Source organism: Campylobacter sp. CNRCH_2015_0338h (assembly GCF_025772785.1).
Classification (GTDB): domain Bacteria; phylum Campylobacterota; class Campylobacteria; order Campylobacterales; family Campylobacteraceae; genus Campylobacter_D.
Window position 1 is genome coordinate 171,117 of record NZ_JAKMST010000001.1, and the last position, 88,934, is coordinate 260,050.

General features: G+C 29.8%; 85 protein-coding genes, 1 tRNA gene and 3 pseudogenes (1 of these 89 only partly in view). 57 read left to right on the forward strand and 32 right to left on the reverse strand.

The genetic code is table 11. From position 1 onward, the window contains the following. The 3 genes and pseudogenes from L8X30_RS07905 to L8X30_RS00905 all read left to right on the forward strand — a co-directional run. Window positions 1-217, forward strand: a pseudogene (locus L8X30_RS07905) (restriction endonuclease subunit S) (it extends 942 nt beyond the left edge of the window). A gap of 120 nt (window positions 218-337) precedes the next feature. Beyond that, entirely contained in the window at window positions 338-1,408 is a 1,071-nt protein-coding gene (locus L8X30_RS00900) for a Fic family protein (protein ID WP_263678532.1), read from the forward strand. After that, window positions 1,409-2,901, forward strand: a pseudogene (locus tag L8X30_RS00905) (N-6 DNA methylase). It begins immediately after the preceding gene. Here the strand turns inward: L8X30_RS00905 and L8X30_RS00910 are convergent. Genes L8X30_RS00910 through L8X30_RS00925 form a run of 4 tightly spaced genes read right to left on the reverse strand, consistent with a single transcriptional unit; the run spans window position 2,898 to window position 6,306 of the window. Then, window positions 2,898-4,079, reverse strand: a complete 1,182-nt coding sequence (locus tag L8X30_RS00910; RefSeq protein WP_263678533.1) for a molybdopterin molybdotransferase MoeA — start codon at window positions 4,077-4,079, stop codon at window positions 2,898-2,900. The pseudogene L8X30_RS00905 and the gene L8X30_RS00910 sit on opposite strands and share 4 nt — an antisense overlap. 1 nt (window position 4,080) lies before the next feature. Further along, a complete protein-coding gene (locus L8X30_RS00915; RefSeq protein ID WP_263678535.1) occupies window positions 4,081-4,527 on the reverse strand; it encodes a molybdopterin synthase catalytic subunit in 447 nt (148 codons plus the stop codon). A gap of 3 nt (window positions 4,528-4,530) precedes the next feature. Further along, window positions 4,531-4,752: a molybdopterin synthase, small subunit gene (locus L8X30_RS00920; protein WP_039617593.1), complete on the reverse strand. Its 222-nt coding sequence runs from the start codon at window positions 4,750-4,752 to the stop codon at window positions 4,531-4,533. A 9-nt stretch (window positions 4,753-4,761) separates the two neighbouring features. Next, the gene (locus tag L8X30_RS00925) at window positions 4,762-6,306 is read right to left on the reverse strand and encodes a multicopper oxidase family protein (protein ID WP_263678537.1); all 1,545 of its coding nucleotides are present in this window, start codon (window positions 6,304-6,306) and stop codon (window positions 4,762-4,764) included. A gap of 132 nt (window positions 6,307-6,438) precedes the next feature. Here L8X30_RS00925 and nspC point away from each other — a divergent pair, with 132 nt between their 5' ends. From nspC to putP, 11 genes are all read left to right on the forward strand, one after another. Then, window positions 6,439-7,602 (forward strand): carboxynorspermidine decarboxylase, encoded by a 1,164-nt coding sequence (gene nspC, locus L8X30_RS00930; RefSeq protein WP_263678538.1) that lies wholly within the window; start codon window positions 6,439-6,441, stop codon window positions 7,600-7,602. 136 nt (window positions 7,603-7,738) lie between these two features. Continuing rightward, entirely contained in the window at window positions 7,739-8,668 is a 930-nt protein-coding gene (locus tag L8X30_RS00935; protein WP_263663798.1) for a formate dehydrogenase subunit gamma, read from the forward strand. 63 nt (window positions 8,669-8,731) lie between these two features. Continuing rightward, on the forward strand, window positions 8,732-9,412 hold the full coding sequence (locus L8X30_RS00940) for a molecular chaperone (RefSeq protein ID WP_263678540.1): 681 nt from the start codon (window positions 8,732-8,734) through the stop codon (window positions 9,410-9,412). 176 nt (window positions 9,413-9,588) lie between these two features. Continuing rightward, window positions 9,589-9,792 carry a twin-arginine translocation signal domain-containing protein gene (locus L8X30_RS00945; RefSeq protein ID WP_012661099.1) on the forward strand — a complete coding sequence of 68 codons (204 nt, stop codon included), beginning with the start codon at window positions 9,589-9,591 and terminating at the stop codon, window positions 9,790-9,792. Between the two features lie 16 nt (window positions 9,793-9,808). Continuing rightward, the gene (locus L8X30_RS00950; protein WP_263678542.1) at window positions 9,809-12,631 is read left to right on the forward strand and encodes a formate dehydrogenase subunit alpha; all 2,823 of its coding nucleotides are present in this window, start codon (window positions 9,809-9,811) and stop codon (window positions 12,629-12,631) included. Between the two features lie 10 nt (window positions 12,632-12,641). Then, window positions 12,642-13,211 carry a formate dehydrogenase FDH3 subunit beta gene (fdh3B, locus tag L8X30_RS00955; RefSeq protein WP_039662920.1) on the forward strand — a complete coding sequence of 190 codons (570 nt, stop codon included), beginning with the start codon at window positions 12,642-12,644 and terminating at the stop codon, window positions 13,209-13,211. A gap of 55 nt (window positions 13,212-13,266) precedes the next feature. Next, window positions 13,267-13,995 (forward strand): winged helix-turn-helix domain-containing protein, encoded by a 729-nt coding sequence (locus tag L8X30_RS00960; RefSeq protein ID WP_263678544.1) that lies wholly within the window; start codon window positions 13,267-13,269, stop codon window positions 13,993-13,995. Window positions 13,996-14,043: 48 nt separating this feature from the next. After that, entirely contained in the window at window positions 14,044-14,622 is a 579-nt protein-coding gene (gene yedF / locus L8X30_RS00965; RefSeq protein WP_263678546.1) for a sulfurtransferase-like selenium metabolism protein YedF, read from the forward strand. Next, window positions 14,619-15,650, forward strand: coding sequence for a selenide, water dikinase SelD (gene selD, locus L8X30_RS00970; protein WP_263678547.1), 1,032 nt, complete (start codon window positions 14,619-14,621; stop codon window positions 15,648-15,650). Before yedF (L8X30_RS00965) ends, selD begins: the two co-directional genes overlap by 4 nt. A 140-nt stretch (window positions 15,651-15,790) precedes the next feature. Beyond that, complete coding sequence (locus L8X30_RS00975; RefSeq protein WP_263678548.1) at window positions 15,791-19,288, forward strand: bifunctional proline dehydrogenase/L-glutamate gamma-semialdehyde dehydrogenase; 3,498 nt, start codon at window positions 15,791-15,793, stop codon at window positions 19,286-19,288. A 17-nt stretch (window positions 19,289-19,305) separates the two neighbouring features. Then, the gene (putP, locus tag L8X30_RS00980; protein ID WP_263678549.1) at window positions 19,306-20,787 is read left to right on the forward strand and encodes a sodium/proline symporter PutP; all 1,482 of its coding nucleotides are present in this window, start codon (window positions 19,306-19,308) and stop codon (window positions 20,785-20,787) included. A 17-nt stretch (window positions 20,788-20,804) separates the two neighbouring features. Here putP and yedF (L8X30_RS00985) read toward each other — a convergent pair whose 3' ends face one another. Beyond that, window positions 20,805-21,032: a sulfurtransferase-like selenium metabolism protein YedF gene (gene yedF, locus L8X30_RS00985; RefSeq protein WP_263678550.1), complete on the reverse strand. Its 228-nt coding sequence runs from the start codon at window positions 21,030-21,032 to the stop codon at window positions 20,805-20,807. After that, complete coding sequence (yedE, locus tag L8X30_RS00990) at window positions 21,029-22,243, reverse strand: selenium metabolism membrane protein YedE/FdhT (protein WP_263678551.1); 1,215 nt, start codon at window positions 22,241-22,243, stop codon at window positions 21,029-21,031. Before yedE ends, yedF (L8X30_RS00985) begins: the two co-directional genes overlap by 4 nt. 158 nt (window positions 22,244-22,401) lie before the next feature. On the opposite strand from yedE, the gene L8X30_RS00995 reads away from it, so the two are divergent. The 28 genes from L8X30_RS00995 (at window position 22,402) to L8X30_RS01130 (ending at window position 49,329) form a co-directional block, all read left to right on the forward strand. Then, window positions 22,402-22,499, forward strand: a tRNA-Sec gene (locus L8X30_RS00995). 24 nt (window positions 22,500-22,523) lie between these two features. After that, window positions 22,524-23,774, forward strand: a complete 1,251-nt coding sequence (locus tag L8X30_RS01000; RefSeq protein WP_263678552.1) for an adenylosuccinate synthase — start codon at window positions 22,524-22,526, stop codon at window positions 23,772-23,774. Next, window positions 23,771-24,190 carry a flagellar FliJ family protein gene (locus tag L8X30_RS01005; RefSeq protein ID WP_263678553.1) on the forward strand — a complete coding sequence of 140 codons (420 nt, stop codon included), beginning with the start codon at window positions 23,771-23,773 and terminating at the stop codon, window positions 24,188-24,190. The genes L8X30_RS01000 and L8X30_RS01005 overlap by 4 nt, the downstream gene beginning before the upstream one ends. Next, a complete protein-coding gene (locus tag L8X30_RS01010; protein ID WP_412174992.1) occupies window positions 24,190-24,705 on the forward strand; it encodes a MotE family protein in 516 nt (171 codons plus the stop codon). The genes L8X30_RS01005 and L8X30_RS01010 overlap by 1 nt, the downstream gene beginning before the upstream one ends. A 61-nt stretch (window positions 24,706-24,766) precedes the next feature. Next, window positions 24,767-25,318, forward strand: a complete 552-nt coding sequence (locus tag L8X30_RS01015; protein WP_039617626.1) for a DUF507 family protein — start codon at window positions 24,767-24,769, stop codon at window positions 25,316-25,318. Continuing rightward, entirely contained in the window at window positions 25,315-26,433 is a 1,119-nt protein-coding gene (carA, locus tag L8X30_RS01020) for a glutamine-hydrolyzing carbamoyl-phosphate synthase small subunit (protein ID WP_263678555.1), read from the forward strand. The genes L8X30_RS01015 and carA overlap by 4 nt, the downstream gene beginning before the upstream one ends. After that, on the forward strand, window positions 26,430-27,092 hold the full coding sequence (locus L8X30_RS01025) for a sulfite exporter TauE/SafE family protein (RefSeq protein WP_263663809.1): 663 nt from the start codon (window positions 26,430-26,432) through the stop codon (window positions 27,090-27,092). The genes carA and L8X30_RS01025 overlap by 4 nt, the downstream gene beginning before the upstream one ends. 123 nt (window positions 27,093-27,215) lie before the next feature. Next, complete coding sequence (ccoN, locus tag L8X30_RS01030) at window positions 27,216-28,682, forward strand: cytochrome-c oxidase, cbb3-type subunit I (protein ID WP_263663810.1); 1,467 nt, start codon at window positions 27,216-27,218, stop codon at window positions 28,680-28,682. A gap of 11 nt (window positions 28,683-28,693) precedes the next feature. After that, on the forward strand, window positions 28,694-29,359 hold the full coding sequence (ccoO, locus tag L8X30_RS01035; RefSeq protein ID WP_149062087.1) for a cytochrome-c oxidase, cbb3-type subunit II: 666 nt from the start codon (window positions 28,694-28,696) through the stop codon (window positions 29,357-29,359). 8 nt (window positions 29,360-29,367) lie between these two features. Next, window positions 29,368-29,571: a cytochrome c oxidase, cbb3-type, CcoQ subunit gene (locus L8X30_RS01040; protein WP_039617636.1), complete on the forward strand. Its 204-nt coding sequence runs from the start codon at window positions 29,368-29,370 to the stop codon at window positions 29,569-29,571. Next, the gene (gene ccoP / locus L8X30_RS01045) at window positions 29,571-30,449 is read left to right on the forward strand and encodes a cytochrome-c oxidase, cbb3-type subunit III (protein ID WP_263678556.1); all 879 of its coding nucleotides are present in this window, start codon (window positions 29,571-29,573) and stop codon (window positions 30,447-30,449) included. Before L8X30_RS01040 ends, ccoP begins: the two co-directional genes overlap by 1 nt. Next, entirely contained in the window at window positions 30,449-30,661 is a 213-nt protein-coding gene (locus L8X30_RS01050) for a DUF4006 family protein (RefSeq protein WP_039617641.1), read from the forward strand. The genes ccoP and L8X30_RS01050 overlap by 1 nt, the downstream gene beginning before the upstream one ends. 2 nt (window positions 30,662-30,663) lie before the next feature. Continuing rightward, window positions 30,664-30,765, forward strand: coding sequence for a hypothetical protein (locus L8X30_RS01055; protein ID WP_149062088.1), 102 nt, complete (start codon window positions 30,664-30,666; stop codon window positions 30,763-30,765). After that, window positions 30,762-31,337 carry a hypothetical protein gene (locus L8X30_RS01060; RefSeq protein WP_149062089.1) on the forward strand — a complete coding sequence of 192 codons (576 nt, stop codon included), beginning with the start codon at window positions 30,762-30,764 and terminating at the stop codon, window positions 31,335-31,337. The genes L8X30_RS01055 and L8X30_RS01060 overlap by 4 nt, the downstream gene beginning before the upstream one ends. Then, window positions 31,338-31,850, forward strand: a complete 513-nt coding sequence (locus L8X30_RS01065; protein WP_263678557.1) for a FixH family protein — start codon at window positions 31,338-31,340, stop codon at window positions 31,848-31,850. Beyond that, on the forward strand, window positions 31,850-34,240 hold the full coding sequence (locus tag L8X30_RS01070; protein ID WP_263678558.1) for a PD-(D/E)XK nuclease family protein: 2,391 nt from the start codon (window positions 31,850-31,852) through the stop codon (window positions 34,238-34,240). Before L8X30_RS01065 ends, L8X30_RS01070 begins: the two co-directional genes overlap by 1 nt. Next, entirely contained in the window at window positions 34,237-36,984 is a 2,748-nt protein-coding gene (locus L8X30_RS01075; protein ID WP_263678559.1) for a RecB-like helicase, read from the forward strand. The genes L8X30_RS01070 and L8X30_RS01075 overlap by 4 nt, the downstream gene beginning before the upstream one ends. 61 nt (window positions 36,985-37,045) lie before the next feature. Beyond that, window positions 37,046-38,137 (forward strand): DUF4268 domain-containing protein, encoded by a 1,092-nt coding sequence (locus L8X30_RS01080; RefSeq protein WP_263678560.1) that lies wholly within the window; start codon window positions 37,046-37,048, stop codon window positions 38,135-38,137. Between the two features lie 153 nt (window positions 38,138-38,290). Next, a complete protein-coding gene (rplM, locus tag L8X30_RS01085) occupies window positions 38,291-38,716 on the forward strand; it encodes a 50S ribosomal protein L13 (protein ID WP_039617653.1) in 426 nt (141 codons plus the stop codon). Window positions 38,717-38,718: 2 nt separating this feature from the next. After that, window positions 38,719-39,108, forward strand: coding sequence for a 30S ribosomal protein S9 (rpsI, locus tag L8X30_RS01090; RefSeq protein WP_263678561.1), 390 nt, complete (start codon window positions 38,719-38,721; stop codon window positions 39,106-39,108). A 250-nt stretch (window positions 39,109-39,358) separates the two neighbouring features. Then, a complete protein-coding gene (locus L8X30_RS01095) occupies window positions 39,359-40,345 on the forward strand; it encodes an OmpA family protein (RefSeq protein ID WP_263678562.1) in 987 nt (328 codons plus the stop codon). Window positions 40,346-40,348: 3 nt separating this feature from the next. Further along, window positions 40,349-40,993 (forward strand): HAD family hydrolase, encoded by a 645-nt coding sequence (locus tag L8X30_RS01100; RefSeq protein WP_263663817.1) that lies wholly within the window; start codon window positions 40,349-40,351, stop codon window positions 40,991-40,993. 117 nt (window positions 40,994-41,110) lie between these two features. Continuing rightward, window positions 41,111-44,665, forward strand: a complete 3,555-nt coding sequence (gene nifJ, locus L8X30_RS01105; protein WP_263678563.1) for a pyruvate:ferredoxin (flavodoxin) oxidoreductase — start codon at window positions 41,111-41,113, stop codon at window positions 44,663-44,665. Between the two features lie 3 nt (window positions 44,666-44,668). Continuing rightward, the gene (locus tag L8X30_RS01110; protein ID WP_263678564.1) at window positions 44,669-44,992 is read left to right on the forward strand and encodes a hypothetical protein; all 324 of its coding nucleotides are present in this window, start codon (window positions 44,669-44,671) and stop codon (window positions 44,990-44,992) included. Next, window positions 44,964-46,355, forward strand: coding sequence for a pilus (MSHA type) biogenesis protein MshL (gene mshL / locus L8X30_RS01115; protein ID WP_263678565.1), 1,392 nt, complete (start codon window positions 44,964-44,966; stop codon window positions 46,353-46,355). Before L8X30_RS01110 ends, mshL begins: the two co-directional genes overlap by 29 nt. After that, window positions 46,336-46,665 (forward strand): hypothetical protein, encoded by a 330-nt coding sequence (locus tag L8X30_RS01120; RefSeq protein WP_263678566.1) that lies wholly within the window; start codon window positions 46,336-46,338, stop codon window positions 46,663-46,665. Before mshL ends, L8X30_RS01120 begins: the two co-directional genes overlap by 20 nt. Then, window positions 46,658-48,172 carry a GspE/PulE family protein gene (locus tag L8X30_RS01125; RefSeq protein ID WP_263678567.1) on the forward strand — a complete coding sequence of 505 codons (1,515 nt, stop codon included), beginning with the start codon at window positions 46,658-46,660 and terminating at the stop codon, window positions 48,170-48,172. Before L8X30_RS01120 ends, L8X30_RS01125 begins: the two co-directional genes overlap by 8 nt. Next, entirely contained in the window at window positions 48,169-49,329 is a 1,161-nt protein-coding gene (locus L8X30_RS01130) for a type II secretion system F family protein (RefSeq protein WP_263678568.1), read from the forward strand. Before L8X30_RS01125 ends, L8X30_RS01130 begins: the two co-directional genes overlap by 4 nt. Here the strand turns inward: L8X30_RS01130 and L8X30_RS01135 are convergent. The 11 genes from L8X30_RS01135 to L8X30_RS01185 are packed head-to-tail and all read right to left on the reverse strand — an operon-like array spanning window position 49,326 to window position 57,246. Next, window positions 49,326-50,078: a TSUP family transporter gene (locus L8X30_RS01135; protein WP_263678569.1), complete on the reverse strand. Its 753-nt coding sequence runs from the start codon at window positions 50,076-50,078 to the stop codon at window positions 49,326-49,328. The two genes, L8X30_RS01130 and L8X30_RS01135, sit on opposite strands and share 4 nt — an antisense overlap. Beyond that, a complete protein-coding gene (locus L8X30_RS01140) occupies window positions 50,063-50,812 on the reverse strand; it encodes a TIGR02757 family protein (RefSeq protein WP_263678570.1) in 750 nt (249 codons plus the stop codon). Before L8X30_RS01140 ends, L8X30_RS01135 begins: the two co-directional genes overlap by 16 nt. Then, window positions 50,812-52,641: a flagellar hook-associated protein FlgK gene (flgK, locus tag L8X30_RS01145; protein ID WP_263678571.1), complete on the reverse strand. Its 1,830-nt coding sequence runs from the start codon at window positions 52,639-52,641 to the stop codon at window positions 50,812-50,814. The genes L8X30_RS01140 and flgK overlap by 1 nt, the downstream gene beginning before the upstream one ends. Window positions 52,642-52,651: 10 nt before the next feature. Continuing rightward, window positions 52,652-53,086 carry a flagellar protein FlgN gene (locus L8X30_RS01150; RefSeq protein WP_263678572.1) on the reverse strand — a complete coding sequence of 145 codons (435 nt, stop codon included), beginning with the start codon at window positions 53,084-53,086 and terminating at the stop codon, window positions 52,652-52,654. Window positions 53,087-53,128: 42 nt separating this feature from the next. Then, complete coding sequence (locus L8X30_RS01155) at window positions 53,129-53,335, reverse strand: hypothetical protein (RefSeq protein ID WP_012661139.1); 207 nt, start codon at window positions 53,333-53,335, stop codon at window positions 53,129-53,131. Window positions 53,336-53,395: 60 nt separating this feature from the next. Further along, a complete protein-coding gene (locus L8X30_RS01160; protein WP_263678573.1) occupies window positions 53,396-53,761 on the reverse strand; it encodes a rod-binding protein in 366 nt (121 codons plus the stop codon). After that, window positions 53,761-54,807 carry a flagellar basal body P-ring protein FlgI gene (locus L8X30_RS01165; RefSeq protein WP_039617681.1) on the reverse strand — a complete coding sequence of 349 codons (1,047 nt, stop codon included), beginning with the start codon at window positions 54,805-54,807 and terminating at the stop codon, window positions 53,761-53,763. Before L8X30_RS01165 ends, L8X30_RS01160 begins: the two co-directional genes overlap by 1 nt. Window positions 54,808-54,864: 57 nt before the next feature. Next, on the reverse strand, window positions 54,865-55,521 hold the full coding sequence (locus L8X30_RS01170) for an RsmD family RNA methyltransferase (RefSeq protein WP_263678574.1): 657 nt from the start codon (window positions 55,519-55,521) through the stop codon (window positions 54,865-54,867). Next, the gene (locus L8X30_RS01175; RefSeq protein ID WP_263663828.1) at window positions 55,514-55,909 is read right to left on the reverse strand and encodes a hypothetical protein; all 396 of its coding nucleotides are present in this window, start codon (window positions 55,907-55,909) and stop codon (window positions 55,514-55,516) included. The genes L8X30_RS01170 and L8X30_RS01175 overlap by 8 nt, the downstream gene beginning before the upstream one ends. After that, complete coding sequence (locus L8X30_RS01180; protein ID WP_263678575.1) at window positions 55,893-56,597, reverse strand: hypothetical protein; 705 nt, start codon at window positions 56,595-56,597, stop codon at window positions 55,893-55,895. Before L8X30_RS01180 ends, L8X30_RS01175 begins: the two co-directional genes overlap by 17 nt. Before the next feature lie 10 nt (window positions 56,598-56,607). After that, the gene (locus L8X30_RS01185) at window positions 56,608-57,246 is read right to left on the reverse strand and encodes a DUF5644 domain-containing protein (RefSeq protein ID WP_257396275.1); all 639 of its coding nucleotides are present in this window, start codon (window positions 57,244-57,246) and stop codon (window positions 56,608-56,610) included. Between the two features lie 97 nt (window positions 57,247-57,343). Between L8X30_RS01185 and L8X30_RS01190 the strand changes: the two genes are divergently transcribed. The 5 genes from L8X30_RS01190 (at window position 57,344) to fldA (ending at window position 60,860) form a co-directional block, all read left to right on the forward strand. After that, window positions 57,344-58,165 carry a thiamine-phosphate kinase gene (locus tag L8X30_RS01190; protein ID WP_263678576.1) on the forward strand — a complete coding sequence of 274 codons (822 nt, stop codon included), beginning with the start codon at window positions 57,344-57,346 and terminating at the stop codon, window positions 58,163-58,165. Beyond that, window positions 58,134-59,267, forward strand: coding sequence for a tRNA pseudouridine(13) synthase TruD (gene truD, locus L8X30_RS01195; RefSeq protein WP_263678600.1), 1,134 nt, complete (start codon window positions 58,134-58,136; stop codon window positions 59,265-59,267). The genes L8X30_RS01190 and truD overlap by 32 nt, the downstream gene beginning before the upstream one ends. Window positions 59,268-59,354: 87 nt before the next feature. After that, entirely contained in the window at window positions 59,355-59,672 is a 318-nt protein-coding gene (locus L8X30_RS01200; RefSeq protein ID WP_012661148.1) for a DUF2325 domain-containing protein, read from the forward strand. Window positions 59,673-59,675: 3 nt separating this feature from the next. Beyond that, the gene (locus L8X30_RS01205; RefSeq protein WP_263678577.1) at window positions 59,676-60,368 is read left to right on the forward strand and encodes a hypothetical protein; all 693 of its coding nucleotides are present in this window, start codon (window positions 59,676-59,678) and stop codon (window positions 60,366-60,368) included. Beyond that, the gene (gene fldA / locus L8X30_RS01210) at window positions 60,369-60,860 is read left to right on the forward strand and encodes a flavodoxin FldA (protein WP_240388293.1); all 492 of its coding nucleotides are present in this window, start codon (window positions 60,369-60,371) and stop codon (window positions 60,858-60,860) included. A gap of 30 nt (window positions 60,861-60,890) precedes the next feature. Here the strand turns inward: fldA and L8X30_RS07920 are convergent, their stop codons facing one another. The 10 genes and pseudogenes from L8X30_RS07920 to gap all read right to left on the reverse strand — a co-directional run bounded on the left by L8X30_RS07920 (window position 60,891) and on the right by gap (window position 70,024). After that, window positions 60,891-62,006 (reverse strand): methyl-accepting chemotaxis protein, encoded by a 1,116-nt coding sequence (locus L8X30_RS07920; protein WP_412175017.1) that lies wholly within the window; start codon window positions 62,004-62,006, stop codon window positions 60,891-60,893. Window positions 62,007-62,237: 231 nt separating this feature from the next. Beyond that, window positions 62,238-62,888: pseudogene (locus tag L8X30_RS07925) on the reverse strand (cache domain-containing protein); the annotation flags it as partial. Window positions 62,889-63,023: 135 nt separating this feature from the next. Further along, window positions 63,024-63,431 carry a pyridoxamine 5'-phosphate oxidase family protein gene (locus L8X30_RS01220; RefSeq protein ID WP_263678579.1) on the reverse strand — a complete coding sequence of 136 codons (408 nt, stop codon included), beginning with the start codon at window positions 63,429-63,431 and terminating at the stop codon, window positions 63,024-63,026. Next, complete coding sequence (locus L8X30_RS01225; protein ID WP_263678580.1) at window positions 63,424-64,134, reverse strand: EI24 domain-containing protein; 711 nt, start codon at window positions 64,132-64,134, stop codon at window positions 63,424-63,426. Before L8X30_RS01225 ends, L8X30_RS01220 begins: the two co-directional genes overlap by 8 nt. Beyond that, entirely contained in the window at window positions 64,131-64,823 is a 693-nt protein-coding gene (locus L8X30_RS01230) for a dUTP diphosphatase (protein ID WP_263678581.1), read from the reverse strand. The genes L8X30_RS01225 and L8X30_RS01230 overlap by 4 nt, the downstream gene beginning before the upstream one ends. 13 nt (window positions 64,824-64,836) lie before the next feature. Beyond that, on the reverse strand, window positions 64,837-65,382 hold the full coding sequence (locus tag L8X30_RS01235; protein WP_263678582.1) for an ATP-binding protein: 546 nt from the start codon (window positions 65,380-65,382) through the stop codon (window positions 64,837-64,839). A 127-nt stretch (window positions 65,383-65,509) separates the two neighbouring features. Further along, on the reverse strand, window positions 65,510-67,144 hold the full coding sequence (locus L8X30_RS01240; RefSeq protein WP_263678583.1) for a hydrogenase small subunit: 1,635 nt from the start codon (window positions 67,142-67,144) through the stop codon (window positions 65,510-65,512). Between the two features lie 3 nt (window positions 67,145-67,147). After that, window positions 67,148-67,828: a triose-phosphate isomerase gene (locus L8X30_RS01245; RefSeq protein ID WP_263678584.1), complete on the reverse strand. Its 681-nt coding sequence runs from the start codon at window positions 67,826-67,828 to the stop codon at window positions 67,148-67,150. Continuing rightward, window positions 67,825-69,027, reverse strand: a complete 1,203-nt coding sequence (locus L8X30_RS01250; RefSeq protein ID WP_263678585.1) for a phosphoglycerate kinase — start codon at window positions 69,025-69,027, stop codon at window positions 67,825-67,827. The genes L8X30_RS01245 and L8X30_RS01250 overlap by 4 nt, the downstream gene beginning before the upstream one ends. A 1-nt stretch (window position 69,028) precedes the next feature. After that, complete coding sequence (gap, locus tag L8X30_RS01255; RefSeq protein WP_263678586.1) at window positions 69,029-70,024, reverse strand: type I glyceraldehyde-3-phosphate dehydrogenase; 996 nt, start codon at window positions 70,022-70,024, stop codon at window positions 69,029-69,031. A 59-nt stretch (window positions 70,025-70,083) separates the two neighbouring features. On the opposite strand from gap, the gene nadD reads away from it, so the two are divergent. The 3 genes from nadD to L8X30_RS01270 are packed head-to-tail and all read left to right on the forward strand — an operon-like array spanning window position 70,084 to window position 73,357. Continuing rightward, window positions 70,084-70,629 carry a nicotinate (nicotinamide) nucleotide adenylyltransferase gene (gene nadD, locus L8X30_RS01260; RefSeq protein ID WP_263678587.1) on the forward strand — a complete coding sequence of 182 codons (546 nt, stop codon included), beginning with the start codon at window positions 70,084-70,086 and terminating at the stop codon, window positions 70,627-70,629. A gap of 13 nt (window positions 70,630-70,642) precedes the next feature. Further along, window positions 70,643-70,972: a ribosome silencing factor gene (rsfS, locus tag L8X30_RS01265; protein ID WP_257912880.1), complete on the forward strand. Its 330-nt coding sequence runs from the start codon at window positions 70,643-70,645 to the stop codon at window positions 70,970-70,972. A 9-nt stretch (window positions 70,973-70,981) separates the two neighbouring features. Continuing rightward, window positions 70,982-73,357 (forward strand): tetratricopeptide repeat protein, encoded by a 2,376-nt coding sequence (locus tag L8X30_RS01270; protein WP_263678588.1) that lies wholly within the window; start codon window positions 70,982-70,984, stop codon window positions 73,355-73,357. 83 nt (window positions 73,358-73,440) lie between these two features. Here L8X30_RS01270 and L8X30_RS01275 read toward each other — a convergent pair whose 3' ends face one another. The 5 genes from L8X30_RS01275 to L8X30_RS01295 all read right to left on the reverse strand — a co-directional run bounded on the left by L8X30_RS01275 (window position 73,441) and on the right by L8X30_RS01295 (window position 81,054). After that, window positions 73,441-74,763 carry a hypothetical protein gene (locus L8X30_RS01275; RefSeq protein ID WP_263678589.1) on the reverse strand — a complete coding sequence of 441 codons (1,323 nt, stop codon included), beginning with the start codon at window positions 74,761-74,763 and terminating at the stop codon, window positions 73,441-73,443. 196 nt (window positions 74,764-74,959) lie between these two features. Further along, window positions 74,960-75,334, reverse strand: coding sequence for an HIT family protein (locus L8X30_RS01280; RefSeq protein WP_263674815.1), 375 nt, complete (start codon window positions 75,332-75,334; stop codon window positions 74,960-74,962). 43 nt (window positions 75,335-75,377) lie between these two features. Further along, a complete protein-coding gene (gene fumC / locus L8X30_RS01285) occupies window positions 75,378-76,769 on the reverse strand; it encodes a class II fumarate hydratase (RefSeq protein ID WP_263678590.1) in 1,392 nt (463 codons plus the stop codon). Between the two features lie 127 nt (window positions 76,770-76,896). Then, entirely contained in the window at window positions 76,897-78,696 is a 1,800-nt protein-coding gene (gene glmS, locus L8X30_RS01290) for a glutamine--fructose-6-phosphate transaminase (isomerizing) (protein ID WP_263678591.1), read from the reverse strand. A gap of 3 nt (window positions 78,697-78,699) precedes the next feature. Continuing rightward, complete coding sequence (locus L8X30_RS01295) at window positions 78,700-81,054, reverse strand: nucleotidyltransferase (RefSeq protein ID WP_263678601.1); 2,355 nt, start codon at window positions 81,052-81,054, stop codon at window positions 78,700-78,702. 115 nt (window positions 81,055-81,169) lie between these two features. On the opposite strand from L8X30_RS01295, the gene mqnE reads away from it, so the two are divergent. From mqnE to L8X30_RS01330, 7 genes are all read left to right on the forward strand, one after another. Then, window positions 81,170-82,234 carry an aminofutalosine synthase MqnE gene (gene mqnE / locus L8X30_RS01300; protein ID WP_263678592.1) on the forward strand — a complete coding sequence of 355 codons (1,065 nt, stop codon included), beginning with the start codon at window positions 81,170-81,172 and terminating at the stop codon, window positions 82,232-82,234. 8 nt (window positions 82,235-82,242) lie between these two features. Continuing rightward, a complete protein-coding gene (locus tag L8X30_RS01305) occupies window positions 82,243-83,559 on the forward strand; it encodes an NCS2 family permease (protein ID WP_263678593.1) in 1,317 nt (438 codons plus the stop codon). 9 nt (window positions 83,560-83,568) lie between these two features. After that, window positions 83,569-84,009, forward strand: coding sequence for a phosphoribosyltransferase (locus L8X30_RS01310; protein ID WP_263663846.1), 441 nt, complete (start codon window positions 83,569-83,571; stop codon window positions 84,007-84,009). Window positions 84,010-84,072: 63 nt separating this feature from the next. Continuing rightward, the gene (locus L8X30_RS01315; RefSeq protein ID WP_263678594.1) at window positions 84,073-86,472 is read left to right on the forward strand and encodes a molybdopterin guanine dinucleotide-containing S/N-oxide reductase; all 2,400 of its coding nucleotides are present in this window, start codon (window positions 84,073-84,075) and stop codon (window positions 86,470-86,472) included. 2 nt (window positions 86,473-86,474) lie between these two features. Continuing rightward, on the forward strand, window positions 86,475-87,008 hold the full coding sequence (locus tag L8X30_RS01320) for a hypothetical protein (protein WP_263678595.1): 534 nt from the start codon (window positions 86,475-86,477) through the stop codon (window positions 87,006-87,008). 6 nt (window positions 87,009-87,014) lie between these two features. Beyond that, window positions 87,015-88,172, forward strand: coding sequence for a hypothetical protein (locus tag L8X30_RS01325; RefSeq protein ID WP_263678596.1), 1,158 nt, complete (start codon window positions 87,015-87,017; stop codon window positions 88,170-88,172). After that, on the forward strand, window positions 88,169-88,909 hold the full coding sequence (locus L8X30_RS01330) for a Tfp pilus assembly protein FimT/FimU (RefSeq protein ID WP_263678597.1): 741 nt from the start codon (window positions 88,169-88,171) through the stop codon (window positions 88,907-88,909). The genes L8X30_RS01325 and L8X30_RS01330 overlap by 4 nt, the downstream gene beginning before the upstream one ends. Window positions 88,910-88,934: the final 25 nt, after the last annotated feature.

The following is an 88,934-nucleotide window of genomic DNA, read 5'->3' on the forward strand; positions in this document are numbered from 1 at the left end:
TGCTTCTCAAACTACCTTACCAATTATAAATAAAACAGAATTTTCTAAATTACAAATCCCCATGCCCTCACTCAAAGAGCAAGAGCAAATCGCTTTGTATTTAGATGAGCTTTCTTCTCATGTAAAAAATTTAAAGCAAAACTATCAAATGCAGATAAAAAATCTACAAGAGCTTAAAAAGTCCTTGCTAGATAAAGCTTTTCAGGGAAGATTATAAATGTTAAAATTTTTATCAAATTTTAACATAAGGACTAGATATGTTAAAAATTTTTGATTTTTTTAACATATTTTTTTATAATGTTAAAAATTTTAAAAAATTTTAACATATGGAAAAATTATGAAAGAATTCATACCACCAAAACTTCCTTTAGATATAGAATTAAATGCAAATATTTATGGTCTCATCATTAGGGCTTCGAGAAAATTAGCGGAGTTAAATGGACTTAGCAAAAGCATGCCTAATCCAAATATATTAATCAATGCTTTGATCTTGCAAGAAGCTAAAGATTCTAGCGAGATAGAAAATATTATTACCACTCACGATGAACTTTTTTTATCTCAAATCGATGAAAGTAAACTTACAAGAGCGGCAAAAGAAGTGAAAGACTATGAAAATGCTTTAAAAAAAGGATATGAGCTTTTAAAAAAAGAGCAATTATTAAGAAATGCACATATTTTAGAAATTCAAAAAAGACTAGAAAGAAATAATGCAGGTTTTAGAAAACAAAGCGGAACTACACTGATAAATCCTACTACAGGAGAAATCAAACACACTCCCCCGCAAAATCCTAGTGATATACAAGAACTTATGGGAAATTTGGAGCGATACATCAACGATGATACTTTAGATGAACTTGATTTTTTGGTAAAAATGGCAATCATTCATTATCAATTTGAAAGCATACATCCATTTTACGATGGTAATGGTAGAACAGGCAGGATTATCAATATACTTTATTTGGTTTATAAAGGCTTGCTTGATTTGCCTATCTTGTATTTAAGTGCTTATATAGTAAATAACAAAGAGGAGTATTATAATCTTTTACAAAAAGTACGCGATGAAGGTGCAATTTTAGAATGGATAGAATACATACTCAAAGGTGTAGAGCAAACTGCTATAAAAACGATAAAAACCATTACTATAATAGAAAAAATGATGTCTAATGTAGGTGAAATTTTGCAAAATAAAACGAATTTTTACAGCAAAGACTTTGTGGAGCTTTTGTTTTCTCATCCTTATACAAAGATAGACTTTTTGATAAATAAATTAGATATTTCTAGGCAAAGTGCCTCAAAATACCTTAAAATTTGTGAAAATTTAGGGGTGCTAGAGTGTATTAAAATGGGTAGAAATAATTATTATATTAATATAGAACTTTTAAGACTTTTTAGAAAGGGAATTTTTTAAATGCAAGGTAAAATCGATAAAATCACAGATATTTTAAGACGCGATGATGGCATAAGCGGTGCTATGCATTATAGTGAGCAGATTAGTTGGGTGCTTTTTTTGAAATTTTTAGATGATTATGAAGAAGAGTTAAAGCTAGAAGCTGAGTTAGATGAAAAGCCTTATAAGGCTATTTTGCAAGAAAAATTTAGTTGGAGGGCTTGGGCAGCACCTAAAACAAGTGAAGGAAAGCTTGATGTAAAAAACGCTTTAAGTGGAAGTGATTTGCTAAGCTTTGTGAATGATGAGCTTTTTCCATACCTAAAAAGTTTTAAAGATAATGAAAATTTCAAAAGCATAGAGTATAAGATAGGTGGAATTTTTGAATTTATAGACAACCGCATAGCTAATGGCCATACTTTAAGAGAGGTTATAAATTTAGTTGATGAGCTAAGTTTTAGCAAAGAAAGTGATGTATTTGCTTTGGGTGAGGTTTATGAGAAGCTTTTAAAAGACATGGGAAGCGATGGGGGAAATAGCGGGGAGTTTTATACCCCAAGACCTTTGGTTAGAGTTATGGTGGAGGTGCTAGACCCTAAAGCAAAAGAGAGAATTTACGATCCTGCATGTGGGAGTTGTGGATTTTTAGTAGAGAGTTTTTTGCATATTCTTTATGAAGATAGGGCAAAAAAGAAAAAAGCAAATTTGAGTGTGGAAGAACTTGAATTTTTACAAAATGATGCCTTGTTCGGTAAAGAAAAACTCCGCTTAGTTATGCAATGGGTGTGATGAATATGATCTTACATGAGGTTAAGTCCCCAAATATCATCAAAACTAATACTCTAAATAAAAAAATCACAGACATAACTGAAAATGAAAAATACGAAGTGATTTTGGCAAATCCTCCTTTTGGTGGTAAAGAAAAAGATCAAATTCAAAATAACTTTCCTGTAAAATCAAACGCTACCGAGCTTTTGTTCTTGCAGCATATTTTAAAGTCTTTGAAAAACAATGGAAGATGTGCCATAGTAGTGCCTGAAGGGGTGCTTTTTCAAAATTCAAATGCCTTTGTGAGTGTAAAAAAAGACTTGCTAGAAAATTTTAATCTTGAATGTGTTTTAAGCTTGCCAAGTGGGATATTTTTACCTTATAGTGCGGTTAAAACTAATGTGCTTTTTTTCTCTAAAGGGCAAAGAAGCATTTGTGGTGAAAACGATGAAAGTGTATATTACTATGAGCTTGTACCACCTTTTAAATTGACTAAAAACAAACCTTTAGAATACACGCATTTACAAGAATTTTTAAAATGTTATAAAGAAAGAAAAATCACGGCTAATTCTTATTTGGTAAGTAAAAAAGAACTTGAAGAAAGAAATTATGATTTAAGTGCTAAAAACCCAAACGTAAAAGAAGAAAAAACTTTGCGTGAAGTAGAGGAAATTTTAAGCGAGTTAGAGCAAAATCAAAAACAAGCAAAAATGCTTTTTGAAAAAATTCAAAAAGCACTTGTTTAAGGCATTAAAACAATATCCACTAAATCATTTTCTTTTATATCACCATGTGCTATCATAAGTGCAGCTTTGTTATTTAGGTTGTTGATGATGGCACTTGAGCCTTGTTTTTTACCTTTTAAATTGGCATAAATTTTTCCATCTTTAAATTCTACATTGCAAGCTACAAATTCTAAATGTGGACTTTTTTTCTTATAGTCAGTATTTGCAAATGCCTTAAATACATAGTCTTTTTCTTGTAAAAGCCAAGCATTTAAAAGTTCTCTTACATATAAATTAAACATCACCATAGCCGAGTATGGAAAACCCGGCAGGGCAAAGATGAATTTGTCTTCAAATTTGGCTATTTTGATGTGTTTGCCAGGCTTTACATCGACTTTATCTATGATGATTTCATACTCTTTAACAGCTTGCTTTAAAAAGTCAAAATCCCCCATGGAAACTCCACCGGTGGTAACTAAAATATCACACGCATTAAGTGCTTGTTTTAAAACACTTGGAGTTTTTTGTATATCATCTTTTAAAAGTGGGAAAATTCTAGCTTCAGCACCAAGTTTTTTTGCCATATTAGCTATAGCTACATGGTTTGATGAGCGAATTTGTGCAGGGTGTTCTAAGCTTTCGCCTAAGTCTTTGATCTCACTTCCACTGCTTAGCACGCCTATGATAGGTTTAGCAAAAACGCTAATATGAAAGTGTCCAAGCTCGGCTAAAAGTGCTATCTCGCTATAGCCTAGCTTTGTGCCTTTTGTGAGTAAAATTTCACCTTTGGTGTAGCTCTCTCCCACCTTTCTTACAGCAAAGCCTTGTGGAACTTTTTCTCTTATATAAACCATGTTATTTTTAACTTCTACTTTTTCCACAGGCACTAAGGTATCACAACCCTCACTCATTAAAGACCCTGTAAATGTTTTAACACATTCTTTATTTTGTATTTTAAAGCTTGGAAAAACTCCCGCAGGTACTTCGCCTATGATAGACAAAGGCTCATCTTGTTCGCTAAATTTGATCGCATAGCCATCCATAGAGGCTGTGGGAAATTGAGGGTTGTTAGTAGAAGCTTTGATGTCTATGGCTAAAATTCTATCTAAGCACTGTGTTAAGGCGATGTTTTCTATCTTTTCATATGTTTGTATGTGTGAATGAAGTATGTCTAAACTTTGGCTATAAGAAGTTAGCATTTTAGTCCTTAGTGCTTAAAATTCCTGCTCCTTGAAGTTTCAAAGAGCGTTCTTTGGCATAAATTTTTTCACCATTAATGATATCATATTTCCATATAGGTGCACTTGCTTTAAAATCTTCTACAAAGTCATTAATCAGCTTAAGTCCTAATTTTCTTTGCTTACTTAAAACCCCAGTAAAATAAGAACTCTCATGCACCTTAACCTCACCGATAGAGTGAGCAAACATCAAGCTTACATTTTCATTTGCAAGTTTTTGGCACCACTTTTCAAACCAAGTTTTTAATAAAGGCTCATATATATCAAAACTCAAAGCTTCAATCTCATTTTCAGCTCTAACTATACCGCAAAATGTGATCAAAGCTCCGCAGTTTTTGTCTTTAGCATATTCATACCATCTAGCATAAATGCTAGGAATTTCTAAGGCTCCTTGATGTAATTCAAACATGACTCATCCTCCACAAACCGGTGGTAATAAGCATATTTTATCTCCATCTTTTAAGGTAGTTTCATCATCAAAAACCATTTCATCATTTAAAGCAACCGCACAAAGCTCAAGCCATTCTTTTAAGCTTTCATCTTGCCCTAAAATTGCTTTTAATTCTTTAAGATTGCTTACGTTTAGTTCTAAGCTTTCTTTGTTAATTGGCCCTAGAAATTCAACTTTTACCATTTTTTACCTTTATTCTTTGATTTCTAAAATTCCCATCATTCCAAGATCTTCATGCTCTAAAATATGGCAGTGAAACATTCTAATACCGGTAAATTTTTGACTCATTCTAAGTCTTAATTCTTCCCCAGGTCTTGCATTAATCGTATCTTGCAATGCTCTGAATTTTGCTTTTGTTATTTTACCCTTAAATTTAGAAGATATGAGTTCAAATTGTGTTCCATGTATATGGAAAGGATGGTCCATATGTGAAGAATTTTTTACCACCCATTCTTCCACTTCATTTAATTTTGAGGTTAAATCAGTTCTATTCATATCAAATGTTTTACCATTGATTAAAAACATAGAAGCAAGGCTTTTTTTGATTTCTTCTTCATTTTTTTTATCAATACCATGCATTTGCATATGATCTTCACTCATAATCACTTCTTTAAAGCTTGTAGCTTCTTTTAAAGGTGGAAATTCGCGTAATTTTTCAGGTATGTTTTCTATAGTTTTTTCTACTTTAAGATCAGCTAGCATAAGAGTGTAAGGTTCTTCTTTAACAAGCATTTTATCGCGGTCATAATAAATGCTTTCAAGTTTAAAATCACCCTTACTTGCTTTGATTAGTACTTCTACTCTTGAAGCAGGACTTAAAAATAACTCATCTAATTCAATACCTTTTTCTATAAGCCCTCCATCGGTCCCTACTAAAATAAATTTAGCGCCTTTAATGCGTAAATTTAAATATCTTGCCGCACAAAAATTATAAATACGAATTCTTTGAGCTTTGTCAAGTGTTATTTTTGGCTTTAATTGTCCATTGATAAGAACTAAATTTCCTTCTCTACCATTTAGCCAATCAAATAAATTATTATCAGGAATTTGTGCATTTTCATCTAAACGCAAATCGCTAATCACCCAATCTTGTTCTTGTAAATGCGACAATGCATCTTTTTTAGCTTTAACTACAAATACCCCTGCTAAACCTTTATAAACTTGCTTTGCTGTGGTATAGTGTGGGTGTGGATGATACCAGTAAGTTCCTGCTGAATTTTCTCCAAGTTTAAAGCGATAAATTTTTTCTCTACTAGGCATGATAGGATCATGTGGATTACCATCTTGTTCAGGTGGTATATCAAGTCCATGCCAGTGGATAGTAGTTGGTTTTTTTAAGCTATTTTTTACCAAAATTTCTACAGTGTCACCTTCATAAACTTCTATTTTAGGTCCAGGTATAGAGCCATTGTAAGTAAAGCATTTTGTTTTTTTACCTTTAACAAGTTCTATTTGACTTTCTTTGATTTCTATACTTGATCTAAAGAAATTTTTCTTTGTACTTGTATTTTTTAGAAGTTTTAAATTTGCTAATGCTCCTCCGCTAGGAAAGTCTTTTTCATCGAGTAATTTAATGTTTGGATTTTCTAGTTTGATAAAAGAAGTATCGATTTCTTTTGTATCTTTTTGTGTATGTTTTGAGTGCATATTGTGATGAGAATGATCTCCCATTGCATAAGCACTACTAATACTTGCTAAACTTAAAGCATTAAATTTTAAAAATAACCTTCTATCCATTAAATTTTTACTCCTAAATTAATTTTGATTATAACTATTATTTGATTAATGATTGTAAATTATAAAAACAAGATATAATTTTAATATGATTTGCTATACAAGTGGTTTTAAATCAAAAAATTAAGGAAAGATATGCTAATTAAAAATCATTTAGATAAAGACTTTCAAACTCCTGCTTATATTTTAGAAGAAGATAAACTTAGAAAAAATTGTGAGCTTTTGGCTAAAGTGAGCGAGCAAAGTGGAGCAAAAGTTTTACTTGCTCTAAAGGGTTTTGCTTTTTCAGGTGCTATGGATATAGTGGGTGAGTATTTATCAGGCTGTACTTGCAGTGGGCTTTGGGAAGCTAAATTTGCAAAAGAATATATGGATAAAGAAATTCATACTTTTTCACCTGCTTTTAAAGAGGATGAAATAGATGAAATCATCGATCTTTCACATCATATAGTATTTAATTCTTTTAATCAGTTTAAAAAATTTAAAGACAAAGCAAGTAAAAAGTCTCTTGGTTTGCGCTGTAATCCAGAGCTTTCAGTGGCTCCAAAAGAACTTTATAATCCTTGTGGTAGATTTTCAAGATTAGGAATTCGTGCGATTGATTTTGAAAATGAAGATTTAAGTGCTATAAGTGGGCTTCATTTTCATGCTTTGTGTGAAGAAAGTGCGCATTCTTTAGAGCTTATATTAAAAGCTTTTGAGGCTAAATTTTCAAAATTTATTAAAAATATGAAATGGGTTAATTTTGGTGGGGGTCATCATATCACAAAAGAAGGCTATGATGTGCAAAAATTAATTGATCTTTGTAAAAAATTTAGCGATAAATACGGGGTGCAAGTGTATCTTGAGCCAGGTGAGGCTGTGGGTTGGCAGTGTGGGACTTTAGTTGCAAGTGTGATAGATATAGTAGAAAATGAGAAAAAAATAGCTATTTTAGATACTTCAAGTGAAGCTCATATGCCAGATACTATTATCATGCCTTATACAAGCGAGGTTTTAAATGCTAGAATTTTGTCAAGCCGTGATGGGGAAAAATATAGCGAGTTAAAAGAAAATGAATTTGCTTATTTACTTGGTGGTAATACTTGCTTAGCAGGGGATATCATGGGTGAGTATGCTTTTAATCAAGAGTTAAAAATAGGGCAAAAAATAGTATTTTTAGATCAAATCCATTATTCCATAGTTAAAAACACCACTTTTAATGGAGTAAGGCTTCCAAATTTAATGTTCTTGGATAAGAAGGAAAATTTATCTATGGTAAGAGAATTTGGTTATGAAAATTATTCAAAAAGAAACTAAAAATTGAGTTTTTTTGTAGTTTTTTGCAAATTTATGTTTTTTAAATAAAACTTTTTTTAAAATAAAAATGGAAACTGAAAATTAACAAAACTACAACGCTAAGCTTTTTCTAGCGTGTAATGTTTAGGAGTAATTTATGCATAGGGTTATACTAGCTCTTTTAGCTTGTTTTAACTTTCTATTTGCTCAAGAAAATTTTGAAGTTAAAAATACTCAAATTTGGGATGTGCAAAGAGTGATGAATATAGAAAGTTATCAAAATTTTGGTGCTTTGTGGACTAAACTACAAGGTGAATATATTGCAAGTGCTGTTTTGATTATACTTATAGTGGTAATTTCAGCTTTTGCATTGCATTATATGGTCATAGGTCCAAAGAAATTTTCTCATGATGGTAAGAAAATTTATGCCTTTTCAGTATTTGAAAGATTGTTTCATTTTGTAGCGGCAATTTCTTGGATTATCCTTGTGCCAACCGGTCTTATTATGATTTTTGGATCATATTTTGGTGGTGGATTTTTTGTAAGAATGTGTAAAAACTTACATGGCATTGCTACTATTTTATTTATCATTTCTATCATTCCTATGCTTTTATGTTGGATTAAAAGAATGCTTCCTGCAAGTTATGATTTAAGATGGATGATGATGGTTGGTGGATATTTAAGTAAAGAGAAAAAACCTGTGCCTGCTGGCAAGTTTAATTTTGGTCAAAAATCTTGGTATTATATAGCTGTTTTTGGTGGATTTTTGATGATAATCACCGGTGCGTTTATGTTTTTCCTTGATTTTAATTCTACTTCTTTACAATCTATTTTTGGAATTTCTCATATAGATATTTTAAGAGCTTCAGCTATCATCCATAATATTTTGGGTATTTTATGCGCGGTATTTTTTGCTATTCATATTTATATGGCTGTATTTGCTATTAAAGGAAGTATCCATTCTATGATTAGTGGTTATAAAGAAGAAGAGGAAGTTTATATTTTACATTCTTATTGGTATAAAGAATTAAGCGATAAAAAACAAATCAATCCATCATTTACTTACGATTCTAAAACAAAATTTTAAAATCTCACTTGATTTTTTTAAATTTTCCTTGTTATAATCAAATAAAAATAACAAGGAAAATTAATGATACAAGATATTGATCTTTCGCGTAAATATTTTTATGAATTTTTTTCAAAAGCTTTTAATTTTATCGATGAAAATGAATTTAAAATTTGGCACGAGCAAGTTTTAGTTTTAGCTCAAAGTCCTTTAGATGATAGTTTAAAATCTGATTTTGAAAAACTTAGCGCATGCGATTTTGTAAGTTTTAAAGAAGAACAAAATGGGGTATTTTTTGATTTTTCTTATGTGAATGTGCCTATTAGTGCTTCTTTTTATGATGAGGGTAGAGATGATGGTAAAATGAAACTTCAAGCTTGTGAAATCATTAGAAAAACCAAATTTAGAAAAAAAGAAGATTGCAGACAAAGTGAAGATGAATTTGGCTTTTTGTTTGCTTTTATGGCAAGTATTATTGAGCATGATTTAAAAGTTGCACAGCAATTATTTCGCTTTGTGATAAACCCTGTAATAGATGAGTTTATAGAAAAATTACAAATCCATAAAAACTCAAATTTTTACATTGCTATTGCCAATATTATGAAAGTCTTTTTTACAAACGAAAGAGCTTATTTAGAAGTACAAGCACCTATAAAAAAAGAAGGTAAAAGTATAGCAGATGAAGCTTTACAAAGACTTCCTTATGAACCAAGACTTCCTACTAAATTTAGTAAAACAAATATAGAAGAACTTAGCAAATTATAAAAATAAATATGTATTTTGTTACCAAAATACATATTATCAAAATCATCTTTTTATGAAAATAGAAATTAAATAAAATCTTAAGTGAAAATATGCAAAAGTTATAATGTTTAAGTGTGTAAATACTTTAAAATTAAGTATTTATAGTTATTCTTTACTTTTATTTCAAAGGAGAGAACATGGAGGCCAATCAAAGAAGGGATTTTTTAAAAAAATCTTTGAAAATTGGTGCTTTAGGGGTAGTAGCTGGAGCGAGCGTTAATGCTTTAGCTAAAGATGATTACCAAGAGCAAAATACCGTAGTTTTAGGAAAAAGTACTAAAAAAGAAGTGCTTTATAAAAAAACTATGCATTGGGAAAAATACTACAAAATAGCTTACTAATTAAGAAAGGAAGAAGATGGCATTAGCAAGAAGAAATTTTCTTAAGCTTGCTGGTATTGCTGGTCTTGGAAGTGCGGCTTTTGGTAGTGAAAACAAAGCTATTAGAGCTGCAAGTGAACAAGAAGTAGCAAATCCTTATCCAGATTCTAAGATTGTTAGAACAATCTGTAGTATCTGTAGTGCAGGCTGCGGAATTAAAGCAGAAGTGCAAGATGGAGTTTGGGTGCGTCAAGAAAACGCTATAGAACATCCTATTTCTCAAGGATCACACTGCTGTAAAGGGATAGATCAAATCGATCTTACTAAATCAAAACAGCGTATTAAATATCCTATGAAAAAAGAAAATGGCAAATGGGTACGTTTAACTTGGGAGCAAGCTATCAATGAAATTGGTGATAAAATGCTTGAAATCCGTAAAGAAAATGGACCTGATAGCGTTATGTTCTTAGGTTCGGCTAAATTTAATAACCAACAAGCTTATTATTTTAGAAAATTTGCAGCATTTTGGGGTACTAACAATATAGACCACGTTGCTAGAATTTGACACAGCGCAACAGTCGCCGGTGTGGCGAATACATGGGGTTATGGCGCTATGACAAATCATTTTGGTGATGTGACTAAACATTCAAAAATGATGATTATTTTTGGTGCAAATACTGCTGTGGCTAATCCTATTGGATTTAAACACTTATTGCAAGCAAAAGATCGTAATAATGCTAAATTAGTAGTTGTAGATCCTGTATTTACAAAAACTGCAGTACATGCTGATGAATACGTAAGAATTCGTCCAGGTACAGATATAGCTTTAGTTTATGGTATGCTTCATTTGATCTTCAAAAACGGTTGGGAAGATAAAGAATTAATCAAAACTAGAACTTATGGGGTTGAAGAAATAAAAGCAGAAGCTGCTAAATGGACTCCTGAAGTTGTAGAAGATGTAACAGGCGTTCCAGCTGCTCAACTTGAAAAAATCACAAGAATGCTAGCTACAATCAAACCTGCTACGCTATTTTGGGCTTTAGGTATTACTCAACACTCAGTAGGTAGCTCTAACACAAGAATTCTAGCTATCTTACAACTTGTTCTTGGTAATATAGGTAAACCAGGCGCAGGAACAAACATCATCAGAGGACATGATAATGTTCAAGGTGCTACTGATATGGGTTGTTTGGCTGATACTTTACCAGCTTATTATGGACTTGATGATAATGCTTGGAATCATTTTTCTAATGTATGGAATGTCGAAAGAGAGTATTTAAATTCAAGATTTTATTCTAAAGAATGGATGCATGAAAAAGGCTTTTCGCTAGCAAAATGGTGGCAAGGCGTTTTACATGAAGAGAAAACTTATTCTAACTCACCTATCCGTGTACTTTGGGTGCAAGGAACAGGTATTACTTCTATGGCACATACGGTAAAAATTCAAGAAGCACTTAAAAAACTTGATATGATCGTAATTGCTGAGCCTTTTGTAAATGAAGTAGCGGTTTTAGCAGATCGTCCAGATGGTATTTATATCATCCCAGCTTGTACTCAATTTGAAACAGAAGGTTATGTAACAGCGACTAACCGTGCTATGCAATGGCGTTCTCAAGTAGTAAAACCAATTTATGAAAGTAAAGAAGATCAAGAGATTATGTTTGCTTTTGCTAAAAAATTTGGTTTTTATAAAGAATACACTCGTGGTATGAAAATGGAATTAAAAGATCATAAACTTGTACAAACAAGAGATGATAGTGATGATAATTTCATATGGCCTGATGATGCCACAAGAGAAATGAGTAATGGTCTTTTAAGTATAGGCTTAAGAGGTATTTCAGCTGAACGTCTAAGAAAACACCAACAAAATTGGGAACATTTTGATCCTGATACTCAAAGAGGTATTGGTGGTGAAGTTAAAGGTGAATATTATGGCTTACCTTGGCCTTGTTGGGATAAACAACACCCAGGTACTTCTATCATGTGGAACACGGATATTCCTTATGAAGAAGGTGGTATGGGCTTTAGAAATCGCTTTGGTTTAGAGCATGATGGGCATTCTCAATTAGCAGATGAAGCCTTTACTCCAAAAGGATGTAAAGTTAAAGGTGGCTACCCGCAAATCACTAAAGAAAATATCGAAAAAGTGTTTAATATTAAACTAAGCGATAAAGAAAAAGAATTAATGGGCGCTAGCTGGAGCACAGATATTTCAGGTATAATCTTAGAAAAATGTAGGGAAAAAAGTGCTTGTTGTTTAGGTAATGCAAGAGCGAGAATGAAAGTTTGGGAATTTGCTGATCCTATTCCACTACATAGAGAGCCTATTCACTCGCCTCGCTGGGATTTGGTTAAAAAATATCCTACTTGGGGTGATCAAGAGAAAAACTTTAGGGTTGAAAGTAAATTTATTAGCGAGCAACAAAAAACAGATTGGAGTAAAGAGTTTCCAACTATTATTTCAAGTATGCGCTTAGTAAATTTAAGTGGCGCGGGTATGCTTGAGAGAACTAGTAAATATCTTGCTGCAATCACACCTGAGATGTTTGCTAATGTACACCCTGAACTTGCTTTAAAATATGGTATAAATGATGGTGATATGATGTGGATTCACTCGCCACAAGGTACTAAGATTAAAGTAAAATGTGTACATAATCATTCAGTTACACCAGATAGAATTTGCTTGCCTTATAATTTTGCAGGTATTATGCAAGGAGTGGATTTAAGTTACAATTATCCTGAAGGTACTAAACCTTATACTATAGGGGAAAGTTCTAACACGGTTACTAACTATGGTTTTGATATAAATACGCAAATTTCTGAGTTTAATGCAGGACTTTGCAGACTTGAAAAGGCTTAAGGGGTAAGTTATGGCTAGAATGAAATTTTATGTAGATAATAATCGCTGTATTTCTTGCTTTGCTTGTCAAGTAGCTTGTTCAAGTGCGCATGAAGTACCAGTGGGAATTAATAGAAGAAAAGTAATCACTCTAAATGAAGGTATAGAAGGCAAAGAGTTTTCAACAACTCTTGCTTGCCAACACTGCACAGACGCTCCATGTGAGCAAGTTTGTCCTGTAAAATGCTTTTATATTAGAGCTGATGGTATTGTTTTACATGATAAAAAAACTTGTATAGGTTGTGGGTATTGTCTTTATGCATGTCCTTTTGGTGCTCCACAATTTCCAAGAGACGGTGCTTTTGGCATTAAGGGTGAAATGGACAAATGTACTATGTGTGCAGGTGGTCCTGAGCCTACTAACTCTCATGAAGAAAGAGAGCTTTATGGACAAAATCGTATTGCAGAAGGTAAAGTACCTATGTGCGCTGCGGTTTGTTCTACAAATGCACTTTTGGTTGGTGATGCAGCTGAAGTTAGTGCAATGTATAGAAAAAGAGTTTTACTCAAGGGTCAAAACTTAGGACTTGATGCAAAATAACTCAAAGGGTGTTTACAAGCACCCTTTTTTACTACTTATAATCCAAGGTTAATTCATGGAAGAGCTAATTTTACAAATTCAAAAAAATCTTGATGAAAATAATAAACTTACTTGTAAAAAAGCACTAGAACTTTTAAAACAATACTCTAAAGAAGATTTTCAAGCCATTATAAAAGAATTAGGCGTAAAAATTTCAGATTGTGAGCTAGGTCAATTTGGCAAGTTAAATAAAAATATAGCAAAAAGTGAAATTTTGGAAAAATTAGAAACAAAATTAGATTCTAAGCGTCGCATATCATGCAAAGATGCTTTAGAATGTGCTAAAGACTTTAACATGGCTGATATGAGAGCTACACTTAAAACTTATAAGATTGATGTTAAATACTGTGAACTTGGTTGTTTTGAAGAAAAAAAAGGTAAAAAATTTCATGTAAAAAGTAAAATTTGGGTAGAAAATTCTGATGGAGAATTGCTTTTTGGTAAAGGTAAAACAGATATTTTAGAATTAGTAGGAGAATGTGGAAGTATTTCTCAAGCAGCTAAACAACTAGGGATTAATTATAAAAAAGCATGGCTTTATATACAAGATTTAGAAAAAAATATGAAAGAAGAATTACTTATTGCTAAAAAAGGAAGAGGAAGTGAGTCAGGTAGCAAACTTACTCCAAGAGCTTATGAGTTAATTCAAAATTTTAAAATTTTACAACAAGATGTAGAAGAATACACCAATAAACGCTTTAAAGAATTATTTTTCAAGAAAAATCAAGAAAAAGATAAAACTTAATTTGAATACAAGTTATAACAATATATCATTAAATAAAAAAGGTAAAAGATGAAAATTGATTGTAGAGATTTAGCTTGTCCACGTCCTGTGATAGAAACAAAAAAAGCTTTAGAAGAGTTACAAGAAAATGAAAATTTAGAAATTCTTTTAAATTCTCAAGCTTCTAAAGAAAATGTAATGAGATTTTTAAAATCTTTAAATTTGGAATTTAATGTTAAAGATTTAGATGATGAGAGTATTATTAGCATTGTAAAAGATGACAATATAGCTCAAACTCAAGAAAAAAAATTACAAGAATACAATGTGTTATTTTTAAAAAGCGATAGGGTAGGCGAGGGAGAACTTGGAAAAAATCTAATGCTAGGCTTTTTAAAAACTTTAAAAGATTTACCAAATAAACCTGCAAAAATCCTTTGTGTTAATGATAGTGTTTTGATGAATACTGATTGCTCTCATATGGCATTTGAAGCTATGAAGGAACTTGAAAATTTAGGAGTTGAAATTTATAGTTGTGGGGCATGTTTGGAATTTTTTGGCAAAAGCAAAGAGCTTAAAATAGGTAAAATAGGTAATGCTTATGAAATTTTAAATGAACTTTTTGGAAAGGCAAAGATTATCTCTTTATGATATATAAAGATCAAAAACTAACCCAATATGTAAAAGCTGCGGGTTGAGCTGCCAAATTAGACTCGGTGGGTCTTGACAAAATTCTTGGCATTTTAAAACCGCATGAAAACATTTTAAGTGGTATTGATAATAATGAAGATGCAAGTGTTTATAAGCTAAATGAAGATTTAGCTTTAGTGCAAACTCTTGATTTTATCACACCTGTGGTTGATAGCGCGTATCATTTTGGCGCTATAGCTGCTGCAAATGCCTTAAGTGATGTATTTGCTATGGGTGCTGAGGTGATTAATGCTTTAAATATTGTAGGCTTTGATACTTGTCATTTTAATAATGAAATTTTACTTGAAGTGTTAGAAGGTGCTAGAGTTAAGGTTGAAGAAGCTGGTGCTGTGCTAGTAGGTGGGCATACTATAGAAAATGATGAATTTATTTTTGGTCTTAGTGTAACAGGTGTAGTTCATCCTAAGAAATTTATAGCTAATAATAGCGCAAAAGATGGTGATGTGATTTTACTTACCAAGCCTATAGGTAGTGGTATTATTAGTACTGCTATCAAGGCTGGTTTGCTAGAAAAAGCAAAGATTTTAAAAGCAGTAGAACAAATGAGTTTTTTAAATCTTTATGCAAGTCGTATTTTAAAGAGGTTTAAAAGTCTTAGTGCTTTAAGTGATGTTACCGGTTTTGGTCTTTTGGGACATTTAAAAGAAATGTTAAATAAAGAGCTTATGATAGAAGTATATAAAAATGAAATTCCTTTAATGGATGGAGTTTTATCAATGGCTAATATAGGGATTATTCCAGCCGGAGCTTATAAAAATAAAGATAGTCTAAAAATTTGGGTTGAAAATTTAAATGAAAAAGATGAGGATATAGTGTATTTTGATCCTCAAACTTCAGGTGGACTTTTAGCTAGTATGAGTGAAAATGAAGCAATTGATGCTTTAAAAATCTTAAAGGATCATAATATTGAAGCAAAGATTATTGCTAGATGTGTAAGAAATACTCATAATTATTTATTATTGCGCTAATATTTTATTTACAATCAAAAATATATGTTTATATTTGTTACTTTTTTACATAAAAAAATAAATTACAAATAAATATATGTTGATTTTCGTTGCAATTTTTGTATCATAAATACATATTAACTATTAAAGTGGAGGAAAAAATGATACAAAAAGCTTTGCAATTAGCTGAAGAATTACAAAGAAAGATAGAAAGTAATATCTCTCAAAGCGAAAAAGAATTTCATGCCAAAATGCAAAAACTTTTAAATAATCCTAAAAATAAAGTAATGTTAATTGAGCTTTTAGATCGCTCTTTTAGATGTAAAGATAAAAGCGCGAGTTTTGAGCTTATAGAACATACTTTAAACAAATATGGTATAGCTGATTTTTTTAGTGCTTTTGAAAAATTTTTACTTTTTTCATTTTTAAATTTTGGAAAATTTGCACCAACTCTTAGTGTGCCATTTTTCATTAAGCATTTAAGAGAAGATACTAAAGCTATGGTTTTAGATGCAAATCCTAGTGTTTTAGAACCTCATATGCGTAAAAGAAAAGATGAAGATAAAATCACTTTAAATGTAAATTTAATTGGTGAAGAGGTTTTGGGTGAGGCTGAGAGTGCTTATAGGATGAAAAAATACGAAGAAGCATTAAAAACAAGCTATATTACTTATATTTCTATTAAAATTACTACCATTTTTTCCCAAATCAATATCATTGATTTTGAATACTCTAAAGATGAGGTGGTAAAAAGATTGGATAAATTATATGCTCTTGCTTTAGAGGAAGAAAAAAAGCAAGGTGTGTCTAAATTTATCAATCTTGACATGGAAGAATTTAGAGATTTAGAATTAACCGTTGAAGCTTTTATGGAAAGTGTTGCAAAATACGATATTAAAGCAGGTATTGTTTTACAAGCTTATTTGCCTGATTCTTATGAGTATTTGAAAAAACTTTTTGCTTTTTCTAAAGAAAGAGTTTTAAAAGGTATGAAGCCTATAAAAATTCGCTTTGTTAAAGGAGCGAATATGGAAAGTGAAGAAACTATAGCCTCACAAAGAGGTTGGGCTTTACCTACTTTTTATAAAAAAATTGACACCGATAGTAACTATAAAAAAATGCTTGATTTTGTCTTAGAGGGAGATAATCATAAATATATTAATATAGGTATTGCAAGTCATAATTTATTTGAAATTGCTTATGCTTATACTAGAATTTCACAAGCTGGAGCTTTATCATCTTTTACTTTTGAAATGCTTGAGGGTATGAGTTTACAATGCTCTTATGAGCTTTCTAAAATGCATGATCTTATACTTTATGCACCAGTTTGTGATGAAGCACATTTTAACAATGCTATTGCATACTTAGTAAGAAGACTTGATGAAAATACTAGTGAAGATAATTTCATGAGATATTTTTTCAATCTTAAAATTAATGATAAAAATTGGCAAATACAAAAAGAATTATTTCTAAAATCTTTAGAAGGTGTTGCTAGTTTGGATAATTCTACTCATAGAACTCAAGATAGAAATAATGAAACAAAGGCTATTAGTTCTTATGAGAGTAAAGAATTTAAAAACGAACCTGACACAGACTTTATCTTAAAAGCAAATAGAGAATGGGCTAAGGGTATAAGAGCTAAGTATGAAAATTTAGAAAATTATGATGTCTATCCGGTTGCAAAAGAAGAAATTAAAAACGAAAATTTACAAGTAGTAGAAGTTAAAGATAAAATCAAAAATCGCACTATAGGTAAAGCACACTTAGCAGGCCAAGCAGAGATCAAATACGCTTTAGATGTAGCTAAGAGCTCAAATTTTAGTGATTTAAGTCATGATGAAATTTATAAAATTTTAGCAAAAACTGCTCAACTTGTTAGAGAGCGTAGAGGAGATTTAATAGGTATAGCAGCCTTAGAAGTAGGAAAAACTTTCTTAGAAATTGATCCTGAAGTTAGTGAGGCTATAGACTTTTTAGAATTTTACCCACATTCTTTGGAAAAACTAAAAGAGCAAAATCCAAATACTACTTTTAAAGCAAAAGGCATAGGCGTGGTGATTGCACCATGGAATTTCCCAGTAGGTATTTCAGTAGGAACCATAGCAGCACCTTTGGCCGCAGGAAATAAAGTGATATATAAACCATCATCTTTATCGATGTTAACAGGTTATATGCTTTGTAAATGCTTTTGGGATGCAGGAATTCCTAAGGATGCTTTGATTTTCTTACCTGCTAAAGGTAGTGATATATCAAAATATTTACTTGTTGATCAAAGTGTGAAATTTTCAGTATTAACTGGTGGAGAAGAAACTGCTTATGCAATGCTCAAAGCTAATCCAACCTTACTTTTAAGTGCCGAAACAGGCGGTAAAAATGCAACTATTGTTTCTAAATTTGCTGATCGTGATAGTGCGATTAAAAATATCATTCATTCAGCTTTTTCAAATTCAGGTCAAAAATGCTCTGCTACTTCTTTACTAGTTTTAGAAGAAGAAGTTTATAATGATGAAGAGTTCAAAAAGACTTTGGTAGATGCTGCTAGTTCTATGGCGGTTGGAAATCCATTTGTGTTTAAAAATAAACTTGGAGCTTTAGCAGATAAACCAGATGTGAAATTACAAAAAGCTTTAGATGAATTAGCTCCGTATGAAAGTTGGGCTTTAAAACCTAAATTTATAGATGATAATCCTTATCTTCTAACTCCAGGGATTAAATATGGTACTAAAAAAGGTGATTTTACGCATATGAATGAGCTTTTTGCACCAATTTTAACTGTAATGAAAGCAAAAGATTTAAAAGAAGCTATTGATATAGTAAATTCTACAGGTTATGGACTTACAGCAGGATTTGAAAGTTTAGATGAGAGAGAATGGGAATACTTCCATACTCACATAGAGGCAGGAAATATTTATATTAATAAACCAACAACAGGAGCTATAGTTCTAAGACAACCTTTTGGTGGTATTAAAAAATCAGCCATTGGTTTTGGTAGAAAAGTTGGAATTTATAATTACATTACCCAATTTTTAGACATAGAGCAAAGTCAAGCTGATCAAAATGTTTTAGACAATGAATTAGTATCAAATTTAAATGCTTTAAGCTTGGATTTAAATGAAAAAGATAAAGCCGATTTTGAAGTCATTAAAGCTATGGCAAGAAGCTATGCTTATCATGCAAAACATGAATTTGCAAGTGCGAAAGATTATGTCAATATAAGAGGTGAGGATAATCTTTTCTCTTATACAAAGGTTAAAAATATCGCCTATAGAGTGCATAAAGATGATAGCTTAAAAGATATTTTAGGAGTTATTTTAGCAGCTAGTGTGCTAAATATTGATCTTATTTTAAGTTATGATGAACATGAAAAAATAGATCTTGTGCAAAAGATTAATCAAAAAATTAGTTCAAAAACTTTATTCCTTAAAGAAAGTAAAGAAAATTTCATTAGCAAAATAGCTGATTATGAAAGAATTCGTTATTTTGCTCCATTAGATGTTAATGATGAAATTTTCATAAAGGCAGCAGGTGGCGCAAAAATCATCGCTAATGCTAAGCCTTTAATGAATGGACGTTTTGAGTTGCTTTTATATCACAATGAAAAAGCTTTAAGTATATCTTTCCATCGTTATGGAAATCTAGGCATTCGTGCTTTAAAATAATATAAAAAGGAGATAAAATGGAGGTTGTTCAAATTAATACTCAAATTGCGATAATGTTTGTCGCATATTCAGCATTAATGCTTTTTATCGGATTTTATTTTTATAAACAAAATAAAAATTCAGAGGACTATTTTTTAGGTGGTCGTTCTATGGGGCCGGTAGTTTCAGCACTTAGTGCTGGAGCTTCTGATATGAGTGGATGGCTTTTAATGGGTTTGCCAGGAGCTTTATATGTAAGTGGTTTAGCTGAAAGTTATATTGCAATAGGTCTTAGTATAGGAGCGTTTTTAAACTGGGCCTTTATAGCAAAAAGACTTAGAATTTATACTAGCGTGATTGCAAATTCTATTACAATTCCAGATTATTTTGAAACAAGATTTGATGATGATAAGCATATATTAAGAGTGGTTTGCGCTATTGTTATTTTAATTTTCTTTACTTTTTATGTTTCTTCAGGACTTGTAGGTGGAGCAAAACTTTTTGAAGCAACTTTTGGAATTCAATATGATTATGCTTTAACTACAGGAACTGTTATTATAGTTGCTTATACATTTTTGGGTGGATATAAGGCAGTTTGTTGGACGGATTTGATTCAAGGTTTATTAATGATGAGTGCCTTGATTATCGTGCCTATAGTGATGATTTATCATTTGGGTGGCTTTAGTGAAGCTGTTAATATAGTCAAAGAAATTAAGCCAAATACTTTTTCTATGGGAGAAGGATTAAGCTTTTTAGGCATAGTTTCAGCGCTTTCTTGGGGGCTTGGATATTTTGGTCAGCCGCATATTTTGGTGCGTTTTATGTCTATACGCTCAACTAAAGACATCCCAACTGCTACTTTTGTAGGAATTTCTTGGATGGTTATATCTTTAATTGGTGCTTGTTTGATAGGTGTTTTAGGTATAGCTTATGTGAGTAAATTTGAACTTAGTTTACAAGATCCTGAAAAGATTTTTATCGTAATGTCACAATTACTTTTTAATCCTTGGATAGCAGGTATTTTATTAAGCGCTATTTTGGCAGCTATTATGAGTACAGCAAGTTCACAATTGCTTGTTTCAAGTTCGACTATAGCAGAAGATTTTTATAAAAGAATTTTCAATAAAGAAGCGTCTAATAAAATGGTAATGACTTTAGGTAGATTTGGTGTTTTAGCAGTGGCCGTGATAGCTTTTGTTATTTCTACTGATAAAAACTCAAGCGTATTAAGCATAGTAGCTTATGCTTGGGCAGGGTTTGGAGCAAGTTTTGGTTCTGTAATGCTCTTTTCATTATTTTGGTCAAAAATGACTAGATATGCTGCTATTGCAGGTATGATTACAGGTGCAGTTGTAGTTGTAGCATATAAAAATTTCTTGGCTGAGTGGCTTAATTTTCCTATTTATGAAATCATTCCAGGATTTTTAGCTGCATCTATTGTGATTGTTTTAGTGAGCTTGGTTACAAAAGTGCGCCCAGGAACTAAAGCAGCTTATGAAACAATGTTAAAACATCTTTAATATATATTCAAAAGCCTTTAAGGCTTTTGAATTAAAAATCTAAGCGTTGGACCATCTTGATTTATTTCTAGAATTTCAAAACCACGATTTTTAGCATCTTGAGGTATAGAATTGATACTTTGCGGACAATCACATAAAATTTCTAAGACTTCACCTGATTTTAGTTCTTTTAAGGCTTCAATAGTAGCTATAGCAGGGTATGGACAAGCCTCACCTTCTAAATTTAAACTATGATGAATAATCATATTTTTCCTTTTTTATTTTGTTTGAAAAAGAATGATTTTTTAAACTTTAATATAAATAAAAATAAAATTGCAAATAAAATTAAATTGATTACTAAACCATTAAAATAACCAAATTCATTTAAAAGATGAATCTTTACTCCATCTGTTAAGAAATTTGGAAAATAATCATAACTTAAAGCTAATATCATAGTGCCAATAATATTTGCAATACCCACTATAATAAAATGACTTTGTCCTTCACAAGCTCGATACATCCAGCCACACTCGCATCCTCCGGCAAAAACTATCCCAAAGCCAAATAAAAAAGCACCTAAAGCAATATTTGGTGATATTTCTATTATTTTGCTAGTGTGCCCTTGTAAGATAAAAGCAAAAGCTATTAAACAAGCTATAATCATACCTATTAAAGCACCCTTTATGGCATTATCCCTACCAAATAAAAATAAATCTCTAAAGCAAGAAGTAAAGCAAATTTGAGCTCTAGATATGATAAAACCAAAAACAAAGCCAAATATTAACGCTAAAGGAAGAATACTTTCTTTATTTTTAATATTTAAAGGTTGTCTTTGTAGTATAAATATAACATAAGTTATAAAAATTATAAATACACCAAGTCCTATATAAAAATATATCTTTGCAGTTTTATTTTGTGTTTTTAATGATTGGTTTTCTTTGCATACACGTTGTAATTTAGCTTTTGGTTTAAAAGGTGCTAGATTACAAACTTTAACAGCTAAATAAATCCCTAAAATCATAAATAAGGTAAAAACCCAAGTATGCAAAGAAAAATAAGGTAAACCTGTAAAAAAATTTGCCAAATTGCAACCAAAGGCAAGTCTTGCACCAAAACCGGATAAAATTCCACCTATAATAGCTTGAAAAATTCGAATTTTGCTAGCAGGTAAGCGCCATTTGAATTTATTTGCTAAAAATGCAGCACTTAAACACCCTATAAACATACCTATAAGCATAATACCATCAATTCTTGTTAAGGGACTGCCACTTAAATTTTGCTTTTGATAATAAGAATAAGAGCTTAAGTCTATGCCAAAAAATTCTAAAAACTCTCCGCCCCAGCGCGTCATTTCGCCAGTGACTGCCCAAACACTACCAAAAATTCCAAAATAAATAGCACTTAAAATTCCAAGCATAATCATGCCTTTGGAATTATCCCAAAAATTTATAAAAAAAGATTGTTTGAAAGAATGCATTGTCGTATCCAAAAATTGTGATTGTCAAAACTTGACACTAATAAAGTTAGTATTATAGCTAATAAATTTATACAAAATAAAATATTATTAAAAATAGTTTCAATTTTACGTATTTGGTTTTTGTTTTAATTAAAAATATTAAGATATAATATCTTTTTGGAAGGTTAGCTTATCTGGTGATGGCCACTGACTTCAAATCAGATGAAAGGGTAGTTGACTACTTTTTGGGGAGTTCGATTCTCTCACCTTCTCGCCAAATTTAAGTCAAAATGGAGTTTTCATGAGTAAAGCAGATATTATCGTTGGTATCCAATGGGGTGATGAGGGTAAAGGTAAGATAGTTGATAAACTATGTGAAAATTATGATTATGTTTGCAGGAGTGCAGGCGGACATAATGCAGGTCACACTATATGGGTTGATGGTATAAGATATGCTTTACATTTAATGCCATCAGGTGTTTTGAATAAGCAATGTATTAATGTTATAGGAAATGGAGTTGTAGTTAATCCCGATGTATTAATTAGCGAAATGGCTCAATTTGAAAATTTAGAAGGAAGATTATTTATAAGTGATAGAGCTCATTTAAATTTAAATCACCATGCTTTGATTGATCAAGCAAGAGAAAGACTTAAAGGCGATAAAGCTATAGGAACAACAGGCAAAGGCATAGGGCCAAGCTATGAAGATAAAATAAGTCGTAATGGACATAGAGTAGGGGAATTGCTAGAGCCTGAAAAACTTTGTGAAAATTTAATGAAAGATTTTGAACTTAAAAAAACTTATTTTGATGTTTTAGGTATTGCAATGCCTAGTTATGATGAAATTTTAAAAGATTTAAAACGCTTTAAAGAAGTGCTAGCGCCATATATTACAGATACCACAAGAATGCTTTGGAAAGCTTTGGATGAGGATAAAAAAGTGTTATTAGAAGGTGCACAAGGGTCAATGCTTGATATTGATCATGGAACTTATCCTTATGTAACTAGTTCAACGACTATTTCGGCTGGAGCTTTAAGTGGTTTGGGATTAAATCCAAAAGAAATTGGAAAAGTTATAGGTATAGTAAAAGCTTATACAACAAGAGTGGGAAATGGAGCTTTTCCAAGTGAAGATTTAGGTGAAGATGGTGAAAAAATAGGACTTATTGGTAAAGAAATTGGTGTAAGTACAGGTAGAAAAAGAAGATGCGGTTGGTTTGATGCGGTTGCGGTAAGATATACTGCAAGATTAAATGGTTTAGATACTTTATCATTGATGAAACTTGATGTGTTAGATGGTTTTGAAAGTGTTAAAATTTGTAAAGCTTATGAATATAAGGGACAAGAAATAGACTATGTACCTTGTGATTTAGAAAATGCTAAACCTATTTATGAAGTAATGGAAGGTTGGGATAAAGTTGCAGGGATTAGAGATTATGATTTATTACCTGAAAATGCTAAAAAATACATTAAGCGTTTGGAAGAATTAAGTGGCGTTAGAGTAGGTTATATCTCCACAAGTCCTGAAAGAGAAGATACTATCATTTTATGAAAAGCAAATATTCTTCTGTGATTAAGCTTAGAAAACAACAGCTTGATAAAGCAGAAGCAAATTTAACCAAAACAAGACAAAAGCTTTTGCAGTGTGAAGAAGAACTTAAAGAAGCCTCAAAAACTTGCGAAAGTTTAACTTTAGCCGATAAGGGCTCGATAGCTTTGTTAAGATCGTCTTTAAAATTGCAAGAAATTGCAAGAGAAGGCAAGCAAAGGGTTAAACAAAAATTGGATTTAACCAAAAAAGAATTAGCGCATCATCAGCATTTATATAAAAAAGCTCATTTGGAATTTGAAAAAATCAAAGTTTTAGAAAATGAAGAATTAAAAAAGATTCAAAAAGCCTTACAAAAAGAAGAAGAAAAATTTATAGACGAACTTGCTATAACAAGGCATTTTAATAAGGATAAATAATGAAAAAAATAATATTTTTATTAATTTTTTTAAATTTTGTAAATGCGCAACAAAATTGTGAGCAATATTTTGAAGCAAGAAAAGAACAAATGCAAGAACAAATTAGAGAATATGATGAAGCAAGACAAAGTTTAGAGGCTTATAGAGCTTCTTTTGAAGCTTTACAAAAAGAAAAAATGCAAGCTTTGGTACAAAAAGAAGCTGATATTAATGCAAGTTTAGAACAAATCAAAAGCTTAAAAGAACAAAATGAACGTATATTGAAAGCAACTAGAGAAAATCTCCAAGCGATTAATGATAAAACTATGGGGCGTATTACAGAAATCTATGCAAAAATGAAAGATGTGGCTGTTGCAGGTATATTAAGCGAAATGGAACCTGATGAAGCTTCAAAAATTCTACTTTCGCTTGATCCTAGAAAAATTTCATCCATTATGGCAAAAATGGAACCTAAGAAAGCTTCAGATTTAACATTACTTTTAAAAAATTTAGATCAAAATGCAAGTTCGCAGTAAGTTTTAAGCAGTTTTTACCTTTTTTTTAGTATTATTTCAATAAAAATAAAAAGGTGAATAAATGCGTATCAAACCAGCTCACATACCTTATATAGCAAATAAAATAATACTTGATTTAATGCATTCTTCTTTTGTTAAAATTAAAGATGATAGTCAAAAACTTTTAAAAATAGCAAAAGAGATTATAGAAATAGATGTTTTAAACGAGCGTAAGCTTGATGAAAAAGCAAAAGAGCTTTTAGAAAGCCAGGAAGATGAAATCGAGTTTATGCAAATAGATAGAAAAAGTATGTTTTGGATGATTAAGAAAAAATTAGCAAATGAGTTTAAATTTATGCTTGATAGTGAAGATAGATACAATAACCTTTCTCATAAAATTTTAGAAAATTTAGTAGAAGAGGATTTGATAAACTATAATGTATCAGAAAATCGTGTGAAAAATCTCATTTTCTCAAGTATTATGTCTTATTTAAAAGAGTATGAAAATTTAGAAGATTTGGTTTATGAAAAAATTTCAAATTATAAAAGAAAGCTTATCCCAGGTTCTGAAGAATATGAATTGGTGTTTGAAAAGCTTTACCAAGAAGAGCTTAGAAAAAAGGGACTTTTATGAAAGCATATATTTATATAGAAAATGATGTTTTTTTAAGTGCAAAGGCTTTTGGAGAAAGTGGAACTTTTTTTGGTGAGCTTGTTTTTAATACTTCTTTAACGGGCTATCAAGAGATTATTTCTGATCCTTCATATGCGGGTCAATTTGTGGTTTTTTCAATGCCAGAAATTGGTATAGTTGGCGTTAATGATGAAGATAATGAAAGCAAAGAAGTTTTTGCTAGCGGTATGATTATAAGGGAATTAAATGAAGATTATTCTAATTTTAGAGCCAATGATTCTTTGAGTGCTTATTTGAAAAACCATGGCAAAATAGGACTTTGCGAAATTGATACTAGATTTTTGGTTAAAATGATTAGAGATCAAGGAAATTTAAGAGCTATAATATCTACTGAAATTAAAGACAAAGAAGAGCTTAAGAAAATGCTTCTTTCTAGTGCTAAAATCGATGAGGTAAATTATGTAGCACAAGTTAGCACTAAAAGCTCTTATAAGCATAGTAAAGGTGCTTGGAATCATAGCAACAAAACTTATGAGAATGTAAAAGCAAATGGTAAAAAAGTAGCTGTGATTGATTATGGTGTAAAAGAAAATATTTTAAATGAACTTGTGAGTGTAGGACTTGAAGTAGAGATTTTTCCTTATAATACCAAGGCAAAAGATTTGATTGATTTATACCAAAAAGGTGCAATTCATGGGGTATTTTTATCCAATGGACCAGGTGAGCCAAAAATTTTAAAAGATGAAATTGCAGAGATTAAAAAATTAGCAGAAGCAAAAATTCCTATGCTAGGTATTTGTTTAGGGCACCAGCTTTTAAGTAATGCATTTGGTTATGAAACTTATAAGATGAAATTTGGTCAACATGGAGCAAATCATCCAGTAATTAATCTTACAAATAATACAGTAGAAATTACAGCACAAAATCACAACTATAATGTTCCTGAAGAAATAGCAGAGGTTGCAACAATTACTCATAGAAATTTATTTGGTGATAATGTAGAGGGTGTAAAATACAAAAATTATCCTATCATTTCAGTGCAACATCACCCAGAAAGCTCCTCAGGACCACATGAGAGCAAATACATCTTTAAAGAATTTTTAGAGCTTTTGTGAATTTAGATTTTATTGCTTTAGCGAGTATAGCTTTTCTTTCTAGCTTTGGACATTGTTATGGAATGTGCGGAGGTTTTATTTTAGCTTATACTCAGCTTTCAAAGCAGATCAAACTCCCTTTTTCTCTTTTGATTTTCTCTTATCATTTATCTAGAATTTTTGCCTATGTTTGTTTGGGCGTATTTTTTGGATTTTTTGGAAATTTATTTTCTTTTAGCGAATTTGCAAAAGGTATAATGCTTTTTACTATCGGGATTTTTATGGTGGTTTTAGCTTTTGCTTTAATTTTTAAAGGAAAATTGTTAGCTTTTTTTGAAAGCTCTTTAATTTTTGACTGTGTCATTAAAAAAAACATTTCAAGATTAATTCAAAATAAGTCTTTAAAAAGTACTATTTTTTTAGGCTTTTTAAATGGTTTTGTACCTTGTGGCTTGGTGTATTTTTATATAGCTTTTGGAATGAGTGTACAGAATGTATACTTATCAGCGTTAATTATGCTTGTTTTTGGACTTTCAACACTGCCTGCTTTGGTATTTTTTGCTTATTTTTCTAAAACACTGAGTGAAAAATTCCAAAAAACAGCTAGTTTGATTTCTTATATTTTAATATTTTTTTATGGCTTGTATTTTTCTTATATAGGTTTTTCTTTAACTCGATAAAATTTATTATTTACTTGTAATTCTTAATAGATGATTAATCATTGTGATTTTAAGCTAAAAAAGATGATAATTATCATATAATATAGCGATTGCATATTGCAGAAAAAAACTTAAGGAGAGGAAATGCACCCAGGAAATGCATTAAACTATGACTATACGGTTGCTAAATATTTTATGTTTGCTACCTTATTGTTTGGTGTTATTGGTATGGCTATTGGAACGCTTATTGCCTTTCAAATGGCTTATCCGGATTTAAACTATTTAGCTGGTGAGTATGGCACTTTTTCAAGACTTAGACCATTGCACACTTCAGGTGTAATTTTTGGTTTTATGCTCTCAGGAATTTGGGCTACTTGGTATTATATTGGTCAGCGTGTACTAAAAGTTAGTATGGCAGAATCAAGCTTTTTAATGTTTGTTGGCAAACTACATTTTTGGCTTTATATGATCACTATGATTATAGCTGTTATTACCTTGTTTGCAGGTATTAGTACTTCAAAAGAATACGCAGAGCTTGAATGGCCACTTGATATATTGGTAGTTTTAGTTTGGGTTTTATGGGGTGTAAGTATTTTTGGACTTATTGGAATTCGCCGTGAAAAAACTTTATATGTTTCACTTTGGTATTATATAGCTACCTTCTTAGGTATAGCAATGCTTTATTTGTTTAATAATATGGCAGTTCCAACTTATTTTGTAAGTGGAATGGGCGATTGGTGGCATAGTGTTTCTATGTATGCAGGAACTAATGATGCGTTAGTTCAATGGTGGTATGGACACAATGCTGTTGCATTTGTATTTACTGTTGGTATTATTGCTCAAATTTATTATTTCTTACCAAAAGAAAGTGGTCAGCCAATTTTCTCATATAAGTTATCTTTATTTGCGTTTTGGGGCTTAATGTTTGTTTATCTATGGGCAGGTGGACACCACTTGATTTATTCTACTGTGCCTGATTGGATGCAAACTATGGGTTCAGTTTTTTCAATTGTACTTATTTTACCTTCTTGGGGTTCAGCAATTAATATTTTACTTACTATGAAAGGTGAGTGGAGTCAATTAAGAGAAAGTCCGTTGATTAAATTTATGATTTTAGCTTCAACTTTCTATATGTTCTCAACTTTAGAAGGTCCTATTCTTTCTATTAAATCAGTTAATGCATTAGCACACTTTACAGATTGGATTCCAGGACATGTTCATGATGGTACTTTAGGTTGGGTTGGCTTTATGACTATGGCTGCACTTTATCACATGGTGCCTAGAATGTTTAAAAGAGAACTATATAGCAAATCATTAATGGAAGCTCAATTTTGGATTCAAACTACAGGTATAGTATTGTACTTTAGTTCTATGTGGATAGCAGGTATTACTCAAGGTATGATGTGGAGAGCTACTGATGAGTATGGTAACTTACTTTATACTTTCATTGATACTGTTGAAGCTATTGTTCCTTATTATTGGATTAGAGCTGTGGGTGGCTTGTTATACTTAGTAGGATTTTTCATGTTTGTTTATAATATTTATAAATCAATTTCAGTGGGTAGAGTGCTTGATAAAGAGCCAAAAAGTGCTTCACCTATGGCAGCATAAGGAGGAAAAATATGTTTAGTTGGTTAGAAAAAAATCCATTCTTTTTTGCTGTGGCAGTATTTATAGTGATTGCATATGCAGGTATTGTAGAAGTTTTACCTGATTTTGCTCAGAATGCAAGACCAATTGAAGGTAAAAAGCCTTATACAGTTTTACAACTTGCAGGACGTCATGCTTATATTAAAGAAAGTTGTAATGCATGTCATTCACAACTTATTCGTCCTTTTAAATCAGAAACAGATCGTTATGGTATGTACTCAGTTAGTGGCGAATATGCTTATGATAGACCATTTTTATGGGGTTCAAAAAGAACAGGACCTGATTTATTGCGTATAGGTAATTTTAGAACAACAGATTGGCATGAAAATCACATGTGGGATCCAGTTTCAGTTGTCCCTGGTTCTATTATGCCAGCTTATAAACATATGTTTAGCAATAATGCAAATATAGAAACAGCTTATGCAGAAGCACTAACTGTAAAAAAAGTTTTCAATGTGCCTTATGATACTGAAAATGGTACAAAACTAGGTACTTGGGAAGAAGCTCAAGCAGAAGTTAAAGCAGAAGCTCAAGCTATAGTAGATCAAATGAAAAACCAAGATGTTAAAGATGCGTTTGCTAGAGGTGAAATTAGAGAGATTGTAGCTTTGATTGCGTATCTTAACAGCTTAAAATAGGAAAAACTATGGATTTAGAACTAATAAGAGAGCTACAAGCTTATGGTTTTTTTGCTCTTGTAGTATTTTTAGTGGTAGTTTTGTATTCTTATTGGTTTCATTTGTATAGATCTGAAAAAACAGGTAGAAGAAACTATGAAAAATACGCTGATTTGGCATTGCATGATGAAATCAGCGATCGTGTTTTAGAGCAAAATAAAAGGAGTGCTTAATGCAATGGTTGAATTTACAAGATAATGTTAATTTATTATCTTTTATCGGAGCAATTCTTATCATACTAATTACGCTTGTTGTGGTAGGAAAATTGTTTAAAAGTATGAAAGAAGAAAAGAGCCAAGGTGAACTAAGCGAGCATAGTTGGGATGGTATAGGTGAGTTTAAAAATCCTATACCACTTGGTTGGGCTGTAGTGTTTTTCTTAGCTATAGTATGGTGTATATGGTATTTTCTTTGGGGATATCCTTTAAATAGTTATTCTCAAATTGGTGAGTATAATAAAGAAGTACAAGCACATAATGAAAAATTTGCACAAAAATTTGCAAATTTAAGTGCACAAGATAAACAAGAAATGGGTAAGAATATTTTCTTGGTTCAATGTTCTTCTTGTCATGGTATTACAGGTGATGGTATTAATGGAAAAGCACAAAATCTAAACATTTGGGGTTCAGAAGAAGGACTTATAGAGGTAATTACTAAAGGTTCTAAGGGTATGAATTATCCTATGGGTGAAATGTTAAGTGCAGCTGATAATGGCATAGATGAGGCTGATATCCCTGCAATTGCTGCCTATGTTGCTTCTGAAATTTCAGCAATTAAAAAAACTGAAAATCCTCAACTTGTAGCAAAAGGAAAAGAACTTTTTGCAACTTGTACGGTGTGTCATGGTGAAGGTGGAAAAGGAACGATTGATGGACAATTGGTTGCTCCAGATCTTACAAAATATGGTAGTGCTGAGTTTGTAGTAGATGTTTTAAATCGTGGTAAAGCAGGTAGCATAGGTGTAATGCCTCATTTTAATAATGGTTTATTAAATGAGCTTCAAAAAGAAGCAGTTAGCGAATATGCAATTTCTCTTTCAAGGGGTGAATAATGGAAAATTCAAATAGATGTGTATTTTCACTTTCGGGTGTTAGTGGAATGTTAATAGCAACTGTTTTATTGCTATCGATTCTAGCTGGACTTACTGTTTGGGGTCTTAAAACACAGCAGGATGTTATGCAAAAACCTTATAAAATAGAAAATGCAGAGCAAATTAAAATGTTTGACTCTAAAAGAGAAGAACATATCATCATAAAGGAATGATTATGGCAAAAGTTCTTGAATACTTAATCATAGCTGGCTTAGTTGTAGCAGCAGGAGTTACTGCTTGGTCAGTTTTAACTGTAAATCACCTTTTTATAGGATGAAAAATATATTTAAAGGCGGTTTTTTAACCGCCGTTTTTATTTGCTTTGCTAATTTCTTACATGCTGAAATACTATTAAATGACAATATCTTAAATACTGCAATAGAGCAAAATATTACTTCAAGCTCTAAGCAAATTCGTGAGTTAACCGGAGTAAATATCGCTTTGGCATTAAGTGATAAAAAAGATTTTGAAAGTTTAAAGAGCTATGAAGCTAATTTAAGTAAACCATATATTTTACTTGTATTTTCTAAAGCTTCACATAAGGTAGATATACTTGCAAGTGATGATGCTTTAGCTTTTTTTGATAAAGAAGGTGTTTTGAGTCCTTACCCTGAAAAAGGAACGATTTTGCCTATACTTGCAAATCCTAAACAAAAAGACATTTACAATGCTGCTATTTTAAATGGTTATGCAGATATTGCTGATCAAGTGGCAAATCATTTTAATATAAAACCTTTTTATGGAAATTCAAATCGTGATACTTTAAATATCATGAGAATTTTAATTTATGGCTTTTTATGTGTTGCGATTTTGATGTTAGTGCAAAGAAAAATCAAAAGGAGAAGATAAATGCAAAATCAGAAAACATTTTGGCCTTATGGCATTTTGATTTCTTTAGGGCTTATTGTTATAGCTTGTATTGTAACGATTTTTATTGCAAGCAAAGCCCCTGTGTATGAAGATAATTTTTATTTTGATTCTTATCAAAATGTAGAGTTAAATTATAATGAAATTCAAAACAGACAAAAGACTTTTGATGAAAATTTTAAATTAAGCATTAAAGATAAAGAAAGCTTTGTGCATAAGAAAAATCAAGTTTATTATATCAATGAAGGGCAAAATGAACTTAGGATTGCAATTGAAAATTTAAAAGATTATGACTTAAATAAACTTCAAATTCAAACTTTACTTTCACGCCCACATACAAATGTAAATGATGAAAATTTACAAGCAAGGTTAGAAGGAAGTGATTTGGTGTTTTATTTTAATATCAAAGAAAAAGGTGTTTGGCAAATACTTTTAAAAATCACTCAAGATGAAAATAGCGTAGGATTTTTTAAATTCTTTTTACAGACTAAATAATGAAGCTTTTTGTTTTTAGCTCACTAAGAGCTTTAAGAAAATATTATGAGAAAAAACTACAAATAGACACTTTAGTAGATCCGGCTATGAGTATAGCTGAATTTATGCAAAAATTAGTTTTTTCTCCACATTTTCAAGCAACTTATTATGAGTGTTTGCTTTTGATGAAAAAGGCTTGCGAACAAACTAAAAATTTAGAACAAAGTTTGAAAATACCGAGTAATTTTTTTGCATTTTTAAAAAACAATGCTTATTTATTTAGTTTTTTTAAAGAACTTAGCTTGGAGAAAAAGGATATTAGCGCTTTAAAAAATTATGACGCTTATGCTCAGTATGATGAACATTTACAAATTTTAGAAGAGCTTTTTAAAAATTATCTTACCCTATTACATGAACAAAATTTATATGATGATATTTCTTTAGCGTTAGATTATGAAATTAATAATGATTTTTTAAAAAATTATGATGAGATTATTTTTGATTTTCAAGGTTTTTTGAATGCTTTTGAAGTAGAGCTTTTGTTAAAAGTTAAGGAAATACTTCCTCTTAAAGTGCAATTTAATTGTACTAAATTTAATAAAGATTTTTTAAGTTCTCTTAGCTTTTTACAAGGGCTTTCTCTTAAGGAAAATCATGTGTATTTATATGATGTAAATCAAGCACAAATATTACAAGAGTGTCCTTTTGTGCAAGAAAATAAAATCACTTATAAAAGTTTTAATTTACGGTCTTTACAAGCTGCTTTTATTTTTGAAAAAATTAACAGCTTTTTAAAAGCTGGTATTAGCGCAAAAGATATTGTAGTGATTACCCCTGATGAGAACTTTGTGGATATTTTAAGACTTTATGATAAAAACAATGTATTAAACTATGCCAATGGGGAAAGTATCAAACATACGCTTTTTTATCATAGATTAAAGACTTTATATGAAAGTGCTAAAGATGATGAGTTTGAGTATGAGCTTAGTGAAGATTTTTTTGATAGGCAAAAGTTAAACAAGCACCTATGTAATTTGTATTTTTATCCTTCTGGTATTGATTTTATAGAGTTTAGAAAGCTTTTTGATGAAAATATCTCTTTTGATTTTTTTGAAAACTTCATCCATAATTTGCTAGAAGATATTAACAATCAAGAATTGCAAGATTATATCTATCAAGAGCTTGCATTCATTAAAGAACTTATAAAAACACATACTTTAAGTTTTAAGCAAATTTTAGAGTTATTTTTCATGCAAATTGACAATAAAAAACTAAGCAGTGTTGGCGGTGGTGAAGTTACTGTAATGGGGCTTTTAGAAAGCAGGGGGCTCAGCTTTGATGGGGTGATTATAGTTGATTTTAATGATGAGTTTATCCCTAAAAGAGTTTCAAGTGAGTTATTTTTAAATAATGAAATTCGAAAAAAAGCAGGACTTATTACTCATGCTCAAAGAGAAAATTTACAAAGACATTATTATTACACCCTAATAGCCAAGGCAAAATTAGTAGGAATTTCTTATGTAGAAAATGAAGAAAAAATCAAGTCAAGATTTTTAAGTGAGCTTGATTTTTCACTCATAGAAGATAAAAGATACAGTGACAATGCCTATATTAAATACTTTCAAGCATACAAGTGTGATTTTAACCTTGAGCCAATTACACATATAATGGCTAAGCATGATTATTTTAGTAAAGAGCTTACTTTTACGAGATTTCACCTTTTGATAAATTATGGCTTAGATTATTATTATAAATATGTCTTAGGATTAAAAGAACCAAAAGAATTAGAAGATACTCTTAGGGCGAATGAGCTAGGAAGTTTTATTCATAAAGCTTTAGAAAAATACTATAAACAAAACAAAAAAGCAAAATATTTTGACTATGAAAAATTTATGGATATTGTAAAAAATTTGAAAGATTACAAAATCGATGCTTTAAATTTAGCTTTAATACAAGCAATGTTTAAAGAATTTCAAGTGCTTGAAAACGAGCATTTTAAACAAGGTTTTATGGTAAGAGATTGTGAATTTTCACAAAAAAAAGATTTTATCGCTGAAAATGGAGTTAAAATTACTATTTTTGGACGTTTAGATAGATTAGATGAAAATGAAAATGAAAAATTAGTCATAGATTATAAAACTGGGAAAATAGATGAAAAAACTTACCAGCTTGCTTTTTATAAGTTCTTATTAGAGGGTGTATACCCTTTAGAAAATATAAATGCTTGTTTTTATGATTTAAAAAATATGAAAATCGTTTATGAAAATACTGAAAGTGAAAAGGTGCAAGAGCTTAAAGACATGCTTAATGAGCTTGCAAAAGATCCTTTAGAAAAAGAATTTACTAATCAAAAAAATGATAATACCTATAGTCCTTATACCATGCTTTATAAAAAGGAGTTTAAGCTTTGAGTTGTAATTTTGAGCCTTTTTTGGCCTTAGAAGCTAGTGCAGGAAGTGGAAAAACCTTTGCATTAAGCGTGCGTTTTGTAGCCTTGGTGTTAATGGGAGCTAAGATTAATGAAATTTTAGCTCTTACTTTTACTAATAAAACCACAAGCGAGATGAAAGAAAGGATTTTTAAAACTTTTTTAGAATTTGATGTGCTTGAAAATGGAGAAAATAAAGCAGAATGCAATGAGCTTATGAGAATGCTAGGTAAAAGCAAGGAAGAGCTTGTAACTATAAGACAAAAGCGTAAAAACGAATTTTTAAGATCTAAGCTCAATATCTATACCTTTGATAGTTTTTTTTCACAAATTATTCGTTCTTTTGCTTTAAATTTAGGTTTTATGAGTGATTTTGAGATCATAGAAAGTCAAGATAGTTATAAAAATTTCATTGCTAAATTAAACGAAGAAGAGCTAAAAAGCCTAGCTTATTACATTATTCAAACAAAAAGCAAAAGTGATTTTTTAAAAAACCTTGAAAATTTATATATCAAGCATTGCGATGTTAAGCCAAATCCAAAAGCCTATCTTCCAAGCAAGGCTGCTTTAGAAAAAAATATTGATGAGTTTATAACTTATGCAAAAAATTTAAGCACAAATAAAAATTATCTTTCAAATTTTAATTTTGAAAGAATGGAAGATTTTTTCGCTAAGCCTATTATTAGTAATTTAAAAAAAGATTATTTTACCAAAGTCATTGATATTGAATTTTTACAAAAAAGAGCAGAACTTATACAAAATGCAAAAGAATATTTTAATCAAATGGAAAATTACCGCATAAGTATGCTTGCAAAGCTTTTGGCGCATTTTAAAGAAGCAAGAAATGAAAACAATACCGAGCAAAATGCATTAACTTTTTCAGATATAGCCTTAAAAACTTATGAATTAATTAGTGATGAAACTAACAAAGATTTGATTTATTTTAGACTTGATGGTTATATTTCTCATTTATTAATCGATGAATTTCAAGATACTAATGTCTTGCAATATCAAATTTTAAAGCCTATTATCGCCGAACTTGTTTCAGGTGAGGGTGTGAAAAAAAACAGAAGTTTTTTTTACGTAGGCGATAAAAAGCAAAGCATATATGGCTTTAGAGGGGGTAAAAAAGAACTTTTTGATAAGCTTTTAAAAGACTTTCCACAAATCAAACTAGAGCATTTAGATACTAATTATCGTAGTAAAAAGATCATTGTTGATTATGTCAATGACACCTTTAAAGATAAATTCTTTGATAGCTTTTTAAATCCTGGCTTTACTTTGCAAAAAAGCGTTAAAGAAGGCGGGTATGTAGAAATTTTGCAAAATCACATTCCTAGTAAAGATGGCTCTGTTTATGAAGCAAGTGCTAAGGAAGCTTTAAAAATCATCCATAGACTTTTAGAAAAAGGCATTAGGCTTGATGATATTTGCATTTTAGTATGGGTCAATAAAGACGCAACTTTGATCCAAGAATTTCTTGAAGAAAATGGCGTTAAAGCTTATACGCAAAGTAATGTTCCTTTGTTAGATTGTATTAGCGTAAGAGTGCTTTTTGAGTATGCAAAGGCTTGTGTGCTTAAAGATGAGTTTAGTTTGTATTTTGTAAATGATATTTTAAAAAAAGAGCTTAGCTATCTTGAGCTTGATCTAAACCGCAGTGTAGGTGAAATTTTAAAATACTTGATTGATTATTTAAAGCTTGATCTAAGCGATGTTAATCTTATCGCCTATTTAGAGCATGCAAGTACTTTTGATAATTTTTTTGATTTTTTATTTAGCCCTTGTAAATTAAGTTCTTTACAAGCACAAAATGATGGAGTTAGCATTATGACTGTGCATAAGTCTAAGGGGCTTGAATTTGAAAATTTAATCGTGCTTGATAGACTTAGTAAAAAAGCTCCAGATACCGATACTTTAATGTTTGAGTATGATTTAGAGCAAGGTTGGGAAATAAAATACAGACATAGTGTTAGAGAATACCTTGAAGATGATAGCTATAATGCCTTTTTAGACAAAAGAAAAAAACTCCAAACAGAAGATGAGATAAATTGTTTATATGTAGCACTTACTAGAGCTAAAAATTCTCTTTTTGTTATAAAAAATGATGAAAATTATAAGGGTTTTAAAGGATATTTTAAAGATTATGAAGAAAAGCAAATAGGTATTTTAGAAGAACAGCTTGTCAAAACAAATGAGCCTTTAGAAAATTTAGAACAAATAGAGAGCTTTGAAGAATTTCAAAAGGTAAATTTACAAGAAGTTAAAGTAAAAACTCATCTTTCAAGCATGCAAATACATTTTGGCTTGGCTTTGCATGAGTTTTTGCAATATTTTGATTTTAACACTAAAAGTAATTTCGAATTTTGTAAGCAAATGGTGTATAAAAAATATCGTTTTTACTTAGATGATGAAGGTTTTAATGAGCTTTTTAAAAGACTTACTATGCTTTTAAAAGATGAGAGCTTTAATACTCTTTTAGCAGGTAAAAAGCTACTAAAAGAGCAAATCATCACTTATAAAGGCGAGCAAAAACAGCTTGATATGCTTGCATTTGATGATAATGAAGCTATCATTATAGACTATAAAACAGGCTTAAATTTAAACGAGCATAAAAAGCAAGTTTTACTTTATAAAGAAGCCATAGGAAAAATCTTAGCCAAGACTTCTACTAAGGCTTTTTTGGTGTATGTTTTAAAAGATAAAGTGGAGATAGTGGAGGTTTAGAAAAACACATAATCTCAATTATTAAATAGAATGTATTGCAAAATTTTCATGAGGATGTAAAATGTATAAAATAAATAAATTAGAAAATTCCATAACAAAATTAGTTGAAAAGACTTTTAAAGAATTAGAATTTACAGAAAGGAAACATTTGCAAGAATGGATAGCTAAAAATCCTAGTTGTTTAGGTGAGGATTTACTTATTATACAAAAAGAATTTGATGATTTTGATGGCACAAAAGAAAGATTTGATTTATTAGCTTTGGATAAAGAAGGAAATTTAGTCATTATAGAAAATAAATTAGATGATAGCGGAAGAGATGTTACTTGGCAAGCTGTTAAATACGCTTCTTATTGTTCTACTTTTTCTAAAAGTGACATAGAAAGAATTTATATAGAGTATATAAAAGATGAAAATTATAAAGAAAAATTATGTGATTTTTTTGGTGTAGAAAATTATGATGATGTAAAAATAGAAAATCAACAACAACGCATTATTTTAGTAGCAGCAAATTTTAGAAAAGAAGTAACTTCAGCAGTTTTATGGCTTATAAATCAAGGTTTGTATATACAATGTTTTAAGGTTACGCCTTATGAATTTAATCAAGAATGTTTTTTAAATATAGAACAAATTATACCTATAAAAGAAGCACAAGATTATATAATCAAAATGGCAAAAAAAGAACAAGAACAAAATTTAATCAACAACTCTGAAAAACAAAGACACATTATAAGATTAAATTTTTGGAATAAATTATTAAATAAAATCAAAGAAGAAAATTTTGAATTGTTTTCAAATATAGGCCCATCAAAATATAATTGGATAGGTGCTGGAAGCGGTTTTAGTTTTTGTCAATATGATTTTGTTTTTAATAAAGATTGCGTAAGAATAGAGCTTTATATAGATAGTAAAGATAAGGATAAAAATAAAATTATATTTGATAAGCTTAAAGAAAACGAAAAAGAAATAAACAATACTTTTGAAAATTTAATATGGGAAAGGCTTGATGAAAAAAGAGCTTGTAGGATTAAATTTGAAAAAGAATACGATAGCTATGATGAAGCAAATTGGAATGAGATGATAGACTTTATGATAGAAAATATGAAAAAATTTGAAATTGTTATGAAACCTTATATACAGAAAATTAAATTATAAAATTATAAGTTAAATTATATAATTGGTTTATTATAAAAATCAATAAATGAATAATTAGTATTATTAAGCTTTAAATATTCTTAAATTAAGTATTAATTAAGCTAAAATAATTATAATCTCATTTTTAAAAAAATTTTTGGCAAAGGTAAGATGATGACAAAGATAACAAAGCCAAACGAAGTAAAACGTGAATGGATCGTTTTAGACGCTGAAGGAAAGCGTTTTGGTCGTCTTTTAACAGAAGTAGCGACTATTTTAAGAGGTAAAAATAAACCTTGCTATACTCCAAATGTTGATTGTGGGGATTATGTAATCATTATCAATGCTTCTAAAGCAGTTTTTACAGGTGCAAATAAAGCAGAAGATAAACTATACCACAGACATTCAGGGTATTTTGGAAGTGTAAAAAGTGAAAAATTTGGTGATTTATTAGAAAAAAATCCAGTTAAATTATATAAATTAGCAGTTCGTGGTATGCTACCTAAAACAAATCTAGGTAGAGCTATGCTAAAAAAATTAAAAATTTATGCAGGTAGCGAACACCCTCATACTGCTCAAATTGCTAATAAAGGAAAATAATCATGGCAACAACATACGCAACAGGTAAAAGAAAAACCGCTGTAGCTAAAGTTTGGGTAAAATCTGGTAGTGGTAAAATCATCGTTAATGGTATGGATTTAAACACTTGGCTTGGCGGACATGAAGCTATAAAATTAAAAGTAGTTCAGCCTTTATTAGTAACTAAACAAGAAACTTCTATGGATATTAAAGCAACAACTTTAGGCGGTGGATATAGCGCTCAAGCTGAAGCTTTAAGACATGGTATTTCAAGAGCTTTAGCTGCTATGGATGCAGATTTTAGAGCATTATTAAAACCAAAAGGACTTCTTACTAGAGATAGTAGAACTGTTGAGCGTAAAAAATACGGTCGCAGAAAAGCAAGAAGAAGCCCGCAATTCTCTAAACGTTAATCTTTTTTGGATCCATTTTTGGATCCATTTTTTCTTTCATTTTTTAAAAAAAACATATTTTTTCATATATTTTAGTTTTGTTTAAAATTATAGGATTTTTTATTTATAATAAACTTTTATAATTTCAAAGTCCGATCAGGGAAACCTCCTTTTTGTAGTAAATTTAAGCCCCTTACCCAAAAGGGGCTTATTTTATTTTAATCTTCATTTTATATAATACCCCATTTATTTTCATTTTTAAGGATAGACGATGAAAAAAATCATAGGATTGGTTAGTTTAGTTAGTGCTTTGTTTGCTTTTGATACTAGCAAAATAGAAATCACTCCAACCTTTAATTACACAACTCCAGAAGGAAATTTAGATCTTAAAAATTATGGTGGAGTGGGATTGAGATTTGGTTATCATTATGATGGTTTATGGCTAGATCAGGCTGAACTTGGCTTAGAGTATTATGACAATGCAAAATATAATAATCCAAATGATAATACACATACAGATACTAGTGTTTCAAGATTTTATGTAAATGCTATTAAGGGAATTGATCTAGCTAATCATGTATATTTATATGGTTTATTGGGAACAGGTTATGAGTATTTAAGTCATGGAGCTTATGAAAATAAAAGTGGTATGTTTGCTCAATATGGTGCAGGTTTTAAATTTGCACTTGGAGAAGATTTGGCTTTAAGACTTGAAGCAAGAGATCAAATTAAATTCAATAATGGTGAACATAATTTGATTTCTAGTGTTGGTTTGAGTTTTTATTTTGGTAATAAAGCTCCAAAAACTCCTCAAACTGCAACTAAACAAATCGAAGAAAAACCGCAAACAAAACAAATTGATAAATCATGTCCAGAGCCAAGAAAGGGTGCTTTGCTTGATCATATAGGTTGTGAAAAAACAATAGCGCTTGAAGGGCATTTTGGTTTTGATCAAATCACTATAAACCCTGAGTTTGCACAAAAAATCCAAGAAGTAGGTAAGGTTTTAGAAGAAAATCCACAATATTATACCATTTTAGAAGGTCACACAGATAGTACAGGAACTAAAGCTTATAATCAAAAATTATCATTAGAGCGTGCTAAGGCAGTTGCGAAAGAACTTGAAAAATCAGGCGTAGCTAAAGAAAAAATTGCAACTAAAGGCTATGGTTTTGATAAGCCAAAAGTAAGCAATGATACTAAAGAAGGCCGTGCGCAAAATAGACGCGTGGAAGCAAAATTTTTCATTAAAGAATAAACTTTGTTAAAAAAGACAATTTTGTTTGACTTAGATGGCACTTTGATAGACTCTACAAGTGCCATTTTAGATGGATTTGATGCTGCTTTTAAAGCTTTTGGCGAGCCTTTAAGAGATCATGAGGCCATTAAAGCTTTAATAGGCTTTCCTTTAGATGTAGCTTTTGAAAAACTTGGAGTGCCAAAAGAAAAAACAAGTGAGTATATTAATGCTTATAGAAGCGTATATCAAAAAATCTATATAGAGCAAACTTCTTTGCTCTCTTTGGCAAAAGAAAGTGTATATGAGGCTAGTTTGTTTGCTGATTTAGCTGTTGTAACGACTAAAAGTTCTAAATTTTCCAAACCTTTGCTAGATCATTTAGGGATAGGAAAATACTTTAAAGTTATTATAGGTAGAGATGATGTAACTCACCCAAAACCAAATGCTGAGCCTATTTTATTAGCTTTAGAAAAATTATCTAAAGGTAAAGAAAATGCATTTATGATTGGAGATACTCATTTAGATATCCAAGCAGCTTGTAATGCTGGCGTTAAACCCATAGCAGTGAGTAGTGGTTATGAAAGCAAGGAAAGTTTAGCTAAATTTAAAATTCCACTTTTTAAAAATACTTATGAGGCAATAGAGTATATAAAAAATATCCGATAATTTCACACTCAAACTCCATACTTATAAATAATAAAAATTTTTTATCATTGTTTAAGACAATTCAAGATAAAGTAGCTATTGATTTTAAGTAATTATTTTAATTATAAGGATAATTAGATGAGTAAAATAATGAAAACAATGGATGGTAATGAAGCAGCAGCTTATGCAGCTTATGCATTTACAGAAGTTGCTGGAATTTATCCTATTACCCCAAGTTCACCAATGGCAGATTATACTGATATATGGGCTTCTCAAGGTAAAAAAAACCTTTTTGGAGTACCGGTTAAAGTTGTAGAGATGCAAAGTGAAGCAGGAGCGGCAGGGACGGTTCATGGTTCTTTGCAAGCTGGCGCTTTAACTACTACTTATACTGCCTCTCAAGGACTTTTGCTAAAAATACCAAATATGTATAAAATCGCAGGTCAGCTTTTACCTGGGGTTATTCATGTGGCAGCTAGAGCTTTGGCTTCTCAAGCACTATCTATCTTTGGCGATCATCAAGATGTTTATGCAGCAAGACAAACAGGTTTTGCTATGCTTTGTTCGCATTCTGTGCAAGAAAGTATGGATTTAGCAGGTGTTGCACACTTAGCAGCTATTAAAGGTAGGGTGCCTTTTATGCATTTTTTTGATGGTTTTAGAACGAGCCATGAAATTCAAAAAATCGAAGTGATGGATTATGCGCATTTTGATCGTTTACTTGACCGTGAGGCTTTGATGGAGTTTAGAAATTCCTGTCTAAATCCAGAAAATCCAAAAACAAGAGGTACAGCTCAAAATGATGATATTTATTTTCAAACAAGAGAGTTGGCAAATAAATATTATGAAGCTATTCCTGATATTGTTAATGAATATATGCAAGAAATTTCAAAAATTACAGGAAGAGAATATAAGCCTTTTGTGTATTATGGGGATAAAAATGCAACACGCATTGTAGTAGCAATGGGTTCAGTGACTGAAGCTTTAAAAGAAGTTGTAGATCATCTAAACAGTAAAGGCGAAAAAGTAGGGGTTTTAAAAGTTCATTTATATAGACCATTTAGTTTAAAATATTTATTTGATGTAATGCCTCAAAGTGTTGAAAAAATTGCTGTATTAGATAGAACTAAAGAGCCAGGTAGTTTAGGTGAGCCACTTTATTTAGATTTGAAAAGCGCATATTATGGAAAAGAAAAAGCACCTTTAATCGTTGGTGGTAGATATGGACTTTCTTCAAAAGATGTTGATCCTGCTCAACTTCTAGCGGTTTTTGAAAACTTAAATCAAGCAAATCCAAAAGATGGTTTTACCATAGGAATTAATGATGATGTGACCTTTACTTCATTGCCTGTGGGAGAAAAAATTTCTTTGGGTGATGAGAGTACTATAGAGTGCCTATTCTATGGACTTGGTGCTGATGGTACTGTAGGGGCGAATAAAAACTCTATTAAAATTATAGGGGATAAAACAGACTTTTATGCACAAGCTTATTTTGCTTATGATTCTAAAAAATCAGGTGGTTATACAAGAAGCCATTTAAGATTTTCTAAAAAACCTATCACTTCAACTTATCTAGTTTCTACACCGCATTTTGTAGCGTGTTCAGTGGCTGCGTATTTAGAAATTTATGATGTTTTAGCAGGCATTAGAAAAGGCGGAACTTTCCTTTTAAATAGTATTTGGAGTGCGCAAGAGACTATTAAGAAGATTCCAAATGCAGTAAAAAGGGTTTTAGCGCAAAAAGAAATTAATTTTTATATTATTAATGCTACAAAACTTGCTAGAGAAATAGGACTAGGTAGTAGAACAAATACAATTATGCAATCAGCGTTTTTCAAGCTTGCTAATATCATTCCTTTTGAAGATGCGCAAAAATATATGAAAGAATTAGCTTATAAATCATATAGCAAAAAAGGTGATGCTATAGTTGAGATGAATTATAAAGCTATTGATGTAGGTGCAGATGGACTTGTAAAAGTTGATATTGATCCTTCTTGGGCAAATTTAGCTGATGAAGCAAAAGAAGAAACTATAGCTTATAAAGGTACTGAGTTTGTTGAAAAAATTGCAAAACCTATGAATGCGGCTAAGGGTGATGATTTACCAGTTTCAGCATTTTTGGGCTATGAAGATGGTAGTTTTGAGCATGGTACTACTGAGTATGAAAAAAGAGGCGTTGGCGTTATGGTGCCAAGATGGATAGAAACTAATTGTATTCAGTGTAATCAATGTGCTTCAGTGTGTCCGCATGCGGTTATTAGACCTTTCTTGATTGATGAAGAAGAATTAAACAATGCTCCAGCAGGTGTAAAAGAACATAGTTTAAATGCAAAAGGCGTAAAAGAGCAAAAATTAAATTTCAAAATTCAAGTTTCACCGCTTGATTGTACAGGTTGTGAGCTTTGTGTGCATGAGTGTCCTACTAAAGAAAAATCTTTAGTAATGGTACCACTAGGTGAAGAGCTTGATCATGGTGAGCAAGAAAATGCAGATTATTTATTCAAAAAAGTAAGCTATAAAGATAATATCTTAAATAGAGAAAATGCAAAAGGTATTCAATTTGCTCAACCTTTATTTGAATTCCATGGAGCATGTCCAGGATGTGGAGAAACTCCTTATATCACTTTAATCACTAGATTGTTTGGTGAAAGAATGATTATTGCTAATGCGACAGGTTGTAGTTCTATTTATGGTGGTTCAGCTCCTTCAACTCCATATAGAAAAAGTAATAAAAATGGTCATGGACCAGCTTGGGGTAATTCTTTATTTGAAGATAATGCTGAATTTGGTCTTGGTATGAAAATAGCAACTGAAACAACAAGACATAAAATTGAGCAAATCATGAATAAAAGTATGCAAGAAGTTCCTAATGCGCTTTCTGCATTATATAAAGAATGGATTGCAAATAAAGAAGATTCTAAAGCTTCTTTAGAGCTAAGAGATAAGTTAGTGCCATTGCTAGAAGAAAATAAACAGATTAAAACTGTAAATGATATTTTAGAACTGAAAAGCTATTTAAGTAAAAAATCACATTGGATTTTTGGTGGTGATGGTTGGGCTTATGATATAGGTTATGGCGGGCTTGATCATGTTTTAGCAAGTGGTGAAAATGTAAATATTTTAGTGCTTGACACTGAAGTGTATTCTAATACTGGAGGTCAAAGCTCAAAATCTTCAAGAACAGGTTCAGTAGCTCAATTTGCTGCAGCAGGTAAGCCAGTACAGAAAAAAGATCTAGGTCAAATTGCTATGACTTATGGTTATATTTTTGTAGCTCAAGTAAATTCTAATGCAAATTATGCGCAATTGTTAAAAGCAATAATAGCAGCAGAAGCTTATGATGGACCTTCTTTGATTATTGCTTATTCTCCTTGTATAGCTCATGGTATTAAAGGTGGGCTTGGAAATTCAGGAAATCAAGCAGAACTTGCCACAAAATGTGGATATTGGCCAACTTATATTTATGATCCACGTTTAGAAGCAGAAGGTAAAAATCCTTTAACAATTTCTTCTAAAGAGCCTGATTGGGATTTATATGAAAGCTTTTTAATGAATGAAGTGCGTTATAATTCTTTGAAAAAATCAAATCCTGAGCAAGCAAAAGAATTATTTGAAAAAAATAAAACAGAAGCACAACGCCGTTATAGACAACTTAAACGTCTAGCAAGTGCTGATTTTAGTAATGAAAATTAAAATTTGCTTCGATTTTTACTTGTGAGTTTATGGGTGCTTAGTGCTTTTGGTGCTAAGTACCCATTTTTGAATCAAGATTGCAGTAATATTGATTTTTCTTTGATTCAAGATCCTTTTTTTCAAAAGACTACAAATATAAAATCTGATTTTTCTTTGCAAGCTATCATTTCTAATAAAGTTAAGATTAATGATAAATGGTATGCTTTAAATGATGATATTGAAGGTTTTAAGATTGTTGAGATTAAAAATTCTCAAGTTGTATTGATAAAGGAAGAAAAAATCATGGTTTTAAAATTGTATGAAAAAAATAATATTTTTATTTATTAGCATCTTAACTTTTACAAATGTTTTTGCTTCACAGTGTCATCAACGCTTTTTTGATATAAGTGTAGAAAATAAAACTTCTTTGATTGAAATTTTAAATGAACTTGGTAGAGAATGTGGTTTTAGCATTATAATAAAAGATTCATTAGCTAGAGAAAAGTTAAATCATACTCAAAACTATCTGCACATAAGAAAAATGTCTTTAAGAGAAATTTTTAAACTTTTATTGATGGAAAATAATCTTGTTTATGAGTATGAAAAAAATATTTTAAAAATTTATGGAAGACAAGTTAAAACTTTTAAAGTGCATTATATAAGCTCTATTAGAGAAGGGCAAAGTATTACCAAAGCTTCAGTGGATTCAAGACCTAAACAGGGTGATTATGATAGTGCTAAAGAAGTAGATAATTTGGTCATTAGCACGGATAAATTTGATTTTTGGGAAAAAATTTCAGAAGAAATACAAGCTTTATTAGATGAAAATACAACTAAACCTATTATTAATACTAATGCAGGGATTATCACTTTAAATGCTACTTTGTATGAGCTTACAAGGGTTGAAAAATATTTAAAAGATTTAAATAAAAGACTTAAAAAACAAGTTTTAATTGATGTAAGTATAGTTGCAGTACATTTAAATAAAAGTCATTCAAGTGGGATTAACTGGCAAGAGCTTGCTTTTAAACTTAATGGAGATGATAATGATTTTATAATCAATAAAGGCGGTGTTAAAAATATTAATCTTAAAGCTAATGTTGAAACTAAGGCTATTTTAAATTTATTACAAGAAAATGGTAAAACTACTGTACTTTCTAATCCAAAACTTATGGCACTTAATAATCAGCAAGCTATTATTTCCATAGGTGATACGATTAATTATCAAGTAAAAGAAAGCTCTAAGGGTACTGAAAATGGTACAACTATTAGTGAAACTTATAATAATTATTCTATTTTTGTAGGAATTTTGCTAAATATTTTGCCAGAAATTTCAGATGATCATAAAATCATGCTTAGGATTAATCCTAGTTTGAGTGATTTTAAATATAGTGTTGATAATCATAGACAAAATAAACCAAGAAATATAGCACCAGATACCATACAAAAAAAGCTTTCTACTGTAGTTGAAGTTGATGATGGACAAACTTTAATTTTGGGTGGATTGATTAGTAAAAATACGATTAGTAACCATAATGAAGTAAGTGCTTTATCTAAAATACCACTTTTTGGTGCTTTATTTCAAGGAAAGCAAAATTTAGAAGATATTAGTGAAATAGTTTTTATCATCAAGCCAAGTTTAATAAGAGCTGATAAAAAAGTATTAAGTTTGAAAGAATTAGGTTTTGAGCATGAAGATGATATGTTTTAATTTTTTAATTTGTTTGTCTTTTTTAAATGCAATGAATATTCAAAATGAAAGTTTTGAGCAAAATGTATTCTATGAAAAATTTATTAATCACCCAAGTTATGAAAATGCTTTAAATTTGGCTAAATATTTTTATCAAATAAAAGATTATCAAAAGGCTGTTTTTTGGGCTATTGAGGCAAATGAATTTGAGTTGTTGGAAAAAGAAGCATGGCTAGTTTTTATCAATGCTAAATTAAAACTTGGAAAGCATGAAGATGCTTTAAGAGCTAAAGAAGAGTATGAAAAACTTTTAGGAAATTATTTTGAATGACGCAAAAACAATAAAAGCTTTAAATGAACTTTCTTTGCAAGAATTGGCTTTAGAGTATAAATTGGAAATTTTAGACTTAAATCAAACTCTTAAAATAGAAAAATATCTCCATGTTCTGCCTTTTTCTTTAATAGAACAATATAATATTTTTTGTTTTTATGAAGATGATGAAAATATTCATATAGCTTCTTTAAAACCTTTAGATGAGAGTATTTTAGAAAAAATACAAAATTTATACCGCTTAAAGGTTATTAAAATTTTTCTTTGTGATTTTACACAATTTAAATTCTTACTAGAAAGGATTAAATTTTTAATTTGCTTTCAAAACTATCTTGATAAATTAGAGCTTAATTTAAAAAGTGATGAAAATAAAGATGAGTTTTTATTAGAGCAGTTTTTGAATTTAATTTTAACTTATGCTTGTTTTTTAAGAGCAAGTGATATTCACTTGGAGCCTTTAGAAAATGAAGTTTTGATAAGATTTAGAATAGATGGAGAATTAAAATATATCCATAGTCTTGATGTGGATTCTTATCAGGCTTTATTAATGCATATAAAAATCATTGCCTTGCTTAATGTAGCCGAACAAAGACAAGCTCAAGATGGGAGTTTTTCTAAGATAATCTTAGAGCAAAAGTATGACTTTAGAATTTCAATTATGCCTTTGTTATTTGGGCAAAGTGTGGTGGTTAGGATTTTAAAACAAGATGAGCATGTTTTAAAACTTGATAGACTTTTTATTAAAGAAGAAAATTTAATCTATTTGAAAAAATACATGAACGCACCTTATGGTTTGATTTTATTTTGCGGGCCAACGGGGAGTGGTAAAAGCACTTTTATGCATGCTATTTTAAACGAGCTTGATCAAAATAAAAAAATCATTACTCTAGAAGATCCTATAGAATATAAACTTAAACATGCTCAGCAAATTTTGTTAAATTCTAAAACTGGTTTTGATTTTCACAAGGCTTTAAGAGCGGTTTTAAGGCAAGATCCTGATGTGATTATGGTGGGTGAAATCAGAGACGAGGAGAGTTTGGATATAGTTTTAAAAGCTTCTTTAAGTGGACATTTAGTTTTAAGCACCTTGCATACTAATGGTGCTATAGAAGCTATTTTTAGAATGAAACATATGGGTGCAAAAGAATATTTAATAGCCTATGCGCTTAATTTGATCATAGCCCAACGTTTGGTAAGAAAATTATGTGAATGTAAAGAACTTAGCGATGAAAAATTTCATTTTCAAAATCAAGTTTTTGAAGGAAAATTTTATAAAGCAAAGGGTTGTGCTAAGTGTATGTATAGTGGATATAAAGGGCGTTTAATGGTGGCTGAGTTTTTATTTTTAGACCATAATTTAAAAAGTATGATAGAAAATAATGCAAATTATGAAAATATTTTAACATATGCTTTAAAAAAAGGCTTTTTAACTTTAGGTATGGATGCTTTGGAAAAAGTTAAGCTTGGTTTAACAAGTGTAGATGAGCTAAGAAAGATTGGTTTTTGAAAAAATTTATTATTTCTTATATCTTAAAACAAGAGCAAAAGCAATGCGTAATTAAAGCTAAAAATCTATATGAAGCCAGAAATCTTGCACAAAAATCATTTGAAAATATTATTAGTGTTGAAGAATACCTTGGAGCAACAAAACATAAAATTAAAGAAGAAGAGCTTATTTTTATCCTTAAAGATTTAAGTATGATTTTAAAAGCAGGATTAAGCTTACAAGAGGCTATTTTAGAATTTGCAAGATCAAATCATGATGCGCATATAGCTACAATATTTAGTATGATTTATAATAAACTCAAAAATGGAAACTCTTATAATGAAGCTTTTAGAGGTGTTTTAAATTCTAGAGAATGTGCTGTCTTAAAAATTTGTGACGGTAAGGAGGATTTATATAAGGCTTTTGAGATTATCATTAATCTAAAAGAGAAAAACCTTCATAGTTTTAAGCAGTTTAAAAAGTCTATAACTTATCCACTTTTTGTTTTTACATGTATTATTTTAGCTTTTTTTGTACTGATGATTTTGGTTTTGCCTGAATTTAAAACTTTATTTTTGCAACTTGAACTAGATTTGCCAAAAATCACTCAAATTCTTTTTGCTTTAGGAGATTTTTTTAAACATTTTTATGTATTTATTTTATTAGGTATGGGAATTTTTATAATGCTTGCTTATTCTTTTAGAAAGTCTTTGTTTTTTCATAAAATTCTTTTTTATTCTCCCATTTTTGGAAAGATAATATTTTATCAAGATAAATTTTGTTTTTTCTTGATTTTTTCTTATTTATTGAAAGCAGGGGTGGATATAAAAAGAGCTTTTGAGCTTGCTTGTGAAGGTATAGAAAATCAATTTTTTAAAAACAAAATGTTTATTATAAAGACCTCATTTGAATCAGGACTTGATTTAGATCAAGCTTTTTTCAAAATAAAGTTTTTTGAATCTTTTGCGATAAGAATGTTAAATTTAGCTTTAAAAAGTTCTAAACTAGATGAGAGTACTTATGAGCTTGCTTTATTTTATGAACATAAAAAAGAAAATTACACTCAAAGACTTTTGAGCGTTTTAGAGCCTTTGATGACAATTTTTATGGCGAGTTTGATTTTAGTTTTAGCCTTGGGTGTATTTTTACCTATGTGGCAAATTAGTCAAGGAATTTAAGCAAGATAATCATAAGCAACCTTAGCTATAGTTAAAGCAACCATAGTTAAAAAGAGTTTTTTGATAAAAGTTCCTTGTGTTTTTAAGACTAGTTTTGAGCCTACAAAGGCACCTAAGACTTGGCCTATACCCATTAAAATACCAACTTTCCAAAGTACTTCATAAGAGTATAAAAACACCCCTAAAGCCACTACATTGCTAGTGAAATTTAAAATTTTAGTATTAATGCTTGCATTTTTCATACTAAAACCAAGAAATATTACACAAGCAAAAATCCAAAAAGACCCAGTTCCAGGCCCTAAAAAGCCATCATAAAAGCCAAGCAATAAACCAAAAGTGACTTGAAAGCTTGTGGCACTCATTTTTGCTTCATTATGAACATTTCCTAAATTAGGCTTAAAAATAGTATAAAGAAAAACTAAAGCTAGGCATATTAGCACAATGATTTTAACAGCGTTTTGATCTATTAGTAAAACTGCATAAGTACCAATAACAGCTCCAATTGCGGTAAATAAAATACCTAAAGCAATTTTTTCTATATTCATATGTTTTCTATAAGATAAAACCGCAGTAAGTGAGCCAAAAGTGCTTTGAAGTTTATTGGTAGCTAGGGCTAAATGAGGAGGGATCCCGCAAGCAAATAAAGCAGGTATAGTAATAAGTCCACCACCACCTACAATCGCATCAACACAGCCTGCAAAAGCAGCAACAAAAAATAAAATCACATAATAAGTTAATTCAAGCTCCATAAGCTTTCCTTGTTTTGTCCGATTCTATATAGAGCAAAATCATATTTTATAGGATCTTGTGGATCAAATTTTTTAAGACTTTGAGTAAGCTCTAAAACACTTTTAAAATCATAAATCTTACGCTTTAAAAGCTTAAGTTTTAATGAAACTTTATGAGTATGGGTATCTAAGGGTATAAGTAAATCTTTTTTATCGATATTTTTAAACAAACCCAAATCAAGCTCATCTTTTCTTACCATCCACCTAAGATACATATTGTATCTTTTTAAAGGACCTTTTGGAGTTTTAAATTCTTTTGAAAAGAAAAACTCATAACCATAGCTTTTATAAGGATTAAGCTTATAAATTGTTTCTATAAAAAATTTTATTGCTTGTGTGATATTTTGTTCTTTTTGATAAGCCTTGGTAAAAATATTTTCTATGCCATCTTCATTTTTTAAGCGTTTAAGTGTGATAAAAATTTGAGCTATGTCTTGAGAGTTTTGAAAGCGGTATTTTAGATCTTTGCATTCTTTTTTAATAATCTCATCATTTCTTTCAAACAAGGAAAAATCAAGTTTTTTTAAAAAATTTACAATATTTTTAGCATTTCCATAAGCAAATAAAGCGCAAAGCAAAGCTATGGTTTCATCTTTATAAACACTTGCAATTTGCAAAGGATCAGGATGAGAGAAAAGCTCTTTTTGAGTATTTTTACTTAAAATAGCCTCATCTAAAAGAGCTTTAATTTGCATTAAGATTTTAAACCAAGTAAGGTTTCAAGCATTTGATCAACAGTAGTTACGATTTTAGCTGCAGCGCCATAACTTGCTTGATATTGTATAAGCGCTGCTAATTCTTCGTTTGTATTTACACCACTTTTCGATTGATATTCTGCATAGGCTGTATTAAATACTGTCATATTAGTTGCATGCGCAAAACCATTGCTTTCAGCATCTGAAGCAATTTGACCTGTAAATTTTCTATAATATCCATCTAAAGACATAGTATCAACTGTACCATCTTTGTTATAAAAATTTACTTTTTGATTTTGAAGTTGCAACATAGCATTAGCTACATCATTGTTTCCATCAACTCCATTTGAGCTTGCTTTTAAGCTATTTGGATCATTTCTAATGCTTGAATTTACATTGATATTGCTTGCATCTTGACCATTAAAAAATGAAGATACATTTAAAGCCCCTGGGAAATTTGTACCATTGTCTTTAAAAGCTATTTTATAACCCTTTTTTAAGCCATTGATTTGGAAATTTCCACTATCACTTTGTCCATCATAATGATAAAAGGCTTGAAAAAAATCATTTAAATCATCACCACCTTGACCATTCTTGTTATCATCAATATCTGCATTGATTTGCTTAACAACATCCTCTATGGTGGTATTAACATCAATTTTTATAGTTCTAGTAGCAACAGGCTCACCTTTTTCGTTGTAAACTGTAATATCAAAGCTTCCTGCTTGGATATTTTTATCATAACTCATTAAAGAAGTATCAGGTTTTAAACCTTTTAAATCATCCGAATTTACTTTATCAGTTGCTGCTTGAGCATAGACATTATTAGTTTGAGTTATAAGTGTTTTTGTAAAGGTATTGAGCATATCTTTATACTCTTGCAATTTTCCATCGCTGTAAGTATCGTGATTGCCATCATAGTTTCTACCTCTAAGGTCAAGCTGAGCTCCAAGTTGTCCACCTGAAATTTTACTAGTTAAATCATAGCGGTTTTCATCATTTACTTCATAATAAATTTGATAAAATCCATTAGGATTATTATCATCTAATTTTAAAGGATGAAAGCTAGAGCCATTGACTATGCTAAAACCTTGAATACTTAAATCATAATATCTTCCAGAATCAGTCATAGTAGATTCTAGGGTACTATCTTGAGAGCTTTTCCCTTTCCAAGCTACTGCATCAACTAATTTTGAAAGTCTAAGTTCAAGTTCATCTCTTCTATCTCTTAATTGATTTGCATTATCAGTAGGTAAAACTTCTTCATTTTCAAGTTGTTTGTTGATATTTGCAATTTCTTGACCAATATTATTGATCTCATCTACAGTTTGTCTGATTTGCTCGTTGACAGTTTGTTGCATTTTGCTAAGATCTTGTAGGGTTTTTTGTATGTTTTGAGTTAATGTATTTGCACTATTAACAAGATCTATTTTACTTGCTCCATCACTTGGATTAGAAGCAAAATTATTCCATGCATCATAATAATTTTTATAATCTTGTAAAATACCAGTTCCTTGCATATCAGGAAATCTTTGGCTTGCTTCTTGTAAAATTTGTCCTAAATAATTTGTATAATTTTGTTGAGTAGTGGCATTTTTTAACTCATAATAAGAGTGCTCATCGTGCAATCGTTTTATGGTATCAATTTGTGTGCCTGTTCCTAAGTGTAAACCACCTCTATCAAGAGACATACCTGAGCTTTGCACAGCTCTTTGTCTTGTGTAAAACACTGCGTCTGCATTGGCAATATTATTACCTGTTGTGTTAATTTGAAGCTCAGCAGCTCTTATGCCACTAACTCCGGTATATAAGCTATCAAAAATTCCCATGACTTAGCCTTTAAACATTAATCTTAAATAATGAATCTGGAATTGTTTTATTGTCTCCATAAGCATTATTTGTTCCATTTTGTTCAAACATTGCATTTAAAAGATTGTCGTAAAAATTTTTAATAATAAGAGCTAGTTTGGCATATTCTTTATTTTTTTGGTGTAAGGTATTTAAATTTTGTTTTAAAAGAGCAAGTTTTTCTTTATCTTCGTCATCCAAAAGCTCATCTAAGCCTTTATTGTTTCCTTGGTTACTAAGTTCTACCAAAGCCTTGTCAAGACTTTTTTTAGCAATTTGGAAGTCATTTACAAGTTTAGTTTTATCTTCAACACTTTTACTTACATGTTTATGATTAGCAGCTTGAATTTGTGCTATATCTTCTAAAGTAAGATTGATGAGTTTTTCTAAAATAGAATTTGTTTCATCTAAATATTGTTTAACCATTTTTTATCCTTTCTTAGGCACCAACCCAAAAAAGGATAAAAATTATAATAAAGAATCTGCTATTGCTTTAGAAGTGGCTTGTAGATTGATTTTATACTCGCCATTTTTAATTTGAGAAGCAATTAAAGATGCTTTACTTTCTTCTGCCTTTTGAGTTTCTTTTGCCTTGTTGTTTTCTTTGTTTTCTGTTTTATTTATATCATTAGTAGCAACCTGAGCTACATAACTTTGATGTATAGGGTTTATCATTTTAAGCCTCCAGTTCTATTGAAAAACTCTAAGAACTATATCGACACTTAAAAAAATAACTTAACCCCTTTCTTTTAAATAATCAAATAATAATTTTGAAAAACCTAACCCCCCGCTTAATGCTTTACTCATAGTATCATTATACATAGATGAATAAATTTCATCACTTGCATCTTTTCCAAATAAAGAATTTTCTTGTTTTAAAGAAATATCTAAAACACTTTTGATTAAAAAAGCTTCAAAAGCATCAGTTTGTTCTTTTAAAGCTTTATCTTCATCATTTAATGCTTGTATATGAGTTAAATCATTTTTAAAAGCACTATCAGCATAGTTTTTAGCAGCCTTGTAGCTATTGTTGTGTTTAGTAATACTTTCATAAAGTTCGCTACTATAGTTTTTGCTCGCTAAATAATTATCAGCTCTCATCATATCACCTCTAATTCAGCACTAATTGCACCAGCTCTTTTTAAATTTTGCATAATAGCTATGATATCATTTGGCGCTGCTCCAAGTTTATTTAGCATTCTAGCTATGTTTGCTACTGTTGTTTTATTGTTTGTGATTTTTAAAGTATTAGATACTGGATCTAAAATACCACCATCTTTCATATCGATTTCATTTTGTCCTAAAGCTACGGTATTGTTTGGATCGATTTTTATAGTGATATCTTTATGGGTAATTAATATAGGCTCAACTTCTATATTTACTCCCGCTACTATAGTTCCTGTTCTTTCATCGATGATCACTTTACTTTCTGGAGTGTAAGCTATATCTTGTTCTAATACTCTTGCCATAAATTCAACATGAGAAAATTCTTCAGGTTTTGTTAATTTTATAGTTCTAGAATCTAAAGCTTTTGCTATGTCTGTATCAAAAATAGTATTTAAAACTCTTTCTATATTGTTAGCCGTTTTAAAATCTGCTTCTTTTAAACTTAAAATCAAATCTTCACTTTGGCTAAAGTTTTGTGGAATTTCTCTTTCTACGACTGCACCATTAATAACATTTGCTGAGGTTGAGTGTGTTCCTGCTGCACCTGGTCTTGGGCTAAGTCCACCTATAGCTAAAGAGCCTTGAGCTACTGCATAAATTTCTCCATCAACCCCTTTTAGAGCTGTCATAAGCAAGGTTCCACCTTGTAAAGATTTAGCATCACCTAAAGAAGCCACACTTACATCAAGCTTATCCCCACTTCTTGCAAAAGCAGGAAGTTTTGCTGTAACCATTACTGCTGCTGTATTTTTTGATTTAATATCGCCTGGGCTAACTTTTACATTCATACCCTGAAGCATATTTGAAATAGATTGTAGAGTAAATTCGCTACTTGTACCATCTCCACTTCCATTTAAACCAACAACCAAACCATATCCTATAAGTTGATTATCTCTAACACCTACTACATTGGTAAGTTCTTTAATAGTAGCTGCAAAAACGCTTAGACTTAGTACTAAGCTCAAAAATAATATTCTCATCGATTCTTCCTTTAATCTATGCTATTTTCATAAATTAAAGCAAAAAAGGTTCCAAATTTATATAAAGGAGTAAAAACTTAGAGTGGTTGAACCGAATTTTTTTTCTTTTGTTTTTTCGTAATTTTGTATTTTGGCTGGAGTTTTAAAAGTACTGTGATGTTCTATGATGATGATTTTAACATTTGAATTTTTTATATTTTCTATCAACTTTAAAGTTTTTTCGTAAATATCAAAAAAACCTTCTCTAATATCAAAGGGTGGATCAAGATATAAAATAATATCTTCTTTGGAATTTTGAATAATTTGAGGGGTTTTTTTAAAAGTATCATCATTGAAGCAAATGGTATTTTGATCAATATTGGAAGCATTTTTTAAAGCGATTTCATAAGCTTTTTTATCTTTTTCTATAGCATAACTTTTTAAGCAGTCATTACTTCTTGCCTCTAATGCCATTAAAGCACTTCCTCCAAAGGCCTCTATGAAAACCTTATCTTGTAAAGAAAAACGCAAAACATTAAAAACACAAGATTTTACTATGCTTTTGGTGCTTCTTGTGGTGTCTAGACTAGGAAGTAAAATTTTTTTACCTTTATAGATTCCACTTTCTATGGTGGTGTAAATTTTTTGAGTTTGTTTTTTTGAGTTTGTTTTTTTATCTTCTTTGTAATTTTTTAAAAAATCTTTTACGCTTTGATATTCTTGTATTTTATGCATTATTATTTTCTTCTTTGATAAGATTTTTTAACTCTGTTTTGTAAAGATCAAATATTGCATCGATTTTTTCATGACTTTCTTGACGTAATTGCTCTAAAATGGCTTCACATTTTTGATTCATAAGTTTTTTTTCACGCATGGCTATTTTATAAGCAATACTTTGCAAACTTGCATTGAAATCATTTAAAGCATTAAGTAATTCCTCTATATTAAAAGGATGAGATAAAAAATTTGATTTTTTATTGATGATAAATTGTGGTTTTTGCGTGTTAACTTTTTCATCACAGACTAAAAAATCACAATCTTTTTTTAAAACTAAAAAATCCCTCAAAGCGATTTCTAAAGTTTTTTCTAAAATTAAATCCTTGCATTCAAGAGCGATTTTCATTGATTAAACTCACTTTTAATTTGTGTTTTTTTAAAGTGTATGGTACTATACCTAGAGCTAAATTTGCAAGCTCTGCAAAAGTTAAAATATAAAAATCTTCAAAATTTCTATTTGAAATAGCTTGTAATTCTTTATAACATTTATCAAACATATAAAAAGAATAAAAATTTTCAACTACTAAAAAATCACAACCATTATCATAAGCATCTAATACAACAGAAGCTGCACATTTGTATGCTAATTGGGTGTTTAAATTTAAAAAACTATAGCCACAACTTTTGTATTTTCTTTCAAAATCTATTACATTTGCTTTAAGTACTTTGGCAAGCTCTAAAGAGCAACTTGCGTCTGAAAATCCTTGATATACACCTATATTAAATTGTTCAAAAAAATGCTTAATGTGTTCTTGTTTAAGATGATCTAAAAAAATCTTTGGAGCATATTGGATTTTTTCAATTTTACTCATAATTTCATAAGAGCTACATTCACAAGCTAAAATATTATCCTCATCCATCATTCTAGAATATTCATCTAAGATATCTTTTGGATCATAATCAATAATAAAATAATTTTTGCCCAAAGGCTTTTCGCATAATGTGCTTTGAACTCCAACTTTATCTAAAGCATCTTTGATAATATCAAAATAACAAAATAAATCATTATTGCTATTGGTGTAGATTTTATACATTACTCATTCCTTAAAAAATACTTCTTGCAAGGCCTGATTTTACAAGCATAACTTTTAATTCTTTAATATAAGATTCATAATCAAGCTCATTTGAAGAAATAAAATTTTTAAATTTTGTGTGATAATAAATTCCTTTTTCTTCATCTGCGACTAATTTTAAAAATTGGGGTGCTTTTTCTGGGTATTTAAGTAGCATTTTATAAGCAAATACAAAAAAGCTATCGCCAAGATATTCAGGTAAAAATTCCCTAACTTCACTTGTATAATATAAAAAATCATATTGTTTATAAAGTTCTATATCGTGTATATCAATAAGTCCTTTAAAAAGTTCGAGCTTTTCTAAAAAATCACTTTTATCCATGATTAAATCTTTGGTTGCTCTTTTGGTATCAAGTGGTTCTATGGTAAGTTCTTTGCCAAATCTTTCTATGATATTATTCAAATCTCTTCTTTGTCTGATTGTAACTTGATTGACTTTAATGCAACTTTCTGGATTTTCTTCAAAATCAAAATATATGTCATCTTTTTTAATTTGACTTAAAACATCATAAACACTTTTAAAATTTTTACTATCATAAACATAAGGTTTATAATAAGCTAAATAATCACTATCTTTATCAAAACGAAAAATTCTTAAAGTTATTTGCATATTTTATCCTTGGTATTATTTTTCATTATATACATTTTAAACTTATAAAAATTTGATTATTATATAAAATTAAAAGCTTTTTGTATAAAATATTCACATGGATAAAGAAAAATTTATTATCAACGCCTTTGCTAATTCTATCAATGGAGACGATGGGGCAATAATCGATGGATATTGTTATTCTAAAGATTTATTTTGTGAAGACGTGCATTTTAAGCGCTCTTGGATGAGTTTAGAACAAATTGGAGCAAAGGCTATGCTTGTTAATATTTCTGATGCAATTGCTATGAATGCTACACCAAAATACGCTCTTTTAGGACTTTCTTTGCCAAAATGTTTAGATATGAAACAAGTTAAAGCTTTGCAAAAAGGCTTGCTAGATAGTGCAAAAGAATTTGGAGTGCAAATTATAGGCGGAGATACCATAGCGGATAATAAAATCAATATTAGTATAACTATTATTTCTAAGGTAAATAAAAGGGCTATTTTTAGAAAAGGTTTGAAAAAAGGAGATTTACTTGCTTTTAGTGGGAAATTAGGTGAGAGTTTAAAAGGTTTAAATATATTATTTCGCGGTGGAAAATTGCATTCTAAACATCGTTTTATAAAACCTAGTTTGAGACAAAAATTTTTTTATGATATAGCAAAAAAAGTTAGAGTGAGTATGGATATTTCAGATGGTTTGAATAAAGACTTATCAAGAATATTGCTTCAAAATCAACTTAATGCAAAATTTTTTAAAAAATTAGATAAATTTAGCTTAAATAGTGCAGAAGAATATGAAATTTTATTTGCTTTTGATAAAAAACATAAAGCATTTATACAAAATATGGCAAAAAAGCATAGAATTAAACTAAATATTTTTGCAAAAACAACAACAGGAAGGTATAAATTTTATGGAAGAGAACATCATTTTTAAGCCCTTATATACTTTAAAACACAGCCCGATAAATGTGTATTTTTCAAAAAATAGTAATGATTTTGTAGTAAGAGAAAAGCCTTTGTATGAATTTAGTGGTAAAGGTGAACATTTAATTTTACATATACAAAAAAAAGATCTAAGCACTAGCGAGGCTTTGAGAATTTTAAGTGTGCAAAGCGGTGTTAAAATGAGAGATTTTGGTTATAGTGGTTTAAAAGATAAACAAGGCTTAACTTTTCAATATATTTCTATGCCTAAAAAATTTGAAGAGAGTCTAAAAAATTTTAAACATGATAAGATGAAAATTTTAGAAAGTTTTTATCATGATAATAAACTTAGAATAGGGCATTTAAAAGGAAATTCATTTTTTATAAGATTAAAAAAAGTATCAAAGGCAGATGCTTTAAAAATAGAACAAGCTTTTAAAAATATCCAAGAACAAGGTTTTGCCAATTATTTTGGATATCAGCGTTTTGGCAAATTTCAAGATAATTTTTCACAAGGACTAGAAATTTTAAAAGGCAAAAAAATCAAAAATAAAAAAATGCAAGAATTTTTAATTTCTGCTTTTCAAAGCGAGCTTTTTAATAGATATTTGAGCAAAAGGGTGGAATTGTCACATTTTATTAATGACTTTAGTGAAAAAGAAATAAAACAAATATATGATTTAGATAAAGAAGAAATCAAAAGTTTAAAAAATCAAAAGCAGTTTTTTAAACTTTTAAAGGGTGAAGTTTTAGGACATTATCCTTTTGGTAAATGTTTTATATGTGAAGATTTATCAAGTGAAGTAGAAAGATTTAATCAAAAAGATATTAGCGCGATGGGTCTTTTAATAGGCTCTAAAGCTTATGAAGCAAACGAAGGTTTAGCTAAAAAATTAGAAGATGAGATTTTTTCTTTTGCATATGAGTTTAAAAATAAAATGCAAGGTTCAAGGCGCTTTATGTGGTCTTATTTGCAAGATTGCAAAAGTTATTATGATGAAGAAAAAGCTCATTTTACTTTGGAGTTTTTCTTGCAAAAAGGCTCGTATGCCACAGTGATTTTAGAAGAAATTTTACACACAGATATCTTTGAACAAACTCATAATATATAATTTAAAAAATTGATATTGAGTATCAGTAAAAATTTATCTTTTATAAATTATAATAACAATTATCATTTTTATAAAAAGGAAAACTCAATGTCAGTTTTGGTTATCGGAGCGGATGAAATAACCCCAATAAAAGCAGTTTTGACAAACCTAGGTGCAAAAAGCATAGAGCATTGGGATGCTAGAAATGAAAATAGGGTAAATAGAAAACCCATTCCACAAAATACCGAATGTATAGTTATGCTTACTAGTTTTTTAAACCATAATACTATGAAAAAAATCAAAACAGAGGCAAAAAAACGTAATATACCTTTAGTTTGTGCTAAACGTAGTGTGAGTTGTGTGTATTGTGAATATTGTAAGGTTTTTGGACTTGATCAAACCTATGAGTGCGCAAAGAAGGCTTAGTGTATGTTTGGATTTAATGAAAAAGAGGATTTTATACCTAAAATATTTAGAGATTTAGAACAAAAAAGTATTAATCATATTTTTTTAAATTTATATAATTCTTTAGTTGAAGATGATCTAAAAATACCTTATATCTATGCAAAAAAAGCTGACTGTTTAAGAAATATTTTTGAGTTAAAAATTCAAAATATGAGCATAGAAAGGACTTTGAGATTTAGCAAAATAAAACAATTTTGTCCATATTCTCATAAAATCATCAAAGCTTATAAAGAAGGAAATTTAAATCAAATACAACTTGAAGCAAAGATGCCAAAATATACTTTAGCGAAATTAATACAAAATATGTTCTTATCACCTAGTTTTACTTTGCCTTTACAAGTTGCTTTTGAGGCTTTTGTATATGATAAAATTTGCAAAAGCAATACCAAATCCAAAGTAAAGATTTATAAAAATATCATTATCATTAATGAAAAAATGGCGGTCATGCCTTTATTTTGTAAAAATGGTGATAAAGATATAGAGCTTGCTTTGCAATTTATAAAAGAAAATTCTTTTGAAAGATTTTATATTGTGTATCCAAGAAATAAAAATTTCACTCAACATGAAGAAATAAGACATTTTTTATACGAAAATAATAAAACTTTGCTAAAATTAGTTCCCTATACTATTAATAATCAAATTTTAAGGAGATGTTAAATGTCAATAGCAGTAATTTATGGTAGTTCAATGGGTAATACCGAAGGTGCGGCAAACATGATTGCTCAAAAATTAGGAATTTCAGATGTATTAAATATCGCAGATATTGATGCAGAGAAAATTAATTCTTATGATAAATTAATTTGTGGAACTTCTACTTGGGGAAGCGGTGATTTTCAAGATGACTGGGATGGTTTTGATTTTTCAGCTTTAAATCTTAGCGGTAAAACTGTTGCTGTTTTTGGTATGGGAGATAGTGAAAGCTATTCAGACACATATTGCAGTGCTATGGGAAAACTTGCTCAAGCTTTAAAAGCAGCGGGTGCAAATTTGGTAGGTGCTGTTTCTACGGGTGGTTATACTTTTGAATCAAGTGAAGCCGTAGAAGGTGATAAGTTTGTAGGACTAGCATTAGATAATGATAATCATGAGGATTTAACAGAAAGTAGAATTGATGCTTGGTTAGAGCAAATTAAACCTTCTTTTTCTTAAAAATTAGATGCCTTTTAGGCATCTTTATGTTTAAAATTTTCTTTTTTTAGTTTCACTTAGCATATCTTGTGCTAAAGAATCTACTTCATTTGCAATAGTATTAGTCTGCATAGCTGTTTGAGAGTTTTGTTGTGTGAGTTTTTCTATAGTAGCTACTGATTCATTGATTTGACTAATATCATCTGCTTCTTCTTTTATGGCTTCACCCATATCATTTATTGACTGGGCTAAGATATTAGTATTAGCTTCTATTTCACCTAAAGACTTTTGAGTTCTTTCAGCTAGATTTCTAACTTCATCAGCAACAACAGCAAAGCCACGTCCATGTTCACCAGCACGTGCTGCTTCAATAGCTGCATTTAATGCAAGTAGGTTAATTTGATCTGCAATATCTGAAATTACTGTAGTTACATTTTTGATATCATTGCTTTGTTTTACTACATCTTGTGTTTTAATGGAAATTTCACTCATAGCTGAGTTCATTTGCTCTAAAGCTCTTGCGCTTTCTTGCAGTGATGAGGTTTGATGCGTAGCATCATTTGTAAGTTCTTGCATGCTTTGTTTGAGTGCTTCGGCCTTTTGGTTGAGTAATTCTCCTTGGTGAAGTGATTGTGTAAGCATGTTTTTTATTTCATCTCCAAGAGAATTTATAGCCTTTTCAATATCGCCTTTTGGTGCATTAATAGTTGCTGTGAAATCTAAGCGTTTGTAGCTATCAAATACAGCTAAAATTTCGTTTAAATTACTGCCAATTTTTCTTTGTAAAGTTGTAAGCATACTATTTAACACTTTCATTAATTCTTGAATTTGAGGATTGTTAGCATGAGAACTAATATGCAAATCAAGCTCACCTGTTTCTATTTTTTTAGCAATATTGACAGATTCTTCAATGGCTTTTGCATCTTTGTTTAGAGCTTCTTTAATGATCTCAATGTTTTCATTAATTTCTTCTGCCATTTTTCCAAACTCATCTTGAGTTTTAAGCTTAATAGGATGAGAGTGAGAATCTTTGTGATTTAAATAATTAAAGAAATTATGTAATCCTGATGAAATGATTGCAATTGGTTTAAGATTGTAAGAAATAATCATTCTAATAAAAATTAAAGTGAAAAAAATAGCAATCAAGGAAATAATAATTTGTTCCATTAGTGTTTGTTTAGCTGCATCATTGTAAAAATCATAATCAGCTATAGAACAGATAACATATTTTGGATTAATTCCGCCATTGCAAATTAAAGCTCTGGTTTCATTTTCTTTTGTTTGAATTTTAAAAATATCTTTTGAAAGACTTCTATTTGTACCTTCTGGTGTTTTAAGATAATATGCAACAATATCTTTACTTGTATTGGTTGAGGTTAAAATTTTAGAAGGATCAGTGTGAAAAAGATAGGTTCCATCATGGGCTAAAACAGCAGCATGCGAATAAGGTGTTTTACCTATAGCTAAAACTTCTTCTGAGAATTTTTTTAAATCATAATCAGCAGCAACTACACCTATAACTTCACCATTTTCCATAATAGGATTGGCATAAGAAATAGTAGGTTTTTTCATGCTAGAAGATATGTATGGTTCTGTGACAATTAACTCTTTTTTTTCTTTGGCTTCTTTATACCATCCTCTAGTTCTAGGATCATATCCACTTTCTGGAGTTTGGTTGTTGCCATTTGATCTAAACATAGAGCCATCTTCAAATCCTACATAAGTTAAGTCAAAACCTAAAGAATCTCCTATAGATTTTAACAAGCTAGTGTATTGTTTTGAATTTAGATTATGCTTATTTTCTTTGATATATTTTGTTAAAGAATTAATTATATTACGTCTATCACTTGCATATAAATCAAATCTTTTGCTTACATCAAAAGCAACTTTTTGTTGAAATTGAACTAATAAAGTATGGCTATTAGATTTTGATTTAATATAATTAAAAACACCTAAAACACATAATAAAACTATAACAAAAATACAAACCAAAAAGGCAATTTTGTTGGAAAAATTACCTAGTAAATATTTTTTGGTAGATGAGAACATTTTTTTTCTCCTTGAAAAGTTAAAAATTTAAAGTTTTACTACTATGGTAAATTATATGATTTTATTAAAAAAATATTTAAAAATTTATAAATAATATTAGGTTTTATTAAAAATACAATATATCTTAAAAGTATTTTAAAGAGAAAATTCTAATTTTTTGGAAAGTAAAATTTTATTATCAGTGTATTTTGCCCATTGTATATTTAAAGCGAAAATACAAGCTTGTGCAAGTTTTGCAAAGGGAAATTTTTTATAGTATATTCTTTCTTGCTCTTTGGTGGCTTTTTGAAAAAGAGCTTTGATTTGCACTCCTTTAATAAGATTAATAACATCTGTATCTAGCGCTATATTAACTGCTACTTTAGGGGATTTATAGGCAAGTTGAATATGTTTAGTATGTTCTTCACTAGCAAAAATTAAAGCTAAATTTTTATCATCAAAAGCATAATAACAGCTTACGCAATATACTCCACCATCCTCATCAAGCATACTTAAATTTAAAAGTTTTTGTGAATGGATAAATTTTTTAATTCTTTCATCCATTGTTATTGGCTTTAAGTTTTAAAATTTTTTGATAACTTAAGTGAGTTAAGAAGATTACATAAAATACTTGTAAAAATAAACCAAGCAAAGGTATGCTTGATAAAGCAAAAAAGACTAAAGTGATAATTTTAAAGTATAATGGTGATGAATTTTTATAAAAATCATCAAAATTGTTTTTATCTAAGACATTGCTTAATACATCTAGTAATAAAAGTTTGTGAAATAAATAATAAAATACTCCATAATAAATCACAATGCTAACAAAAGGTATAATTAACAAGAAAGTAGCTACTACAAATAATACGCATGAGATGAGTAAAAATTTGAATGTTTTAAGTAAAATTTCTAAAGAATTTACTTCTCTTTGTATGAAATGGTTATAGTATTTTTGGTTGATTTTTTTCACAATATAAGGAGTTAAAAAAGAAATTATAAGCATAGTAAAAAATACAGAGACAAATATCACTATGAAAAATCCACCTATGGCGCTTAAAAATGCAAGTGAAAATTGCACTATAGAAAAACTAAAAAACCAAGCCATAAAAGAGCCACTGACTACATCTTCAATATAAGAAAAAAATACATCATAACTATAATACACTAGCAGGGCAAAAATAACCAGGCTGATTAAAAAAGGCAAAGTTGAGAATTTTAAAAAAGGCTTGCTAAGAAAATCTTGCAAGCTTAGGTATAGTATATTCATTTAATTTGCTTATAAGCATCTTGAAGTTTTTGATAGATTTCTTTATAATCTAGTGTTTCTTTTAAAATTTGATTTAAAACTTCGTTATCTTCTGTACCATTCCAAGTTTTTTTATAAGTGCCTTCTTTGTAGCCGTTTTCTTGTCTGAATTGATTTAATATATTTTTTCCAATATAGGTTTTATAAAGCTCAAAGAAATTTAAACCACATTTTCTAGCTAAAACAAAATATGCACTCAAGAGTTCACCTAAATCATAATCAAAACCACTGCATTTGTGGATAATAAGCTCAATATCATTTAAAATTCCATAGATATCTGCTTCATTTGGATTGGAAGTTTCTTTGCAAAAGTCATCAAAAAAAGTTACAGAAGAAACTTCCTCTGCTATGAAATTTTTATCATCTATTTGTTTTTCTTTGTATTCTTCTAAAATCAAACTTAAAATAAAATGCCATATATCCACTATTTCAATACGCACATTGTCCCAGTTTGCAGGAGTGTGTATGTTTTTCCAATGTTTCCAAGCAAAAGAATCAATAAGCTCAGCACACTCCATATAAATACATCTTCTAAAACTAATCAATTTACCTTCTTTCGTATAGCCATTTTCCCATCCTATACCATTGGTATCATCATTTAGTTTTTGCTGGAGTTCTAGCATGCTTTTTAAAATATCTTTTACTTCCATGTTATTTCCTTTTTTAAGCATAAAATCCAAATTCTTTATTGTCTTCTTCTTTTTCTTCTTTTTGCTTGTTATATTGCTCCCAAATTTCTTCTAATAATTTAGTGCTATCTTGGAAAATTTGTTTTTTAATATCTTCAAGATCAGTTTTATTCATTTCTTTGTTTAAACTCTTATCCATGGTGTTAAATAACTCATGTAAAGTAGCCTTTTTATGTTCTTCATTTTTTGGTTCAGGTAAGGCATCGCCAATTTTCATTGCAGTGGTAATAAGCTCTTTTGGCTTTAAGGTTCCAACTCTTGAGTTTTTCATAAATTCATCGATTTGAGGTTGTACTTTGGCTACTGCTTCTTTTATTTCTTCAATTTCTTCTTGTGAAAGTTTAGTTCCACTATATGAAAATGAAAAACCAAATTGATTTCTTAAACTCAAAGATGCTGAATTTCCATCTTTATCTAATTTTGCTTCTTTTTTATCATACATAGAAAAAGAAAGACGATTGCCATTTTTTGTTTTAATATCCATAGAAAAATTTTGAGAATTGTAGCTAGAAATTTGCATAGCTTTTCCTTTCAAATAAAGATAAGGTTATATCGTCAAAATAACCAAATCTTGAATAAATTTGCAAAGTTTTTGCACTTTGCAAATTTCAAATATTTAGGGAGATAAATATTTTAGCATTAAGTCTTTAAATGCTCGTTAAATCCCAAAATAATTTTAATAATTTTTCGTTTTTTGCACATATTAAAATTTGCTCTTTGTTATGTGTCTTTTTGCATGCTTTTAGAGCTTGTTTTAAATGTTCTTTTAAAGAAAAAATCAATCCAAAAGCAATGCCTTCTTTATCTAAGCCACCTAGAATATAAATTAAAGGCATGCGCATTGATTTAGAAACATCAAGTTTTGCTTGTTCATTAATTGTGATTTTAAAATCAAATTTGCTAGGATGTTTAAACTTATAAGCTAAAGCAAGATCTAAAAACTCATCTAAATGGTTTAATTTTTTTCCACTAATAAATGGATATATAAAATAAAATAAGTCTAAGATATTATTACTAGTTTTGCTTTTATCATCGTAATTTTCTTGTATAAAATCATAATATGTTTTAAAATGCTCTTGGTAATTTTGCACTAAAGTCATAGCCATTTTGGTTTTTGCAAAATTATTTAAGAAAACTTTAGGATTAGCTTCAAAACTAAAATCTAAAAAATTAATCTTTGTATCATTTTGATAAAAAATCCCACTAGTGTCACTTTCTAAATCTAGTAAAATATTATTTGAATTAAGCTCATTGATGGAACTATTATGGACTATTTTATCATCTAATAAAATAGAAAAATCATTATAAGCAAATTCATTACTCATAGGTTTTTCATAAAAACCAAAATCATCCCAAAAATTTTCTTCACTACAAGCAATGCATCCATGTCCTGCAGCTACCGGCCAAGAGGTTTTGGAGTTAAATTTAACCTTAGGACAATTATTATAAGCATAAGGTCCTTTGCAACCTACTTTAAAAAGACAATAACCTTGTTTTATATTTTCATCATCAAAACTTTGAGCAAAATTTCCTGCTTCAAATTTAGCTTTTCTTTCGCATAAATCATGCAAGCATTTACCATAAAAGGCTAAAGGTCTATTTTGCTCATCTAAAGCCATATCTTGCTCAAATAATATATAAAAACAAAGTGCTGCGATGATATTTACATCACTTGGGGGACAACCTGGTATATTGATTACTTTTTCTTCTAAGACTTTAGAAATTCCTATGCTTTTGGTAGGATTTGGATGTGCAGCTTGAATTCCTCCATAGCTTGAGCAAGTTCCCATAGCAAAGATTGTTTTAGCATTTTTAGCACATTTTTGTAAAATTTCATATCCATTTTCACCATGTGCTCCTATGGTTAGATAAAAAGGATCTATAGCACAAACTCCACCTTCAACAGCTAAAAGAAAATCTTTTTTTTCTAAAACTTCCTCTAAATGTGATTCTGCTTGATGTCCGCTAGCACTCATAAAGGTTTCATGATACTCTAAGGAAATAAAATCAAAAATTAAATCCAAAAAATCTGGCAATGAAGTTCTAAGTAAGCTCTCGCTACACCCTGTGCATTCACTTAAATGAAGCCATATGAGACTAGGTGGGGTGTGAAGTTGAAAATATCTATGCGCCAAAGGGCTAAATTCATTTGGTAAACCTAAAATTTTAATGATAGAATTTACAGCCTCTAATGAGATATTTTTTTCTTCTTTGCGAGAGTTTTCTAATAGAGCGATTTTATGCTCTAATATGCTTTTTAATTCTTCATTGTCCAAAGACATTTTTTAACCTTTAGCTATTTGTATCATATTTAAAAAATCATTTGCATTTAATGCAGCTGAACCTATCAATACTCCATCGCAATTTTTTAAAGCGCAAATTTCTTTAATATTGCTTTGATTAACACTTCCGCCATATAAAAGCTTAGCATTAGTAAATTCTCTTAAAAAATTAAGTATGGTGTTAATATCATCAAGATTAGCACTAACTCCTGTACCTATAGAATAAATAGGCTCATAAGCTATGATAAGTTTTTTATAAGATAGATCAATATTTTCAATTTGTTTTTTTAAAAAATCCAAGCTTTTGTTAGCTTTTTTAGTTTCTAAGCTTTCGCCTATGCAATAAATGATATTAAAATCAAGATTTTTTGTAAAGTCAAATTTAGCCTTTAAAAAGCTTTCATCTTCCTTTAAAGCTCTTCTTTCAGAATGGCCTATTAAAACGCTTTTGATATTAAATTCTTCTAAGTGAATTTTACCTATTTCTCCAGTATATGCTCCATTTTCGCAAGGGTAGAAATTTTGCGCGCCTTGTTGAAATGAAAAATTGTCTTTTAAGAAAGCTATACTAGGAGGGAAGATGAAAATTTCATCTTCTTTGTTTAAGTTTTGGTTTAATTTTTGAGCGTAAAGTTCAAAGCTTGATCTTGTATGATTACACTTTAAATTTGCTGCAAAAATCATTCATTATCCTTTATAGTCAAAGGTTTTACACCAGGAAGTTCTTTTCCTTCTATAAGCTCTAATGACGCTCCACCACCGGTTGAAATGAAAGTCATCTCATCAGCATCACCTGCTCTTGCTACAACATCAGCAGTATCACCACCACCTATTACAGTTGTTGCATGAGATTCGCTAATATAATGGCTCATTTTAATACTGCCTTTTGAGAATTTATCGATTTCAAAAACCCCCATAGGTCCATTCCACCATATAGTTTGAGCATCAGAAAGTGCTTCTTTAAACAACCTTACACTAGCAGGACCTATATCAAGCCCCATCCAACCCGCAGGAATTTCTTGCACAGGAGTGTATTTCATTACTGCTTCTTGAGAGCAAGTTTGTGCTGCTGTAACATCCACAGGAAGATAAATTTTCACCCCTAGATTTTTACCTTTGAGCAAGATTTTATTTGCTTCTTCAATTAAATCTTCTTCTAAGAGAGAATTTCCTATATCATAACCTTGAGCTTTTAAGAAAGTAAAGGCCATACCTCCACCTATGATGAGCTTATCTACTTTTGGAAGTAAGTTAGTCAAAGCTTGCAATTTCCCACTTACTTTAGAACCACCTACTACAGCTACAAAAGGACGCGCAGGGTGCTTGATAAGATTGCTTGCAAATTCTATTTCTTTTTGGAGTAAAAATCCCGCACCTTTGTTTGTATTATCAAAGTATTTTGTAATAGCTTCAACACTAGCATGGGCTCTATGGCAAACCCCAAAAGCATCATTAATATAAACATCAGCCATAGAAGCAAGTTCTTTGGCTAAGTTTTCATCATTCTTAGTTTCACCCTTTTCAAAACGTAAATTTTCTAAAAGCAAAATTTCACTTGATTTTAATTCGCTAGCTTTTTTCTTTGCATCTTCACCTATAACATCTTTAGCCATAATGACTTCTTTAGACATTAAGCGTGCAAGTCTTTTTGCAACTGGCTCTAAAGAGTATTTTGAAGCTATTTCTTTGGGGCGTCCTAAATGTGAAGCTAAAATAACTGCACAGCCATTATCTAAACAATATCTTATAGTAGGGATAGCCGAGCGAATACGACGATCATCAGTGATATTTAAAAACTCATCTTGAGGAACATTAAAATCACATCTAATAAACACTTTTTTCTTTGCAAGATCAATATCTTTAATCGATAAAATACTACTCATCTTAAGCCTTTGCTGCAAATACTGCCATATCTACCAAACGAGAAGAATATCCCCATTCATTATCATACCAAGCAACCACTTTAACAAAATCATCACAAATTACTTGAGTTAAATCGCTTGCTACAATCGCACCATAAGAGCAAGTTATAAAATCACTTGAAACTCTTTCTTCATCATCTACTAATAATATACCTTTTAAATTGCTAGCAGCTGCTTTTCTAAAGGCTTCATTGATTTCTTCTTTACTTACTTTTTTCTTTAAAGTTGCAGTTAAATCCACAGTTGATACATCAGCTACAGGTACACGCATACTTTGACCGTGTAATTTTCCATCAAGTTCAGGCATAACAAGCTTCATAGCTTTTGCTGCACCAGTTGAGGTAGGAATGATATTTTGCGCAGCAGCGCGTGATCTTCTTTTATCTCTTGCTTTTGCATCAATAATGCTTTGTCCGTTTGTATATGCATGAATGGTTGTCATTAAACCTTTTTCTATGCCAAAATTATCTTGCAAAACTCTACAAATTGGACCCAAGCAGTTAGTAGTACAACTTGCATTTGAGATGATGTTTTCGCCTTTATATTCGTGAGCATTTACCCCTAAAACATAAGTTGGAGTTTTATCTTTTGCAGGTGCACTCATGATAACTTTTTGCACCCCATGATCTAAAAATCCTTGACATTTTTCCATAGTTAAGTGTGCACCAGTACACTCTAAAACAATTTGTGCACCATATTTTGCAAAGTCTAAATCCGCTACATTTCTGCTTTTTAAAACTTTTATTTTTTTATTATCAATTATTAAATCATCACCATCATTTTCAACACTACCATCGTATACCCCATGAACGGTGTCATATTTAAAAAGATATTTAGTAAGCTCTATATCAGTAGTATCATTAATCGCTACAAGTTCGATATCATCGCGCTTCATAATAATTCTTGCAACACATCTTCCAATGCGTCCAAAACCATTTATTGCAACTTTTACAGCCATTTTCATTTCCTTTTTATGATTAAGTAGGTAAAATTCTACTAAAAAAAGGTTAAATTTTAATGAAAATCGCACTTTTTGGTGGCAGTTTTGATCCACCCCATTTAGGGCATAATGCTATAGTCTTTAATGCACTAGCAAATTTAGAGCTTGATAAACTCATTATTATGCCAACTTTTATTAGCCCCTTTAAGCAAGAATTTACCGCAAATGAGCAAAGACGCTTAAAATGGTGTGAGATGATTTGGGGAGGTTTGGAAAAAGTTGAAATTTGTGATTTTGAAATAAAAAAACAAAGGCCTGTGCCTAGTATAGAAAGTGTTGATTTTTTGCATAAGCAATATGAAATTTCTAAATTTTATCTTATTTTGGGAGCTGATCATTTACAAAGTCTTGAAAAATGGCATGAATTTGAAAGATTGCAAAATTTGGTAGAATTTGTTGTAGCTAAAAGAGATGGTATTTTTATACCAAAACATTTTAAAACTTTAGATACTAAAGTAAATATCTCTTCTTCTTTTATAAGAGAAACCTTGCAAACATCGCAAGTTTGTGAGCAAATCAAAGAAGAAGTTAAGCTTTATTATTCTAAATTTAAAAATATTTAACAAAAGGAAAACAATGCAAGAAAGAATTAATAATATAGTACAGATTTTAGATGATAAAAAAGCAGATTTAATAGAAACTTTTGATATGCAAGATAGGGATTATTTTGTTAAATTTGTAGTGATTGCTACTACTATGGGAGAAAGACATGCGCTTTCTTTGATTGATGATTTAAAAACTAATCTTAAAAGCAAGGGTGAAGAGTTTTTAAATATAGAAAGTAGTGAAGAATGGACTGTACTTGATTTAGGTGATATTTTGATTCACTTAATGAGTGAAACTTATAGAGCAAAATATAATATAGAAGAATTTTTAAAAAGTCTAAATAAAGAAAATCAAAACTAGGATTAAGATTTGGATAATCTAATCACTGAATTATCAGATTTAGCTAAAGAATATTTTGAAAATTCAGAATTTGAAAAATGCGATGAGGTTTTAAGTGAACTTATAGCTTTTTGCAAAGGCGAGGTTGCGCTTGCTCAAGATGGTAAAATGATTTTTATAGATGATGAGGACAAACATCGTTTGCTTTTAGAAGCTTACCATAATAGAGCGCTTTGTAGATTTAATTGTTTGAAATTTCAAGAAGCACTTAAAGATGCAACCATAGCTGTAGAATTTGATCCTAGTAATGTATTTTTATTTAATCTTTTGGGTCTATGTAATTTTAAATTAGATTTATTACAAGAAGCACTTTTGGCTTTTAATAAAACTATAGCGCTAGATAATGCATATTATTTAGCATATTTTAATAGGGCTAGAGTTTATATACTTTTAGATGAGCACACAAAAGCTTTAAAAGATTTGCAAACTTGTATTGATTTGGCTCCAGAATATTATATGGCTTATTATACTAGAGCCATTACTTTGCTTAGTGTTGATCCAAAACAGGCTTTGATTGATTTTAAAAAGTCTCAAGATTTAGGATTTGAATCCTCTCAGATTTTTTATTATCAAGGTGTAGCTTGTGAGAATTTGGAAGATTATCAAAAAGCTATAGAATTTTTTACTAAGATGATTGAGCAAGATGAGAGTTTTGCTGATGCGTATTATAAAAGGGCTAATAATAAACGTAAAGTTGATGATTTAGAAGGAGCTTTGCAAGATTGTTTAAAATCTATTGAATTAGACAATGAAAACGCAATGGCATATTTGATTTTGGGGCATATTTATAAAGATTTAGAAAAGATAGAATTATCAATAGATGCTTTTAAAAAATCAATTGAATTAGATGAAAATTTACAATATTCATGTTTTGCATTAGCTAGAGTTTTGTATGATTTAAAAGATTATGAACAAGCTTTGAAATATTATGATAAAACAATTGAGCTTTATGAAGAATACGCTCAAGCATATATTAATAGGGGTAATACTAAAATTAACCTAAAAATGATTGAAGAGGCTATAGAAGATTTTGATTTAGCAGCTAAATATTATCAAGAAAGAGCAAGAAAGCATGATTTTACTCCATCAGAATTGGCAGAACTTGAACAAGCAGTTCCTTATGGTTTTTATCATTTAGGTAATAGCTTATATGAGATAGACAAATATGATGAAGCTTTGATAAGTTATGAAAAAGCTTTGAAATATCAAAAAGAATATCCTGATGTGTTTTTTAACAGGGCTTATTTAAAATCTGATCTTGAAAAATATGAGGAAGCTTTAGAAGATAGTGAATTAGCTGTTAAATATTATAAAAAGCAAAATAATACTCAAGATTATGTTAATTCTCTTTCTCAAAGAGCTTGGATTAAAAGCAAGCTTGAAAGATTTCAAGAAGCTATGGATGAATACAATGAGCTTATAAAAACATATAAAGATTATATTGATTTAAAAGATGTATTGTTTGAAAGAGCATATTGTGCAAAAGAACTTGAATCTTATGAAGAATTAATAGCTTATTGTAATGCAGCGCATAAGGTGGATAAAAATAATTTTAAACTTTATTTTTGGCGAGGAATTGCTAAATATAATTTAAGCTTAGAAGAAGAAGCTATAGAAGATTTAAATAAGGCTTTAAAAATTGATAAAAACCATAATGGAGCAAAGTATTATAAGGGACTTTGTTATGAAGATCTTTATATGTTTGAAGAAGCGATAAAATGCTACGATAGTGCGATTTTAAGTAATGAAGAAGATGATGAGTCGTATTTTCATAGAGCAAAATGTAAAAGAAATCTTGAAAAATATAATGAAGCTTTAAAAGATATCAATGAATGCTTAAAAATAATTGATGATATTGGGGAGTATTGGATAGAAAAAGCACAAATTTTAAGCTTTTTAGGAAAATATGATGAAAGCTTTGAAGCGGCAAAAAAAGCAAGTGAGCTTGAGCCAAAATCATATGAGTGTTATCATTTTATGGGTGCGGTTAAAGTGTATTCGCAAGATTTTAAAGAAGCTATAAAATATCTTAATATGGCTTTAAATTTAGATGAAAGTCAAAATTGGACACATTATTATAAGGCAGAGTGTTTAAGAAATTTAGGTGATTTTCATGATGCATTGCAATGTTATGAAGATTGCTTAAAGATAACAAAAGAAAATACCGATGCTTTGGTGGGAAAAATTCAGTGTTTAGAAGAGCTAAAAGAATACGAGCAAGCTTTAGAGTGTACCAAAGAATTATTAAAGCTTGATGAAGAAAATGAATTTGCATTAAAAAATCAAAATATTTTAATGCAAAAATTAAAACAGCAAAATAAAAAATGGTGGCAAATTTGGAATTAAGCTTTGTGTGATTTATTATTTGTGCAGATTTGAAAATTTACATAAATAAAGTCTATTTGGTGTTTTTAATGAAAATATGAGTTTTAAAAAAAAGTTATTTGACCTTTTATATTAATGTTAAACTCCAAAGGGATAAAAATCAAAGATGAGTTATTGTTAAGTTTGTAGCTTAATTGCGAATTTTTCTGATAATTTTTTAAGATTTTGTCAAAATTTTCAAGCTTTAAAAGTTCTTTTTCCTGAAGTAAAAAATATAAGGTATTATCATCAATCTTCATAAAATATTTAAAGTCGCTTGAATTAGTAACAAAATCAAATAATACTTCATCGTAATTTTCTTTTAATTTGGAGTATTTTGGATGAAATTTTTTAGACATGTTATGAAATTTTATTTTTTGTGGTTTTAAATGAGTTAAATTATAAGTTTTTAAAAAATCATCAAAACTATAATTGTTGTTATAATTTTTATCAAGACTATGTAAGGTATTTTTGATATTTTTAATTTGATTGTAGTATTGCTTGCTTTGAATATAGTCAAGATCTAAAGAATGTATAGAGATTTCTAATTTTTGCAATTGATATTTTTGTGAAGAAAAACTTATGTAATTTGCAAAAAATCCTAAAAATAGCGCCATAAGCGCAAGTAGATAAAAAGAAAATTTTAATGCTATTTTTTGTTTAAATACGCTTAGATAATTTGCAATCAAAAGCCATAAATTTAAAGCTAATACTGCTAAGCGTTCTGGCGTAAAGCCATATTGTGTAATTCTAATTATAATAGCATAAAATACGAAAATATTTAGTGATAGTACTACAATAAAAAAGGCATAAAGTAATGATTTTTTGATTTTATAAAAAGATAAATTTATCCAAAGATTAATTAATAAAAAACTACCAAACCAAAGACATAAATGAACTATACTAAGATTTTCTAAAAGATTAAATAATGCTCCTAAACCATAGGTAAAAAGCATGATTATATATAAAATACTAAAAATATTTAGTATAAAAACAAAAATTTTATGAAAATTGTATGAAGTAAAATTGCCAAGTAAAAATAAAGAAAAAATTCCAGCACTAAAAATCCATAATGATAGAACATGAGAATTTAGTTTACTTGAAGAAATATCAAATAAAAAATTAAACGAACTATAAAATATAGCTAAAAATACACCAAAAATAAACCAAAAACTTACACTAAAAAAAAGGACAGCTAAAAAATGATGAAAATAATTAAAATCATATAATTTTCTTGCACATACTAAAGCTATAAGAGCTGTTATTAAAGAAATATACAAAGAATTATTAGTAAAAAATATTAAATAATTTTCTATACCATCTTTAAAAATAAAATTTAAAAATATATAAAAAATTAGCCCAAAAAATCCAACCCATAAATTTTTCAAACTTTTATAATTTTGTATTAAATTGCTTTTTGATTCAGTGAATGTTTCACAAAAAATTATAAATAGGGTTAAAAGTAAAAAAATACTAGTTTGGTATGAATCATAAAAAAATGCTACAAAAAACCAAAAACATAAATAAAAAATAACTCCAAGTGGATGATTCAATAAAGCTATATAGCTAGAATTAATAAATTTTTTAAACATGAATATTTTTTATTTTGTTAAGTAAAATTGATATAAATCCTTCAAAGTCAGGTAAATTTAAATCCTTAATTTCTCTTTGCTGTTTTCCCCACATGCATTCAGGAAAAAACCCATCTTCTTTAAAACGTGCCATAACATGAAAATGCACTCTTGGTACATAGTTTGCAAAGGAAGCTATGTTGATTTTTTCTGGGTTATAGTACTCTCTAAGGCTTAATTCACAAGCTAAAACATATTGAAAAAGCATATTTTGCAAAAAGGCTGGGCAATCACTTAATTCTCTGTAATTTTCTTTAGTAAAAATTTTCACCCAAGGAATTTGAGAATTTTCTTTTTCTATAAATAAATAATCATTTTCATAAATCATACTAACCCTTAAGAAAAGACTAGGATTATTCCTAGTCTTTTGATTATTTTTTTGGTCCTATCATTTTTGTAGGATCTACAAATTTAGCAAAGTCTTCTTCACTTACCAAGCCAAACTCCATAGCACTTTCTTTTAAAGAAATGCCTTTTTTATGGGCATTTTTTGCTACTTTAGCTGCATTTTCATAACCAATGTGTGGATTTAATGCGGTTACTAGCATTAAAGAATTATGTAAATTATGATCTATTTTTTCTTTATTTGGCTCTATACCAACAGCACAGTGGATATTAAATGAATGCATAGCATCAGCTAATAAATCAAGGCTTTGCAAGAAGTTATAAATAATCACAGGTTTAAAAACATTAAGCTCGAAATTTCCTTGGCTTGCTGCAAAACCAATAGCTGCATCATTTCCCATAACTTGTACTGCAACCATAGTTAAGGCTTCACACTGAGTAGGATTAACCTTGCCTGGCATGATAGAACTTCCTGGTTCATTCTCAGGTATGTTTAACTCTCCAAGACCACATCTAGGACCACTTGCTAGCCATCTAATATCATTTGCTATTTTCATTAAATTTGCAGCTAAACCTTTCATAGCTCCATGGGTAAAATTAATTGCATCATGGCTTGTTAGTGCATGGAATTTATTTGGACTTGAAATAAATTTAGTACCTATTAGCTTGCTTAATTCTTCGCTTACTTTTTCACTAAGTTCTGGATGAGCATTTAATCCTGTGCCAACAGCTGTCCCGCCTATTGCAAGCTCTCTTAATGTAGGTAAAGAAGCGATGATTTGCTCTTTTGAGTGAAGTAACATAGAAAGGTATCCACTAAATTCTTGAGCTAGGGTAAGTGGTGTAGCATCTTGAAGGTGAGTTCTTCCTATTTTAATAATCCCTTCAAATTCTTTTACTTTCTTTTCAAAAGTCGCAATAAGCTCATCTAAAGCAGGGATAAGTTTTTTTTCTACTTGCTCTACTGAAACTATACTCATAGCAGTTGGAAAGGTATCATTTGAGCTTTGGCTCATATTTACATGATCATTTGGATGAACAAGTTTTTCTTTTCTAAAATCTCCACCCATAATTTCAGTGGCACGATTTGCTATAACTTCATTCATATTCATATTACTTTGAGTGCCTGAACCTGTTTGCCATATTGCTAGTGGGAAGTTATCATCAAATTTTCCTGCTACAATCTCATCGCAAGCTTGCACAATAGCATCTTTTTTAGCATCATCTAATTTGCCAAGTTTGTTATTAACTAAAGCCAAAGATTTTTTAAGATTTGCAAAAGCATAAATTAAAACTTTTGGCATTTTTTCACAACCAATTTTAAAATTTTCAAAACTTCTTTCAGTTTGCGCACCCCAATATTTATCATTAGGAACTTTAATCTCTCCCATAGTATCGTGTTCGATTCTATATTCCATGGCTTTTCCTTGTAATAAAATAAGATATGATATTTAAACCAAATAAACCCTAAAGTTTGCTTATAATTTAAGAAGCATTTATAAAATTTTTTAAAAAAGTGTAGTTTTTTCAAAACTACACAAAATATTATTCTACAGTAACGCTTTTTGCTAGATTTCTTGGCATATCCACATCATTGCCAAGTCTTATAGAAACTTCTAAAGCAAGAAGCTGTAAAATCACCATCATTTCAAAAAATTCACACATATAGTGTTCTTGTTTTGAAGTTCTTATAAAATCATCACTTAAATCAAAATCAAGCGGAGAAATAGCAAGCAAGGTAGAATCCCTTGCGGCTAATTCTTCTACATTTGATTTGGTTTTTTCATAAAGACAATTTTGCGGCATTAGTGCAACGGTAAAAAGCTCACTATCTGCTAGAGCAATAGGTCCATGTTTCATTTCACCTGCTGGATATCCTTCAGCGTGTAAGTATGAAATTTCTTTTAATTTTAAAGCCCCTTCTAAAGCTAATGGATAAAATACATCTCTTCCTATAAAGAAAAAGCCATGACCATGTAGGTATCTTTTTGAAATTCTATGTACTTTTTCATGCAAGTTTTGTTCAACTTTAACTATACTTGGCAAGCTTCTTAGAGCCTTGATTTCTTTACTCATATCTAAATTTGCTTTTTGTGCAAGATAGATTGCAAGCATCCATAAAGTTGCTACTTGAGTAGCAAAAGCTTTAGTTGAAGCCACACCTTTTTCAATGCCCGCTCTAGTAAGTAATGATATATCAGCCAAACGCACGATATTAGAATTATCGACATTACATATTGCTAAAGTTTTAACTCCTTGTGCTTTTGCTATTTTTAAAGCTTCAAGTGTATCAGCTGTTTCACCGCTTTGAGAGATTACTATAAAAAGAGTATTTTTGCCTATAATGGCTTCTCTGTATCTAAATTCACTTGCTACTTCAACTTTAGTTTTAATCTTTGCAAGTCTTTCAAGCAAATAAGCCCCGCTTAATGCTGCATGATAGCTTGTGCCACAAGCACAAAGTGTGATTTCATCTATGTTTTGCAAAAGCGCTTCATCTATATCTTCAAAAACAATCTGCTCACCTTGTAAGCGTCCCATTAAAACTTCGCCTAAAACTCTACTTTGCTCATAAATTTCTTTTTCCATGAAAAATCTATAACCATCTTTTTGGGCATAACTTTTATCTTGACTTAAAGCTACAAAAGTAGGTTGTATGCAAGCTTGATCATGGCAAATTTTGCATTCGTTTAAATTTACATATCCATAATCTCCATCTTCAAGGTAAGCTACTTTATCCACTAAAGAAACTAAAGGTGCATCACTTGATGCAAAATAATATTCATTTTCATCGCCATTTTTTCCGATGATGAGTGGTACTGCATTTTTGGTAAAATAAATTGTATTCGGATCTTTTTTACTTACAAGCAAGATTGCAAAAGCACCTTTTAGTTCAGCTATAGTTTTTTTAAAAGCTTCAAATGGTTGTAAATTGCTTGCATAGTATTCAAATAAATGTACAATAACTTCAGTGTCAGTTTGACTTAGAAAATTAACACCTTCTTGTGTGAGTTTTGTTTTTAATTCTTGGTAATTTTCTATGATTCCATTATGTATTACGCAAGAGTATTGTCCTAAATGTGGATGAGCATTTATTTCAGTTGGTTTTCCATGAGTTGCCCAACGCGTATGGCCTATAGCAAGTCCAAAGCCATCACTATTAAAATTAGCAGTTTTATTAGCTAAATTTTCTAATTTTCCAACCGCTTTAAAAAAGTCTAACTCTCCATCTTTCATTACTGCTATGCCAGCGCTATCATAACCTCTATACTCAAGCTCTTTTAAGCCTTCTAATATGATTTTTTTCTTTTCTTTGGTCCCTATATATCCTACTATTCCACACATCTTTTACTCGCTTATTAGTGATTTAAGAATTTGATCTTTATGATCTTGCAAGCTTTCATTTTTATGCAAAATCAAAACATTTCGCGTTCTTTCTTTTATGGTTTGAATTTTTGCTGCGCTTAAGATAATATCATATCTTGCAAGCACATCCATCACATAAGCCATTAAACCTTTTTGATCTTTTGTGTTTAAGGTTATTTTGGCATAGCTTTTGGAATAATTCATATCTAATTTTAATTCATCTTTTTTAATGTTTGGTTTTTTTGCCTTTTTTTGTACTTTTAAATGTAATTTAGAATTTAGTAAATTTTCTAAACTTTGTTTTTGAGTATCGCTTACTATATCTGAATATTCAAATTTCAAATAAACTTTTTCATCAAATAATTCAAAGAAGCTCATAAAGATTAAATTCAAAGAACTTAAAGTATTGAGTATATTTTCAAGATTGTTTTTTCTATTCATTATAAGCTCTAGGGTAAAATTATCTTGATTATCAAGCCAAAAAGTAAAATTTTCTTTTTGTGTAATTTGCGTTATTTTAATGATTTTTTCAAAACTATTTTTTATAAAAAATAAATTGGATTTAATATGAGTAATATTATTTTGAGTTTGTTCATCAAGATCTAAAAAAGCCTTACTTCTTTTTAGGGTTTGTTCTTTTTTTACTCTTCTTTGGCTCTCATCAATTAAATTCTCATCCTCAAAACCTTCTAATGCATTTTGAAATAATCTTTCTAAACTTTTATAATAAAAATGATTTTCTATACCCAAAGCTTTAGCATTGCAAAAAGATAAAAGATGTAAGGTTTTTAAGGTATTTATATCATTTAATTTGGAAATAAAATTTAAAACAATAGTAGAATTATAAATATCTTCTTTTTCTATAATGTCTTTAAAAGCATTAAAATTTTTATATAATCTTAAGCCAAAATCTAAAAGCTCATTATCAACTTGGAATTTTCCTACATAAGCTCTGTAAATATTTGCTAAAGAAATTTCATTTTCTTCATGAATAGCACTTAAAAGTATGGTGAGTTTTATTATTAAAAGTGTATTTTCATCAAAGCTATAATCTTTTTCTTCAAAGTATTTTAAGCAAAGTAATGCTCTATCTAATGCACTATAAACACCTTCTTCTTCAAGCAAGAATTTGCTTTGAGTAAGAGGTTTGCAAAAATCTTTTAAAATATTAGCATCAGCAAGAAGTTTTAAAAGAGCAAAAGAATGCTTTCTTTCTAAAATTTTCTTGAATAATTCTAAATTTTCATCTTTATTTTCTGCTCTTTTTAATGCAAAAATGAGTTTGATATCAAAATTATAATCTTTATCATCTAATTTTAAAAGTTGATTTAATATCAAGTTTAGGTTTTCACTTTTGTTAGAATAAGTAAAAAAGCTATCTTGTGTTTCATAAAGTTCATTATCTTTATAGTGTTTTTCTTGGATACACCTTGCTAAAAATTGCGTATAAATTCCACAAGTTTGCATACATTGCATGGCTTTTTGAATAAGTATGGATTTAAGATCTAAATTTTTCTTTTCTTTTTTTTGCATTAAGTTAGCAAGTTCTTGTGAATTTTGTATTAAAAATAAATTAGTGTTTTTACCTTCTAAAAGATTCATTGCACATTTAAGTGAAAATAAAAAATCACTTGCAAGTTTAAATTCGCTTAATTCTTTTTCGTTGATAAAATTAAGCATATAATTTTTAGGAGAATCTTTAAATAATATACTTAAATTTTCTATATCAAGTTGCTCATCTAAACCACCAAAATTTTTATTAATATCAAATTCTTGCTTGATTAAAGGTTGATGATAAGGGTTAAATTCTTGCAAGATTTTTAAAGCAAATTCTTCTTTTAATTCATCTTGAGCTTGAGAAATTTTTTCTTTGATTTGTTTGAATAAAATTTTAGATCCGCAAATATAACGATATTGTAAAATATTTTGTTTTAGCTCGTTTTTAGCTATATTATAAAGTCCATTTATTTCACAAATTTGATAATTGATATTTAAATTAATATCATTTAATGAAGTAATAAATGCTTTCATTAAAGGCTTGATATTGTAAGCTTTTATATCTTTATAAATAAGCAATAAATCAACATTTTCTTTTATACTTAAATTCATTTTAGCATATTGTTTAATAGCGATAATACAAAAAGGGAATTTATCATTATGTGGAAAATAATCATCGAAAAAATCACTCAAAACAAGCTCGTAAACATCTTCTATAAAACGATCAATTTCTTTAGAGTGGTAAAAACTAAACGAGCCTTGTTTTAAAAAAAGTCTAGAACAATAAGCTTCATAATCTTTTAAAGAATTTTTTAATTTTTGAATTTTTTGTATATCCATAACTTGATAATAATCCTTATTTAATTTTACCAGTATCATACCAAAAATACTTTGTATTAAATTTTAAGTAAGTTAAAATTATAATTATAATTTAAATTTAAAAAATGGTAAGAATATGCAAACAATTATAGAAAAACTAGAAAATCAAGAAAGATTAAATGAAGAAGAAGCTAACAAGCTTTGGGATTTAGAGCTTTTTACTTTAGGCAAATACGCACAAAGAATTCGAACTAATTTGCATGGTAAAAAGGTTTATTTTAATATCAATCGCCATATTAATCCTACAAATATATGTGCAGATACTTGCAAATTTTGTGCTTTTTCAGCACACAGGAAAAATCCTAATCCTTATATTATGTCGCACGAAGAGATAATGAAAATAGTCGATGAAACAGTTTTAAGAGATACAAAAGAAATTCATATCGTTTCAGCACATAATAAAAACACTTCATGGCAGTGGTATTTGGAAATTTTTAAAATGATTAAAGAAAAATATCCATTTTTACATATTAAAGCCTTAACTGCTGCTGAGATTGATTTTTTAAGCAGGGCTTTTAATATGAGCTATGAAGAAGTGATAGAAAAAATGCTTGAATACGGCGTTGATTCTATGCCAGGTGGTGGGGCTGAAATTTTTGATGAGGAAGTTAGAAAAAAAATTTGTCATGGTAAAGTAAGTAGTGAAAATTGGTTAAAAATTCATAAACTTTGGCATGAAAAAGGCAGACAAAGTAACGCCACAATGCTTTTTGGGCATATAGAAAGTAGAGAAAATAGAATTAATCATATGATAAGATTGAGAAATCTTCAAGATCAAACCGGTGGTTTTAATGCTTTTATTCCTTTGGTTTGGCAACAAGATAATAGTTTTATTACAGGTAAAAAACCACTTGGCTCAGTAGAAATTTTAAAAACCTTAGCTATTGCGAGGATAGTGCTTGATAATATTAAAAATATTAAAGCTTATTGGGCAACCATGGGTATAAATTTAGCTATGGTTGCTCAAGATTTTGGTGCAAATGATTTAGATGGTACTATAGAAAAAGAAAGCATACAAAGTGCAGGTGGGGCAAAAAGTTCAAATGGCTTGAGTTTAAAAACTTTTATAGAAATGATTCAAAGCTCAGGCTATATAGCAATAGAACGAGATAGTTTGTATAATGAATTAAAAACTTATTAAGGATAAAAATGGATTTTTTTAAACTTAAAGAACATAATAGTGATGTAAAAACTGAAATTTATGCAGGTATTGCTACTTTTTTAGCAATGATTTATATTATACCAGTTAATGCAAATATTATGAGTAATTCAGGTATGCCACTAGAAGCTTTAATTGTTGCAACTGCTTTAGTAACTATTATAGCTACTACTTTTAGTGCTTTTTTCTCTAATACTCCTGTGGCTATGAGTGTGGGTATGGGGCTAAATGCGTATTTTACTTTTAGCGTGTGTAATACCTATCAAATTCCTTGGCAAAGTGCTTTGGGAGCTGTGTTTTTATCGGGTATTGTTTTTACTTTATTATCTTTTACTAATTTTAGAATTTGGGTGATAAAAAGCATACCAAATGATTTAAGAAAAGCCATATCAGCAGGTATTGGAACCTTTATAGCCTTTATGGGACTTGTGCAAATGGGGATTATCACCAAAAGCGAAGCAACCTTAGTAGGTTTGGGCGATTTTTCAAGCACTAAAGTGCTTTTTGGATTGTTTGGCTTGTTTTTGGTTTTTGTTTTTTGGGCTTGGAGGATTAAAGCTGCGTTTATTTTAGCTGTTTTTGTAAGTGCTTTGTGTGCTTGGATTTTTGGTATTGATGGAGCTAAATTTCCTGAGCAACTTTTATCTTTACCAGTTATTAGTGGAGATAATGGTTTAAGTGCTATATTTGGTAAGCTTGATATTAAAGGAGCTTTAGAGCTTAGTATGATTCCTATAGTACTTACTTTTTTTGTTACTCAGCTTTTTGATAGTGTGGGTACAATCACAGGTGTAGGCTCAAGAGGAAAAATATTTGATGATCCAAAGCAAGGTGAGAAAAAATTAGGTAAAACCTTGGGCGCTGATGCGGCAAGTTCGGCTATGGGGGCGGTTGTTGGAACTTCTACTGTAACTGCTTTTGTGGAAAGCTCAGCAGGGGTAGAAGCAGGAGGTAGGACAGGACTTACAGCTTTAGTTACCGCTATATGCTTTGTTTTTACTTTATTTTTACTGCCAGTATTTAAAGCCATTCCTGCAAATTCTATTTATCCTATTTTGGTGCTTGTTGGTGTTTTAATGTTTATGGAAGTTGCAAATATTAATTTTAAAGATAAAGCTATAGCAGTAAGTGCGTTTTTTATTATCATCATGATGCCACTAACTTATTCTATCACCACAGGTTTTGCTTTTGGATTTATTGCATATTTATTTATGCGTATCATGCAAAAAGAATTTGATAAAATTAATCTTGGTATTATTGTATTAAGTGCGATTTCGTTATTAGTATTTTTATTACAATTTTTATAGGAAGTGATTATGTATTATTATGCTTATGAAGAATTTCAAAAAGAAATTATTCCTTTTACGCGCAAAATTAAGGAAGAATTTAATCCTGATGTATTACTTGCCATTGCAAGAGGTGGTATGACTTTGGGTCATTTTTTAGCAGAAGGTATGGGTAATAGAAATTTATTTTCTTTAAATTCCATTCATTATGAAGATACCCAAAAGTTAGATACGATTAAAATTTTTAATATCCCTGATCTTAGTTCATACAAAAAAATTCTTTTGGTAGATGATATTATAGATAGTGGTGAAACTATGATAGAAATCAAAAGAGTTTTAATGGAAAAATATCCTCATTTAGAACTCAAAGTAGCAAGTGTTTTTTATAAACCTTCAGCATTATTAATCCCTGAGTTTTATATAAAAGAAGCTAAAGAGTGGATTGACTTTTTTTGGAGTATTAAAATTTAGCTTTAAATCAAATACAAATGCTATAATATATATTGACTTTATTTTGTTAAGAAAGGATGTCTTATGAGTTTAACAAGAAGAAAATTTCTAAAAGGACTTGCTGCTACTTCAGCGATTGCTTCGGTTAATCCTTTAATAGCTGCAAGTGAGGGAACTAAATTTTATGATACTAAAAAAATTCCTCACGCTACTCACTTTGGTGCTTTTTGGGCTGAAGTAAATTCAGAGGGAAAACTTGTAAAAGTTACACCACAACAATCTGACAAACATCCTTCTATTATCACTGATGCTATCATTGATAGAACTTATTCAGATACTAGGGTAAAATATCCTTGTGTTAGAAAAAGTTTTTTAGAAGGTAAAAAAAGACCTAAATTAAGAGGTAAGGAACCTTTTGTAAGAGTAAGCTGGGAAAAAGCTTTAGAGCTTGTATTGCAAAAATTAAAAGAAACTCCTATTGAAAATTTATTTAATGCAAGTTATGGTGCTTGGGGGCATGTAGGTTTATTGCACAATTGTAACTCAGTAGCAGGAAGATTTTTTAACACTGCTTTAGGTGGTCATATCGGCACTGATGGAGAGTATAGTAATGGAGCTGCTGGTAAAGTTAATGCTAGTATAGTAGGGGATTTAGAAGTTTATTCTTTACAAACTTCTCATGAAGTTATCTTAGAAAATACTCAAGTTTATGTTTTATGGGGAGCTGATCTTTATAAATGTAATCAAATTGACTTTAAAGTTGCAAATCGTGGTAATGATGAGTATTATAAAAAATACAGCAAATCAAATATCAAATTTATTAGTATTGATCCTCAATACACTCAAACAGCAGAGATTTTAAATGCTCAGTGGATTAAAATTCGTCCAAATACCGATGTAGCTTTAATGCTTGGTATGATGAATTATTTATATAAAAGTGGAAAATATGATAAAAAATTTATTGAAAAATACACTGATGGTTTTGACAAATTCTTACCTTATTTACTTGGAAAAACTGATGGTATTGATAAAACTCCAGCTTGGGCTGCAAATATTACCGGTGTTGAAGAAAAAGTTATTACCACATTAGCAGATACTTTTGTAAAAAATAGAACTTTCTTAGCAGGTAACTGGGCTATGCAAAGAGCACACCATGGCGAACAAGCTGATTGGACTTTAATGGTTTTAGCTTCTATGATAGGTCAAGTAGGTCTACCTGGTGGTGGATTTGGTTTTTCAATGCACTATTCAGGCGGAGGACAAGCATTTTCAGGTGTAAGATTGCCAGTAGGTTTACCGCAAGGTAAAAATAATCTTGATACTAATATCCCTGCAAGTAGAATTTCAGAAGCAATATTAAATCCAGGCAAAACAGTTAAGTTTAAAGGTAAAGAAATTACCTATCCAAAAATCAAACTTATGTATGTAGTAGGTGCTTCTGTATTGGGTCATCATCCAGATACAAATGAGCTTATTAAAGCTTTAAGAACCCTTGATACATTAATCGTGCATGAACCTTGGTGGACTCCTATGGCAAAAATGGCTGATATTGTATTGCCTTCAACTACAACTTTAGAAAGAGATGATATTAGTTTTGGTGGTTCTTATTCTCAAGATTATGTTTATGCTATGAAAAAAGTAATTGAGCCTTATTTTGAAAGTAGAAATGATTATGATATTTTTGAAGAATTAGCAAAAAGAATAGGTGAAAGAGAGCATAAAAAATTCACCGGAAATAAAACAAAAGAGCAGTGGCTTGAAGGTTTTTATGGCAGAAGTGATTGTCCTTATTATATGGAATTTGCTGATTTTTGGAAACAAGGATTTATTCATTTTGAAGCTCCAAAAGAAGCTTATAACTTTGTAAGACACTCCGAATTTAGAGCTGATCCTGTGGCAAATAAACTTGCAACAGAAAGTGGAAAAATTCAAATTTATTCATCAAAATTTGAAAAATATAACTTGGAAGACTTTAAAGCACATCCAACTTGGTTTGAACCAGCTGAGTGGTTAGGTAATGAAAAATTAGTTAAAAAATATCCTTTCCATTTGTTAAGCCCGCACCCAAGATATAGAGTGCATTCTCAGCTTGATAATACTTGGGTGAGAGATTTGTATAAAATTCAAGGTAGAGAGCCTGTGATGATTAATACAAATGATGCTAAAAAACTTGGTATTACACACGGAGAAGTTGTAGAAGTATATAATGATCGCGGATCGCTTTTAGCAGGGGCTTTTGTAACAGATAATATTATGGAAGGGGTTATTAGTATCCAAGAGGGTGCTTGGTATGATCCTGAAGATGTAAGCGATAGCAAGCCAAGATGCAATGCAGGTCATGTAAATGTTTTAACAAGTTCAAGACCAACTTCAACTATGGCGCAAGCAACTAGTGTAAATACTTGTTTAGTGGGCATTAAAAAGCTAAAAGAAGTTATAAAGCCTTATAACTCAACTACACCACCAGAAATCATAGGAGCTTAATAATGAAGAAGATTATATTAGTATTGACTTTTTTAGCTAGTGCTTTATTTGCTAAAGATATGTTTATTTTTAATGAAAAAGTAGATCTTTTAGATAGTGCTAGTAAAAAAGTGGTAGGGCAAATTTATGAAGGCTCTAAAGTAGAGCTTATAAAAGAAGAGGGTGAATATTCTTTGATTAAAGTTAAAGGCGAGGTTGTGGAGACAAATCCAAAAAGTCTTGCTTATACTAAAGATGGAATTTATCTTTTACTTACTTTAAATGCTAAAAATGCAAACAATGAAATGGAATTTTTAGTTAAGAGTAAAGATTTAACCGATCAAGAAATTCTTGCTTGGGATGAGATAGAATTAACTTATTATGATACTTGTACAAGTTGTCACGCAGCGCATAAACCAAAAGAACATTTAATGGAAGAATGGGATGCATACTTATCTGCTATGCAAGGATTTGCAAAAATTACTGATGCAGAAAAAGATAGAATTTTAAGATTTTTACAATCTCATGCAAGTAATGGACCTGTAAAACTTGACTAATCAAAAATGAAAAGGTATTTGTTAGCCGTTTTATTTTTTGATTTTTGTGCTTTATTGTATGGCATAAGCACTTTATCTATAAGTTACAATGAAGCACAAATTTATTTTTATGATCATAGCTTAATTGCTATGATCGCTAGATTTGGCACTACTCTTTTTGGTCAAAATGACTTTGGGTTAAGACTACCTTTTGTTTTATTGCATTCTTTAAGCTGTGTTTTATTATACATTTTAGCTTTAAAATACACCAAAACTTCTTTTGATGCCTTTATTTCTGTGGTTCTTTTTATATTACTCCCTGGTAGTGTAGCTAGTGCTTTGCTTATTAATGAATCAAGCATTGTGATATTTTTTACGCTTTTAATTTTAGCATTATTTGAATATAAGAAAATATTTTTATTTTATATTTTATTAGTTTTAGTTCTTTTTGCAGATGGAAATTTTGTAATTTTATACTTGTCTTTTTTCTTTTTTGCTATTTATAAAAAAGATAAATTACTTATTATATGTTCTTTGATTTTATTTGCTATTGCAATGAGTGTTTATGGGTTTGATGCAAGTGGAAAACCTAAGGGGTATTTTTTGGATACTTTGGGTATTTTTGCAGCTTGTTTTTCTCCTTTAATTTTTCTTTATTTTTTTTATGTTGTTTATAGAATTCTTTTACAAGATGATAAGCCACTTTTATGGTTTATTAGTGCAAGTACTTTTGTTTTTTGTTTAATTTTTTCTATAAGACAAAGACTTTTTTTAGAAGATTTTTTACCTTTTTGTGTGGTTTGTACGCCTTTGTTGATTCGCTATTTAATGTCTTCTTATCGCTCAAGAATGCCACAATTACGCCTAAAACATAAAATTTTTATAGAATGTTCTTTGATATTTTTATTATTTTTTTATCTTGGTATTGTTTTTAATCAAAGTTTTTATTATTTATTAAAAGATCCCAAAAAACATTTTGCCTATGATTATCATATAGCCAAAGAATTAGCTCTAAATTTAAAACAACACAATCTCACGCATATTGCTACACAAGATAAAGAACTAGCCTTAAGACTTAAATTTTATGGTATTTCTAAGGGTAAACTAGAGCTTCATTCTAGTAAAAAAGCTAGTAAAATCTATGTTAGTTTAGGTAAGCATAAAGTATATTATTCTATAAAATGAAACAAGCTTTTACTTTAATAGAACTAGTTTTTGTTTGTATAATATTATCCTTATTATTTTCTATGGCTTATGTTTATTATAAACCTGATTATTTGCGTTTGGGAGCTGAGCAAGTTTTAAATGATATTAAATACACAAGACATTTAGCTTTAATGCAAAATGATTTTAGAGTTAAAGAATTTAACATTGCTAAACGAGAGTGGTTTAAGGCTAAATGGCAGCTGTATTTTATACGCTCAAAATCTGCCACTAATAATGAACAAACCTATACCATTTTTTTAGATAAAAACGGCGATGGCAATGCAAACATAGGTAAAAATATGATCAATAAAGACAGAGAAATAGCTGTTGATCTTATCAATCCAGATATATTAATGAACTCAGGTCAAAGTGGAGTGATAAATCAAAATGATTTCAAAGCAAATTTAAAATACAATATAGAAAAAACTTATGGTGTATCTAAAGTTTTATTTGAAGGTGCTTGTAAAGGAAGTACGCGTTTAGTTTTTGATGATTATGGTCGTTTATATACGCCTTTAAAAAATGCTACACGTGCTTATGATAAACTTGCTTCTTTTAATAATGATTGCATTATAAGATTATCTAATAATCAAAATGAGCATATATGCATTATTATAAATCCCATTAGTGGCTATGCCTATATCCCTAAATTTTCTTCAAATAAATCACAAAATATTATACTTAATAATAAAAACACCTACTGTCATGCCTTATAAGATATATTGATGTTGTATCACCCTG

What these genes read in the sequence shown, in the direction of transcription:
- L8X30_RS00900 (WP_263678532.1), top strand. Translation starts at nt 338, where the DNA reads ATGAAAGAATTCATACCACCAAAACTTCCTTTAGATATAGAATTAAAT.
- L8X30_RS00910 (WP_263678533.1), bottom strand. Translation starts at nt 4,079, where the DNA reads ATGCTAACTTCTTATAGCCAAAGTTTAGACATACTTCATTCACACATA.
- L8X30_RS00915 (WP_263678535.1), bottom strand. Translation starts at nt 4,527, where the DNA reads ATGTTTGAATTACATCAAGGAGCCTTAGAAATTCCTAGCATTTATGCT.
- L8X30_RS00920 (WP_039617593.1), bottom strand. Translation starts at nt 4,752, where the DNA reads ATGGTAAAAGTTGAATTTCTAGGGCCAATTAACAAAGAAAGCTTAGAA.
- L8X30_RS00925 (WP_263678537.1), bottom strand. Translation starts at nt 6,306, where the DNA reads ATGGATAGAAGGTTATTTTTAAAATTTAATGCTTTAAGTTTAGCAAGT.
- nspC (WP_263678538.1), top strand. Translation starts at nt 6,439, where the DNA reads ATGCTAATTAAAAATCATTTAGATAAAGACTTTCAAACTCCTGCTTAT.
- L8X30_RS00935 (WP_263663798.1), top strand. Translation starts at nt 7,739, where the DNA reads ATGCATAGGGTTATACTAGCTCTTTTAGCTTGTTTTAACTTTCTATTT.
- L8X30_RS00940 (WP_263678540.1), top strand. Translation starts at nt 8,732, where the DNA reads ATGATACAAGATATTGATCTTTCGCGTAAATATTTTTATGAATTTTTT.
- L8X30_RS00945 (WP_012661099.1), top strand. Translation starts at nt 9,589, where the DNA reads ATGGAGGCCAATCAAAGAAGGGATTTTTTAAAAAAATCTTTGAAAATT.
- fdh3B (WP_039662920.1), top strand. Translation starts at nt 12,642, where the DNA reads ATGGCTAGAATGAAATTTTATGTAGATAATAATCGCTGTATTTCTTGC.
- L8X30_RS00960 (WP_263678544.1), top strand. Translation starts at nt 13,267, where the DNA reads ATGGAAGAGCTAATTTTACAAATTCAAAAAAATCTTGATGAAAATAAT.
- yedF (WP_263678546.1), top strand. Translation starts at nt 14,044, where the DNA reads ATGAAAATTGATTGTAGAGATTTAGCTTGTCCACGTCCTGTGATAGAA.
- L8X30_RS00975 (WP_263678548.1), top strand. Translation starts at nt 15,791, where the DNA reads ATGATACAAAAAGCTTTGCAATTAGCTGAAGAATTACAAAGAAAGATA.
- putP (WP_263678549.1), top strand. Translation starts at nt 19,306, where the DNA reads ATGGAGGTTGTTCAAATTAATACTCAAATTGCGATAATGTTTGTCGCA.
- yedF (WP_263678550.1), bottom strand. Translation starts at nt 21,032, where the DNA reads ATGATTATTCATCATAGTTTAAATTTAGAAGGTGAGGCTTGTCCATAC.
- yedE (WP_263678551.1), bottom strand. Translation starts at nt 22,243, where the DNA reads ATGCATTCTTTCAAACAATCTTTTTTTATAAATTTTTGGGATAATTCC.
- L8X30_RS01000 (WP_263678552.1), top strand. Translation starts at nt 22,524, where the DNA reads ATGAGTAAAGCAGATATTATCGTTGGTATCCAATGGGGTGATGAGGGT.
- L8X30_RS01005 (WP_263678553.1), top strand. Translation starts at nt 23,771, where the DNA reads ATGAAAAGCAAATATTCTTCTGTGATTAAGCTTAGAAAACAACAGCTT.
- L8X30_RS01010 (WP_412174992.1), top strand. Translation starts at nt 24,190, where the DNA reads ATGAAAAAAATAATATTTTTATTAATTTTTTTAAATTTTGTAAATGCG.
- L8X30_RS01015 (WP_039617626.1), top strand. Translation starts at nt 24,767, where the DNA reads ATGCGTATCAAACCAGCTCACATACCTTATATAGCAAATAAAATAATA.
- carA (WP_263678555.1), top strand. Translation starts at nt 25,315, where the DNA reads ATGAAAGCATATATTTATATAGAAAATGATGTTTTTTTAAGTGCAAAG.
- ccoN (WP_263663810.1), top strand. Translation starts at nt 27,216, where the DNA reads ATGCACCCAGGAAATGCATTAAACTATGACTATACGGTTGCTAAATAT.
- ccoO (WP_149062087.1), top strand. Translation starts at nt 28,694, where the DNA reads ATGTTTAGTTGGTTAGAAAAAAATCCATTCTTTTTTGCTGTGGCAGTA.
- L8X30_RS01040 (WP_039617636.1), top strand. Translation starts at nt 29,368, where the DNA reads ATGGATTTAGAACTAATAAGAGAGCTACAAGCTTATGGTTTTTTTGCT.
- ccoP (WP_263678556.1), top strand. Translation starts at nt 29,571, where the DNA reads ATGCAATGGTTGAATTTACAAGATAATGTTAATTTATTATCTTTTATC.
- L8X30_RS01050 (WP_039617641.1), top strand. Translation starts at nt 30,449, where the DNA reads ATGGAAAATTCAAATAGATGTGTATTTTCACTTTCGGGTGTTAGTGGA.
- L8X30_RS01055 (WP_149062088.1), top strand. Translation starts at nt 30,664, where the DNA reads ATGGCAAAAGTTCTTGAATACTTAATCATAGCTGGCTTAGTTGTAGCA.
- L8X30_RS01060 (WP_149062089.1), top strand. Translation starts at nt 30,762, where the DNA reads ATGAAAAATATATTTAAAGGCGGTTTTTTAACCGCCGTTTTTATTTGC.
- L8X30_RS01065 (WP_263678557.1), top strand. Translation starts at nt 31,338, where the DNA reads ATGCAAAATCAGAAAACATTTTGGCCTTATGGCATTTTGATTTCTTTA.
- L8X30_RS01070 (WP_263678558.1), top strand. Translation starts at nt 31,850, where the DNA reads ATGAAGCTTTTTGTTTTTAGCTCACTAAGAGCTTTAAGAAAATATTAT.
- L8X30_RS01080 (WP_263678560.1), top strand. Translation starts at nt 37,046, where the DNA reads ATGTATAAAATAAATAAATTAGAAAATTCCATAACAAAATTAGTTGAA.
- rplM (WP_039617653.1), top strand. Translation starts at nt 38,291, where the DNA reads ATGACAAAGATAACAAAGCCAAACGAAGTAAAACGTGAATGGATCGTT.
- rpsI (WP_263678561.1), top strand. Translation starts at nt 38,719, where the DNA reads ATGGCAACAACATACGCAACAGGTAAAAGAAAAACCGCTGTAGCTAAA.
- L8X30_RS01095 (WP_263678562.1), top strand. Translation starts at nt 39,359, where the DNA reads ATGAAAAAAATCATAGGATTGGTTAGTTTAGTTAGTGCTTTGTTTGCT.
- nifJ (WP_263678563.1), top strand. Translation starts at nt 41,111, where the DNA reads ATGAGTAAAATAATGAAAACAATGGATGGTAATGAAGCAGCAGCTTAT.
- mshL (WP_263678565.1), top strand. Translation starts at nt 44,964, where the DNA reads ATGAAAAAAATAATATTTTTATTTATTAGCATCTTAACTTTTACAAAT.
- L8X30_RS01120 (WP_263678566.1), top strand. Translation starts at nt 46,336, where the DNA reads ATGAAGATGATATGTTTTAATTTTTTAATTTGTTTGTCTTTTTTAAAT.
- L8X30_RS01135 (WP_263678569.1), bottom strand. Translation starts at nt 50,078, where the DNA reads ATGGAGCTTGAATTAACTTATTATGTGATTTTATTTTTTGTTGCTGCT.
- L8X30_RS01140 (WP_263678570.1), bottom strand. Translation starts at nt 50,812, where the DNA reads ATGCAAATTAAAGCTCTTTTAGATGAGGCTATTTTAAGTAAAAATACT.
- flgK (WP_263678571.1), bottom strand. Translation starts at nt 52,641, where the DNA reads ATGGGAATTTTTGATAGCTTATATACCGGAGTTAGTGGCATAAGAGCT.
- L8X30_RS01150 (WP_263678572.1), bottom strand. Translation starts at nt 53,086, where the DNA reads ATGGTTAAACAATATTTAGATGAAACAAATTCTATTTTAGAAAAACTC.
- L8X30_RS01155 (WP_012661139.1), bottom strand. Translation starts at nt 53,335, where the DNA reads ATGATAAACCCTATACATCAAAGTTATGTAGCTCAGGTTGCTACTAAT.
- L8X30_RS01160 (WP_263678573.1), bottom strand. Translation starts at nt 53,761, where the DNA reads ATGAGAGCTGATAATTATTTAGCGAGCAAAAACTATAGTAGCGAACTT.
- L8X30_RS01165 (WP_039617681.1), bottom strand. Translation starts at nt 54,807, where the DNA reads ATGAGAATATTATTTTTGAGCTTAGTACTAAGTCTAAGCGTTTTTGCA.
- L8X30_RS01170 (WP_263678574.1), bottom strand. Translation starts at nt 55,521, where the DNA reads ATGCATAAAATACAAGAATATCAAAGCGTAAAAGATTTTTTAAAAAAT.
- L8X30_RS01175 (WP_263663828.1), bottom strand. Translation starts at nt 55,909, where the DNA reads ATGAAAATCGCTCTTGAATGCAAGGATTTAATTTTAGAAAAAACTTTA.
- L8X30_RS01180 (WP_263678575.1), bottom strand. Translation starts at nt 56,597, where the DNA reads ATGTATAAAATCTACACCAATAGCAATAATGATTTATTTTGTTATTTT.
- L8X30_RS01185 (WP_257396275.1), bottom strand. Translation starts at nt 57,246, where the DNA reads ATGCAAATAACTTTAAGAATTTTTCGTTTTGATAAAGATAGTGATTAT.
- L8X30_RS01190 (WP_263678576.1), top strand. Translation starts at nt 57,344, where the DNA reads ATGGATAAAGAAAAATTTATTATCAACGCCTTTGCTAATTCTATCAAT.
- L8X30_RS01200 (WP_012661148.1), top strand. Translation starts at nt 59,355, where the DNA reads ATGTCAGTTTTGGTTATCGGAGCGGATGAAATAACCCCAATAAAAGCA.
- L8X30_RS01205 (WP_263678577.1), top strand. Translation starts at nt 59,676, where the DNA reads ATGTTTGGATTTAATGAAAAAGAGGATTTTATACCTAAAATATTTAGA.
- fldA (WP_240388293.1), top strand. Translation starts at nt 60,369, where the DNA reads ATGTCAATAGCAGTAATTTATGGTAGTTCAATGGGTAATACCGAAGGT.
- L8X30_RS07920 (WP_412175017.1), bottom strand. Translation starts at nt 62,006, where the DNA reads ATGGAACAAATTATTATTTCCTTGATTGCTATTTTTTTCACTTTAATT.
- L8X30_RS01220 (WP_263678579.1), bottom strand. Translation starts at nt 63,431, where the DNA reads ATGGATGAAAGAATTAAAAAATTTATCCATTCACAAAAACTTTTAAAT.
- L8X30_RS01225 (WP_263678580.1), bottom strand. Translation starts at nt 64,134, where the DNA reads ATGAATATACTATACCTAAGCTTGCAAGATTTTCTTAGCAAGCCTTTT.
- L8X30_RS01230 (WP_263678581.1), bottom strand. Translation starts at nt 64,823, where the DNA reads ATGGAAGTAAAAGATATTTTAAAAAGCATGCTAGAACTCCAGCAAAAA.
- L8X30_RS01235 (WP_263678582.1), bottom strand. Translation starts at nt 65,382, where the DNA reads ATGCAAATTTCTAGCTACAATTCTCAAAATTTTTCTATGGATATTAAA.
- L8X30_RS01240 (WP_263678583.1), bottom strand. Translation starts at nt 67,144, where the DNA reads ATGTCTTTGGACAATGAAGAATTAAAAAGCATATTAGAGCATAAAATC.
- L8X30_RS01245 (WP_263678584.1), bottom strand. Translation starts at nt 67,828, where the DNA reads ATGATTTTTGCAGCAAATTTAAAGTGTAATCATACAAGATCAAGCTTT.
- L8X30_RS01250 (WP_263678585.1), bottom strand. Translation starts at nt 69,027, where the DNA reads ATGAGTAGTATTTTATCGATTAAAGATATTGATCTTGCAAAGAAAAAA.
- gap (WP_263678586.1), bottom strand. Translation starts at nt 70,024, where the DNA reads ATGGCTGTAAAAGTTGCAATAAATGGTTTTGGACGCATTGGAAGATGT.
- nadD (WP_263678587.1), top strand. Translation starts at nt 70,084, where the DNA reads ATGAAAATCGCACTTTTTGGTGGCAGTTTTGATCCACCCCATTTAGGG.
- rsfS (WP_257912880.1), top strand. Translation starts at nt 70,643, where the DNA reads ATGCAAGAAAGAATTAATAATATAGTACAGATTTTAGATGATAAAAAA.
- L8X30_RS01280 (WP_263674815.1), bottom strand. Translation starts at nt 75,334, where the DNA reads ATGATTTATGAAAATGATTATTTATTTATAGAAAAAGAAAATTCTCAA.
- fumC (WP_263678590.1), bottom strand. Translation starts at nt 76,769, where the DNA reads ATGGAATATAGAATCGAACACGATACTATGGGAGAGATTAAAGTTCCT.
- glmS (WP_263678591.1), bottom strand. Translation starts at nt 78,696, where the DNA reads ATGTGTGGAATAGTAGGATATATAGGGACCAAAGAAAAGAAAAAAATC.
- L8X30_RS01295 (WP_263678601.1), bottom strand. Translation starts at nt 81,054, where the DNA reads ATGGATATACAAAAAATTCAAAAATTAAAAAATTCTTTAAAAGATTAT.
- mqnE (WP_263678592.1), top strand. Translation starts at nt 81,170, where the DNA reads ATGCAAACAATTATAGAAAAACTAGAAAATCAAGAAAGATTAAATGAA.
- L8X30_RS01305 (WP_263678593.1), top strand. Translation starts at nt 82,243, where the DNA reads ATGGATTTTTTTAAACTTAAAGAACATAATAGTGATGTAAAAACTGAA.
- L8X30_RS01310 (WP_263663846.1), top strand. Translation starts at nt 83,569, where the DNA reads ATGTATTATTATGCTTATGAAGAATTTCAAAAAGAAATTATTCCTTTT.
- L8X30_RS01315 (WP_263678594.1), top strand. Translation starts at nt 84,073, where the DNA reads ATGAGTTTAACAAGAAGAAAATTTCTAAAAGGACTTGCTGCTACTTCA.
- L8X30_RS01320 (WP_263678595.1), top strand. Translation starts at nt 86,475, where the DNA reads ATGAAGAAGATTATATTAGTATTGACTTTTTTAGCTAGTGCTTTATTT.
- L8X30_RS01325 (WP_263678596.1), top strand. Translation starts at nt 87,015, where the DNA reads ATGAAAAGGTATTTGTTAGCCGTTTTATTTTTTGATTTTTGTGCTTTA.
- L8X30_RS01330 (WP_263678597.1), top strand. Translation starts at nt 88,169, where the DNA reads ATGAAACAAGCTTTTACTTTAATAGAACTAGTTTTTGTTTGTATAATA.